Here is a 112437-nt window from a genome sequence, read left to right as displayed (position 1 = left end):
CGGCGCCTTGCGCCGCTTGTCGGCCAGCGGCAGACGCGGATCGCCGTCGAAGTCGATGATGAAGATATCGTCCTTCACGATCAGAGTTTGCCCGAGGCGGAAGTCGCCATGATGACGGATGCTCAGCCCGCCGATCCCGGAAGGCAATAGCGCATTCAGGTGGTCGGGCAGGGACGTGCGCACGGCGGCGAGCCGGTCGATCAACGGTCGGTCCGCCTCCCGCAGGCCGTCGCGGCTGTCGGCCAGCCGCTCGAAAATTCGCTCGGCCCGTGCCTTGAGGTCGGACACAAATCGTTTGGCGTGCGCAGAGCCGATCGGCTCTGGAGCAAGATCGTGCGGCTCTGCCGCCGCCAAGGCGACATGCAACTCGCCGAGCCGCCGGCCGATCTGCGCGATGAAGTGCAGATAAGGCGCTTGCTCCTGGGTCTCGCGCGGCGCTTCGCCTGCCGATAGCACGCGCTGCTCGTCGATATAGCGATCGAGATAGCCCGTGGTCACGGTCCAGCCGTCACCCTGGTTCTCGACATAAGCATGCAACACGCCGAGCGTGCTGCGCTGATCGCCTTCGACCAGCTCGACGCTGCCGAGCAGCGCCGGCGTATTGGCAAAGCGCGCGACCTCGGTGAGATAATGGCCGATCTCGATCTCGGGGTTGATGCCGCCTTCGAGCTGGCGATAGAGCTTGGCGACGTACTGGTTGTCGACCAGCGCGGTGCTGTTCGATTGCTCGATCGCGCGGATGCGTTCGGGCTCCTTGATGGTGTAATCGGCGAAGCGGCTCGTCGCCTTGAACTCCAGCCGCAGATTGTTTTCTTCCACCACCAAATTCTGCGACAGGTTGCGCAGGAACAGGCCGATGAAGATCTGATCGGTCGCCACGTCGAGCAGCGTGCCCTCTCGCGCACCCTGGCGGACGGCGGCGAGCGCCTTCGGGTTGAAGCGCTCGCGGTCGAAGCGCACCCACTCGATCTGCATCGGCAGCACGTAGCGCGACGCGGCGCCCTGGTCGGCCTTCTGGAAAAAAGCGATCCAGGGCCTGTTGTCGCCGATGTCGCAGAACGGCACGGCCGAGGTCAGCGTGGTTTTGATCTGCTTGGGATTGTGCTCGGGATACCACCGCGTCCGCGACAAGAATCCCGGTAGCACGTCGCGCTCGAACACGCCGCGCTCGCGGGCGAGCGACACCCAGTTCGAGTTCACCGGCACCACCAGCGTCTCGAACTCCGGCACCGCGCGCGGCGTCACCGGCTCGGACTTGTCGCGTTCCTGAAGCTGGAACCAGTAGAAGCCGTAAGGCCCCAGCGTGATCATGTAGGGCAGTTCGCCGATCGCGGGGAAGCGGGTGCGGCCGAGCATCTCCTGCGGGATGCGGTCCTTCCAGGGCGACAGGTCGAGCTCGGTCGCTTGCGCGGCGCGCGACAAATTGGCGACGCAGAGGATCACCTCGTCGCGATATTGCCGGACATAGGCCAGCACGGCGCGATTGGCTGGGCGGATGAAGGTCATGGTGCCGCGGCCGAAAGCGAGCGTCGACTTGCGCACCGAGATCAGCCGCTTGGTGGCGCTGAGCAGCGACGACAGGCTGCGCGATTGCGCTTCGACATTTACCGATTCGTAGCCGTAGACGGGGTCCATGATCAGCGGCGCGTAGAGGCGGGCGGGGTCACAGCGCGAGAAGCCGCCGTTGCGGTCGGGGCTCCACTGCATCGGCGTGCGGACGCCGTTGCGGTCGCCGAGATAGATGTTGTCGCCCATCCCGATCTCGTCGCCGTAATAGATGATCGGCGTGCCGGGGAAGGACAGCAGCAGCGAATTCATCAGCTCGATCTTGCGCCGGTCGTTGTCCATCAGCGGCGCAAGGCGCCTGCGGATGCCGACATTGATGCGGGCGCGCGGGTCGTTGGCGTAGGTGGTCCAGAGATAGTCGCGCTCGACGTCGGTGACCATCTCCAGCGTCAGTTCGTCATGGTTGCGCAGGAACAGCGCCCATTGGCAGCTCGCCGGAATATCAGGTGTCTGGCGCAGAATGTCGGTGATCGGAAAGCGGTCCTCCTGCGCGATCGCCATGTAGATGCGCGGCATCAGCGGGAAGTGGTAGGCCATATGGCACTCGTCGCCACGGCCGAAATATTCCTGCACGTCCTCCGGCCATTGATTGGCCTCGGCCAGCAGCAGCTTGCCCTTTGAATAGGAATCCAGCTCGTGGCGCAGGCGCTTGATGATCGCATGCGTCTCGGGAAGGTTCTCGTTCGAGGTGCCCTCGCGCTCACACAGATAGGGAATGGCATCGAGCCGGAAGCCGTCGACGCCGGCGTCCAGCCAGCGCTTCATCACCTGGATCAGCGCGCTGACCACGCGCGGATTGTCGAAATTGAGATCCGGCTGGTGCGAGAAGAAGCGGTGCCAGTAGAACGCACCGGCCTCGTGATCCCAGGTCCAGTTCGACTTCTCGGTGTCGGTGAAGATGATCCGTGTGCCCTGGTATTTCTGGTCGGTGTCGCTCCAGACATACCAGTTGCGGGCGCTGGAGCCGGGATGGCTGCGGCGCGCGCGCTTGAACCATTTGTGCTGGTCCGAGGTGTGGTTGACGACCAGCTCGGTGATGACGCGCAGGCCGCGCTTCTGCGCTTCCTGGATGAAGCGCTTGAAATCCTTCATGGTCCCGAAATCGGGATTGACCGAGCCGTAGTCGGCGATGTCGTAGCCGTCGTCGCGCCCCGGCGAGGGATAGAACGGCAAAAGCCACAGCGCGGTGACGCCGAGCTCCTGCAGATAGGGCAACTTCTCGGTCAGACCGGCGAAATCGCCGATGCCGTCATTGTTGCTGTCGGCGAAGGCCTTGACGTGGAGCTGATAGATAATGGCGTCCTTGTACCAGAGCTCATCCACGATCTCGGCAGCCTCAAGCTTCTTGGTGTCGACGGAAGACAGAACATTCATGGCGTGACCCCTTACGCCAGGCAGCGGAACAAGAGCGCCGGATCGCGGTCGGGATCGATACGCAACCTGATCCCGCCCCATTCGATGCGGGACTGTTCGCCGGTGAGAAGGTTTTCGAGTTTCGTCACATGGTGCCGCTGCCCGCCGGCGTCAACGGTGACGTCGCCCAGCGGCAGCCAGCACTCGCGCAAATGGCCCGAAAGCGCGATCACGCTGAGGACGGTATTGGCAGGCTCGGCCGCTTCCTTGACGAAGGCGATCGTCTCGCCGTCTTCAACGCCGAGAAAGCGCAAGTTCGCCGTTTGCTGGAGCGCGGCATTGTCGTTGCGTATGCGGTTGAGCGCGGCAATGTAGGACTTGATGTTGCCGGGCCGGTCCCAGTCGCGTTGCCGGATCTGGTATTTCTCGGAATCCAGATATTCCTCGCGGCCGGGCATCGCCTCGTGTTCGAGCAACTCGAACCCGCTGTAGACGCCGTAATTGCCCGACAATGTCCCCGCCAGCGCGAGGCGCGACTTGAATGCCCAGGCTTCGCCGCTCTGGAGATGATAGGGCAGCAGGTCGGGCGTGTTGACGAACAGGTTCGGGCGATAGAAGTCGCGCTCGGGATAGCGCGTCAGCTCGCCGAGATATTGCTCCAGCTCCCACCTTGTCGTGTGCCACGGGAAATAGGTGAAGGACTGCGCAAAGCCGAGCTTGGCGAGGCCCTTCATCAGCTTCGGCCGGGCAAACGTCTTGGAGAACAGGATCACCTCGGGATGCCGGCGGCGGATGTCGCGGACCAGCCAGTCCCAGAACGCAAGCGGCGCGGTGTCGTGGTTGTCGATGGCGAAGATGGTGACGCCTTGATCGATCCAGAACAGCATGGCGTCGCGAAACCCATTCCACAGCCCGGCCCTGTCGACGGAGTTGAAATCGGGGATCACGATGTCCGAATAGGGTCCCTCGGCCGTCCGCACCGAGCGGTCCGGCCGCCATTTGAACCATTCCGGATGCTGCGTCAGCCAGGGATGGTCGGGCGAGCATTGCACGGCGAAATCAAGCGCGAGCTCGAGACCATATTCCAGGCAAGTCGCGACCAGCGCGCGGAAATCCTCGATGGTGCCGAGCTCGGGATGCAGCGCATCGTGGCCGCCCTCGGCGGCTCCGATCGCGTAGGGCGAGCCGGGCTCGCCTTCGGTTGCCACCGGCGCATTGTTGCGGCCCTTGCGGCGGCGACGGCCGATCGGGTGGATCGGCGTGAAATAGAGCACGTCAAAACCCATCGCGGCGATATCAGGCACGCGGGCGATGCAGTCTCGCAGCGTGCCGTGCTGGCCGGCGACCTGGCTCTGGCTGCGCGGCATCATCTGATACCAGGCGCCGAAGCGCGCCTTGTCGCGGTCGACGGTCAGCGGGAAGGGCTGCGAGCGGGTCAGGTCTGGCCTGGACTGGCTCTCTGCCATGGCATTGCCGAGCTCGGCGGCAAGCAGCGAGGCGACATCGCCAGTCTGAAGATAATCCTCGCACTGTTTGACGATGACGGCCGCCGCGTCCTGTCGCGCGCCATGCGCCTTGGTCAGGAGCCCGGCCCCCTCGATCGCATCGAGGCTGACATCGGCACCCATTCGCTGCTTGCGCGCGACCCCGTGCGACCAGGTGGCGAACTCGTCGGTCCAGGCCTCGACGGCATAGACGTATTGCCCGGGCTCAACGGGTGTGAATCCGCCGGACCAGCGGTCGTTGCCCCGATGGTCCATCGGCTCGTGCTTCCAGTCGCGGTCCTGCTCGCGGCGCCAGATCAGCGCGGCCCCGACCACGGCGTCGCCATCGCGGTAGACATCGGCCCACACCTCCATGCGCTCACCCGCGATCCGCTTCACGGCGAAGCGGCCGGCGTCGATTGCGGGATAGACGTCCTCGATCAGGAAAGCGCTGCCGGCTGCGGCACTTTCGACAGTTTGAATTGTCTTGTTCACGGTGATGCCATTGACAAGAAAGCAGGAGCCCGTTTCCCTTGTCGGGAACCTACGCTTGATACCTATATAGAAAGCCGGTTGTGTGTCATTAGTTCCCTCGGGAACGGGTAGCGCGGTCTGCGAGTTAGGGCTGACTAACGTCTTCCACCGTCTCGTTAAAATTGATGCCCCCGGCAAAAGGGTGGCCTGCAAGCTGCGTGCCGAATGGATCTTTTAGCTCAAGCCCGCATCAAGGGCGTTCAATCCGAATTCATCGACGCCCTCGGAAAGCTGCGGGTCACCGATCCCGTGGCCCTCAAATCCATCCTCGATGCCCTGCCGGAGAAGCGGGTTTATCGCTTCGTCAGCGGGCCGGTCGTGGTCCGCGCCTTAGGGCATCCGCGCACCGAATTGGCGACGATCGGCGCGCCGCCGCTGAAGTGGAAATTGACCGCAAAGGCGGAGGTGATCGCCGAGGGCAAGGCCCGCGAGCCCGTGATCGCCTGGCCTGCCGGCCTGCCGCTCGGCTATCACCGGTTGACACTGACTGATGCGGAAGGTGTGACGGAAGAGGTGCCGATGATCGTGGCGCCCGAGCGCGCCTTCGGCGGCGATTTCGACCGCGGCTGGCTGCTTGCCGTGCAGCTCTACAGCGTCCGTTCGGACCGCAATTGGGGCATTGGCGATTTCACCGATCTCGCCGATCTGGTCCGGCTCGCAAAGCAGCTCGGGGCCGACGGCGTCGGGCTCAATCCGCTGCATGTCCTGTTCGACGACCACCCGGCCGATTGCAGCCCTTATTCGCCGAACAGCCGGCTGTTCCTCAATCCGCTCTATATCGACGTCGAGGCCATTCCCGAATTCTCCGCAGACCTCGTCCCCGACGCAGCCGCGACCGCGGCGCGTCTGCGCCAAGGCGACCGCGTCCCCTATGCCGATATGGCGGCGTTGAAATGGCTGGGCCTGCGCGCCGCCTTTGACAGCTTCGTGACGACGGCAAGCGCGGCGCGCCGCAAGGCGTTCGACGCCTTCCGCGCCGCCCGCGCGCCCCTATTGTCCCGCTTCGCCTGCTTCGAGGTGCTGCGCCATCGTTTCACCGCGCCATGGTGGGAATGGCCGGTTGAATGGCAGCAACCGGATGAGGCAAAATGCGCCAGCTTGCGCAATGGGCCTGACAAGCGCGAGGTCGAGTTCGTCGAATTCGTGCAATGGACCGCAGATAGCCAGCTGCATGCTGCCAAGGAGCTTGCCAGCCAGCTCGGCATGCGCGTCGGGCTCTATCTCGATGTCGCCGTCGGCGTGCAGTCCAACGGCTTCGATGCCTGGAACGAGCAGATGGCGATCTCCCGTCATCTCGCCGTCGGCGCGCCGCCCGACGTGCTCAACACCATCGGCCAGGACTGGGGCCTTGCCGGCTTCAACGCCGGCGGCCTGGAAGCGCAATCCTTCGTGCCGTTCGCCGACATGCTCGCCGCTTCAATGCGCCATGCCGGCGCTATCAGGCTCGATCACGTGCTCGGGCTGAAGCGGCTTTATCTGGTGCCGCGCGGCTTCAAGCCGGACAACGGTGCCTATGTGCAGATGCCGTTCGAGGCGCTGCTTGGCGCGGTGGCGCGCGAGAGCGCGGCCCACAAATGCATCGTGATCGGCGAGGATCTCGGCACCGTGCCGGAAGGTTTTCGCGAGATGATGCAGGATTTCGGTATCTGGTCCTATCTCGTCATGATGTTCGAGCGCGACGATGCCGGCCATTTCCGCAACGTCGACCATTACCGGCCCAACGCGCTGGTCACGCTGAACACGCATGATTTGTCGACCTATGCCGGCTGGCGCTCCTTCAGTGACCTCAAGATGAAGCGCTCGCTCGGGCTCGATCCCGGCGAGAACGACCAGGCGCGCTGGGATGCGCTCGGCAGGCTCGACGAGATCCTGCGCCAGAACGGCATTCGTGCCAACGACCTCTATTCCGTGCTGGCCTTCCTGTCGCGCACGCCGTCGCGGCTGCTCGCGGTCTCAATGGAGGACCTGCTCGGCGTGATCGACCAGCCCAACATTCCCGGCACGATCGACGAACATCCGAACTGGCGTCAGCGCTTGCCGGTCGCGCTCGACAAGATCGCCGCGAAGGTCGACCTCACGGCCTTGCGAGCCGCGACGCGGGAACGTTCGCTGAATGGCGGGAGTTGACGCGCGAGGGTTACAAGGGCTCTTTCAAGGCTCGCACGACATTGTCTCAGAGGATCGAGGACTATGCGCTGATCGGTGATTGCGAGACCGCGGCGCTGGTCGGGCGCAACGGCTCGATCGACTGGCTGTGCTGGCCGGCCTTCGATTCCGATGCCTGCTTTGCCGCCATCCTCGGCACCCACAAGAATGGCCGCTGGCTGATCGCACCGGGCGAGGACGTCACGAAGATTTCGCGCCGCTATCTCGGCAACACTCTCATCCTCGAAACGCGTTTCGAGACGAAGAGCGGCACCGTCGCGCTGATCGATTTCATGCCGCCGCGCGGCAAGGCGTCCGACATCGTGCGGCTGGTCCGCGGCGTCAGCGGCGCGGTGAAGATGCGGATGGAGCTCGTCATCCGCTTCGGCTTCGGTACCGATATCCCCTGGGTGCGGCGGATCGACCATTCGCTGATGGCAATCGCCGGCCAGGACATGACGGTGCTGCGCACGCCGGTCGAGACCCGCGGCGAGGATCTGACCACGGTGTCCGATTTCGAGGTGAAGGCCGGCGAGACGGTACCCTTCGTGCTGACCTACGGCCCCTCGCATCTGGAGCCGCCCGCGCCGATCGATCCGGAGATCGCGCTTCAGGACACCGAAAAGTTTTGGCAGGATTGGTGCGGCCATTGCGCCCGCGACGGAGACTATCAAGACCTCGTCATGCGCTCGCTGATCACGCTGAAGGCGCTGACCTTCGCGCCGACCGGCGGCATCGTCGCGGCACCCACCACCTCGCTGCCGGAAAAGCTCGGGGGCAGCAGGAACTGGGATTATCGTTTCTGCTGGCTGCGCGACGCCACCTTCACGCTGCTGGCGCTGATGAACTCGGGCTATACCGAGGAAGCGCTGGCCTGGCACAATTGGCTGCTGCGCGCGGCGGCCGGCTCTCCGGCGAACATGCAGATCATGTACGGCATCTGGGGCCAGCGGCGGCTCTTGGAATGGGAGGCGGGCTGGCTCGACGGCTATGAGGGCGCGAGGCCGGTGCGCGTCGGCAATGCCGCGCATGCGCAGCTCCAGCTCGACGTCTACGGTGAGCTGATCGACGCCTTCCACCAGTCGCGCATGGCCAAGCTCAAGCTCGATGATGAAACGACATGGGCGCTGGAATGTGCCGTGCTCAATCATCTGGCCGAAGTCTGGGACCGGCCCGATCACGGCATCTGGGAGCGGCGCGGCCAGCCCAGGCATTACGTCTTCTCCAAGGTGATGACCTGGGTCGCCTTCGACCGCGGCATCAAGAGCGCCGAGACCTTCGGCTTCAAGGCGCCGCTGCTGCACTGGCGTACCTTGCGCGAGGCCATTCATCGCGACGTCTGCAATCGGGGGTTCGACATGGAGGAAAATGCCTTCGTCGAATCCTACGGCTCGAAGCTGCTCGACGCCAGCGTGCTGCTCCTGCCGGCCGTGGGCTTCCTGCCGCCGTCGGACCCGCGCATCCGTGGCACCATCGCCGCGGTCGAGACATGCCTGATGCGCGACGGCTTCGTGCTGCGGCACGATCCGCGCGAGCTGCCTGCGGGGCAGCCGCCGCTCGAAGGCGCGTTTCTGGCCTGCAGCCTGTGGCTCGCCGATGCCCATGTGCTCGCCGGCGATCTCGACAAGGCGCAGATCTTGCTCGATCGCGTCGTGGGCATCGCGAACGATGTCGGCTTGCTGGCGGAGGAATACGATTCAGTCGCCCGCCGCCAGACCGGCAACTTTCCGCAGGCGCTGACGCACATCGCGCTGATCAACACCGCGCATAATCTGTCGGCGGCAAGACAGGAGAGCGAGAAGCCGGCGGTGCAGCGGTCGAAATAGTCATAGCCGCTTGCCCCTAGACCCCGAGCCACTCTAGGCCGCCCGCAAGCTCGCCTACGGCAAAGTCGACTTGCAGGACGCGGCGATGCATCGGAGTGGTCGCCGCCTCCGATGCATGGAGAATCGGCGTCGCGTAGAGCCAGATATCGCCTGCCTCGGCCACACACGCGATGGTGCCACAATGCCGGACGACGTCCTTTACGTCCTCCTCGGCAATCCGCCCAAGCTTATGCGATCCGGGCGCGATCAGAAGCGGCGCATTGCTTGCCGGGACAGGATCAATATGAACTCGCAGAGTTACCATACCCGATAGCAATGCGAAGGGCGGCTCGACGTGTTGCATGCCGCTCTTGACGCTCCATGTTTCGAAGCCGTCGACCGGTACGCGCGCTTTCACGGCGACCGTGCGATCCTGATGCCAGCCCAAAGCCCAGTTCGTCGCAGCCGTCTTGTCGAACAGGATGGCCCTGACCGGGCGGCAGGCTTCTCCAAGCGCCGACGCGGCACAGCTTCCGATATCTCCGCTCGTGGCCAGGAAGGGCGCGAGGCCGTCGACGCCTCTTAGTCTCAGGCCCGCGTGGTCAGGCGGCAGATGGGACAGGATTGCCTTGAGCTGGCTCACCGCATCTGAGGTCAGCGCCCGCCGGAATAGCTGCGCGCCATCATCCAGAAGAGTGAGATGTTCAATTCCCAAGATCGCACACCGAATTAGGCCGATCGCTCAGCCCACCCCATTCCGCTTCAAGATCATCTCCATCGCTTCGGCAAAACCATCCTGCTCGTTGCTCGCGGTGACGTGCGTCGCCTGGTCCTTGACGTTGTCGGTGGCGTTGCCCATGGCGATCGAGATGCCGCTGACGGCGAACATCGCAAGGTCGTTCTGCATGTCGCCGATGGTGGCGACGGCGCCGGTCGCAATGCCCAGGCGCCTGGCCATCGCCTCGACGAAGGTGCCCTTGTTGAAGCCGGGCGGGGTGATGTCGAGATAATAGGTCTGCGAGCGCACTGCCGTTGCCTCGTTGCCTAGCGCCTCCTGCATCGCCTTCTCGCAAGCCTCGAGCCTGGCGGCGTCGGCGCTGGCGCCGACGATCTTGCAGGCGCTCGAAAGGTAAGGCGAAAAGTCCGTCACGATGGTGGGATCGGAGCGGATCGTATGCTGCTCGTGCGCGACGTATTTACCGCTGGGGTTGTCGATCAGCCACTTGTCGGTGGTGAACAGCCAGATGTCGGCGCCGAACTTGCGGAGGATCTGCAAGGACCGCTCGGCCGCGCTGGCCGGGATTAGGTGCTGCTCGACCGGCCGCATCTCCGGATCGACGATCGAGGAGCCGTTGAACGGGCCGACCGGCAGCCAGAGCGCCAGCGGCTCGATCAGGAAGCGCATGCCGATGGCGGGACGGCTGGAGGTGATGGTGAAGCCGATGCCGGCCTTGTGCAGCCGCTGCACCGCACTCCTCGCGCGTTCCGTCAGCGTCTTGTCCTTGGTCAGCAGCGTGCCGTCGACGTCGGACACTACGAGTGAGATTTGCGTCATGACAGGACCTAACGGTTTTGCCTCAGCGTTTCGCAGTACCCAGTTTCAGCTGCCGCACCACGCCGTCCACGATCGCTTCGACGGTTTCGTCGATCGAGACGGTGATGACGTGCTCGCCCGCCTCCGGCGGCTCCAGCGTGTCGAACTGGCTCGTCAGTAGCCCAGGCGGCATGAAATGCCCCTTGCGCTGCGCCAGCCGTTCGGCGATCAGCTCCTTGGTTCCCTTCAGGAACACGAAGCGGACGTCGTCGCGTCCACGCAGCAGCACGTCACGATAGGTGTGCTTCAGCGCCGAGCAGGCGATGATGATATGCCCGCCCTTGTCGCAAACCTGTGCGATTTCGTCGGCGATGGCGTTGAGCCAGGGCCAGCGGTCCTCGTCGGTGAGGGGATGGCCGGCCCGCATCTTCTCGACATTGCTGGCGGGATGAAAGCCGTCGCCGTCCTCGAAGCGCCAACCGAGCCGCTCGCCGAGTGCTTCCGCAACCGTGCTCTTGCCCGAACCCGACACGCCCATCACGATCAATGCACAAGGTGCTTCAACGCCCGCCACGAATTCCCTCCGGAAGCGCGGCCCTGTCGACCAGCCAGACGGTCTCACCATTCGAGCGCGCGCGTAAGGCCGGCAGAGTCTCGCCATTGACGAGGCGCGTCAAGATCGGCTGCTTGTCATGCCCGGCAATCTCGAACAGCATTTCGCGGCAGGACGCCAGAGCGGGCAAAGTGAGCGAGATCCGCGGCACGAAAGGCGCGACATTGGCCTTGGGCACCCCGACCACCCAGCGTTCGGTCTCCTCGATTTCGGGGAAGCCCGGGAAGAGCGAGGCGGTGTGGCCGTCGGGGCCGGCGCCCATCAGGACCAAGTCGAACAACGGCCGCGCCGGATCGAGATTTTCAGAACCGTAGAAGGCCTGCAGCTCGCGCGCATAGGCCTCGGCGCTTCGGTCCGGATTGTCAGCCGTGGTCGGGATCGGGTGGATATGGCCGGAGGGCGCATTGCGGTCGAGAAAGGCCGCGCGCGCGACCGCCATGTTGTTGAGCGGATCGCTCTCAGGCACGAAGCGTTCGTCGCCGATGAACCAGTGCACGCGGTCCCACGGGATCTTGCCGCGCCAGGGCTCGCTGCCGAGCAATTGATAGAGCTTTTTCGGGCTGGAGCCGCCGGTGAGGCAGATCGCGATGCGCGAGGGGTTGGCCTTGATCCGCACCATCACCCGTTCGGCCGCGGCTTGCGCCAGCGCCCCGGCGTCGGCCGCGACGATCAGCTCCGGCAGTCCGGCCGCCGCCATCACGAAAATTTCCGCCAGCTTCGTCCGTCGCGCCGGAGCAGCTCGTCGGCGCAGGCCGGGCCGTCGCTGCCGGCTTCATAGGTCTCGATGCCGTTGGTGCCCGCGCTTTTCCAGGCGTCCAGGAACGGCTGCACTGCCTGCCATCCGGCCTCGATGCCGTCGGCGCGCTGGAACAGGATGTTGTCGCCGATCATGCAGTCGTAGATCAGCGTCTCGTAGCCGGTCGAGGGATCGGCCCGGAAATAATCGCCGTAGCGGAATTTCATCTCGACGCCGTCGATGGTGACGCTCGGCCCCGGGATCTTGGCGTTGAACTGCAGCTCGATGGTCTCGGTCGGCGCAATGCCGATGGTGAGAAAATTCTGCGACAGGCGATCGACGGTCGTGCCTGAGAACATCGACAGCGGCGCCTGCTTGAACTTGATCGCGACTTCGGTGCGCTTGTGGCCCAGCGCCTTGCCGGTGCGCAAATAGAACGGCACGCCGGCCCAGCGCCAATTGTCGATCATCAGTTTCAGCGCAACAAAGGTTTCGGTGCTGCTGCCGGGCTTGACGTCCTGGGTCTTGTGGTAGTCCGGGATATCGTCGTCGCCGACGCGGCCCGCGAGATATTGCGCGCGGACCGAGTTTTGCAGCGCATCCTCGCGGCTCGGCTGCTGGATCGACGTGAGCACCTCGGCCTTCTCGGAGCGCACGGAATGGGCGTCGAAGCGCGCCGGCGGCTCCATCGCCACCAGCGACATCAGTTGGAACAGGTGGTTCGGCACCATGTCGCGCAGCGCGCCGGTGGCATCGTAGAAGCCGCCGCGATGGCCGACGCCGAGCTTCTCTTCCACGGTGATCTGGATGTGATCGATGTGGTTGCGATTCCAGATCGGCTCGAACATGCCGTTGGCAAAGCGCAGCACCAGGATGTTCTGCACGGTCTCCTTGCCGAGATAATGATCGATCCGGTAGATCTGGTGCTCGTCCATGATCTTCAGCAACTCGGCGTTCAGCGCCTTGGCCGAGGCGAGGTCGGTCCCGAACGGCTTTTCGATCACGAGCCGCCGCCAGGCGCCGTTCTCCTTCATCATGCCGGTGCGGCCGAGCTCGCGCGCCGTCGGTGCGAACGCAGTGGGCGGCGTTGCCAGATAGAACAGCCGGTTGCCGCCAGTATCCTGCGCGCATTCCAGCGAATCCAGGTGCTCGCGCAGGCGATCGAACGACGGCGGGTCCTTCGGATCGGCCTCGACGAAGGTCACGCATTCCAGCAGCTTCTTTGCGATGTCGTCGTCCACGGGACGGGTCGCGAACTGGCGCAGTCCCTTCAACAGGCTGTTGCGCAGTTCGTCATCCGACTGCCCCCTGCGGGCCACGCCGACGACGCAGAACTTTTCCGGCAACAGATGCTCGGCCGCCAGATTGTAGAGCGACGGCATCACCAGCCGATGAGTGAGGTCGCCGGTCACGCCAAAGATGACGAAGGCGCAATTTTCCGGCTTGCGCTTTACTTGCGGGTCTTTTGTCACGAATTGTCGGCCTTCGCTTAGTTACGCTTACTGAGCTCTTATTTGGGCTTCGCGGCGCCCGGCTGCTTCGGCTCCTTGTGACCGCCAAAACCTGCGCGCATCGCGGAGAGAATTTTTTCGGCGAAGGTGTGTTCCTGGCGGGAACGGAAACGTGTGTAGAGCGCCGCGGTCAAAACTTCGGCCGGCACGGCCTCGTCGATCGCCGCGTTCACGGTCCAGCGTCCTTCGCCGGAATCTTCGACGAAGCCGGAATATTCCGCCAGCTGCGGGCTGTCGGCGAGCGCCGTCGAGGTGAGATCGAGCAGCCAGGACGGGATCACGCTGCCGCGCCGCCACACTTCGGCGATGTCGGCGAGATCGAAATCGTAGCGGTGATCTGCCGGGAGAGCCGCGATGTTGGCGTTCTTGAGGATGTCGAAACCTTCGGCATAGGCCTGCATCAGGCCGTATTCGATGCCGTTGTGGATCATCTTGACGAAGTGGCCGGCGCCGACCGGGCCGGCATGGATGTAACCCTGCTCGATGCGGGGATCGCGGCCCTCGCGTCCTTCCGTGCGTGGAATGTCGCCGGCGCCGGGCGCCAGCGCGGCGAAGATCGGATCGAGCCGGTCGACCACCTGCTTCTCGCCGCCGATCATCATGCAATAGCCGCGGTCGAGGCCCCAGACACCGCCCGATGTGCCGACGTCGACATAGTGGATGCCGCGTTCCTTCAGCGCCTTGCCGCGGCGGACATCGTCCTGCCAGAAGGTGTTGCCGCCATCGATGATGACGTCGCCTGGCTGCATCACGCCCGCGATGGTGTCGATCGTGGTCTGGGTGATGTGCCCCGCAGGCAGCATCACCCAGGCCGTGCGCGGCCGCTCAAGCTTCGAGATGAAGTCTTCGAGCGTCGAGGAGCCGACCGCACCGTCCGCGGCAAGGCTAGCTACGGCCTTGGCGTCCTTGTCATAGACCACGGTCGAGTGTCCCTGGCGCATCAGGCGGCGAACGATGTTGCCGCCCATTCGGCCGAGGCCGATCATGCCGAGTTGCATCTGCGATATTCCCTTAGTTCAGCGCGTCGTTGAGTGCCGCATTGAGTGCCGCGAGACCCTTCTTGAGTCCGCCCTTGAGGTGCACGCGTAGCGCGCGCCGGCCGCGTTCGGTGAGCACGTCGAAATCGCCGCGTGCCTGCGCCGCCTTGATCACGCCGAAGCTGGCCTTCTGGCCCGGCACCGCCAGGTCCTTGGCATCATCGGCGGTAATCTGGAGGAACACGCCGCTGTCGGGCCCGCCCTTGTAGGCCTGCCCGGTGGAGTGCAGGAAGCGCGGTCCGAACTCGGCGCAGGTCGCGACCTGCCGCTTCTCGCGGACCTCTAGCCGCATGGCCTGAAGCGCGTCGATGGTCACCTTGTCCCGGGCGATGTAGCCGAGCAGGGCGACGTAATCGCCGTCGCCGGAGCGCGACAGATGCGCCTTGAGCCACGAGGCGAGGTCGCCGTTGGCGCCGGCGGCGCGCAGCGCGGTGGCGTTGGCCTCGTCGGTGTAGAGATCGGCCTCATCGGTGCTGACCACCGGCTGCTCTTCCGGCAAGGCGCCGGTCTTCTCGAACGACGCCGTGAGCTCGCGGGTCTTGATCTTGGCGGCTTCTACGTCCGGCTGGTCGAACGGGTTGATGCCGAGGATCGAGCCCGCCACAGCGGTCGCCATCTCGAAGCGGAAGAACTCCTGGCCGAGATGGTCGATCGACTTCATCACGATGCGCACGACGGGGTGGCCGGCCGCTTCGATCGCGGCAAGCTTGGAGTCATGGGCGGCATCCGCTTCGCCCTCGACGCGGATGTCGATGAAGAACCGATCGTTGCCGTAGACGGAAGGATCGCCCAGCGGCTCGCCCTCGATCGGGATCAGGCCCTTGCCTTCCTTGCCGGTCGATTCCGCGATGAGCTGCTCGGCCCAGGCGCCGAAATCGGCGATCTTCTTCGACGACAGGATCGTCACCTTATCGCGGCCTTCGAGGCCGGCGAGGCCGATGGCAAGGCCAAGCTGCACGCCCGGGTTTTCGCTCGGCGGCACGTCCGGTCCGCAGGAGCGCGCCATGGCCAGCGCATGCTTGACGAAGGTCTTGACGTCGATGCCGGCGGTCGCCGCCGGCACGAGGCCGAATGGCGACAGCACGGAATAGCGCCCGCCGATCGAGGGCTCGCCATGGAAGATGCGGGCGTAGTTCAGCTTCTTGGCGGCCTTCTCCAGCGATGAGCCGGGATCGGTCACCGCGATGAAGCGGAAGCCGGTCTTCGCCTTCGGGCCGAGTGCTTGCGCAACGCGCTCATGGAAATAGTCCTTCATCGCGTTCGGCTCGGTGGTGCCGCCGGACTTGCTGGAGACGATGAACACGGTGTTGGAGATGTCGATCCGGGCCTCCATCGCCCGCACCTGCGCCGGATCGGTGGAATCCAGCACATGCAGCTTCGGGAAGCCGGGCTTTTTCCCGAAAGTCTCGGCCAGCACCTCCGGCCCGAGGCTCGATCCGCCCATGCCGAGCACGACGGCGTCGGAGAACTTCTGCCCCTTCACGCGGCCGGCGTAGTCCTCGTAATCGGCGACGTCGGCCTTGGCGGCGCTGTCGAGCCAGCCGAGCCATTTGTCCTCGTCCGTGCCGGTCCAGACCGACTTGTCGCGCTGCCACAGCCTGCGGATTTTCGCGGACGCCCGCCATTCCTCCGTGCTCTTGGTTACGGCCTTGTCGAGCCCGTCGCCGAGCGAGAGAGACTGGCGGTCCAGCGCGGGCCCAAGCACCGTGGCGCGCTTGTGGGCGACGGCGCCGTAGAGCTTGTCGGCGGCGTCCGCGAACAGCTTGACGCCGTCCTTGACGAGCTCCTCGGTGATGGCGTCCAGCGAGACGCCGGAGCGCTCCAGCTCTTCCAGCACGCGGTAGGCGTCCTCGACGTTCTCTTCCAGGCTGTCGCGCGGCTTGCCGTGGTCGCGGAACGCATCCAGCGTTGCCGGCGGCACGGTGTTGATGGTGTCTGGACCGATCAGCTCCTCGACATAGAGGACGTCGCTGTAATCCTTGTTCTTGGTGCCGGTCGAGGCCCACAGCATCCGCTGCGGCTTGGCGCCCTTGGCGGCGAGCTTGTCCCAGCGGGGACCCGAGAACAGGCGCTTGTAGTCCTGGTAGGCGACCTTGGCGTTGGCGATCGCGATCTTGCCCTTGAGCGCGGCGAGCCGCTCCTTCTCGGACGGATCGTTGGCGCGGGCGATCTTGTCGTCGAGCTGCTTGTCGACCACGCTGTCGATACGGCTGACGAAGAAGCTGGCCACGCTCGCGACATGCGAGGGGTCGCCGCCGCCTGCGACGTATTTTTCGAGGCCGGCGATGTAGGCTTCGGCCACCTGGAGGTAGACCGCCTTGGAGAACAGCAGCGTGATGTTGATGCTGATGCCGTCTCCGATCAGCTGCTCGATCGCCGGCAGGCCTTCCGGCGTCGCCGGCACCTTCACCATCAGGTTCTTGCGACCAACATCCTTCCAGAGCCGGCGAGCCTCAGCGACCGTGCCTGATGTGTCCATGGCGAGATAGGGCGAGACCTCCAGGCTGACATAGCCGTCGCCGCCCTCGAGGCGGTCATAGACCGGGCGCAGCACGTCGGCTGCATTCTGGATGTCCTCGATCGCGACGGCCTCGAACAGGTCGGCCACGGTCCGGTCGCCGCGCTTCAGCGCCTTGCCGATCGGGGCGTCATACTCGTCCGAGCTGCCGATCGCCTTCTCGAAGATCGAGGGGTTGGAGGTGACGCCCTTGACGCCATCGGTCTCGATCAGCCGCTTCAGGTCGCCCTTGGCGATGAAGCCGCGGGCCAGGAAGTCCAGCCAGACGGCTTGTCCGTGCTTTTCCAGTTCTTTGACGGGATTCATGATGCTTATTTATCTCCAAGCCTGCGGGCGAGGGGTTTCCGCGCCGGTCCTGACGCGCTATCCTCTAGCTTACATGCACCCGGGAGGGAACCAATCAAGGGTACAGGCGTCATACCTCCAGTGTAACTCCGTCGCGATCATGGCGATCCGGGCGGGAGTAGCGGTTGTTGCGTAAAAAGTCGTTGGCCGAAGGTTCGGCCGGGTCTCGTTGCGTAACGCCGGCCGCTTCGTCGTCAGCCAGTGGCTGCGTGGAGTGCCATCAGCGGATTCCGGTCCGTCTGGTGCATCGTGGTTCGGCCGCGAATGGCCATGCTGGGGAAGAGCATGCACGCCCATCCTCAAGGTCTGGCGTTTGGTGTTGCCGACAGCCAGCAATCTGCCATGACCATCGACGCATCCCGCGATCTCGAAATCAGGCGATGCGCGACGCGGTTGCGGCTGCTGGTCGCGGCTGGCTTTGCGATGACCCTGCTCAGCGCCAGCCTCGCCTTCGACTTGTGGGACGGTTTGGGCGACTACGACACGACGCTCGGCTATGCCGGCGTCGCGCTGTTCGGCCTGGTGACCTGTTGGCTGATCTGGATGCTGCCCGCCGAACGGGGGGCGGTGGTGGTCGTCACCCCCTACGGCATCCGCGATCTCCGCATCGGCAATGAATTTCTGCCGTGGGATTCGATTGCAGAGATTTCGGCTGAGGAAAGCCGCGGCCACAAGATGATCGTGCTGACGCCGACGCCGGCCTTGCAGCAGCAGCTCTGCGGCATCCGCGATTTGGCCCGTTGCGTGCGAAACGATCGTATCGTCATCCTGTCGGACGGCCTGGCGACCGATTTTGATACATTGCTGCGCGCTTGCCGCGACTGTCACGCTGCCAGCACTCCGCGCGCCGCATTGCAGCAGGAAGATGAACGCGGCACCCAAGGTGGAAACCAAGGCGGCGCTCAAGGCTTCGCCGTACAAGCGTCATAAGATCGCCGCTCGCAGATCGCTATGCTGCAACGCCGGATGGACTCATCCCCGGTAACGCCCGGATGTTGCGACTGAGTGACATTTTCTGGAAATGAGCCAATATAGACAGAGATTCGCACAAAATACGGGCAGGTGCCTGTTCGTAACTCAACGAGTGCCTACGTTGTGCGTTGCGTGGTGTCGGCACCCGGGTGTCCAATGATCGTCATGTGCTCACGCTGATTCGAAACGGCCTGAGGAACGGTCCGGTAACTGCTTTCGTTTCAGCTTGTAGCGGAACTCACGCGGAGAGGGATCATGTACAACGATTCTCTATTCAACGCTTTCGCTCGGTCGTTCGAGGCGAGAAGCCAGCACGACATGTCGATGGCGGAATATCTGGAATCGTGTCGAAGCGATCCCATGAAATACGCGAACGCGGCCGAACGACTACTAGCGGCGATCGGCGAGCCCCAGACGATTGACACGGCCAAGGACCCACGCCTTGGCCGTATTTTTTTGAACCGCACGATCCGCACCTATCCGGCCTTCGCCGGCTTCTACGGCATGGAAGAAACCATCGAGCGCATCGTTGGTTTCTTCCGCCATGCGGCGCAGGGCCTGGAGGAGCGCAAGCAGATCCTCTATCTGCTCGGGCCGGTCGGCGGCGGCAAATCCTCGCTCGCCGAGCGGTTGAAGTCGCTGATGGAAGTGCATCCGATCTACGTGCTCAAGGCCGGCGACGAGCTCTCGCCGGTGTTCGAGAGCCCGCTCAGCCTGTTCGATCCCGATCATCTCGGGCCGATGCTGGAAGAGAAATACGGCATTCCGCGCCGTCGTCTCACCGGCCTGATGAGCCCGTGGTGCTACAAGCGGCTGGAAGCCTTCGGCGGCGATATCTCCCAGTTTCGTGTCGCAAAAATCCAGCCGTCGCGGCTGCGCCAGATTGCGATCTCCAAGACCGAGCCCGGTGACGAGAACAACCAGGACATCTCCTCGCTGGTCGGCAAGGTCGATATCCGCAAGCTCGAGACCTACGCACAGAACGATCCCGACGCCTACAGCTATTCCGGCGGCCTCAACCGCGCCAACCAGGGCGTGCTCGAGTTCGTCGAGATGTTCAAGGCGCCGATCAAGATGCTGCACCCGCTGCTGACCGCGACGCAGGAGGGCAACTATATCGGCACCGAGAACATCGGCGCGATCCCGTTCACCGGCGTCATCCTCGCGCACTCCAACGAGGCCGAGTGGGCGAGCTTCAAGGCCAACAAGAACAACGAAGCCTTCATCGACCGCATCTGCGTGATCAAGGTGCCTTACTGCCTGCGCGTCACCGAGGAGCAGAAGATCTACGAGAAGCTGATCCAGGGCTCCGAGCTCGCGTCGGCGCCTTGCGCGCCTTCGACGCTGGAGACGCTGGCGCGGTTCTCGGTGATGTCGCGCCTGCGCAAGCACGAGAACTCCACCCTGTTCGGCAAGATGCGGGTCTACGACGGCGAGAGCCTGAAGGAATCCGATCCGAAGGCGCGCAGCGTCCAGGAATATCGCGACGCCGCCGGTGTCGACGAGGGCATGGACGGCGTCTCCACCCGCTTCGCCTTCAAGATCCTGGCTGCGACCTTCAACCACGATCCGCAGGAGGTCGCCGCCGACGCCGTGCATCTGATGTACGCACTGGAGCAGTCGATCCGCCGGGAGCAGCTGCCGGAGGAAGTCGAGAAGCGCTATCTCGAATTCATCAAGGCGGATCTGGCGCCGCGCTACGCCGAGTTTATCGGCAACGAAATCCAGAAGGCCTATCTCGAATCCTACTCGGATTACGGCCAGAATCTGTTCGACCGCTACGTCGACTATGCCGACGCCTGGATCGAGGACCAGGACTTCAAGGATCCCGACACCGGCCAGCTGCTCGATCGCGAGCTTTTGAACCAGGAGCTGACCAAAATCGAGAAGCCGGCGGGCATCGCCAACCCCAAGGACTTCCGCAACGAGGTCGTCAAATTCTCGTTACGCTCGCGGGCCCAGCACGGTGGCAAAAATCCGACCTGGACCTCCTACGAGAAGATTCGCGACGTGATCGAAAAGAGGATATTCTCGCAAGTCGAGGACCTGCTTCCGGTCATCTCTTTCGGATCGAAGAAGGACGGCGAGACGGAGAAGAAGCACGGCGAGTTCGTCGCACGCATGGTGGAGCGTGGCTACACCGAGCGTCAGGTTCGCCGGCTCGTCGAATGGTACATGCGTGTGAAGCAGGCCGGTTGAGGCGGATGGTAAAGTGCCCATTCACATTATTGACAGGCGCCTGAATCCAGGCGGCAAGAGTCTTGAGAACCGCCAGCGGTTCTTGCGTCGGGCCAAATCCCTGGTGCAGGGCGCCGTCAAGAAGACCTCGCAGGAACGCGACATCAAGGACGTCCTGGAGGGTGGTGAGGTCACGATCCCGCTCGACGGCATGCACGAGCCGCGCTTCCGCCGCGAAGGCGGAACGCGCGACATGGTGCTGCCCGGGAACAAGAAGTTCATCGAGGGGGACTATCTGCAGCGCTCCGGCCAGGGCAGCGCCAAGAATTCCGGCCCGGGCGAAGGCGACAGCGAGGATGCCTTCCGCTTCGTGCTCTCCCGCGACGAGTTCGTCGATCTCTTCCTCGACGATCTCGAGCTGCCGGATCTGGCCAAGCGCAAGATCGCGCAGACCGAGAGCGAGGGCATTCAGCGCGCCGGCTACACCACGTCGGGCTCGCCCGCCAACATCTCGGTGAGCCGGACGGTGAAGCTGGCGCTCGCCCGCCGCATCGCGCTCAAGCGTCCCCGCAAGGAGGAGATCGAGGAACTGGAAGCCGCGATCGCCGCCTGCACCGACGAGGACGAGCTTGAGGTGCTTCTCGCCCAGCTTGAGAAGCTGAAGGCGAAGACCAAGCGGATTCCCTTCATCGATCCGCTCGACATCCGCTACCGCCGCTTCGAGACGGTGCCGAAGCCGGTGGCGCAGGCGGTGATGTTCTGCCTGATGGACGTGTCGGGCTCGATGTCCGAGCACATGAAGGATCTCGCCAAGCGCTTTTACATGCTGCTCTACGTGTTCCTGAAGCGCCGCTACAAGCATGTCGAGATCGTCTTCATCCGCCACACCGACCGCGCCGAGGAGGTCGACGAGCAGACCTTCTTCTATGGCCCGGCCTCGGGCGGCACGCTGGTCTCGAGCGCGCTGCAGGCGATGCACGAGATCGTGCGCGAGCGCTTCAATCCGTCGGACTGGAACATCTACGCCGCGCAGGCCTCCGACGGCGACAATTCCTATTCCGACGGCGAGCTCACGGGGCTGCTGCTGACCGACAAGATCCTGCCGGTCTGTCAGTTCTTTGCCTATCTCGAGGTCGGGGAATCCGGCGGCAGCGCCTTCGATCTCTCCGACTCCTCGCTTTGGACTCTCTACGACCGCCTGCGCAACAGCGGCGCACCGCTCTCGATGCGCAAGGTCAGCGAGCGCAGCGAGATCTTTCCGGTGTTCCACGATCTGTTCCAGCGCCGCGAAACTGCCCAGGAGAAAGCCGCTCCATGACGGAACGATTGTTCGAAGGCGCGGATTGGGATTTCCACACCTTGCAGCGCATCACCGATGCCTGCGAGGCGGTGGCGACGAAGGATCTCGGGCTCGACGTCTATCCGAACCAGATCGAGGTCATCACCGCCGAGCAGATGCTGGATGCCTACTCCTCCGTCGGCATGCCGCTGTTCTACAAGCACTGGTCGTTCGGCAAGCAATTCGCTTACCATGAGGCGTCCTATCGCAAGGGCCTGATGGGGCTCGCCTATGAGATCGTGATCAACTCCTCGCCCTGCATCTCCTATCTGATGGAGGAGAACACGGCGACGATGCAGACCCTGGTGATCGCGCACGCCGCTTTCGGTCACAACCACTTCTTCAAGAACAATTACCTGTTCAAGCAGTGGACTGACGCCGACGGCATCCTGGATTATCTCGACTTCGCCAAGACGTATGTCATGCAATGCGAGGAGCGCTACGGCCGCGTCGAGGTCGAGCGGACGCTCGATGCCGCGCATGCGCTGATGTCGCACGGCATCGACCGCTATCCCGGCAAGAAGAAGCTGGATCTGCGGGCCGAAGAGAAGCGGGCAGGGCGCCGTCGCCAGCACGAGGAGGAGGTCTTCAACGACCTCTGGCGCACCGTCCCCAAGGGCGCGGCCAAGAGCCGGTCCGCGCTCAGCATCGAGCGCCGCCGCAAGCTGCTCGGCCTGCCGCAGGAAAACCTGCTCTATTTCCTGGAGAAGAGTGCGCCGCGACTGGCGCCGTGGCAACGCGAGCTGCTGCGCATCGTCCGCCACATCGCGCAATATTTCTATCCGCAGAGCCAGACCAAGGTGATGAACGAGGGGACGGCGACTTACGTCCACTATCGCATCATGACCAAGCTGCACGAGCAGGGCCGCATCACCGACGGCAATTTCCTCGAATTCCTGGGATCGCACACCAATGTGGTGTTCCAGCCCGAATTCGACGACCCGCGCTTCTCCGGATTCAACCCCTATGCGCTCGGCTTTGCCGTGATGCAGGACATCGAGCGCATCGTCACCAAACCGGAGGACGAGGACCGCGAATGGTTCCCCGACATCGCCGGCAAGGGCGACGTGATGGGCGTGCTGCGCGACGTCTGGGCCAACTACCGCGACGAAAGCTTCATCGCCCAGTTCCTGAGCCCGAAGCTGATGCGGCACTTCCGCATGTTCCATCTGCACGACGATCCCGAGGAGCGCGCCGGCATCCGGGTCGATGCCATCCACGACGAGCGCGGCTTCCGCCGCGTCCGCCGCGAGCTGGCACGGCAGCATGATGTCGGCTTCATCGACGCCAATATCGAGGTGGTCGACGTCGATCTCTCCGGCGACCGCCGGCTGATCCTGCACCACCACGTCATCAAAGGCTCGCAACTCAACGAGACCGATGCCAAGCGGGTGTTGCAGCACCTGGCCGATCTCTGGACCTACGACGTCGCACTGATCGAGGTCGATGCCAACGACAAGGTCATGCGCGAATACGTCGTGAGCCCGCGTCCGATCCCGGCGGCGGTGGCTTGAGGCTGCCGTCTGCGCGGCAATAAGGCGAGATGCGCGTTGATGTGCCCTCGCCCCTTGTGGGAGAGGGCGGCGACGCCGGAAGATACAAGCTCGCTTGGGTGAGGGGTATCTCTCCGCACCTTTACGTGTCGAAGGAGACCCCTCATCCGGCGCTTCGTGCCACCTTCTCCCACAAGGGAAGAAGGAAGAGATTCGCGGCTGGATAACGGCTGTTCTACGCCGGCCGCTTCTTCGCCGCCTTCTTCTTCGACCCATTCAGCTCAACCGCCGCGCGGATCAGCGCCTTCAACGCCTTCTCGTTGATCTTCTCGCCTTCGCGAATGTCGATCGCGCGCCGCACGTTGCCGTCGAGGCTGGAATTGAACAGGCCGGCCGGGTCGTCCAGCGCGGCGCCCTTGGCAAAGGTCATCTTCACCACTTCCTTGTAGGTCTCGCCGGTGCAGATGATGCCGTCGTGCTCCCAGACGGGAACGCCGCGCCATTTCCATTCCTCGACGACCTCAGGATCGGCCTGCTTGATCAGGCCGCGGACCCGCGCCAGCATTTCGCCGCGCCAGTCGCCGAGCTCCTTGATCCTGCCGTCGATCAGCTTGGAGGGCGACGGCCCAGTCGCGTCTTTCGTGCTGCTCTTCTTCGCTGCTACTGCCTTCTTCATCGTCTCGCCTCGCATCACGCGTTGCCGCGGCGGCCGATATAGGGCAGCGCGAACAGATAGAGCCCGGTCGCCAGCAGCGGGATCAGCGGGACGAGCGCCAGGAAGCCGATCCAGACCGCCTGGAGCTGCATGGTCATGGCGACGATGTTGGCGATGACGGCGAGCGTGAAAGCCATCGACAACCAGCGATGGATCTGACGAATCCACATGTCTGTACTCACTGGGGTCTCCTTCTCAAAATGATTGGAATGGATACGGCCGGCCGGGGCTATTCAACCCGCGCCAGCACCTCGTCCAGCTTGGCAAGGAACTGCTTCCAGCCGGCATGCGCGCCGCCGTAAGCCTGCTTTTGCGTCGGGCTGAAGCCCGCCTGCTCGACGCGTAGGTGAGTGCCCGCGCCGGTCGGCGTCAGCGTGAAGGTCACGACGCTCCTGAGGTTGAACGCGGCGTCCTCATGCGAGAAATTCCAGGTGTAGGCGAGCGTCTTCTGCGGCTCGATGGTGAGCACCTCGCAGTCCAGCACGCCGCCCCATTCACCGCGAAGATTGAAGCGATGACCGACTGACGGCTTGAAGTCGTTCTTCATCAGCCATTCCTCGATCAGATGCGGCTGCGTCAGCGCGCGCCAGAGCCGCTCGGCCGGGAAGGCGAATTCGCGCTCGACGACGACGGAGCGTGTTTCGCTTGAGGCTTCGGTCATTGGTCCATCCTCTTCAGGAGATCGTCGAGTGCGTCGAGCCGCCTCTGCCAGAATCCGGTCATCTGGCTGGTCCAGTCGCGCAGCGGATCGAGTGCGCCGGGCTGCGCGCTGTAGTGGGTCTGCCGCCCCTCATGGCGGTCCCGCACGAGGCCGGCCAGCTTCAACGCGCCGAGATGTTTCGAGACGGCCGGCTGGGAAACGCCGGATCTCGCGGTCAGGGCCCCGACCGTCTGCTCCCCCTCGCGGCACAGCCGCTCGAAGATCGCCCGCCTTGTGGGGTCGGCGAGCGTCCGGAACAGGAGGTCGGGGGCGAGAGACATGGGAATCCATAACCAGGAAGTTATGGGTTAACTCATAACCGCGAGGTTATGGGTGAGTCAAGCGGGATGAGGATGAGTTTGGAGGGCGCTACGAGCTCCGCCTTACCTCCGGGCGATGCAAAGCATCGACCCGCGCGCCGGGTGAGGGCTTTTTCCTCTAGGGGATTGTCCCTCTGCGGAGCCACCCTCTCCCCAACCCTCGCAGGCGGGGGAGGGAGTGCACTTGTCGTGTGGGTAAGAAGCAGCCCCTACGGCCGCAGATAAAGATACCCCTGCGACTGCAGCTCAGCCAAACGAACCACGCCGCCCTTTTCCGCGCTGACGAAGCCCGGTAGCAGCTCGGTCAACGTCACGTTCTGCGCCTTCATCGTGTTGCCGCACGCGGCGAGCTCGACGCCGTCCTTGGAGAATTCGCCGACGCGCTTGCTGATGTCGGGGTTCGCCTGCGCCGAGTAGAATGCCTTCAGCGCCGGCCCGTGGATCACCAGCGCGATCGTGACGTGATCAGGACCGCCGACACCGTCGATGTGGTTCTGGATGTTGCCGAGCACGAAGTTGACCTTCTCGGCATCGCTGAGATGGTAGACCACTTTCAGCTTGTTGCCCGCGCCCGCTCCCGTCGCGGCTTTCGCGCCGGAGGCACCGAATGCCGCGCCGAGGGCCGAGATTGCGCTCCACAAGATGTTCCGCCGGTTCATGGCGATCTCCCTCGACTGACTTTGCCGGAGACATATCATCATTTGTGGCGGAGCGCGGCGAGTTCCTTGCGGTCGGTCACCAGCGAAGCGCACTCGCTGTTGTCGGTGCGATCAAGCCGAAAGATCCTGTCGTCGGCACCGCCGACCAGCGACCGCTCGGCCTCGTCATCCGGCTTGTTGTTCTGCCAGACCCGGACCCGTTCGAGCCGCACGATCGTCGACTTGTCGTCTTTGGACAGCGCAACGCCGATGCCACCGCCTTCGCAATCGACACCGCAACCGAGGCGAACCTCGTTGCCGTCCTTGGTGAATACGGCGTGGTTGCAAGAACCGCTGGAGTCGAAATCGCCGGAGCGATGGCGGTACCTGAAACCGAGGCGGAAGGAATTGTGCAGCTCCTTGTCTTCCTTGTCCAACTCGGCCGAGATCAGCAGCTTCATCGAAGCGACCTTCTGCTTCGGATGCCGCGCCAGGTGCTCCGCATCGTAGCGGCGGACGAAGCAGGCATAGGCCTTGTTGCCGGGCGCGCCCGCATACATGCGCGTGTTGAAGGTCTCGGCTTCGGCCTTGCTGGCTTCGCGGACGTCGTCGGCCTCTTCCGCGTGGGCCGTACTGATGAGTGCGGCAACGGCGAGGGCAGTCAGGAGAGAAAGCTTCATGATGGCCTCGAACGCAGGAGCGAGCTGTAGGCTTTAGACGCGGCCCAGGTGCGACGCGTTCAACCCGCGCAAGTCGTACATGATCATCACAGCGCGGAGCGGGATGGACAGTTCCAGGCACGGCGTTAGTCACCGGGAGGGCGAGGAAGGTTCAACCGATGCGACGCCTTCGCCTTCCGGAACTCGATCCCTGCGAGTCCTTCGACATTGCTCCATTTCATCAATGTGATAGCCTTCACAGACGATCGCCTTTAGCGGTCGTAAGCTGGGGCTGCCTTTGTAGGTTTGTGGAGTCCCCCGCAATGGGCGAAATTCGCAACTTCAGATCCGGAAATCAGGACGAGCCGCCTCCACACGGCCCCATGCCTCGTCGCCTCGCGGCGATCATTGTCGGCGACATCGCTTCCTACAGTCGCATCATGCAGGCCGACGAGGAGGGCACGCATGTCCGCGTCAAGCGGATCGAGCGGGATATCATCCAGCCCAGCATCGTCGAGCACCATGGCACGCTGGTGAAGACGACGGGCGACGGCTTCATCGCCATCTTCGACAGTCCTGTCGAGGCCGTTCGATGCAGCATCGTCATCCAGCAGAATCTCATCGGCCGCAACGCCCCGCTTCCCAAGCATTCACGGCTCGAATACCGGATCGGCGTCAATCTCGGCGACGTCATCGTGGAGCCGGACGATGTCTACGGCGACGGGGTCAACATCGCCACACGTATCGAGGGTATCGCCGAGCCCGGTCACGTCTATATCTCAGGCGCGATCTACGAGCAGATCAAGCACAAGGTGGTGTGCGGCTATGAGTCGCTCGGAGACCGCAAGGTCAAGAACATCACGGATCCGGTGCGCGTCTATCGCGTGCTGCCGGACGCAGACGCGGTAGGCAGGACGCGCGGCCGGCGCGAGAGCATGCTGCTCTTTCTTCTGATCATGGCATTGCTGGTGATTGCCGGCTACGTGCTTTGGTACGTGCTGGTGCAGCACCGCAGCCAGGTGGGGCAACAGGCTGCCGCTCCTCCGATCGCGGCGCCGTCAGCTTCGCCGATGCCGCAATCCGTTCCGTCGTTACCGAGCCCGCCGGTACCGGCGCCTCAAGCTGCACCCGCGGCTTCTCCGTTGCCCACAACGACGCCGTCGCCCGCAGCATCGCCTTCACCATCTCCGGCATCCGCTCCATCGGTGACGGCGGTCCGAGAACCCGAGATGATCCCCATTCGCGGCGGCAGCTTTGCGATGGGAAGCAATGACGATCCGACCGAACGTCCTGTCCACCAGGTCACGGTCAAACCGTTCTCGATCGGCAAATATCCGGTGACGGTGCAGGAATGGAACGAATGCGCGGCTGCAAAGGCGTGCGGCTTCACCGCCACCGGCAAAGAGGATGCGCCGATCGGCAATGTGAGCTGGACCGACGCGCAGCAATATGCCGCCTGGCTCGCGCAGGCGACGAAGAAGCCTTACCGGCTTCCGAGCGAGGCCGAATGGGAATATGCCGCGCGCGGCGGCACGCAGAGCAAATATTGGTGGGGCGACAAGCTTCAGCCAGGCGTGGCCGGCTGCAAGGATTGCGGTGACCTCGCGGCCGAGCAGCCGGCGAAGGTCGGCAGCTTCAAGCCGAATCCGTTCGGCCTCCACGACATGGGTGGCGGTATCGATCAGTGGGTCGAGGACTGCTGGCACAGGACCTATCAGGGCGCACCCACTGACGGCTCGGCATGGGGTGGCGGGGACTGCAGCTCGCACGTTCTGCGCTCGGGCTCGTGGAAGAACGATGCGAGATATGTGAGGCCATCCAACCGCGATGGTTACGACACCAATGTCCGTTACCCCACGCATGGATTCCGCGTCGCGCTCAGTCCGTAAGTGCTGGAGTGGATTTGATGAAGATCATTCATTGTGTCGCACTGGCGATGGCGATCGCAGTGCACCCGGGCGCAGCCTGCTCGCAGGGAAAGACCGCGCCAAAGGACGCGAAACTCTATTTCATCACGCCGCACGATGGGCAGAAGGTTCGCGGTGGTTTCTGGGTCCGGTTCGGCCTGCGCAACATGGGCGTGACGCATGCCGGCGACGATTACCAGAATGCCGGTCATCATCATCTGCTGGTCGACGTCAACGATCCCATCGATCCCAAGGAGCCGATCCCGCAGGACAAGTCGCACCTGCATTTCGGCGCAGGGCAGACCGAGACCATGCTGGACCTTGCGCCGGGGACTCACACCCTGCAACTGGTGCTCGGCGACGCCAAGCACTATCCGTTCGAACCGCCGGTCGTGTCGGAGAAGATCACGATACGCGTCAGGTCGCCGGCTTCGGCGCGGAGCAAATGATCAGCGCAGGCTGGCGTTGATCTTGTCCAGCACCGCCGAGCCCGGGCACAGGGTATCCGCTTCCAGCGTGTTGAGCGGCGTCTCGACCGTGTTGAGATGCTCGTGCAGATCTTCCGCGTCGGGGTCGACGTAAAGGAGACCGGTGACGATCTGCCCCTTGGCGGCGTGCCGCGCAAGGAAGGTCTGGGCGCCCAGCCGGTCATGCGGATCGTAGTCGGCGTCGATCTTGCGCAGCGCGATCTTGCTGCCGTCATGCTGCTCGACCATTTGCACCGTGCCCGGCGCGTAGTCCACCGCGATGGGATCGCGGCCGACTAGAACGTCGAGCCGGTTCACGGCGTCGTTGTGCTCGCGGACATAGTCGAAGCTCTTGGTCGAGCCGGCGTGGTTATTGAAGGCGATGCAGGGGCTGATGACGTCGATGAAGGACGCGCCCTTGTGGCGGATCGCAGCCGCGATCAGCGGCACCAGCTGGGTCTTGTCGCCGGAGAAGCTGCGCGCCACGAAAGTGGCGCCCAGCTGCAATGCGATCGCAACGAGGTCGATGGCGTTGTCGGTGTTGGTGACGCCCTTTTTGGACTTCGAGCCGCGGTCGGCGGTGGCCGAGAACTGGCCCTTGGTCAGGCCGTAGACGCCGTTGTTCTCGACGATGTAGGTCATGTTGACGCCGCGCCGGATCGAGTGCGCGAACTGGCCGAACCCGATCGAGGCGGAATCGCCGTCGCCGGACACGCCGAGATAGATCAGATCGCGGTTGGCGAGGTTGGCGCCGGTCAAGACCGATGGCATGCGGCCGTGCACGGAGTTGAAGCCGTGCGAATTGCCGAGGAAATAATCCGGCGTCTTCGAGGAGCAGCCGATCCCGGAGATCTTCGCCACCCGGTGCGGCTCGATCGAGAGCTCGTAGCAGGCCTCGATGATCGAAGCCGTGATCGAATCGTGACCGCAGCCGGCACACAGCGTCGAGATCTTGCCCTCGTAGTCGCGATGGGTGTAGCCGAGCTCGTTCTTCTTCAGCCCCGGATGATGGAATTTCGGCTTGGCAATATAGGTCATGACACGGCCTTGCGGAGCGGGGTCACCTTGAGGTGATCCTGGTGGTCGCCAATGGCTTTTGCAATGAAACGGGCGGTGATCGGCGAGCCGTCGTAATGCACGATCGGCACGAGGCGGACGGGGTCGATGCCGTTCTCGTTGACGATGAGCTGGCGTAGCTGGCTGTCGCGGTTCTGCTCGACGACGTAGACGAAATCGTGCTCGGCGAGGAAGCTCGCCACGCTCGAATGGAACGGGAAGGCGCGGATGCGCAGGCGGTCGAGCTGATGCCCTCGCGCTTCCAAAAGGCCGATCGCCTCGTCCATCGCCGGTGAGGTCGAGCCGAAATAGATCACGCCGTATTTGGTCGGCCGTTCCGCATTGGCCTGCAGCGGTCGCGGCACCAGGTCCTGCGCGGTCTCGAACTTGCGCATCAGGCGCTGCATGTTGTCCGCGTAAACCGAGCCCTCCTCGGAGTAGCGCGCATAGCGATCACGCGAGGTGCCGCGGGTAAAATAGGAGCCCTTGGTCGGGTGCGTGCCGGGATAGGTGCGGTAGGGGATGCCGTCGCCGTCGACATCGAGATAGCGGCCGAAGTCGCGGCCTTCCTCCAGCATCTCCGCGGTCATCACCTTGCCGCGGTCGTATTGCTTGGCATCGTCCCATTTCAGCGGACGGCAGAGCCGGTGATTCATGCCGATGTCGAGGTCGAGCATCAGGAAGATCGTGGTCTGGATCCGCTCGGCGAGATCGAACGCGGCGGCCGCGAATTCGAAGGCCTCGGCGGGATCCTCGGGGAACAGCAACACATGCTTGGTGTCGCCGTGCGAAGCATAGGCGCAGGCGATGATGTCGCATTGCTGGGTGCGGGTCGGCATGCCCGTGGAGGGGCCGGCGCGCTGGATGTTCATGATCACGGCCGGAATCTCGGCGAAGTATGAGAGGCCGATGAATTCGGTCATCAAGGAGATGCCGGGGCCCGATGTCGCGGTGAAGGCGCGGGCGCCGTTCCAGGAGGCGCCGATGACGATGCCGATTGAAGCGAGCTCGTCCTCGCCCTGCACGATGGCGTATTTCGCCTTTCCGGTTTCAGGGTCGTGCCGGTACTTCTTGCAATGGGCGGTGAAGGCCTCCGCCACCGACGAGGACGGCGTGATCGGATACCAGGCGCATACCGTGGCGCCGCCATAGACGGCGCCGAGCGCGGCGGCGCTGTTGCCTTCGATGAAGATGCGGTCGCCGACCTTGTCCGACTTTTTCACCCTGAGGCCGAGCGGGCATTTCAGGTTCTGCAGCGCCCAGTCGCGCCCAAGATGCAGCGCGTGGACGTTGGAGGAGAGCAGCTTTTCCTTGCCCTTGTACTGCTCGCCGATCAGCTGCTCGATCAGCTTCGGGTCCATGTCGAGCAGCGCCGAGAGCGCGCCGAGATAGATGATGTTCTTGAACAGCTGGCGCTGGCGCGGATCGGTATAGGTCGAGTTGGTGATGGCGGTGAGCGGCACGCCGATCACGGTGATGTCGTCGCGGAATTTCGTCGACGGCATCGGCTTGGTGGAATCGTAGAACAGATAGCCGCCCGGCTCGATGCCGGCGACGTCCTTGTCCCAGGTCTGCGGGTTCATCGCCACCATCATGTCGACGCCGCCGCGGGCGCCGAGATGGCCGTCCTCGGTCACCCGCACCTCGTACCAGGTCGGCAGGCCCTGGATGTTGGAGGGGAAGATGTTGCGTGGGGAGACCGGAACACCGTGGCGCAGGATCGCGCGCGCGAACATCTCGTTGGCGCTGGCCGAGCCCGAGCCGTTCACGTTGGCGAAGCGGACGACGAAGTCGTTTACGCTGCTGATCGGCTTTTTGTCGGGCATGTCGAACCTGCGTGAGTCATGTCGATGAAATATTTCTGCATGTCCCAGGCGCCGGTGGGACACCGCTCGGCGCACAGCCCGCAATGCAGGCAGACGTCCTCGTCCTTCACCATCACGCGACCGGTCTTGAGATCCGAGGAGACATAGAGGTCCTGGTCCGGATGCGGCGAGGGCGCCTTCAGGCGCTGGCGCAGATCGCTTTCTTCTCCATTGCCCGTGAAGGTGATGCAGTCCATCGGACAGATGTCGGCGCAGGCATCGCACTCGATGCAGAGCGAGGTCGAGAATACGGTCTGCACGTCGCAGTTCAGGCAGCGCTCGGCTTCGCCCAGCGCCAGCTTGACGTCGTAGCCGAGCTCGACCTCGGCGCGGATGTCCTTTAGCGCGATCACCTTGTCGCGATGCGGCACCTTGTAGCGCTTGTCGATCGAGATGTCGTTGTCATAGCTCCATTCGTGGATGCCCATTTTCTGCGATGAGACATGCACCTCAGGCAGCGGCCGCTCGGTGATGTCCTCGCCCGAGAGCATCTTGTGGATCGACAATGCGGCGTCATGGCCGTGCGCGACCGCCCAGATGATGTTTTTGGGGCCGAACGCGGCATCGCCGCCGAAGAACACTTTTGGATTGGTCGAGACGAAGGTCTTGGGATCGACCTTCGGCATGTGCCATTTGTCGAACTCGATGCCGCAGTCCTGCTCGATCCAGGGGAAGGCGTTCTCCTGGCCGACCGCGACCAGCACGTCGTCGCAGGGAATGGTCTGATCGGGATCGCCCGAAGGCACGAGGTTGCGGCGGCCTTTGGCGTCATATTCGGCTTTGACGTGCTGGAAGGTGACGCCGATCAGCTTGCCGGCGACGTGCTTGAATGCCACCGGCACCATGTAGTTGAGGATCGGAATATCCTCGTGGAGCGCGTCCTCCTTCTCCCACGGCGAGGCCTTCATCTCCTCGAAGCCGGAACGCACGATCACCGTGACTTTCTCGCCGCCGAGCCGGCGCGCGGTGCGGCAGCAGTCCATTGCGGTGTTGCCGCCGCCGAGCACGATCACGCGCTTGCCGATCTTGTCGATATGGCCGAACGAGACCGAGGCCAGCCATTCGATGCCGATATGGATATTGCCAGCCGCTTCCTTGCGGCCGGGAATGTCGAGCTCTCGGCCGCGCGGCGCGCCGGAGCCGACGAAGATCGCGTCATATTTCTCCGCGAGCAGCGACTTCATGCTCTCGATGCGGTGGCCACCTTTGAACTCGACGCCGAGACCCAGGATGTAGCCGGTCTCCTCGTCGATCACCGAATTGGGCAGGCGGAATTTCGGGATCTGCGTGCGCATCATGCCGCCGGCTTCCGGATCGGCATCGAATACGGTGCAGTGATAGCCGAGCGGCGCGAGATCGCGCGCCACCGTCAGCGAGGCCGGACCGCCGCCGACGAAGGCAACGCGCTTGCCGTTCTTCGGTGCAGGGCGCGGCAGGCGCTGCTTGATGTCGTCCTTGAAATCGGCGGCGACGCGCTTGAGCCGGCAGATTGCGACCGGCGTCTCCTCGACGCGTCCGCGGCGGCACGCCGGCTCGCAGGGACGATCGCAGGTGCGTCCCAGAATTCCGGGAAACACGTTCGACTTCCAATTGATCATGTAGGCGTCGCTATAGCGGCCTTGTGCGATCAGTCGGATATATTCGGGAACCGGGGTGTGCGCAGGACAGGCCCATTGGCAATCGACCACTTTGTGAAAGTAGTCGGGGGCCGCGATATCGGTCGGTTTCATTCCTACCCTGTCCGCGCAGGCTCAAAGACCCGGCGGCCTCTTCTGAGCTTGGCGAACGCTTAACGCGCTGCGATCTGGTTTCTGAATGACGTCATTGGGTTAGCTTATTAGAACCTTTCCGAAGTACAACGGCAAAGTTTCGCGCGTCCCCGCTTTCATGGGAGCTACGCGCGCACAGCATTAACGGCCGCGCGCGATGCGCGTGCGGTGCAATATGTTGCGATGCAGATATGTTCAGCCGCGCGCGATATCGCTCTTCGCGAGGTCCCACATCAGACTGTAAGTTCCGACCGAGACGGGCAGCGGGAAGGGCGATGCAGCAGGGCCGGTGAAGCGCTCGGCGATGACGGCCGAGACCGCGCCGACATGCGTGCCGTCGATCAGCACGAACCAGTCGCGTGCGCCTTCGTTGCGCACCGCCGGAATGTCCGCGGTCGTGCCCGAGAGCTCCGGCTCGCTCTCGAGCAGATGCATCGAGATGATGCCTTCTCGGTCCTGCGGCGCCAGCTTTTCTTGCAGCGCATCACGCCATGCGCCAGCATTGTCGGCTGTGGGCCGCAGCCGCACGAGGCCGAGCGCAGCGCCGCGGCCGGTGCCGTTGCTGATGGTAATGCGCGCGACGACACGGAGCATGTCCTTGAAATGCGCCATGCTTTGCCGCGACCATTCGGTCTGGTTGGACAGGCGCGCCCGATAGGCGGGACTGTCGAGCACGTCGAGAGTCGCGGTCGAGTACAGCGAGAGATATTTGGGATTGGCGGCATGCGCGACATAGCGCCGCGCTTCCAGAAAGCCCTCGATCGCGACGCGCTCTTCCAGATGCTCTCGATCGTACCAGCGGTTGAAATCGGCCTCATTGGCTGCGTCGATATTCATCGACGTCAGCAGCATGCCCTTTCCGGCGAGCGGCATTTTCTTGTTGTCCTTTTTCGCGCATTAGCGCGCGGCCTTCGACGCAAGGTCGGCAATCGACTTCATGACCGCATCCCTCACGCCGGCATCATAGAGCGAATGTCCGGCTTCTTCCACGAGGCGAACCTCGGAACCCGGCCAAACTCTCGCGAGCGCGTGTGATGTCTCAGGAGGGCACAACAGGTCGTAGCGGCCCTGCACGACAATGCCGGGAATCCCGGCGAGCCGGTCCGCGTTCCGCAGCAGCTGGGCTTCGTTCATGAAGGAGTTGTTGATGAAGTAATGCGCCTCCATGAACGGCGTCGCCGGCAGCGTGCGCCAGACGTTAAGCGACGCCAGCTCCAGCCGCGTCTTGGCCGCCTTGTGCTCCGACAGGGCTCGCTCGGTGTCGTGCCAGGCGCGGGCCGCAGGTCCGTGAACGGCCGGATCGGCATCGAGGATGCGGCGATAATAGGCTTCCACCGGGCGCGCGCGTTCCTCAGGCGGCAGCACGCTCAGAAAATCCTCGTAGAGCGCGGGATAGAATTGCGGCAGGCGCCCCGTGAAGGCCGTCTCGACCTCGGCCCGCGTGCCCAGAAAGGTCGCGCGGAGCGCGATGCCGGAGACGCGCTCGGGATGGGCCTGCGCATACGCCAGCGCCAGCGTCGCACCCCAGGAGCCGCCGACCACCATCCAGCGGTCAAAGCCGAACTTTTCGCGGATTTTCTCCATGTCCGCGATCAGATGTGCCGTGGTGTTGTGCTCGCGCGATCCCTTGGGCCGGCTGCGGCCGCAGCCGCGCTGGTCGAACAGCACGGCGCAGAAGCGATCAGGGTCGAACAGCCGGCGATGATCGGGCTGGCAGCCGCTGCCGGGCCCGCCGTGCAGGTAGACCGCGGGAATGCCGTCGCTGCGACCGACGCTCTCGACATAGAGCTCATGGCCGTCGCCGACGTCGAGCATGTCGGAGGTCAGCGGCGCAAAGGGATCGGCACGCCTCGCCGCTGTGCCTGCGTCGGCGTCAGGCCCCATTCTCTGATTCCAGGGTGCCGCCGGCGAAGTTGCGATAGAGGAAGCGGCTGGTCTCGCCCTCGGCCTCACGCTCGGCCTGCTTGAAGATGGTCTCGTGCAGCGGCGACAGCGCGCAGGCCGGATCGGTGTTGGCGGCATCGCCGGTCAGCGCGAAGGCCTGGCAGCGGCAGCCGCCAAAATCGATCTCGCGGAATTCGCAAGACTTGCACGGCTCCTTCATCCAGCCGGTGCCGCGATAGCGGTTGAAGGCCTCGGAGTTCTGCCAGATCCAGGCGATCGAATGGTTGGAGCGGACCGATTCGAAGTCGAGCCCGGTGATGCTCTCGGCGGCGTGGCAGGGCAGCACCTTGCCGGCGGGCGAGATGTTGAAGAACTGCCGGCCCCAGCCGCCCATGCACTTCTTCGGCCGCAGCGCGTAATAATCAGGGACGACGTAGTCAATCGCGAGCGTACCCTTCAGCCGCTCGCGCGCCTCCTCGACGATGCGCGTGCACTCATCTAACTGCGCCACGCTCGGCATCAGCGCGGCACGGTTCTTCAGCGCCCAGCCGTAATACTGGACATTGGCGACCTCGAGCCGGTCGGCGTCGAGATCGACGGACATCTGGATGATGTCAGGCAACTGGTGCAGGTTCTGGCGGTGCATCACCGCGTTCACGGTGAGCGGCAGATCGAGCTCGCGCGTCCACTTTGCGACCTCGAGCTTCTTGCGGTGCCCGTTCTTGTAGCCGGCGACGCGATCGGCGAGGCCTTCTTCAACGCCCTGGAAACTGATCTGCACGTGGCAGAGCCCGGCATCGGCGAGATCGCTGAGCTTCTCGCGCGTCAGCAGCACGGCCGAGGTGATCAGGTTGGTGTAGAGGCCGACGTCACTGGCATGCTTGACGAGGTCGACGAGGTCCTTGCGCGCCGTCGGCTCGCCGCCGGAGAAATGCACCTGCAGCACGCCGATCTCGGCAAGCTCGCTCAAGACCTTCTTCCATTCCTCGGTGGTCAGCTCCTTGCCCGAGCGATCGAGCTCGACCGGGTTGGAGCAGTAGGGGCATTGCAGCGGGCAGCGATGGGTGATCTCGAGCAGCACCGCGAGCGGAATGCCAAAGGTCTCCGCCGTCGAGCGCTGCTTCTCCAGCACCGCGAGGCTGTCGCTGGCATCAGGGGGGATCATGGGGTTGCCGAGCACATCGCTCATGACGTCTTCTCCCGGGCCTCCGTGAGAAAGCCCTTGTCGGCGAGATCCTGCAGCATGACGATGACGTCGGCGAGGATCGCCTCGCGTGGCGAGGCGTATTTTGCCGCCAACGCGTCCGCAATATCGCCGACATTGCGCTCGCCATTACAGAGCTGCAAGACCTCAACGGCGATCTCGTCCGGCGCCAGCACGCGTTCCGGCGCCAGGATCACCCAGACCTTCCGCGTCTCGTCATATTTCAGCTTGGCATGCCGCGGCAGCACCGGGCGGCTCGCCTCGCTGACGCTGATGTGACGCGGCCCGGCCATTGCAGCTCCTCTTCAGCCCGCTTTGGGCACGAACGCGCCCGGCGGAATGTTGCCCTCGACATAGGCGTGCTGAAGTGCGTCGAGTTGCACCCATAGCACGTTGGTCTTGAAGATCAGCGCGTTGCACACTTGCGCGCGCTGCTCCGGCGTCGTGGCATGCGCCTTGACATAGTCGAGCGCAAAGCCGGCATCGCGCGGCGCCTGCGCCAGGCGGCGCTTGAAGTAGCTCATGATGTCGGGGTTGACGAAATCATAGTGCTGCAGCATGCCGGAGATGCGTTCTTCATGCAGGTTCGGCGCGAACAGCTCGGTGAGCGAGGAGGCGATCGCCTCCAGCGGGCTTTTTTCGCGGCAGTAATGCACGTAGGCCTCCACCGCGAAGCGCGTCGCCGGCAAAATGCCTTCGGTCGATTCCACATAGGCCGTGTCGAGGCCGAGGCCTTCGGTCAGCTTCAGCCAGCGCTCGATGCCGCCTTCGCTGCCGACGTCGCCGTCATGATCCTCGATGCGGTGGCGCCATTCCAGGCGCGTGGCTCGGTCGCGGAAACGCGAGATCACCACCGCGTCCTTGATCGGGATCGTGCTCTGGTAATAGTAGCGGTTCAGCGCCCAGGCCTGCACCTGGCCCTTGTTCAGCTTGCCGCCGTGCAGCAGCTTATGGAACGGATGCAGGCTGTGATAGCGCGTCGCCCCGATATGGCGCAGCGTCGCCTCGAGCTCCTCGGCCGAGTTGAGCCTCAGATCCTTGCCGATCGAGAGCGCAGTCATTCCAGTCATTGACGCCGCATTCACAGCACGATCTCCGTTCCATCCGCCGGTATCTGCCAGCCCGCCGCCTCGACGGCCTTGCGCTCGGATGAGGCAGGTAGCAGCGCCGGGTTCGAGTTATTGATATGCAGAAATATCTTCCTGTCGATAGCGAGGTCGGCCAGCCGTGCGATGGCGCCGTCCTCGCCGGACATGGCGACATGTCCCATGCTCTTGCCGGTCTTCTGGCCGAGCCCGCATTTGATCATCTCGTCGTCCTGCCAGACCGTGCCGTCGAAGAACACGAGCGAAGCGCCGTCGATCTCGGCCTTGAGCGCGTCGGTCACCTCGGCGCAGGCCGCGATGAAGTAGAAGCACTTGCCGGTCGCCTTGTCGGTGATCTTCAGGCCCAGCGTGTCGCCGTCGCCGCTGTCCCCGCCGGGATGCGCCTTGCCTTCCAGATACCAGGCCGATTTGCCAGAGACTGCGAAGGACAGCACCTCCAGTCCGGAGCGGGTGCCGTCGGGCAGGCGCGGCTCGAATGGCTCGCGGATTGCCATCGGCTGGCGCCGCACGTGCTTCTCGTTCAGCACGTTGAAGATGCTGTTGCTGGCAAGGATCGCCAGCACCTTCTCATGCGCATAGATCGTGAACGGCGAGCTCTCGCGCATCGAGAGCAGGCCGGCCACCGCATCCACTTCGCTGTTGGTCAGGATCACGCCCGCAATCGGCGTATGGCGCAGCGCCCCGGCCTTGGGGTGCAGTTGCGGCGTGGCATTCAGTTGCTGGCGGAGGTCCGGTGAGGCATTGATCAGGAACCAGTGCTCGCCATCGCCGCTGAAGGCGACCGAGGCCTGGGTTCTCAAGAGCTCATGGCCGTTCTCTCGGGCCGCCCGGCAGCCCTCGCAGCCGCAATTCCATTGCGGCACTCCGCCGCCGGCTGCGGCGCCCAGGACGACGACGCGAAGCATGATCCGTCTCCTGGAAGCAACGTCACGAGGTGGATCTCAGGCCGACACGATTTCCCTCATTCGGAAACCGGTCGTGACCGAAAGACCCACCTGCGCTGAACGCAGATCACCAACCGCTTACTTGCGGGTAGCGCTCACATACATGTTGATTTCCATGCCGCAGGGCACTTCGACGATCTTCGGGGCTTTCCAAGCCATTTTGGCACTCCATTTTCGCGAATTCGGACGTATCGCCCACCCGTTAAATTAATGCGCGCTGGGAAGTTCGCCAGTGAAATTTTCCCGAGAATCTCATGTTGCGCCGCGAAAAATGCCTTCGGGAACGCTCACTTCTGGGGCGCTGCCTTGCGTTCGGCGCATTCGGTCGCGAACCCTGTCCTGATAAAGCAGTTGTGAGTGCAGTGCAGCTTTCAATCCGGTACAGGCGACCCAACTGGATCTCGATGATGCCCAGATACTACTTCAATACCCGTATCGGCGACGAACTGATCGTGGATCCCGAAGGCGAGGATCTGCGCAACCCCGACCGCGCCTGGGAGGTCGCCCGCCAGATGATCCTTGAAGTGGTGAAATCCGAGGGCACCCAGCGCGCCCTGCTGGACGCCGTGATCGAGGTGACCGACGCCGAAGGCGAGATCGTGCTGGAGTTTCCTTTCACCGAGGCGCTGCTCGACATCCCGGACGCGTCCGCGACGCGGCATTAGCGGGCGCTCTCTCCGGTCATTGCGAGCGCAGGAAGCAATCCAGAGACTCTCCGCGGAGGAAGTCTGGATTGCTTCGTCGCAAGGGCTCCTCGCAAAGACGACGGAGAATGGGGCACCACCCGGCGCCCCAGCGCCTTCGCCCTTGCGAAATCCGCATGGCTTTGCCGCGTTCCCGGCGCTAAAAGACGCCGGTTACACGGAGCAAGCCATGCAAGATCTCTGGCGCCTGTCGGCTGCCGACCTCGCCTCCCTCGTCAAGTCCAAAAAGGTGTCCGCCCGGGAGGCGGCCAAGGCCGGGCTCGCCCGCCTGGACGCCGTCAATCCCCAGCTCAACGCGGTGATCGACCACCGGCCGGACGACGTGCTCAAGCAGGCCGACGCCGTCGACGCCGCCATCGCGCGCGGCGAGGACCCCGGCGTGCTCGCCGGCGTGCCCGTCACCATCAAGGCCAATGTCGATCAGGAGGGCTTTGCCACCACCAACGGCCTCAAGCTCCAGCGCGATTTGATCGCGCGCGAGGACAATCCGGTGGTCGCCAATTTCCGGAAATCGGGCGCCATTCTCCTTGGCCGCACCAATTGCCCGGCCTTCTCCTATCGCTGGTTCACCACCAACCTCGTCCATGGCGACACCAAGAACCCGCGTGACGCCTCTCTGACCCCGGGCGGCTCGTCCGGCGGCGCCGGTTCGGCGGTCGCGGCCGGCATCGGCCACATCGCCCACGGCACCGACATTGCCGGCTCGATCCGCTATCCCGCCTATGCCTGCGGCGTGCACGGCCTGCGCCCGACGCTCGGCCGCATCCCCGCCTTCAACCCGGCGCTGCCGGAGCGTCCGATCGGGCCGCAGATCATGGCGGTCTCGGGTCCGCTGGCGCGCACCGTCAACGACCTCAGGATTTCACTGGCTGCGATGTCGGCCCGCGACATCCGTGATCCCTGGTTCGTGCCGGTGCCGCTGGAAGGCCCCGCACGGGACAAGCGCGCCGCGCTCTGCCTCAATCCTGGCGGCCTTGCGGCGACGCCGGAGGTGAAGGCGGCGGTGAGCGATGCCGGCAAGCGGCTGGAGCGCGCGGGCTGGACCGTCGACATCATCGATGACACGCCGCCGATGCGCGAGGCGGTCGAGTGGCAGATCAAGCTCTGGCTCGGCGACGGCTACGAGGCCCAGCTCGAGATGGCCGAGCGCGAGGGCGATCCCGGCGCGCTGGCGTGCCTGCGCGGCAACCGCGCCAGGGTCACGCCGATGGACCAGGCCAATTACGCCAAGGCGCTGACCCGAAGAGCCACCCTGACCCGCGACTGGATGCTATTCTTCGAAAAATACGCGGTGCTGCTGACGCCGGTGTCCGGCGAGCTGCCGTTCCCCGATCATCTTGATCGCAAGGACGACGAGTCGTTCAAGCGGGTCTGGGAAGCGCAGCTGCCGCAGATCGCCATTCCCTTCATGGGTCTGCCGGGCCTTGTGGTCTCCACCGGTCTCGTCGGCAAGGCGCCCGTCGGCGTGCACATCGTCTCCGGCCGCTATCGCGAGGATTTGTGCCTGCTCGCAGGCGAGGCGATCGAGGCGGGCGGCGTGCCGCCGTCGCCGATCGATCCCGTGGGTTAGCGATGTCCGTGATCTACGATTTCAAGGCCAACTCGCTTGCCGGCGAGGAGGTCGCCCTGAAACGTTTCGAGGGGCAGGTGCTGCTGATCGTCAACACCGCGAGCAAATGCGGCTTCACGCCGCAATATCGCGGCCTGGAAGATCTGCATCGCGATCTCTCGCCGCGCGGCTTCTCGGTGCTCGGCTTTCCCTGCAACCAGTTCGGCGCGCAGGAGCCGGGCCGGGCGGACGAGATCCAGGCGTTCTGCTCGACCCATTACGACGTCACCTTTCCCTTGTTCGAGAAGATCGACGTCAACGGCGCCAATGCGCACCCTCTGTATGAGTACCTGAAACGCCAGCAATCCGGGCTTCTCGGCGCCGCCATCAAATGGAATTTCACCAAATTCCTGGTGGACCGTACCGGCAAGGTGGTCGCGCGCTACGCGCCGACCGCGCGGCCCGAAGGATTGCGGAGTCAAATCGAAACACTGTTGTGAGCGAGACAATCATGAGCGACGAATTTCCGGACCGCCTGTCGGTCGATCCGAACAGCCCCTATTACAACGCGGACATCCTGGCGCGCGACGTCGGCATCCGCTTCAAGGGCGTCGAGAAGACCAATGTCGAGGAATACTGCATCAGCGAAGGCTGGGTCCGCGTCACCGCCGGCAACGCCAAGGATCGCCACGGCAACCCGCTGACCATCAAGGTGCACGGCCCGGTGGAGCCGTATTTCAGGGATAAGAAATAGACCACCGTCATTCCGGGGCGATGCGAATCCGCCGCGCGTCCAAATGCAAGACCGTCACCCTGAGGTGGCCGCTCCTCCAGCGGCCCTCGAAGGGCGACAGCCCGGCTGCACCTCGGCCGTTCATCCTTCGAGGCTCCCGATGGGGCGCTGAGCGCCCCATCACTCGCACCTCAGGATGACGGGGAGACAGTCCGGCGAATTCCTCTCAACACCCAAGGCCAGCCCCATGTCCGTCCGCATCGTCGACGTCCGCGAAATCACCAAGCCGATCTCCTCGCCGATCCGCAACGCCTATATCGACTTCACCAAGATGACGACGAGCCTCGTCGCCGTCGTCACCGACGTGGTGCGCGACGGCAAGCGCGTGATCGGCTACGGCTTCAACTCCAACGGCCGTTACGGGCAGGGCGGCCTGATCCGCGAACGTTTTGCCTCGCGCATCACCGAGGCCGATCCGAAGTCGCTGCTGAATACGGCTGGCGACAATCTCGACCCCGACAAGGTCTGGGGCGCGATGATGACCAACGAGAAGCCCGGCGGCCACGGCGAGCGTTCGGTCGCAGTCGGCACCATCGACATGGCGGTGTGGGACGCAGTGGCGAAGATCGCCGGCAAGCCGCTGTTCCGCCTACTCGCCGAACGTCACGGCGTCAAAGCCAATCCGCGCGTGTTCGTCTACGCCGCCGGTGGCTATTACTATCCCGGCAAGGACCTCTCGATGCTGCGCGGCGAGATGCGCGGCTATCTCGACCGCGGCTACAATGTCGTGAAGATGAAGATCGGCGGCGCCGATATCGACGAGGACCGTACCCGCATCGAGGCGGTGCTGAAGGAGATCGGCAAGGACGCGCAGCTCGCCGTCGACGCCAACGGCCGCTTCAATCTCGAGACCGGCATCGCCTATGCCAAGATGCTGCGCGACTATCCCTTGTTCTGGTACGAGGAAGTCGGCGATCCCCTCGACTATGCGCTGCAGGCCGCGCTCGCCGAATTCTATCCGGGCCCGATGGCCACAGGCGAGAATCTCTTCAGCCACCAGGATGCCCGCAATCTGATCCGCTACGGCGGCATGCGCCCCGACCGCGACTGGCTGCAATTCGACTGCGCGCTGTCCTATGGCCTCTGCGAATACCAGCGCACGCTGGAAGTCCTGAAGACCCACGGCTGGTCCCCCAGTCGCTGCATCCCGCACGGCGGCCACCAGATGTCGCTCAACATCGCAGCCGGCTTAGGCCTCGGCGGCAATGAGAGCTATCCCGACCTGTTCCAGCCCTACGGCGGCTTCCCGGATGGCGTGCGCGTCGAGAACGGCCACATCACCATGCCAGACCTTCCGGGCATCGGCTTCGAGGGCAAGTCGGATCTCTACAAGGAAATGAAGGCGCTGGCGGAGTAGGGGTTGCTAAGCGCGAGTGGCGCGCGACAATCGCGCCACTTACTCGGTGTCGTCCCTGCGAAAGCAGGGACCCATAACCCCAGGGAGAGGTTAGGGAGCGAGCTGACACCGAGTCTTCGCCAAACCCAATCCTGTGGTTTTGGGTCCCGGATCTGCGCTCCGCTTCGCTGCGCTTGTCCGGGACGACGACTGACTGTGTGGCTTACGACAACCGCATATCCAGCAGCCGCCTTCCTTCGCCCTTCAGCAGCTTCTTCACCGCACTGGACGCCACCACCTCGCCGTCATTGGCGTAGGCTTCGTGGTTCTTCTCGATGTCGTCGAGGCGATAGAGGTAGTTGACCATCACGCCGGCGGATTCCCGCACGCCCTTCGGCGAGAGATCGCCCAGCCAGTTGATGCGCTCCAGCCTGGCGCCGTTGCCGAGATGGAAGCGGGCGACGGAATCGATCAGCTTGCCCTTCGGCGTGCGCGCCTTGAGGAAGTAGTGTGCCGCGAGCGGCTCGATCACGGCGCGGAGCTGTGCCGTCGTCTCGGGGCTCTCGAACCATTTGGGATCGTCGAGGCGCTTCAGCACCTCTCGGTCCTCGTCGGACAGCGGCAAGTCCTTGTCCTGCTTCAGCCATGGCATGAAGCCCGGCACCGGTGACAGCGTCACGAAAGTGTCGAGCTTGGGCGTTTCACGGCGCAGCTCCTCGACCACCTGCTTGATCAGGAAGCTGCCGAAGGAGATGCCGCCGAGACCGCGCTGGGTGTTGGAGATCGAATAGAACACGGCGGTGCGCGCGCGCTCGATCGGCAGATGCTGGCGGTCGACTGCAAGCAGCGGAGCAATCGCGCCCGGGATGGTCTCGGTCAGCGCCACCTCGACGAAGATCAAGGGCTCGTCGACCATCGCGGGATGGAAGAAGGCGTAGCAGCGGCGGTCGACCGGATCGATGCGGCGGCGCAGATCGTCCCAGTCCGAGATCTCGTGCACGGCCTCGTAGCGGATGATCTTTTCGAGGATGTTGGCCGGGGACGACCAGTCAATCCTGCGCAGCACGAGAAACCCCCTGTTGAACCACGAAGAGAGAAGATGCGAGACGTCGCGATCGAGCGCGGCGAGGTCGGTGTGGCCGTTCATCATGCCGAGCAGATCGGCGCGCATGTTGACGAGATCGCCGGTGCCGCCGGGCGCACGGTTGAGGCGGCGGATCAGCTCCTGCCGCCGCGGCTCCGAGGCGAAATGCAGCGAGCTCGCGTCCTCGTCGCTCGGCGCGGCGCGCCATTTCTCGATCGCCTTGGCCAGGCGCTCCCGGTCCGGGCCGAAATCGCGCACCAGCCCGTGGAAGAAGGCGCGGCGTCCCGCAGGATCCAGCTCACGGTAGATGTCGAGCACCTCACGCGCGATGGCGATGCCCGATGCCTCGCCCCGGCCCGACAGCAGCGCATCGCAGAGATCGATCAGCCCGTCGGCATCCCGTCTGGTGTCGGCGGACTCGCCGCGACGAAGCAGCGTGCGGCCGCGCTCGGAGATCGTGGCGAGCAGGTCGGAGAAGAAGGCGTTGGCCATCGGGGCTTTCGTATCAGGTTTGTGCGTTGCCGAAGCTTACACGGGATTTGGGCGGAAACCGATCACAATCAAGCGGAGGAATGCGGCAACTTTAGTTGGGCCGTGCGTTTGGGGAATGACGGCATAGCGTGGGCGTTGAGGGAGCGGGTGTGCTCACCCCAAACGAGCTGCCGTAGGGGTGGGCAAAGGCGCCCTTGCGCCGTGCCCACGATCTTTGACTGCAGCGAAGAAATCGTGGGCACGCCTCCACCTTCGCTCTTCGAGCTACGGCGGCGCTTTGCCCACCCTATGAGTTCTGTGCTCGCAATGCCGAGGCTGCCTCAAGCTTTGCCGGCAAACTCCGTCGGCGTCCGCCCGGTCACCCGGCGGAACGCGGCCGAGAACGCGGGCACGCTGGCATAGCCGAGCTGGGTTGCGAGCTGCTTCACCGACACATTCGCATCCGTCGACAGCCGCTGGATCGCCGCAGCAATCCGCGCGCGCTGGCACCAGCTCTTGAAGCTCAGCTGCGTTTCCGTCGAGAACAGCCGCGACAGCGTCCGCGCGGAAGTTCCAACCTCGCGCGCCAGCGTGTCGATGTCGTGCAGGCCGGTCGGATCGTCGAGCACGATCAGGGCGGCGCGGCGGCAGCGCGACTCGCGCGGCAGCGGCACGAAGGTCGCGGAATCCTCAGCCTGGTGCAATTCCAGCATGACGAGGCGAACCAGCAGCTCGGTGCGCTCCTCCGTGTTGCGCGCGTCGAACAGCGCCAGTATCGCCTGATTGAGCAGCGGTGACACCCGCACCACGAATTCCCGGGTCAGGCCGTCATAGCGCTGCTCGCGCTTGAGCCAGGACAGGTCGAAATACAGCGTGCGCATCTCGATGTCGGCGAGCAGATCGATGGCATGCTCGAGCCCGGCCGGGACCCAGACCGCGCGGTCCGGCGGCACCAGCCAGCGTCCCCCCGGCGTCGTCACCTGCATGGTGCCCTTGGCCGCATAGATCAGCTGCGCCTCGCGGTGCAAATGCGGATCGATCCGCAAACCCTTGGGGTAGTCGCGCGCGACCAGATGCACGCCCGCGGGCGAGCGGTGGTTGCTCCGGACCTCCCGCAGGATTGGCGTTTCCAAGATTGGCGTTTCCAAGACAGTCATTGGCAGCATCCCGTCATGGGGAGGACATATAACTCATTTCGGAGCAGGAGAGGATTCGTATGAACAGCGCCAGCCGGGTCATCGGTTTCGTCAACGCAGGCCATTTCATCGACCATTATTCGATGCTGATCTTCGCCGCCGCCGTCATCATCATGGGACCGGCGCTCGGCATGGCCTATTCGGAACTTCTGCCCTACGCGACACCTGGCTTTGTGGCTTTCGGCGCCGGCTCGCTGCTCACCGGCTGGCTCGGTGACCGCTGGAGCCGCCGCCACATGATGCTGATCTTCTTCGTCGGCATCGGCCTCTCCATGATCGCGGTCGGCTTCGTGCAGACCCCGGCGCAGCTCGGCGCGGCGCTGCTGGCGATCGGCATCTTTGCCTCGATCTACCATCCCGTCGGCACCGCCATGATCGTGTCCTATGCCGACCGGCTCGGCCGCGAGATGGGGATCAACGGCGTCTGGGGCAATCTCGGCGTGGCCTCATCGGCGCTGGTGACAGGCGTGATCGGCCAATATCTCGGCTGGCGTTTCGCCTTCATCGTTCCCGGCGTGGTCACGATCCTGATCGGCGTCGCCTTTGCGATGATGGTCGTGCACGAGGACCGCAAGGGCACCAAGCAGGCCGCGGCGCAGGCGCGGGTGGCCAAGCAGGACATGTGGCGCGTGGTGCTGTCGCTGCTGATCGTGGTGATCGCGATCTCCACGACCTTCAACGCGGTCACCGTGGCGCTGCCAAAGCTGTTCGCGGAGCGTCTCGCGGATTTGACGAAGAGCCCGGCGCTGCTCGGAATCATTGCGGCCTGCGTCTACGTGTTCGGCGCGATGACGCAGTACACGATCGGCCGGCTGCTCGACCGCTACTCGCTGAAGACGGTGGCATTGCCGCTGTCCTTCATGCTGGCGCCGTTCCTCTATCTCGCCGCCAGCCTGAACAATCTGCCGCTGATCCTGGTCTCGATCGGCATCGTCATGGGCGCATTCGGGCAGGTCACGGTGAACGATGCCATGGTCGGCAAGTACACCAGCGAGGAATGGCGCTCGCGCGCCTACGCCGTGCGCTATTTCATCGGCTTCACCGCGGCCGGCGCCTCGGTCGGCCTGGTCGCCTGGCTCTACGAGCAGGGCGGCTTCGTGACCATGCTGCACGCCTTCGCCGCGCTCTGCCTGCTGGCAATCGCAGCCGCCATCATCCTGCCGCGCGAGATCCGGACGCCACAGCCGGTGTGAGGCGCCTCGTGTCCCGGACAAGCCGCAACGCGTGAGCGTTGCAGCGCAGAGCCGGGACCCAGAGTTGCGAGTCCCCTTCGCCAAGGCTTCGGCGGACAAGTCGCTGCGCTCGCAACGACGGCGAATATCCCGCCCCGTGAACCGGGAACCCGCTCCACGTCCCGCGGGTTCTATCCTCGTGGCCCCAACCTCGGGGCAGGCAAAGGGGGAAAGACACCTGCATGCCATGGCGCCTGCTCCGTCCGGTCGGCCTCGTCCCCGCGGCGCTTGTCCTCACCACCATTGCGGCCGGTGCCGAGGGCGGCAAATCGGCCGGCCCGTCCGAATTCCTGCTGGTGGCGCAGATCGTGCTGTTGATCGCTGTGGGGCGCGGTCTTGGCGAGATCATGCAGCGGATCGGCCAGCCCTCGGTGATCGGCGAGTTGCTCGCGGGCATCATCCTCGGACCGTCGCTGTTCGGCTGGATCTGGCCCGAGGCGCAGCACGCGATCTTCCCCAAGACCCCCGAGCAGAAGGCGATGATCGACGGCATTGCCCAGTTCGGCATCCTGCTCCTGCTGCTGCTCACCGGCATGGAGACCGACCTCAAGCTGGTCCGGAAAGTCGGCAGGGCCGCGATCGCGATCTCGATCGCCGGCATCCTCGTGCCCTTCGCCTGCGGCTTCGCGCTCGGAGAGTTTCTGCCCGATGCGCTACTGCCCGATCCGCAACAGCGCCTGGTCGCTTCGCTGTTCATGGGCACGGCGCTGTCGATCTCCTCGGTCAAGATCGTCGCGGTGGTGGTGCGCGAGATGAATTTCATGCGCCGCAATGTCGGGCAGATCATCGTGGCGACCGCCGTCATCGACGACACCATCGGCTGGATCATCATCGCCGTGATCTTCAGCCTGGCCTCGCACGGTACGCTGGATATCGCCTCGGTGGCGAAAGCCGTGCTGGGCACGCTCGCCTTCCTGGCCGTCAGCTTCACCATCGGCCGCCGCCTGGTGTTCCAGCTGATCCGCTGGGCCAACGACAATCTCGTCAGCGCGGCGGCGGTGATCACGGTGATCCTGCTGTTGATGAGCGTGATGGCGCTGATCACGCATCTGATCGGCGTGCACACCGTGCTCGGGGCCTTCGTCGCCGGCATCCTGGTCGGGGAATCCCCGATCCTGACGCGGCAGATCGACGAGCGCCTGCGCGGGCTGATCTCCGCCTTCTTCATGCCGGTGTTCTTCGGCCTTGCCGGCCTCAGCGCTGATCTGTCGGTGCTGCGTGATCCCAATCTCTTGATGCTCACCGGCCTGCTGGTCGTGATCGCCAGCGTCGGCAAGTTCGGCGGCGCCTTCGTCGGCGGCACATTGGGGGGCCTGAACCATCGGGAATCGCTGGCGCTGGCGAGCGGCATGAATGCCCGCGGCTCGACCGAGGTGATCATCGCGACCATTGGCCTGTCCATCGGCGTGCTGAGCCAGAACCTGTTCACGATGATCGTGACCATGGCGATCGTGACCACGATGGCGATGCCGCCGATGCTGCGCGCGGCGCTGGCAAGGCTGCCGATGAACAAGGACGAGAAGGAGCGGCTGGAGCGGGAGGAATTCGAGAAGCGCGGTTTCCTCGCCAATCTCGAGCGCCCTCTGCTGGCGGTGGACGAAAGCGCCAACGCCATCTTTGCCGCGCACATCGCCGGCCTGATCGCCGGCATGCGCGGCCTGCCGATCACCGTCCTGCATATCGGCAAAAGCGCGAAGGAGCGGGAGAAGGGCCGCGACCAGGAGGAGAGCCACGAAGCGGTGGTGAAGAAAGCCGCCGAAGTCGTGTCCGCCCATGGCGACGGCGAGGCCGGCAACGTCGATGTCGTCACCCGCGCGCGGCAGGCGGAGCTCGGCGAGACCATCGCCGATGAAGCGCGCAAGGGTTTTGATCTTCTGGTGGTTGGCATCGACAAGGTCATCGCGACCAAGGACCGTTTCGACCGGAGGATCGACGACATCGCCGCGAAGTTCGAAGGGCCGCTCGCGATCGTCGCGGCCAAGGGCAAGCACCTGAAGCAGCCGGCGCCCGAGGCGCTCAACATCCTCGTTCCGGTCTCCGGCAGCGGCATCTCCAAGCGCGGCGCCGAGGTCGCGGTCGCGTTGGCGCAAGGAGGATCAGGCTCGCTGCGGGTGATCTATGTCGCGACCACGCGCGACAAGGGCGCGCAGCGCGGCGCCTCCCGTGGCCTCGGCCAGGAGGCGGGCATTCTCAAGGACGCCAGCGATCTCGCCGCCCGCTATGACGTTGACATCACCACCACGCTGCGGGTGAACCGGGCGCCCGAAGCCGCGATCCTGCGCGAGATCGACACCACCGACGTCGATCTCGTCGTCATGGGCGTCGACCGCATCCAGGCCGACCACCTGTCCTTCGGCGGCGTCGCCGACGCCGTGCTCCGGCAGTCGAAAGTCTCGGTGCTGCTGGTGTCGAGCGGCGAGGCAAGGCAGGCTCCGGCGGAGAAGGCGTGAACTACGGTGCATTCCCTCTCCGCCGTCATTGCGAGGAGCGAAGCGACGAAGCAATCCAGACTCTCTCTCCGGAAAGGCTCTGGATTGCTTCGCTGCGCTCGCAATGACGACTACTTCACCTCCGCCACAGTCTCCACCTTCACCGCCTTCTTGCTCGCCCGCCAGTTCTCGAAGCGCTGCACCACCACGAAGAAGGCCGGCACGAACAGCACGGCGAGGCAGGTCGAGGCCAGCATGCCGGAGAAGACGGTGATGCCGATCGACTTGCGCGCGCTGGCGCCGGCGCCGGTGGCGAGCACCAGCGGCACCACACCGAGGATGAAGGCGAAGGAGGTCATCAGGATCGGGCGGAAGCGCGCACGCGCCGCCTCGATCGCGGCCTCCACCACCGGCTTGCCGTCGCGGCCGTGCAGCTCGAGCCCGACCTCGACGATCAGGATCGCGTTCTTGGCCGACAGCGCGATCAGGAGGATCAGCCCGATCTGGCAATACAGGTTGTTGTCGATCTTGAGCCCGGAGAGGATCAGCATCGGCCCCAGCAGCGACAGCGGCACCGCGAGGATCACCGAGATCGGCGCGTACCAGCTCTCATACTGGCCGGCGAGCACGAGATAGACCAGCAGCATGGCAAGGCCGAACACCCAGTAGATCTGGTTGCTGACCGCCTTCTCCTGATAGGACATCGCCGTCCACTCGTAGCCGGTGCCCGGCGGCAGCGTCTTGTCGGCGATCTCCTCCATCAGCTTCAGCGACTGGCCGGAGGAGTATCCCTGCGCCGGCAGGCCGATCACGGTCGAGGACGGATAGAGATTGTAGAGGCTGATCAGCGACGGTCCCGTGGCCGGCGTGATCTTGGCGACGGTGCCGATCGGGATCATGTCGCCGTTCGAGTTGCGCACCTGCATGTTGGCGATGTCGCGCTCGGTGACGCGGAACGCGGGATCGGCCTGGGTGTAGACCTGGAACACACGGCCGAACTTGTTGAACTGGTTGACATAGGACGAGCCGAGATAGGTCGACAGCGCCGAGAACACCTGGTCGGTCGTGACGTGCAGCGTCTGGGTCTTGACCCGGTCGATCTCCACGTTGAACTGCGGCACCGAGGAGCGGAACGAGGACTGCACGCGCTGCAGCGCGCTCTGGCTCTGGCCATTGCTGACCATCGCGCCGGTGATCGCCTGCAGCTTGGCGAAATCGCTGTTGCCGTCGCGCAGCTCGACCTGCATCGAGAAGCCGGCGGCGTTGCCGATGCCCTGGATCGGCGGCGGCGGCAGCACCAGCGTGCGTGCCTCCATGATGGTGGCGAGCTTGTCGTTGAGCCCGTACACCAGCGAGCGCAGATCCTCGCCGGGGCCTTTGCGCGCATCCCAATCCTTCAGGATGATGTAGGCGACGCCGGCATTGGCAAGGCTGGCGCTGTTGTCGAGTGCGGAGATGCCGGCGATGGTGATGACCTGCGCCACGCCGGGCGTCTCCTTGATCAGCCCGCTCGCTCTGTCGAGCACGGCTTGCGTCCGCTCCAGCGCGGCGCCGTCGGGCAGCTGCACGGCGGCGATCAGATAGCCCTGGTCCTCGATCGGCAGGAAGCCGGTCGGCACCCGCGACAGGCCGTAGCCGCTGGCGCCGATCACCAGCAGCGCGAACGCGACCGAGATGGTGGCGTGCTTCACGAGGAAGGTGATCAGTCGTGTGTAGCCGCGCTCGACGCGGTTATAGACCGCGTTGAAACCTCTGTAGAAGAAATTGCGCTGCTCGGGCGGCACAGTCGGCCGCAGCCACAGCGCGCATTGCGTCGGCTTCAGTGTCGCCGCGTTGATGGCGGAGAGCAGCGCAGTCGCCGCGATCACCAGCGCGAATTGCGAATAGATGCGCCCGGTGAGCCCGGCGAGGAACGAGGCCGGCAAAAACACCGAGATCAGCACCAGGGTGATGCCGACGATCGGCGCGAACAGCTGGTCCATCGCCTTGATCGCGGCGTCGTGGCCGTTCATGCCCTGCTCGATGTTGTGGGCTGCGCCTTCCACCACGACGATGGCGTCGTCGACCACGATGCCGATCGCGAGCACGATCGCGAACAGCGTCGACATGTTGATGGTGAAGCCGAGCGCCGCCATCGCGGCGAAGGCGCCGATGATGGTGACAGGCACGGTCGTCGCCGGCACCAGCATCGCGCGCCAGTCCTGCAGGAACACGAGGATCACGACCAGCACCAAGAGGCCGGCCTCGATCAGTGTCATGTAGACCTCGTGCACCGAGGCCTCGACGAATTTGGTGGTGTCGAACGGCGTGTCGTATCTGATGCCTTCCGGGAACCGCTTGGCGAGGTCCGCCATCTTCCTCTCGACGGCCTGCTCGACCTGGAGCGCGTTGGCGCCGGGCGACTGGAATACGCCGATGCCGACGGCCGGTTGCTTGTTGAGCGAAAAGATCTGGCTGTAGGTCTGCGCCCCCAGCTCGACCCAGCCGACGTCGCGCACCCGCGTGACGTCGCCGCTGCTGCCTGACTTGACGATGATGTCCTCGAACTGGCTGGTGTCGTCGAGCCGTCCGTTGACGTTGAGCGTGTACTGGAATGCCTGTCCCGGCGGTGTCGGCGGCGCGCCGACCTGGCCGGCGGAGACCTGCTGGCTCTGCTGCTGGATTGCGTTGATGACGTCCTGCGGTACGAGGCCACGGACCTGCAGCTTGTTCGGATCGAGCCAGACCCGCATCGAATACTGGCCGGCGCCGAACACGGTGACGTTACCGACGCCGGGCAGGCGGGAGAGCTCGTCGCGGATGTTGATGGTGGCGTAGTTGCTCAGGTAAAGGCTGTCGTATCTCGAATCCGGCGAGGTCAGCGTCACGAACAGCAGGATCGAGGTCGACCGCTTCTGCACGGTGACACCCTGGTTTTGCACGGCCTGCGGCAACTGCGACAATGCGCTGGAGACGCGGTTCTGCACCAGCACCTGCGCGAAGTTGAGGTCGGTGCCGATCTTGAAGGTCACGGTCAGCGTATAGGTACCGTCGGAGCCGCTGTAGGACTGCATGTAGAGCATGTCCTCGACGCCGTTGACCTGCTGCTCGATCGGCAAGGCAACGGTGTCGATCACGGTCTTGGCGCTGGCGCCGGGATAGCGCGTGGTGACCTGCACGGTCGGCGGCACCACGTCGGGGTATTGCGCGATGGCGAGATTGAACAGCGCGACGCCGCCGATCAGGATCATCAACAGCGCGATGACGTTCGACAGGACCGGCCGCTCGATGAAGAACTTTGAGATCATGGCTGGCGCTCCTACTTGGCAGACGCCTGCGGCTGCTCGATCTTCGTTGTTTGCGGATCGATCTTCTGGCCCGGGATCACCCGCAGCAGCCCCGCGATGACGACGCGGTCCTCCGGCTTCAAGCCGCTTTCGATGACGCGCAGGCCGTTGTCGACGGGGCCGATCTGCACCTTGCGCTGCTCGACGACGTTGTCGCCGTTGACCACCAGCAGATAGCGGCCGCCCTGGTCGCTGCCGAGCGCGGTGTCGGGGACGAGCAGGGCGCTCTTCTCCTGGTCGAACGGCACGCGCACCCGGACGAAATAACCGGGCAGCAGCACCCGCTTGTCGTTGGGCACGACGCCGCGCACCGCGAGCGTGCCGGTTGATGTATTGAGGGTCGGCGAGACGTAGTCGAGCTTGCCCTCATGCGGATAGCCGGTCTCGGTCTGCAGTCCCACCTGAATCGGGAATTGCTTCATGTCGGCGGGGGTCAGTCCGCGGCGGGCCGCTTCGGCGCGGATGCGCAGCACGTCCTGCTCGTTGACCGTGAAGTTCACCCAGATCGGGTCCATGGCGACAATGGTCGCGAGCTGGGTTGGCGAGGAGACGCCGACGAGCTCGCCGACCGAGACCAGGTGGGCGCTGACGATGCCGTCGAACGGCGCTGTCACCCTGGTGTAGCCGTAATTGACCTCGGCCAGCCTCGTATTGACCTGGGCCTGCTGGAGGTTGGCCTGCGCGTTGTCGCGGGTCGATGTCGAGGTGTCCAAGGTGGATTGCGAGACCGCCTGGCGCTGCACGAGCTCGACCTGCCGCTTGAAATCGGCTTCGGCCTGCTTGACCGTGGCCTGCGCGCCGACCTCGGCCGCCTTCGCCTGCTCGACCTTGAGCTTGTAGGTCTCGGGCTCGATCGTGAAGAGCTGGGTGCCCTGCTTGACGAAGGCGCCGTCCTGATAGTCGATTGATTGCAGGAAGCCCTGCACCCGCGCCACGAGATCGACGCTCTTGATCGGCGCGGTGTTGCCGGTGGCTTCGATGTAGCGCGTGACCGGACGCTGCACGGGCGTTGCCACGTCCACCTTGGGCGGCGGCGGTGCCACGAACGTGTTCTTGTCCTCGCAACCGGCCAGCGCGACCACGGCCGCAGCGGCGGCCAGTGTCCGCCCGGCCTGTCTCCACGCTCCATTGCGCCGTGCAGGAGATGCGGGATTCGATGAGGTCATTCGCTAGCCCCCGAGTATCGTCTGTCGGTGCGGCAGGCTACCAACAAATGACCGTCCGTGGAACACCATAGCCATGGCAGTCGCCGGCCTTGCGCTGCACAGGGCGGTGTGGCCTTTGACAGATTTGCCATGACAAACCGCTTTTCACCGAGCGCACGATCGACCAGAATTGTGTCAAAGACCGTGTGACGCTACGCGAGTCAGCCGGGAAGAAGCCAAGAAGAAAAGAAGAAAAGGTGAGGAGAACATGACATGCCCACGTCCCTCCACTCGGGCCTTGCCGGCCTCGTTCTCGCAGCGATGGTCGCCATGCCGGCGCTAGCAGACGGTCTGAAGGACGAGATCGCACCGACCGGCAAGCTGCGGGTCGCGATCGCCATCAGCCCCGCAGGCGGCGCATTCTGGTCGACCAAGACCGAAGCCGGCTATGCCGGCGTTCCCGTCGATCTCGGCAAGGCGATGGCCGCCCAGCTCGGCGTCCCCGTCGAATATGTCGTCCACCAGAACTCCGGACAGATCACCGACGCTGCGTCGAAAGGTACGTGGGATGTCACCTGGCTCCCTAGGGATCCCGAGCGCGAGACCAAGATGATGTTCGGCCCGATCTACGAGGTCGCGGACGCGACCTATATCGTCAAGCCCGGCTCCGCCGTCACCAATTTCGCGACGCTCGACCAACCCGGATTCAAGGTCGCGGCCGTCAACGCCACCACCACCATGCGCGGCGCGATCGCGCATCTGAAGCATGCGACCGTCACGGGCTATCAGACCTATGACGAGATCTTCGGCCTGCTCAGGAGCGGCGAGATCGACGCCTTCGCACTGTCGCGCGACCAGCTCAACAAGATGGCGCAGAAGATTCCGGGGACGAAGGTGCTGGACGAGACCTTCAAGAAGACGGTGACCGCCGTCGCCGTGCCGCTCGGCCATCAGCAGGCGTTGGCCTTCGTCACCAAGTTCATGACCGAGGCCACGACCAACGGCACGCTGCGCAAGGCCTATGACGACAACGGCCTGAAGGATTCGCAGATCCGGACGGAGTGACGGCTGCGGCTCCATGACAAGAGAGATTCAGATTCGCGCCTTCTCACCGCCCGATGCAGTTCCTGTGCGGGAGCTGTTCATCCGGGTAAATCGTCTGTTGGCGCCAGCGCGCTTGGAGGAGGCGTTTGAAAGATACATTAGCCGCTCGCTCGCAGAGGAGATAGATCGGCTCTCCGATTATTATTCGAGCCGGAACGGCGGTTTTTGGGTCGCTGTCGATGGCGACGAAATCGTTGGTATGTTTGGACTAGAGGCCCTTGGCGAGCATGCGATGGAGTTACGGCGCATGTACGTCGCTCCCGCGGCGCGGCGCCGCGGCATTGCGCGAAAGATGCTGGCGTTTGCCGAGCAGGAGTGCCGCCATCGCGATCGTCTGCAGTTGCAGCTGAGTACGTCCGAGCTTCAGGAGGATGCGCTGGCGCTGTATCGTAACGCGGGATATGAGAACGTGCGCGAAGAGATCGCCGATGCCTCCAGCAACAAGACGCTGGGCGGCGGCATTCGCCGCTACCATTTCACCAAGCGACTTTGAGGCGGATTTCGTCGCCTTCCTCAAGACGCTGACAGACAGCTACAGGCCGGAGACTTGGGTCACTCTTTCCGCGTGCCACGCGGCGAGCACGTCCTTCTCTTCATCGCCAGTGAGCCCGACGACCGGGCCGCCGGTGATGTGAAGCCAATGCAGCGTATCGCGCGCGGTGTCTCCCGGCGGTCGCGAGATCAATCCGGCCGCGCGCGCGGGCGAGGTGTCGCGAGTCAGGAAACCGGCGAAGTCGGGCAGCGGCAGCCACAGCGGTAATGACCGCGGACCCGCCCAGCGCCGCACGTCGTGTGCCTCGAGAAACGCCCGATCGACCCAGGTGAATGTGCAGGATGCGTTCAGCGCCGATGCGCATTCGGCCATGAACTCGCCGCGTGAGCGCACAGGTCCAATCCCTTCATAGATGCCGGTGAGGCGAACTTCCGCCGCATGCACGATCCATTGCGCGAGGTCGCGGACATCGACGAACTGGACGGCATCGTCAGGCGATCCCGGCGCCAGCACCTCGCCGCCGCGCGCGAGCCGCGCCGGCCAATAGGTGAAGCGCCCGGTCGGGTCCTCCGGCCCTGCGATCAGGCCGGCACGGCAGATGAAGGCATCGCCGCCGACCGCCTGTTCGCAGGCGACCTTGGCCGCGCCGTAAATGGCATCGGTGCTGTGCTCCAGATCCTCGGCCGCAGGCTCGCGCAATGGCGCCGTGTCGGCGCGCTGTCCCAGTATCCGGTTGTCCGCATACACGCTGATCGTGGAGACGAAGGTCCAGTGCACGCCCGGCCGCTTCAGCGCCGCGACCGCGCGGCGGACCTGGCCGGGATGACGCGAGACGTCGACGACAGCGTCGAACGTCTCGCCGGGCAGTGGCGCAAGACCATCAGCGACGTCGCGATCGATCCGCACAAAGCGTGCGCCCGGGGCGATCGGCCCCGCGAGCCCGCGGGCTGCGCAGGTCACGTCGTGGCCTGTGGCGCAGGCGTGAGCGGCGATCGCGCGCCCGAGAAACTGGCTGCCGCCGAGAATGAGCATGCGCATGACATTGTCCGTGCCGTCGATGAGATCGCGAGGCTACAATTTCCGGTAGCATTTGCAACCGATCGTTAGCGCGGCTTGATCTCCGCGTATTTCGCCATCGCCTTCTCGAACTTGCGGTTGAACAGCCACATCGCGGCGAGGATCTCGCGGAAGCTTGCCGAGCTGCGCGCCCGGTCGGCCTGTCCGAAAGCAAAGATGCTGTTGTTGCGCAGATGCTTCATGATCGTCGGGCTAGACACCCTGTAGTTCAAGAGATCGCCCGACTTGAGCGCCGATCTCGTCGGGGTGGGCACGATCTGAATCAATTCGAACAGCTTCATCTGGTCGATCGGGTCGGGCAGCGTCTTCACGATTCCAGGGATCTCGCGGAACACATCCGCATGCGCATTCATCAGCCCGTCGCGCACATTGGTCCAGTGGTTGAAGCGGTGATCGGTGCCGCGGGCCCGCGCCTCCTCCTTGTCGTCGCGCGCGCTCAAGCCCGGATCGATCGCCGCAATCTCGCCCTTGATGGCCTCCCATTTCCTGCGGCCGTTGCGATCCTCTGAGGGGCCGGTCTGGAAGCTGCCCATATAGGTGTTCGAGCGTCCGTTGCGGACGTTCTGCTTGCCGTTGGTCTCGGCAAAGAACAGCCCGAGGCTGATGCGCCCCGCAGCGTCGGCGTGGGCGGGCGCAAGCCCCTTGGCGCGTGCGATCACTGTCGCGAGATCGACGACGTCCTTGAACGGCGTCGGCGAGTTCTGGGCATTCGCCGGCGGCGCCTCCATGACGTCGAACAGTTTTGAATATTCGTCGATCAGCGGCTCGATGTCGGCATCGAAATAGGCCGGAGGAATCTCGAACTTGTTGGGCCTGCCGATCCGTGACGGCATGGCGTCGGTGAGATCCTTGTAAGAACTGATCACGGCGACGCGGGCGAGATAGAGCGCCTGTCCAGGGAGATTCGGCAGCGGCTGCTTCGCATCGATCTGGCGCCGACGCTCGGCGAGGATCGACTTGAAATCGCCGAGCGCCCGCTCATAGGTGGCGACCGCCTCGGATTGGCGAGGCGTGAGCGCGCGCTGTTGTCCGACGGCGGGCGCCGCGACGATGAAGGCAACAGCCGCAAGGGCGGCGAGACGTCTGGATCCCATGGCCGTTTCCCATCGATTCGATGCCAGGGAGATCGTAAGCATTGGAGGCTAGGGCTGGCGAGATGCAAATCCCGCTCAGCCGCAATTCTTCTGCTCAGGTCGCGCGATAGTCGGGCGCCGTCGCCAGGAATTTCGCATAGGCATCCGCATCCGGCGGCTGGAAGCGCCCCTTGAGCCCGCCGGTCTTCTGGTTCTTGGTGCCGATGTCGGCCATCAGCTCGTCGAAATGGCGGTAGTGATAGGGCGCGACGCAGAGACCGCCATAGACGCCCGCGGCCGGCCGCTCGACACGCTTGAAGTGCAGCATCATCTCGATGTTGTCGTGCATCTGCCGCGCCGTCGGCTGGTTGGCGAGCTGGCCGTCGGCATAGCGTACCAGCCAGTTGGCGGCGAGGTCGGCGCAGAGCACGGTGCAGAACGACGAGTTGAAGCCGACGAAGCCGAGCTCGGGCAGGTCAGGGTTGGCGATCAGGCGGTAGAGCCGGTACTGCCCGTCGGAATCGACCAGCTTCTGCTCGTAGGCCGCGGGCAGGAACGGCACGCCGAGCTTGTAGCCGATCGCGAGCACCGCGACGTCGACGCTCATGCGCTCGCCGCCGCTCATCACGATGCTGTCGCCGTCATAATGGCCGAAGGTGCCGAACACCGCCTTGATGCGGCCGTCGGCGACCATCGGGTAGAAACCCGGCGTTGCGATCGGCACCGAGCAGTTGACGCCATCCTCGATCCGCTCCTTCGGCACCATCTTGCAGCGGCCGAGCTTGAGCTGCGCCTTGAGCAGGCTCTCCAGCCCGCGCCAGTTCGCCCACACCAGCGGCGCGGCGATGCGGTGCGCGAGCCGCGTCATCGCGCCGATGCCCCAGCCCGGAAACATCTCCTCCTGCGCGCGGATGTAGAGGATGCGCTTGAAGTTCACGAGGCCGCCGATGAAATAGGGAATGCGCCAGACCGGCTCGCGCATCACGATGGTGACCTCGCGCGCGCCCGATTTCACCGCGTTGACGGCGATGTCGGTCGCGGACTTCGAGCCGCCGAGTACGACCACGCGGCGTCCTTTCGCCAGCGTGGGATCGCCGTATTTCGACGAATGCAGGATCTGCCCGCCCTGTGCGAGAAAGGCGTCCTCGCCGGGGCAATGCAGCTCGCGCGGCTCGTTGAACTGCCCGGTGCAGACCGCGACGAAATCGAAATCCTCGCTCGTGCTCGTGCCGTCCTTGGTCCTCAGCGCGAGCGTCCAGCCGGGCTTGCCGTCGGTGCGGCGTGCCATGCCGGCGACCTCGGTGCCGAGGCGCAGCATGCGGTCGAGACCGAAACTCTTGGCATAGTCGGTGAGATAGGCGTGAACCTGGGGCCCGGTCGGCCATTCCGGATAGGCCTCCGGCATGGCGCGGTCGGTGTAGCGGTAGAGCTCCTTCGGGCTCTGGGTCTGCACATCAGGGTAGGAGCGCGCCGGCTCCCAGACGCCGCCGAGATCGGCGCTGCGCTCGACGATGGTGACGCGGTGGCTGCGGCTGGAGAACGCCTTGGCGGCAGCAAGGCCGGAGACGCCGGCGCCGATCACGCAGACATGCTTGGGGCTGACCATGGGATTGGCTCGCAATCGATGTGTTTTCCGCGGGCAAGCGGCCACGTTCGGCCGCAAGGCGCGGCCGGCGGAGCTGCAAGCAGATGAAAGTGGACGAGGGGCCCGTGCCTAGTCGTTGGCCTCGGGCGGCAGGAAGTCGACCTCGTGCAGCGCCGAGATGCGCACGACCTCGGCAGGGTCGGTCAGATTGTGCAGCTGGTTGAACAGCGCCTCCAGCTTCTGCATCGGCGAGACCCAGAACAGCGCGCGGCACGGCTTATCGGACTTGTTGAAATAGCCGTGCGGAATGCCGCGCGGCATGCGCACGAGGTCGCCGGCATGGGCCTTGACCCATTTGCCATCGAGCTTGAGGTCGAGCGTGCCCTCCTGCACCAGGATGAATTCGTCCTGGGTCGGATGGATGTGCACCGGGACGAACTGGCCGGGATCGCTGTTGGTTTCGAATGCAAAGGTGGAGTCGGTGACGGCCTTGGGGAAGTAGACCTGGCCCAGAATGTTCCAGCTCTTGCCGCCGTAGCCTGTGCCAGCGGCGGTAATGCCCTTTTCGAGTGCAGTCTTTTCAGGTGCAGACTTTTCAGGTGCAGTCATGGCGCTCTCCCATGGATTCCGGCGAGGATGGAGCTTCAGTCAACAATGGGTCGCCTGTCTATCCGCTAAACGAATCCGCGAGCGCCTGTTGCCCTGCAGCATGACGATTTTGCCGACGCCGGCCCTTTCCGCGTCCGGGGAACTATTATAGGCTTAAAGCAATTCCGTGACGCGAAGCGTGGTCAACCATGTTCGCAGCCGTGCTGGAAATGAGCGCAAGGGCGCCTGCGGCCGAACGGCTCGCGGATTTCGCCCGCGTCACCACCGACGATGTCGACGAAGCGGCCGAACAGATCGGGCGCATCTTCTGCCCGCACGATCTCAAGCCGGCACAGGCGCGCGCGGCCGGCTTCTCCGCCCGGCACAATTGCGCCGGCTTCGACGGCTTTTCCATCAATTACGTGGCCTATGGCGGATCGGTCGGCATCGATCCGGGCTGCCTCGAGCGCTTCTTCCTGGTGCAGGTCCCGCTCACCGGCACGGCCTATATTCGCGCCGGCACGACCGAGCTCGACGCCGCGCCGGAGCGGACGGCGTCGCTGCTGTCGCCGACGATCCCGACCCGGATGATGTGGCGCGACTGCGCGCAGGCGATCCTGCTGTTTGACCGCCGCATGGTCGAGCAGCGCGCCGCGGCGCTGTCGGGCAGGGCGTCAGGCACGGTCGAGTTCGATCCCGTGATCGATTTGGAGGCGCCGGCCGGGCGCGCCTTGCGCGGTAGTCTCGCCGAGTTGATGAAGCTCGCCGAACGTCTCGGTCCCTCCGGCCGGCTGTCGGCGGTCGCGATGGCCGATTGGCGCGAGCTGCTGCTCGATCACCTGCTCAACGGTCAGCGCCATGGCCTGTCGGATGCGATTCAAACGTTTTCGGGGCAGGCCGAGCGGCTGCCGCGCGCGCTCCGCGCGGCGCGGGACCATCTTGCGGACAATGCCGGCGAGCCGCTCGACCTTGCACAGCTCGCCTGTGCCGCCGGCATCGGCATCCGCGCGCTCCAGCTCGGCTTCCGCCGTCACTTCGGCCTGTCGATCTCGCAGATGCTGCTCGACATGCGCCTCGCCGGTCTGCACGCCCGCCTGGCGCAGGCCGCGCCCGATGCCTCCATCACCGAGATCGCCTTCGATCTCGGCTTCACCCATCTCAGCCGCATGGCCGGCGCCTACCGCGAAAAATTCGGCGAGACGCCGTCGGCGACGCTGCGGCGACGATTGAGCTAGCGCGAGAGAGCTATTTCCGCGGCCGCATCGTGCCGTTATCGTCGGCCGCCTGTCTGCGCAGGAACGCCTCGACATCAGCCTGCACCGAATAGGGCGTCGGGATCGCGTCGCCGGCGGAATCGACGGCGGTGTCGAGGCAGCGGCGCAGCATGCGGGCGAGCTCGGCCTTGCGGTAAGGCTTTCTCAAGAGCGGCGCGCCCATCGTCGCACGTCCCTGCGCGTGCAGCGAATCGTAGGCGTAGCCCGACGTGAACAGCACCCGAAGAGAGGGGCGCGCCGCCACCATCTGCTCGGCGAGCTCGCGTCCATTCATGCCGCCGGCCATCACGATGTCGGTGAAGAGCAGGTCGAAGGACCTGCCTTCGGCCGCAATCGCGAGCGCCTCGTTCGCATTGGCGGCCGGGATGACCTTGTAGCCGAGACCTTGGAGCTGGACCGTGACGTATTGGCGGACGTCGCGGTCGTCTTCGACGCAGAGGACGGTTTCCCTGCCGCCCACGATCTTGCGGTCGTCATAGCCGGTCGGGCGCAGCGCGCTCGCCTCCGCCTTCGGCAAATAGAGCGTGAAGATCGTGCCGCGTCCTTCTTCGGAGGCGACCTTGATGCCGCCGCCGGACTGCTTGACGAAACCGAACACCATGCTGAGCCCGAGTCCCGTGCCCTTGCCGACGTCCTTGGTGGAGAAGAACGGATCGAAGATCCGCTCCAGGATGGCCTGCGGAATGCCGGTGCCGGTGTCGGCAATCTCGATCTCGACATAGTCGCCGGCATAGCCGGCGCCGACCGCGACGGCCTCGCGCACGCCGAACACGACGTTGCGCGTCGTCAGCGTCAGCCTGCCGGCGTCCAGCATGGCGTCGCGCGCGTTGATCGCGAGGTTGAGCAGCGCCGAGCTCAGCTGGCCGCGGTCGGCATAGGCGAGCCAGACGTTGCGGTCGAGCCTGGTCACGATCTCGATCTTCTTGTCGAAGGTCGCCAGCAGCAGCTTTGCCAGCTCTTCCAGCAGCTCATTGACGTCGATCTCGGCCGGCTGCAGCGCCTGCTTGCGGGCAAAGGACAGCAGGCTCGAGGTCAGCGCGGCGCCGCGATCGGCGGCCTCGCTGATCAGCTTGGTGATGGTCGCAAGCGGCGGGTTGTCCCTGACGGCGTCGGCCAGGATCTCGATCGTGCCTGTGATCACCGTGAGCATGTTGTTGAATTCATGTGCGATGCCGCCGGTGAGCTGCCCGACCGCCTCCATCTTCTGGGACTGCACTAGCTGCTCCTCGGCAGCGCGTTTCTGGGTGATGTCCCTGACGAAGGTGTTGATGACGGCGCGTCCACCCAGCCGCAACACCGTGCTGGACGCCTCGGCCAGGATCTGGTCGCCGTTCCGGTGGATCAGGGCGAGCTCGAAGCGCAGGCCGGACGGCGTGTCCGACAATTCCGGCACCAGCCGCGCCATGCGCTGCCTGAAGGCGGCCCGCAGCGGCTCGGCGACGATGAGGTCGACGACGTCGGCACCGAGCGCCTCCTCGCGCGTCCATCCGGTCAGGGCCTCCGCCTGAAAGCTCCACTCCAGCACGGCGCCGCTGTCGTCGATTTGAATGAAGGCATCGAGCGCGGTCTTGATGACGGCTTGCATCATCTGCGCGCCGTCGGTGCGTGCTCGCGCGTCTTCCGCCGATCGTCCCGCGGCGCGCTTGTCCTCCGATCTCTCGATCGCGCGCGTGCAGAGGTGCACGAGCAGCGCGGCAACGGCGGCGCTTGCGATTAAGGCTGCGATCTGGGCCATGCCGAACCCGGGTCCGGCCACGGCATAGGAGGCGAGAAGGGCCGCCGCGGTCACCACGACCTGTGCGGCCATCGCGAGTGTCAGAAGCCCCCTGAGTTTCATGGTCTCCCACCAAAGAAGACTACCGCACTGGCCGCCCGGTCCCGGGTGCCGCTTTGATGTGAGCTACAGACTCCGCGCGGCGGCGTCGAGGGGCAATTTGCGGTGGTGTCGGCCGCCAGCCTTTCTTCGGCCTCAACCTGCGGGCGAATCGCATGGCAAGGAGGCGCGCATACAAGCAATGCGATTGACAGCTGTACTGAGGCGTGATCGTTCGAACTGAACTCCAGGAGTGCTCCATGTCCCCGCCGCTCAACCGTATCAACAGCGACGAACGCCTGCCGCAGCAGGTCGATGTCGTCGTCATCGGCGGCGGCGTCATCGGTGTCTCCGCGGCCTATCATCTGGCGAAGAAGGGCCTCTCGGTCGCGCTGGTCGAGAAGGGCCACGTCGGCGGCGAGCAGTCGAGCCGCAATTGGGGCTGGTGCCGCCAGCAGGGCCGCGCGCGCGAGGAGATCCCGCTGGCTCGCGAGGCGCTGCGGCTGTGGGAGGACATGCAGAACGACGCCGGCGTCGATGCCGGCTTCCGCCGCACCGGCGTTCTGTTCCTGACCAAGAGCAAGGACGAGCTTGCGAGCTGGGAGCGCTGGGCCGCGGTCGCGCGCGAGATGCAGGTCCACTCCACCGTCCTGACGCCGGCCGAGGTTGCCGAGCGCATGCCGGGCAATACCGACCAGTGGGTCGGCGGCCTACATACGCCGAGCGACGGGCGTGCCGAGCCGTCGATGGCCGTGCCCGCGCTGGCCACCGCCGCGCGAAAGCACGGCGTCACCATCCATCAGGGCTGCGCCGCGCGGGGACTGGAGACGACCGGTGGGCGGGTCAGCGCCGTCGTCACCGAGAAGGGCACCATCCGCACCCAGTCCGTGCTGCTGTCGGGCGGCGCATGGTCGTCGCTGTTCTGCCGCCGTCACGGCATCGAGCTGCCGATCGGCCTCGTCAACGCCACCGCCTGCCGGACCACGCCGGGGCCGGAGATCACCTCGGGCGCGCTGGGCACCGATCTCTACTGCGTCCGCCGCCGCCTCGACGGCGGCTTCACGCTGGCGCTGCGCAACCGCGGCACGGTCGAGCTGTCGCCCGATCTGTTCCGCTATGCGCGCACCTTCTGGCCAACCTATTTGCATCGCAAGAGCGGACTGAAGCTGTCGTTGGGCAAGTCCTTCATCGACCAGATCGTGCGCGGCACCAGCTGGAGCTTTGACAAGCCGTCGCCGTTCGAGACCGAGCGCGTGCGCGATCCCGAGCCCGACATGTCGCTGGTGAATGCTGCGCTCGCCTCATTGGTCAAGGCCAACCCTGAACTCAAGGACATCGAGATCGCGGAAGCCTGGGGCGGCACCATCGACTGCACGCCGGACACGATCCCCGTGATCTCGCCGGTCGACGCCTTGCCGGGCTTTTTCCTCGCGACCGGATTCTCCGGCCACGGCTTTGGCATCGGCCCCGCCGCAGGCAAGCTCGCCGCCGATATCGTGACCGGCACCACGCCGCTGGTCGATCCCGCGGCCTACAGCCACAAGCGCATGATCGACGGCCGCCGGCTCGCACCGGTCAGCCCGTTCTGAGGGCTCGCATGACCGTTCTCTACAAGGCCAACATGGTTCGCGGTGCCGAATGGGCGCGCTTCTTCGCGGAGCGTGCGCCCGACGTCCCATTCCGGCTCTGGCCTGATATCGGCGATCCCGCCAACGTCCGCTATCTCGTTGCGTGGGTGCCGCCTGACGATATCGCGACGACGTTTCCCAATCTCGAGCTGGTCTTCTCGGTCGGCGCTGGCGTCGATCAGTTCGATGCCACGAAAGTGCCCGCGCACATTCCGCTTGTCCGCATGCTGGAGCCCGGCATCGCCGAGACCATGGTGGAGTACGTCACCATGGCCGTGCTCGGTCTGCATCGCGACCTCCTGCAGTTCATCGATCAGCAGAAGCAGCAGGTCTGGCGCGAGATCCGGATCACGCCGGCGAAACGGCGGCGTGTCGGCGTGATGGGGCTTGGCCAGCTCGGCCAGGCCGTGCTCGAACGCCTCAAGGTGTTCGGCTTCCCGCTCTCGGGATGGAATCGCTCGGCGCGTGAGATCGAGGGCGTGACCTGCCACGTGGGTGCAGACGCGCTGCCAGATTTCCTCGCACAGAGCGACATCCTCGTCTGCCTGCTGCCGTTGACCGACGAGACCCGCGGCATCCTCAACGCGGATTTGTTCGCGCGCCTGCCGCGCGGTGCGTCCCTCGTCAATGTCGGACGAGGACCGCATCTCATCGAGGCCGATTTCCTCGCGGCCCTCGACAGCGGTGCGCTATCAGGCGCGGTGCTCGATGTCACCGAACCCGAGCCGTTGCCTGAGGGACATCCGTTCTGGAGCCATCCGGGCATCCTGCTGACGCCGCACAATGCCAGCATGACGACGCCGGACACGGCCGTCGATTTCGTGCTCGATGTCATCGACCGTCACCGTCGCGGCGAGGAGTTGCCGGGGCGTGTCGATCGCACTCGCGGTTACTGAGGGCGTGATGGTGATGGGAACACCGGTCTAGCCAAGAGCTCCTTTTACCTCTCCCGCTTGCGGGTGAGGTCGGCGCGCAGCGCCGGGTGAGGGTTCTCTCCTCTTGGGGGGAGGGGTGGCGCGACGATGAGGATTTGTCCTCCTGAAATTGTGACTGGATGGAGCGAGAGGGAACTGCGGCATGTGAACCGCCTCATATTCCATCACTCTCTTTTCGAGCTATCACTCCCGCAAGAAATTGTCGCACCTGGAGCCAACTGGCAGACACGGGTGAGATGCAAATGCCTGCGAAGCCGCGTGCTCGCAGCTTTGGATTGGCTCTCGTCCTGGTCACGAGCAAGCCAACCCCATCACTCAACACAGATCTTTCAGAAATTGGAATCAAGGGCATCGAGAAACGCGTCCTGGCAGCTTCTAGTCGGGGTCGGCCGGTAGGCTGCTACTTACTCAGAGGAGCCCCCAATGAAGATTAGCAGCGCAATTTCCAGCGCCTTTTCCCTAAGAAGGCAGGTCGGCAGTCTTCGGATCGCCCGTTCCAGCCTGATCAAGTCGGCCCACCTTCTTGAAAGAATTGGGCTGGCAGCCGTTGGGGCCTCTTGTGGCCTCTATGTGGGTGCGACCCTGTTGCGTCAGAAAGGCGGAATGTTTGAAAGCGGCTGGATCGTGCTGATAACAATGCTCTATGGAGCTCTCAGCTATTATGTCGGGATTGATTTGTCCGGCAATGTCGCACGAAGGGCGACATCGAACATCTCGGAAGAATGGAATGGTTCTGAGCCGGCTGAGCTCATGAGTGCGGCTGGAACGTTCAGCGCGGCGATTGCCGCAACGCTGTCCGTCAGCATCCTTGTCCTTGATCAAAACCTGCCTAACGGCCTGATAGGCTTTGTTGCCGGCTGTTGGGTGGTTGGTTCTTCGCTTCAAGTTGCGGCGGGTGCAATGACTCGCAGCTCCGATGCGCCCACGAACGAGCAACGATAAAAGTGCACCTCACGGGAAACGTGCACTTGGCATCGTATGTGCGCACAAGCCGCAGTGTTGGTTCGGCTTCAGGTCTGCAGTGAGCAGCGACGACTCATCGCAACCTCTGCCATCTAACGCTGCGCGCGGGCGATGTTTGGTAGCGCAGCCGTTCGCATCGAGCAGTGTCCCGGTCGAAAAACGTGTCGGTATCGAGTAACCTAAATTTTCGCGCGACAAACAAGACGTGCCATCATGGTGGCGTTGGGATATTGTCCCTGCGCGCCGTGGTCCAAAATTCTGCTAACCGCCAACCACACGATCGGTGGAGCCAATGCAGATTGCGGAGTGGCTCGAGAAGCTGGGGCTTGGGCAATACGCAGAGCGTTTTGTCCAAAATGGGATCGACATGGGCGTCCTTCCCGAGCTGATGGTCGAGGACTTCGACAAGCTCGGAGTCCTGCTCGGGCATCGCCGCAAAATGCTGCGTGCGATTGCCGACCTTGATCCAGCCGCGTTGATCGCATCGCCGGCTCCTCCTCACGACGCCGAGCGTCGCCACCTCACCGTCATGTTTTGCGATCTGGTCGGCTCGACAGCGCTCTCGGCGCGTCTCGATCCCGAGGATCTGTGGGAAGTGATCCGGGCGTACCGCGCCGCCTGCGGGAGCGTCATTGCCGCTTATGACGGCAGGATAGCCAGGTTCGTCGGTGACGGAATACTCGTCTATTTCGGGTATCCGCGCGCCCACGAAGATGATGCGGAGCGGGCAGTGCGAGCGGGCCTCGATATTATCGCTGCGATTCGCCAACTCAAGACAGGCGCCGGCGAACGGGTTGAACTGCGGATCGCAATTGCGACCGGGCTTGTGGTGGTCGGCGATCTCATCAGCGGAGATGCATCGGAGGAGCACGCAACCATCGGCGATGCACCAAACCTCGCTGCTCGGCTTCAAAGCCTGGCCGAGCCGGGGGCGGTCGTCGTTGCCTCGTCGACGCGCCGGCTACTTGGCGATCTCTTCACCTTTCGCAATCTCGGCCGCCGCGAGGTCAAGGGGATAGGCGAACCCATCGCGGTCTGGGCGGTGGAAGGAGCGACCTCATCGGAGAGTCGCTTCGAGGCGGTCCGCGCCGCGCGCTCGATCGGCTTTGTCGGCCGCAAGGACGAGATCGAGTTCATTCTCTCGCGCCAGCGGGAGGCATGGCAGGGCCAGGGCCAGATCGTATTGATTTCCGGCGAAGCGGGCATCGGCAAGTCGCGCATCGTGGCAATGCTGTCCGAGAGCCCCTCGTTGGGGACGCACCGTCGCGTGCGATATCAGTGTTCGCCTTACCACACCAACAGCGCACTTCATCCCTTTGTCGCGCAGCTCGAGCGCGCCGCCGGAATCCGCTCCCACGACACGCCAGAACAAAAGCTCGACAAGCTCGAGGCGATGCTGGCAATAGGAACCCGGCAAGTCGCCCGGGCCACGCCGCTCATTGCGGCCCTGCTCTCGATTCCGACCGGCGACCATTGCCCGCCACTCGGCTTGAGCCCGGCGCAGCAGAGGCGACAGACATTTGCCGCCCTTCTCGATCAGCTCGAGGGATTGGCGCGAGACCAGCCTCTGCTGATCATCTGCGAGGATATGCATTGGGCCGATGCGACGACACTTGAACTGTTCGATCTCGCGGTCGATCGGATCAGGGGCCTGCAGATACTCGTGCTCTTGACGTCCCGGCCGGAGTTCGAGCCCTCCTGGTCGGGCCTTGCCAATGTCAGTCTGTTGCGGCTCGACCGGCTCGATCGGCAGGACACGCGCGCGCTGGTCGAGCAGGTGGTCGTCGGTCGCCAGCTGCCACGCGAGATGATGAAGCAGATCATCGACAAGACCGATGGCATACCGCTATTCGTCGAAGAGTTGACCAAGATGGTGCTGGAGTCCGGGCTGCTCGTCGAAGATGCCGGGCGCTACCGCCTGAATAGTCCGCTCCCGCCGCTTGCTATCCCCGCGACGCTGCAGGATTCGCTGATGGCGCGGCTCGACCGGCTCGCTCCGGTCAAGGAGGTAGCGCAGATAGGCGCCGCCATTGGCCGTGACTTCTCGTACGCACTGCTGAAAACCGTGGCGGGACGCGACGATCTGACGCTGAACGCTGCGTTGGGACAACTTGAAGAGGCCGAACTGCTGTTGCGTCGTGGCACGCCGCCCGAAGCAAATTACAGTTTCAAGCACGCCCTTGTTCAGGAGGCGGCCTACGAGAGTCTGCTGAAGAGCAAACGGCAGCTGCTTCATACCCGCATTGGCGATGTCCTGGGCGAGAAGTTTCCAGCAGTCGCCGAGACCGAACCGGAAGTTCTGGCGCACCACTTCACTGAGGCGGGGCTGAGCGAGACGGCCCTCGAATGGTGGCGCAAGGCGGGCCAGCAGGCGTTGAAACGCTCGGCCTATTCCGAGGCGATCGCGCATCTCGGCAAGGCCATTGCGACCGCCGATCAGTTGCCTGATGATCCCCGCCGGATCATGAGCAGGCTGCATCTTCAAATCGCATATGGCCGTGCCTTGCGGGGCAGCCTCGGCCACAGCGCTCCAGAGACGGTCGCGGCATGGACGCGTGCGCGACAGTTCGCAGCCGACATCGATGATCCCGTTGAACTTGCGCCGGTGCAGTCGGGGCTCTTCAATGCCTGCCTGACCCACGGCGAACTCGCTCCGATGCGGGAGCTGGCGGACGCCATCAGGAGCGCCGCTGACCGACGACCGGACTCGCCGGTGGCCGCCGTCGTCGCCCATTGGACGGGCGGCGTCACCTGCTGGTTCGAGGGCGATTACTTGAATGCGAGAACGCATCTTGAGCGGGCGCTGGGGATCTATGGTGCCGAACCGGATCCCGCGACCTTCAGGGCGTCTGCGCTGGATCTGCCGTTCGTGATCATGAGATTTCTTGCCCTGGTGCTCTGGCCGCTCGGTAGCACCGCTCGTGCGCGCAAGCTCGCCGCGGAAGCGGTGGGTGCTCCGGGCGAAAAACGGGCGCTGTCCCAGGCCAATGCGCTGGTTCATCGCGCTGTGTTCGACGGGGTATGCGGGGGCATGTTGCAGCAAACAGAGACGATCCTGGCGCTCGGTCTCGCGCGCGACCACACGATGCCGCTGTACGTGGCCGCGGGCACCTACCTGAATGGCCTCGCCAAGTGGCGTGCCGGCGACCGAATGGCCGGACTGGCGGACATGCGTCACGGCTGGGCCTTCCTGCACGAGAACGACTGCTACCTCTGCGAACCGTTCTGGGGAATGCATGTCGCCCTGGCGAATGCAGAAGTGGGCGAAATCGGGACCGGCCTGGAAATCCTGGACGAATCGATCGCCGGGACGGAACAATCCGGCCAGCATTGGCTCGATGCCGAGCTGCATCGTGTCCGCGGTAAACTTGTATCGCGCCATGATCCTTCGGACGAATCCAGTGCCGAAGAAGCCTTCAAGCGCGCGCTGGACATCGCGCGACACCAGCAGACCAGGACTTTCGAGCTGCGCGGCGCCCTTGAACTTGCACGCCTGTACAAGACAAATGGCCGAGCTGGTGCGGTCTCTGAAGTGCTCGCTCCTGTGCTCGCCGAATTCGATGCGGAGCGAAATCTTCCCGAAGTCCTGGAAGCGAAAGAGCTGCTTGGGAATGGGCGTTAGCCGCGCCATTCGATCGCCGCAAGCGCCGCGCCGACTTCAAGCCGGAATGGGGCGATATCCTGATCCTCGACTCGGCAGCCGTAGTTATCCGGTTTTGACACGGCTTAACCTGATGTGGTGAATCCTAGGTATGCTTCTCGTGGTTGCGAAGGCGAGTCTGCCGCGGTGGCGAATCCTGATTTCGGCTGGCGGCAATGTTGTCGGATTGCTCCTTGCCTCAAGGCGCAAACTTCATCCCAACGCCCGACGATTGGTTTGCCTTCGCTGCGGCAGGCGCAGCGACCAAAGCCCATTGGAGATCCAGTCGTGGTCCGTTTGCACGTCGAACGTTTCATTCGCAGCCGGGTTGTTCGCCGAGCTCTGGCGCTCGGGATCATCGCGCTGAGCGGATGGGCCCTGTTGCCGTATGTGACCTACCGAATCGCTCCCTCCGCCTTTGTCAATGCCGAGCTCATGCGGGTGACTGCACCGTTCGCGGGTCAGCTCTCGCCTGATCTTCCACGCAAGGGCGAATATTTCCAGCAGAGCCGGGTGGTGCCGATGGTCGGGGCGCGTTCGCCGGATCGCCGACACCTCATGGACCTCGATCAGCAGCTTGCCGTGTCCACCAAACGCGCCGAGCTCGCACGTCGGCAACTCGAGGAGATCGCCGAGCTCGATCGCAAGCTCGGCGAGCGCAGCGAGGACTATCGTTTGGGGATGGTCGCGCGCCTGAGCCACGAAATCGGCGAAACGGAAGTTGAAAAAGGCGGCTGTCTCGCCGAGGCGCGGCAGCGGAACGATGTCGCGGGCCGGATGGAGAGGCTCGTGAAGCTCGGCATCAGTTCGCAGATCCGCTCCGGCGAGGCCCAAGCCTCGCAGGAGGCAACCGCAACGCGGTGCCGGATGGCCGATGAACGCCTGCAGCGCCTCAAGACCGAGTTGGGGGCGGCGGAGAAAGGTCTCTATCTTCGTGGCGATGCCAATGACGTGCCCTACTCCCAGCAGCAACGCGAGCGGCTTGTTCTCCGCCGCCAGGAGCTCGAGACGGACGAGTTGCAAAACAGCTCACGTTCTGCGCAACTGGCCGCGGAAATCGCCGAGGAGCGCGCTCGGCTTGATCGTCTCGATCACTACGATCTGTCGTTGCCGGCCGCCCATGTCGTCTGGTCGGTCGCGGCCAGCCCCGGCTCGATGGTCACGGAAGGGCAATCGGTCCTCGATTTTGCAGACTGCCAACGCCGATTCATTGTCGTTGAACTGCCCGAGCGCGATTTCGAGAAGATCAAGGCCGGAGATGCGGCTACCGTCCGCCTGATCGGGAGCGGCGAATGGAAGACCGGCCTGGTCCGGCAAGTCCGCGGATCGGCTGCTTACGCCGACGATCGACTGCTTGCGGCTCGGGTGCCGCGGCCTGATCCGGGCAACATTACCGTTGAGATATCGCTTCCCCCCAACGAAACGTGGGCCGACCGCAATGGCTCCTGCGATATCGGACGGCTGGCCGAAGTGCGCTTCGAGCGCAGAGCCGACGGCTTGCTACGATTGGTCAGCTCGAAGTTGAAATGGCTGACTGCGCGCCTGGAGCTCGACCAGTCGTCGCTGTGAGCGAGGTGTTCCATGCAGGCCATGACTCTGTCTCTCTCTCAGCTGTTCGCGCCGATGGTGGGGATCTTTGCGGCGATGTACCTGTTGGCGCCGACCTTTCCAGTCGCGCGCCTTTGGGCACGTGTCGCGGTCTTTGCCGCGGTCTGGCTTGTCGTGGCTCGCTATCTCGAATGGCGTATTTTCACCACGGTGCTGCCGGCAACCGGCACTTGGTATCAGGTCTACTGGATCTGGTTCTGTCTCTTCGTTGAGCTACTGACCTTCACGGATCAGTTTATCCTTTATCTGATTTTCCTTCGCAGGACCGATCGCCGCAGCGAGGCGGATCAGCACGAGCGTCGGCTTCGCAGCTTGCCGCATGATGAGCTGCCATCGGTCGACGTCCTTATTCCAACCTATGACGAGCCGTTCGAGGTGTTGGAAAAGACGATCACCGGCGCGTTGTGTCTGGACTATCCAAACTTCCAGGTCTGGGTTCTGGATGATGGTCGCCGGCCTTGGCTCAAGAAACTCTGCGAGGAAAAGGGTGCCGGGTATCTCACGCGCGCCGACAACCTGAATGCCAAGGCCGGTAATATCAATCATGCGCTGACGCAGACGAACGGCGAGTTCTTTGCGATCTTTGACGCGGACTTCGTGCCGCAGTGCAAATTCCTGATGCGCACGATCGGCTTCTTCGCGGATCCAAAGATCGGAATCGTTCAGATCCCGCACACCTTTTACAACGAGGATCCGATGCAGGCGAATCTCGGCCTGCACAGGGGATTGCCGGACGAGCAACGGTTCTTCTTCGATTCCATCATGCCCGCGCGCGACGGCTGGGATGGTGCCTTTTGTTGTGGTTCCAACTCCGTCACGCGTCGTGCCGCACTTCGCGTGGTTGGGGATGCCTTGCCGACCCAGTCCATTACCGAAGACATTCTGCTGACGCTGGTCCTGCTGCGCAAAGGGTACATCACCCGTTATCTCAACGAGCCATTGGCGATTGGATTGGCGCCGGAAAGCCTTGACGCGTTTTTCGTGCAACGGCAACGCTGGGCGCGTGGCGCGATCCAGACTCTGTATCTCGCCGCCGGCCCGCTCGGCCCCGGACTGGGCTTGATGCATCGGCTCCTGTTCTTTCCGACTCATTGGCTCTCATTGGGCTTGCGAGCGCTCATGGTCGTGGTGGTTCCGATCGTGTTCATGTGGACCGGTCTAGCGCCTGTCGCCGACGTCACCCCCGAGGCGGTCTTCTTTTACCTGTTCCCCGCGATCCTGGCGCTCAACGGCGGCATCTCCTGGTTTGCGCCGCACGTGCACTTTCCGCTCGCCGCTCAGGTGTCGGCGACGATCCAGAGCTTCAAGATTCTGCCGACGGTGCTCGGGACTCTCGTCAAGCCGATGGGACATGCGTTCAAGGTGACGCCCAAGGGAGCTGCCGCGCGGTGCGCAAGCTACGCCGCGGAGATATTCTGGCCGTCGGCGGCGCTGATGGCGTTGACGGTTGTCGGCCTGGTTCTGAACACCATCCCGGAATGGCGGATGATCGATCATCCGGCCGCTTTACCGATGGTCGCCTTCTGGTCGGTGGTGAACGTCGTCGTGCTCTTCTTCGTCTGCATGACCTCGCTGCAAGCCCGGATGGGCCGCGCCGAGGAGCGTTTCGACGTCGATGAATCGGTCTTGATCGAGACCGGGGCCGGCGAACGGCTTTCTGGGCGCGTGAGCAACATCTCCCTCTCTGGCGCTGGCGTTCTGCTCGGCTCCGGCATTGACTGTTCCGGCGCTGGAGAACCGCTGCGCGTGCACATCATGCAGGTGGGCTGGATCGACGCGATGATTGTGCAGCAACGAGGCCGGCTGGCCGGGATGCAGTTCCATTTGCCGCAATCGCTTGAACGAGACCTGCTGATTCGCAAGCTCTTTACCGTCGCCCGTCTGAAAGAGAACGGTGTCGTCGCATGCTCCGTGAACAGGGCGATGCTCAAGAACATCTGGTCAATGGCCGTGCCGTTGCCTCAAATTGTTACAACTGGCGCGAAGCCCACACCGCTTTCGCCGCCGCCGATGCGGTTGCCGGCAGAGAGCCTGGTCATTCGGCCTCAACCGCGGATCGACGATCTGGCACATCTTGCCGGAGTCCGAAGCCTGCATCCGGCCAGTTTCACTGAGCCTCACTTGGCCGAGTGGCCGGCACGTTGAGCGAGGCCGTCAAGTCGGGCTGATTGCTGTGGTGTCCTTCTCGCCCGACCGGTCGAAGGGTTATCGATCGACGTCAAGCCGCTCATCGATGCCGTCAGTCTTCCGAAGCCCTGCCAGAAACTCAACCGGAACGAGCAACTATCCCTTAGCCCAAGGCGTTTACGGGGTTGGGGTGGAGGGAACATCTCTTGATCGATCACCGTAGTGATGTTCGCCAGGGGCGTCTGACGTTCTGGGTCTCGGCATTCGTGGCGGTCGCCTGTATGGCGATTGTCGCGCTCAGCGGCTGGCGGGAATGGTCCTCGCGACTGGCGGTGCTGAAGGGTTCCGAAACGGACATGGCCAATCTGGCCCGGTCGCTGACGCAACACGCGGACGACACGTTCGAACTCGCGGACACCGTTCTGAATGTGCTGGTTGGTCAACTCGAACTGGAGGGAGCCGGGCCAGCGGCAATCGCCAAGATTCAGACCTTTTTGACCCGACGCAAAGCCGCGAACCGGATCCGCGCCGTATTTATCTACGACGAGACCGGCCGCTGGCTCGCAACCAGCGAGCCAGTGGATTTCGCCCGTCTCAACAACAGCGACCGAGATTATTTCCAGCATCATCGTGCCGTGGCGGACAGGGGCACCTTCATTGGGAATCCGGTGAAGAGTAGATCGGGCGGTCAATGGATCATCACCGCGTCACGGCGCTTCAATCATCCTGACGGCAGTTTTGCCGGAGTTGCCCTTACGACGATCGATGTCGACTATTTTCTGCAATTTTATCGCGGGTTCGACGTTGGCCGGAATGGTTCAATCGCTCTGGCGACCGCGGGAGGCATTGTCCTCGCGCGTACCCCGGACAACGGATACACGGGCCGCGATCTGTCGAGTGCTCCGCTTTTCAAGACTATTCGCGAGCGGCCGGCTGCGGGCGTCTACTACTTCACGTCGCCTCTCGACGGCGTTCGGCGTCTGAGCTTCTATCAACTCAGCAGCCGCTACCCCGTTCTCCTCGTTGCTACGGAATCAGAAGATGACGTCTTGGCCCCCTGGCGCAGAGCCGCGCTGACGCGCATTGCCGCAGTCCTGGCGCTGACAGGTGGGCTTGGTGTTGCCGGGCTCTTTCTGGTGCGCCAGTTGCACCTGCGGCAGAAGATGGCCGCTGCCCTGGTTGCCAAGGAGGCGGATTTTCGCCTCCTTGCAGAGCAGTCGGGAGACATGGTCATGCGCGTCGCAGTCGATGGACGGATCCTCTATGCGTCGCCGTCCACCGCTCGAATCCTTGGCTGGGCTCCGAACGAATTGGTGAATACATCAGCCCTCGCCGGCATCAATCCCGCGGATTTGGCCCGAGTTGAGCAAACGCTCTCCGCATTGATGAACGGCGAAGCCGAGGAGGCGAGAATCACGTATCGCACCCGTCATCGTGAGAAGGAAGAGATCTGGGTCGAAACTGCGCTGCGCGTCACGAGGAGTGCGCAGAGTGGACACATCAACGGCGTGGTGGCGATCTCGCGCGACATGACCGAACGCAAGGATCTGGAGGATAGGCTGGCGGCTCTCGCCAGTTCGGACGGCCTGACGGCCTTGGCAAATCGCAGACACTTCGACGAGCGGCTGGAGGCGGAATGGGACCGGGCCAGGCGGGAAGGAACGCCTCTGTCACTGCTGCTGATGGACGTCGATCATTTCAAGAGCTTCAACGACCGGTACGGGCATCAAGCGGGCGATTCATGTCTCCGCTCAATCGCGGGGGTCCTGGCGCAGCAGGCCAGACGGCCGGCAGACGTGGCGGCCCGGTACGGTGGTGAGGAATTCGCCTTGCTGCTACCGAATACCGACGCAGGAGGTTGCGAGCAGGTCGGCGAGCGAATCCGGCAGGCGATCGAGGACCTCGGCATCCTGCACGCGCTCAACCCGTCATCCAGGCAGGTCACCCTCAGCATTGGTGGCGCCACATATCATTCGTTCGGCGACAAGGCGGATTGCACGTCGCTGATAGCGGCTGCGGATAAGGCGCTTTACGCCGCCAAGGAGGGCGGACGCAACCGCATGGTGATGTCAGGGCAAGTCGTCGCGTGGCCCGGCTCGATACGGGCTTGAAGAGCAATTCCAGCGCGCCGCGGCGTGGTGTCACGAATTCACGTGCACGAAATCCCGCAGCAGCGGATAGATCTCGTTATTCCAGCGGCGGCCTGAGAACACGCCGTAATGGCCAACGCCGGCCTGCATGTGGTGGACGCGCCGATAAGCGCGCACGCCGGTGCAGAGGTCCTGCGCGGCCAGCGTCTGGCCGATCGAGCAGATGTCGTCCTTCTCGCCTTCGACCGTCATCAGCCCCATGCGGCTGACGGCCTTGGTGTTCACCGGGCGGCCGCGATGCATCAGTCTGCCTTGCGGCAACAGGTGCTCCTGGAACACGTCGCGCACGGTCTCGATGTAGAACTCGGCCGGCAGGTCCATCACGGCGAAATATTCGTCGTAGAAAGTCTTGATGGTCGCGGCCTTGTCGTTCTCGCCCTTGGCGATGTGGTTGGCGAGATCCATGTGCTGCTTGATGTGGCGCTCGAGGTTCATCGAGACGAAGGCGGTGAGCTGCACGAAGCCGGGATAGACTTTCCGCAGCGCGCCGCGGCACTGCATCGGCACGTAGTTGATCAGGTTCCGCTCGAACCATTCGATCGGCTTGCTCTTGGCGAAGTCGTTGACCCTGGTCGGCTGGATGCGGGTGTCGATCGGCCCCGCCATCAGCGTCAGCGTCGCCGGGCGCGAGGGATGGTTGTCCTCGCACATGATCGCGGCGGCCGCGAGCGCCGACACCGACGGCTGGCAGATCGCCACCATGTGCGGGCGCGGGCCGAGCTGTCCGAGGAAATCGATCAGATGCTCGGTGTAGTCGTCGAGCCCGAAGCGGCCCTCGCTGCGCGGAATGTCGCGCGGATTGTGCCAGTCGGTGATGTAGACGTCGTGGTCCTGCAGCAGCGTCTGCACGGTGCCGCGCAAGAGCGTCGCGAAATGGCCGGACATCGGCGCCACCAGCAGCATGCGCGGCTGCTCCGTCACGCCGTCCTTCCTGAAGTGCAGCAGCGAGCCAAACGGTGTCGCGTAGGCGACCTCCTCGGTGACGGCGACTTCGCGATTGCCGACCATGACGCTGTCGATGCCGTAGGCCGGGCGATGATAGGTGAGGGTGGAGCGCGAGATCAGCTCCAGCGCCGCCGAGAGACGGCCGACGACCTGGTCCGACATGCCCTGCGGCACCAGATTGAGGAATTTGAGCGCGGACGAAGCCCCCGCCCGCCACGGCGCTGTCAGGTCCATCTGGTTCTGAAAGGCCTGATAATACATCGACATCATACTGAAGTGCCCACCTGTCCCCCCTTCGTGATGCAATATCGAAGCCAGATGGGAGCTGGACCGCCGGGAAAATTGGCACGTCGCTTGCTGCTCTTTGGGCGGGAAGGACGGGGCACGCACGCGCGGCAGTGCGCGCCCAGGCGTGAGGGAATGGCCATATGGCGAAGGCGACTCTGACCATCAGCAGCAAGAACTACTCGTCCTGGTCGCTGCGCGGCTGGCTGCTGACGAAATTCTCCGGGCTCGATTTCGAGGAAATCGTCACCGCGCCGGACGATCCGTCGGCGCGCGCCGAAATCCTCTTGCTGTCGTCGTCGATCCTGGTGCCGTGCCTGCGGCACGACGGTGCCGTGGTGTGGGATACGCTGGCGATCGCCGAATACCTCAACGAGGCGATGCCGTCAGCCGGGCTGCTGCCTGATGATCGCGTGCAGCGCGCCCATTGCCGCTCGATCTCGGGCGAAATCCACTCCGGCTTCACCACGCTGCGCGCCTCGCTGCCGGTGAATCTGAAGGGACGTTTTCCCGGCTTCAAGATCTGGTCGCGCGCGCAGGCCGACATCGATCGGGTCTGGTCGATCTGGCGCGACTGTCTGGAGAAATCCGGCGGCCCGTTCCTGTTCGGCGAGCGGCGAACCATGGCGGATGCGATGTACGCGCCCGTGGTGACGCGCTTCGTCACCTACGACGTCAAGCTCGAGCCGCAGCTGAAGGCCTACGCCGACACCATCATGGCGATGGATGAGATGAAGGAATGGATCGCGGCGGCGAGGGAAGAGCCGGCCGAGATCGAGGAGCTCGAGGTCGAATATTAGGCAGGCCTTGCCTGGCCCTGCCTGTTTCGGGGGCGGGGACCGGCCACAGCAACTTGAGCGCTATGTCCTTTTCGCGATTAACCTTTGGCGCCCGTGCGAGGCGTGGGCCATCCACCGCGCTGCGCAGATATTGTACGCGCCGGCCAAGCCACATCGATATCTAGCCGTGAACAGCTGCGTACACGTCCGTTCGGCTGATTCGGACGTGATTCGTTCGGGCCGCGTTCCGAAGGTTAAGACGGAGCGCGGCCCCGTTGCATTTTGGAACAAATATGGGCGTCAGGCGGCCCCGCGCTGCCTCACGCGCGGCAGGCGCCAGCCGATGACGGTCGCTTCGACCGCGATGCCGGCCTCGTGGTTCTGCCAGCGTCCCTCGACATAGCGACAGGCGAACGGCAGTTGGTACGTTCCGCTGTGGTCCTCGCACAGCACTTCGAGCGCCAGGCCCGGCGGTGGTTCTCCGGCGCCGTCGAATTCCGCCAGTCGTCTATCGCGCGTTGCCATTCCAAAAATCTCCCCTAAACAAAGCCGCGGAACGAGCGCCCACTTCTTCCGCGTGCGGATCATCGTTCCCCGTCCAAGGGAACGATGCAAGCTCAACGCGAGAATGCGGTGCGAGTGTGGTAGCCTTGAGTGGCTGTGCGCAAACAGCGCACATTGCCGTGATCGATCGGAGAGGAACCTTTCATGCTGCTTCGAAACGCCGGCGTTTGTTTCGCAATATTGCTGCTCGCAACGCTGGCGAATGCGCAGGTGCACGCGCAGGACGTGCCCGGTATCGAGATCTGCACGGTCGAGAAGACCATGGAGCGGCGCACCAGCTGCCTGCAGAGCAATGTCGACTTCCTGCAGAAAACGATCACCAAGCTCGCGCTCGACCAGCAGCAGAAGCTGGATGCAGCAAACCGTCAGATCGATGCGCTGAAGACGAACCTCGCCGGCCTGCAGAAGACGCTCGGCGATCTCCAGGCCGCGCAGGTGAAGACGGCCGATGATCTGAAGAAGAAGCAGGACGCGCCGGCGGCGAAGGACGCGAAATAAGCGAGCCGATCACGCCACGCGATAGCGCTCCATCACGTCCCGATCAGGCTCATAGCCGAGCCCCGCGCCCGCGGGCACCGCGACATGGCCGGTGGCATCGCTGTCGGCGCGGCCGCTCCAGAGGCAGGCTTCGCGCTTGAGATAGAACATTTCGACCAGCCCGTCCTCGCGTGTCGCCAGAAGGTGCAGCGTCGCGAGCAGGCCCGGACCGAAATACGGCGAGTGCGGAACGATCTTGACGCCGAGCCGATCGGCGAGCGCCGCGACCTTCAGAAATTCCGTGATGCCGCCAACCTTGGTCACCGACGGCTGGGCGTGGCTCACCGCGCCGGCCTGCATCATCTGGCGGAATTGATATTCCGTGCAGGCGTTCTCGCCGGCGGCAATCCCGAGCCCGCCTTTGCTGCGCACCTCGGCGAGCGCGGCGAAATCCTCCGGCGGCCAGACCGGCTCCTCCAGAAACATCGGCCGTGCGTCGCGGCAGGTCGTCGCGAACGCGATCGCCTGCTCGGCCGTCAGCGGGCAGTTCATGTCGACCATCAGCGGAACGGTCGGTCCGATCGCCTCCCGGGCGGCGAACACCGCCGGCGCCGTGGTCTCGTGCAGCTTGATCGCGCCATAGCCGAGCGCGAGCGCCTTCCTGCATTCGGCCGCGATGTTGTCGGGCGAGCCGATCCGCAGCAGGCTCGCATAGGCGGGAATGGCCGTGCGCCTGATCTCGCCGAGCAGGCGATGCAGGGGCACCCCCTGCACCTTCGCCGCCAAATCCCACAGCGCGATGTCGAGCGCTGAGATCGCGAACATGGTGATGCCGTAGCGGCCGAACAGATGCAGATTGCGCTGGATCTGCTCCATGGCAGCGGGAATGCCGGCCGTATCGGGCACCTTCAGCCCGCGGGCCTGCGGTGCGATCATCTCCTCGACGGCGCTGCGCGCGGTGCGCGGGCAGACATAGGCAAAGGCGTCGCCCCAGCCGGTCAGCCCGGCATCGGTGATGACCTCGACCAGCACCATGTCGAGCGCGGTAATCGCGGACGCGCCCTGGCGAAAGCTCGCGACACCGGCGTCATAGGGGATGCGGATATGGTGTGCCCGCACATCGGTGATGTCCATGACGTGGGGTTCCTCTTTCTCGTGAGCGGTTCGAAACAGTCTAGCCGCGAATGCCGGGGCGTTGCCAGTGGCTTTTCCCGGACTATCCTCACGCGAGCACAGCAATGCCGATCAAGCGAAGCCGGCGCTGAGGGCGCATCATCGTCACGCTTCGAACGAGGGTTGAGCCGCCATGAACCCTGCCCAACGCGCGCTCTGGTATATCGAGAGCCATCTGGCCGAGCCGATGACGCTCGACGAGATCGCTGCGATCGCGGGCGTGTCGCGGTTCCACATCGTGCGCGCGTTTGCCGCAGCCACCGGCCTTCCGGTGATGCGCTACGTCCGCGCGCGGCGGCTGACCGAGGCGGCGCGTCTTCTCGCGAACGGCGCGCCCGACATTCTGTCGCTGGCGCTGGAGGCCGATTACGGCTCGCACGAAGCCTTCACCCGCGCGTTCCGCGACCAATTCGGCACCACGCCCGAAGCGGTCAGGGCGGCGATGTGCGCCAATGACCTCAAGCTTCAGGAGCCGATCCTCATGGACTCCACCATGCTCGACCATCTCGCCCCGCCGCGTTTCGAGACCGAGCGGGCGTTGCTCGTCGCCGGTCCCGGCGAGCGCATCTCCTGCGACAACGGCGCCGTCATCCCCGGCCTCTGGCACCGCTTTCATCAGGAGGTCGCCGATATTCCATCGAGGGTCGGACAGGTCGCCTACGGCGTCTGCTGCAACGGCGACGATTCCGGCAATTTCGACTACATCGCCGGCGTCGAGGTCGCCGAGTTCTCGGACCTGCCGCGACGCTTCGCCCGCATCCGCATCCCTGAGCAGCGCTATGCGGTGTTCACGCATACCGAGCACGTCGCCTCGATCCGCCGCACCGTCAACACGATCTGGAATCGATGGCTGCCAGCCTCGGGATTGACGGCCGCGGACGCGCCGAGCTTCGAGCGCTACGACGAGGCGTTCGATCCCGCAACCGGGAATGGTGGCTTCGAGATCTGGCTGCCGGTGAAGCATTAGGGCTTCCGCAACGCTGGCATACCATCCCGCTTGCTTGGCAAGCCGAGGCGACTTTGTCATAACCGCAGGCAAATCTTGCGTGTGGGGCCCGTGCCGGACATCCCGTGCAAGCCATAACAAGCAGCCGGGAGGGTCCCCAATGTCTGACGTCCGCGTTCTCGCCACCGACCTCGAATTTCCCGAAGGGCCGGTCGTGATGCCGGACGGTTCGGTGGTGCTGGTGGAGATCCGTGGCCAGCGCCTGACGCGCGTTTATCCCGACGGCCGCAAGGAGATCGTCGCGAAGATTCCGGGCGGCCCGAACGGTGCCGCGCTCGGGCCCGACGGCAAGATCTACATCTGCAACAACGGCGGCTTCTCCTGGATCCCGACCCGCAACATGATCATGCCGGGCCCGCAGCCGGACGATTACCTCGGCGGCTCGATCCAGCGTGTCGATCTGCAATCCGGCAAGGTCGAGACCGTCGTCACCAGATGCGGCGAGCACGATCTGCGCGGGCCGAACGATCTGGTGTTCGACAAGCAGGGCGGCCTGTGGTTCTCCGATCTCGGCAAGCGCCGCGCGCGCGAGATGGACGTCGGCGGCATGTACTACCTCAAGCCCGGGATGACCGAGCTCGTCGAGATCGTGCACGGCATTTTGCCGGCCAACGGCATCGGGCTGTCGCCGGATGAGAATACCGTCTACATCGCGGAGACGCCGACCGGCCGGCTGTGGGCCTACGAGCTCTCCGCGCCCGGCACGCTGAAGCCGCGCGACGTGATCTATCGTGGCGAGCGCGGCAAGCCGATCTGCGGCCTCGGCGGCTACCAGATGTTCGACTCGCTCGCGGTGGAAGCCGGCGGCAATGTCTGCGTCGCCACCCTCGTCTCCGGCTGCATCTCGGTGATCGCACCCGATGGCACGCTGGTCGAGCAGGTCCCGACCGGCGACCGCGTCACCACCAACATCGCCTTCGGCGGCCCCGAGCTGAAGACGGCCTACATCACGCTGTCAGGCAAGGGCGAGCTGGTCGCCATGGACTGGCCGCGCAGCGGATTGCCGTTGAATTTTTTGAACAAGTGAGCCAAGCCGTCATTGTGCGGGAGGCGAGGTAACTCTCAGACCCTCACCCTGAGGAGCGCGCCCTTGGCGCGCGTCTCGAAGGGCGAGGCCACCAGCCGGGCCTTCATCCTTCGAGACGCCGTTCCGCGCTCCTCAGGATGAGGATCTGGCACCGGAATGCCTCGGCGCACAGTGACGTAAGGAGAGACCTCAAATGCCCTGGCCCGATCCCATCACCCTGCGTGGACAGCACGCCCGTCTCGAGCCGCTGTCGCATCAGCATCTCGACGGGCTGGTGACGGCCGTCAGGGACGGCGAGCTGTCGAAGCTTTGGTACACCGCGATCCCGCTGCCGGAGAACATGGCCAAGGAGATCGACCGGCGCCTCGGGCTGCAGGCCGCGGGCTCGATGCTGCCGTTCACCGTGTTCGACGCCGGCGGCAACGTCGTCGGCATGACCACCTACATGAACATCGATGCCGCCAACCGCCGCGTCGAGATCGGCTCGACCTGGTACGGCAAGAGCGCGCAGCGCGGCCCGCTCAACACGCAGTGCAAATTGCTGCTGCTGCGCCATGCTTTCGAGACGCTGAACTGCATCGCGGTCGAATTCCGCACGCATTTCTTCAACCACCAGAGCCGCCGCGCCATCGAGCGCCTCGGCGCCAAGCAGGACGGCATCCTGCGCAGCCACCAGGTCGCGCCGAACGGCACACTGCGCGACACCGTGGTCTACAGCATCACCGCCGCCGAATGGCCGACGGTGAAGACACATTTGGAATTTCAACTCAACGACAAGCCGCGCTAGGAGCGGCCGAGGCACCATGGACAGATTTGATTATGTGATCGTCGGCGCGGGCTCTGCCGGTTGCGTGCTCACCAGCCGGCTGAGCGAAGACCCCAACACCAGCATCTGCGTGCTGGAAGCCGGCCCGTCCGACTGGCATCCCTACATCCATCTGCCGGCGGGCTTCATCAAGACCTTCCACATGAAGAGCATCAACTGGGCCTACCAGCAGGAGCCGGGGCCCTGGACCGGCGGGCGCAGCATCTATGCGCCGCGCGGCAAGACGCTCGGCGGTTCGTCCTCCATCAACGGCCACATCTACAACCGCGGCCAGCGGATGGATTTCGACACCTGGGCGCAGATGGGCAATCGCGGCTGGGGCTATGCCGACGTGCTGCCCTACTTCCGCCGGCTGGAGAAGCGCGTGGGCGAGGGCGAGGACACCTATCGCGGCCGCGAGGGCAGTCTCACCGTCACCACCATGGAGTGGCGCGACCCGCTGTGCGAAGCCTTCATGGAAGGCGCGGTCTCGCTCGGTATTCCCCGCAATCCCGATTACAACGGCAAGACCCAGGAAGGCGTCTCCTACTGCCAGCGCACCATCAACAACGGCCTGCGCGTCTCCGGCGCGACCGCGTTCCTCAAACCGGCGATGAAGCGGCCCAACGTGCATGTGCACACCCATGCGCACGCGACCGAGATCATCTTCGAGGGCAAGCGCGCCGTCGGCGTGCGCTACACCAAGGGCGGCCGCGGCGGCACGCCGGTGGAGGTGCGCGCCAACAAGGAAGTCATCCTCTCCGGCGGCACCTATAATTCGCCGCAGCTCTTGCAGCTCTCCGGGGTCGGCTCGCCCGATCTGCTGCAGCAGCACGGCATCGCGGTGCGTCACGCGCTGCCGGTCGGTGAGGGCCTGCAGGACCACTATGCCCCGCGCACGGTGGCGCGCGTCAAAGACATCAAGACCATCAACGAGCTTCGCCGCGGCTTCTCGCTGTGGATCGAGGCGCTGAAATGGGCGACCGCGCGCCGCGGCCTGCTCTCGCTGTCGCCGACCATGGTCTATTGCTTCTGGCATTCCGGCGAGAGCGCCGAGAGCTCAGACCTCCAGCTCACCTTCACGCCGGCGTCCTACAAGGAAGGCGTGCAGGGCCAGCTCGAGGACGAGCCCGGCATGACCGTGGCGTCCTGGCAGCAGCGCCCGGAGAGCCGCGGCTATGTCCGCATCCGCTCCAACGATCCGTTCGCGCCGCCGATCATCCAGACCAACTATCTCGACGCCGAGCTCGACCGCCGCGTCATCGTCGGCGGCATGAAGCTCGCGCGGCGCCTTTTGAAGTCCGCGCCGTTGTCGCCCTATTACGCCTACGAGGATTTCCCCGGCCCTAACGTCAACACCGACGACGAGTTCTTGCAAGCCGCCACCGAGCGCGGCACCACCACCTTCCACCCCGGCTGCACCTGCCGCATGGGCCCGGCGGATTCGACCTGGGCGGTGGTCGACGACCAGCTCCGCGTCCACGGCCTCGAAGGCCTCCGCGTCATCGACGCCTCGGTCATGCCGCGCATGATCTCGGCAAACCTCAATGCCTCCACCATGATGATCGCCGACCGTGCCTCGGATCTCATCCGCGGCAAGCAGCCGATGGAAGCCGCAAGGATTCCGGACGCTGCGGTGGCGTAGGGCTTCGTAGGGTGGGCAAAGCGAAGCGTGCCCACCTTCGGTTGAGACATTGTAGAGGTGGTGAGCACGGCGCAAGTGCGCCTTACCCACCCTACGAGCCCGGCTGTGTCGCCGCTCGTCAACCCCTGCGCGCAAAAATATTCCACTTTACCGAAATTCGGAATTGCGGCATACATCGAGACAGCCCGGCCCGACGAAGAGGGGCGGTTCGCGAGTCGTTCGAAACGCGGGCCGGGTTGCGGTGGACGCGGCAGCGTCGGCACGAGACGGTAGCGGGCAGGGCGGGTAGTCCCTGTGAGCCCGAGGCCGCGTGTAGACGAACGGCGCTGAGCGCGTACGGCAAAACCGTGTGGTCCTGTCCGTCGTTGCTACGGTCAAGCCCTTCGCGGAGATGCGCGCGAGCCCAACCGGGCGGACGGCATCGTCAATTCGCGGGGCGAGGGAGGCCAGAGGGAAAGTTCGGCTCCCGGGAGATCACGGCATAAGCCGTCCGACCATCGCGCAGGGAAGGCCGTGTGTTCGGCACCACCTGTATGCTGCTGTGCGGTTTTCTGCGTGTGCCTTTTGCGCAGCAGACCGCGGGTGCGAGGTCAGCACCCGGCCTTCCCTGCGCCCTTGTTCTTGGAGGGCGGAGCGATTGAAGCAAAGCTCGGGCGAGATGCGCCGCGAGGACGCGAAGGCGTGTCTGCGATTCAAAACGCGACTGAAATGGCGAAGCTGTTGCCACATGCGCGAACATCGTAGGGTGGGCAAAGCGAAGCGTGCCCACCAGAAGCAAATGGTGGGCACGGCGCTTTGCGCCTTTGCCCACCCGACGGCACCGTGCGTTACACGAGGCGTCTCACACTTCCCGACGGCTCAGGAACGCCAGCCGCTCGAACAGATGCACGTCCTGCTCGTTCTTGAGCAGCGCGCCGTGCAGCGGCGGGATCAGCTTTCGCGGGTCGCGCTCGCGCAGCTGCTCGACGCTCATGTCCTCGTTGAGCAGCAGCTTGAGCCAGTCGAGCAACTCCGAGGTCGACGGCTTCTTCTTCAGGCCGGGCACCTCGCGCACCTCGAAGAAGATGCGCAGCGCCTCTTCCACCAGGCGCTTCTTGATGCCGGGGAAGTGGACGTCGACGATCCGATGCATGGTGTCGGCATCGGGGAACTTGATGTAGTGGAAGAAGCAGCGGCGCAGGAAGGCGTCCGGTAGCTCCTTCTCGTTGTTGGAGGTGATCATCATGATCGGGCGTTGCTTGGCCTTGATCGTCTCGCCGGTCTCGTAGACATGGAATTCCATGCGGTCGAGCTCGAGCAGCAAATCGTTCGGGAATTCGATGTCGGCCTTGTCGATCTCGTCGATCAAGAGCACCGGGCGCTGCTCGGCGGTGAAGGCTTCCCACAGCTTGCCGCGCTTGATGTAGTTCTTGATGTCGGACACGCGCGCGTCGCCGAGCTGGCTGTCGCGCAGGCGCGACACCGCGTCGTATTCGTAGAGGCCCTGCTGCGCCTTGGTGGTGGACTTGATGTGCCAGGTCAAAAGCGGCGCGTTCAACGCCTTCGCCACTTCCTCCGCCAGCACGGTCTTGCCGGTGCCGGGCTCGCCCTTGATGAGCAGCGGGCGCTCCAGCACGATCGAGGCATTGACGGCGACCTTGAGATCGTCGGTCGCAACATAGTCCTTGGTGCCGGTAAATTTCATTGCGTGTCCTTGGGTAATCGTCGGCGCGATGCATTTGCCAATGTCATGGCCCCGGTCGCGACAAGGGAACGGCCGCTCGTGGCGGCCGTTCCCGGTTCGGTCAGGCTTTCAGACCCGTTTTATCAGCGAAAGGATGACGAGCACAATCACCGCGCCGATGGTGGCGTCCACGATGGCGCCGACCATGCCTGTTGCCAGCTGAATGTGCAGCTGGGGCAACACCCAGCTTGCGACCAGCGCGCCGATGATGCCGACGACGATGTTGCCGATCAGTCCAAATCCCGCGCCGTGGACAATCTTGCCCGCAAGCCAGCCTGCGATCGCCCCGATGATGAGCGCTGCGACAATTCCCATTGCAAACGTCCCCAAAACAACCCCGTGAGAGCCCCAATTCTAGAGCAAAAAGCTTCCCGGTCCAGCACCCCGCGACGGTCTCCGCCCCTTGACGTCAGCCACCCGACGGGCAATCTGTCACCCATGTTCCTGCAATTCTTCACCTCTCTGCGCGACGCGCAGGTCCCCGTGACGCTGCGCGAATACCTCACGCTGATGGAGGCGCTCGACGCCGATCTATCGGATTATTCGGTCGAGAATTTCTATTACCTGTCGCGCACCTCGCTGGTGAAGGACGAGCGCAACCTCGACAAGTTCGACCGCGTTTTCGGCACAGTGTTCAAGGGGCTGGAAAACCTGCTCGACGCCATGGAGAAGGCGGAGATCCCCGAGGAGTGGCTGAAGAAGCTCGCCGAGAAATACCTGACCGACGAAGAGAAGAAGCAGATCGAGGCCATGGGCTGGGACAAGCTCATGGAGACCCTGAAGAAGCGCCTCGAGGAGCAGAAGGGCCGCCACCAGGGCGGCTCGAAGTGGATCGGCACCGCCGGCACCTCGCCGTTCGGCGCCCATGGCTACAATCCCGAAGGCGTGCGCATCGGCCAGGAGAAGAACCGCAACAACCGCGCCGTGAAGGTGTGGGACAAGCGCGAGTTCAAGGACCTCGACGGTAATGTCGAGCTCGGCATCCGCAACATCAAGGTGGCGCTGCGCCGTCTGCGCAAATTCGCGCGCACCGGCGCGCCCGATGAGCTCGATCTCGACACCACCATCCGCGAGACCGCCAATCACGGCTATCTCGACGTTCACATGCGCCCCGAGCGGCGCAATGCGGTGAAGCTCCTGGTGTTCTTCGACATCGGCGGCTCCATGGACGCGCATATCGAGCAGGTCGAGGAGCTGTTCTCGGCGGCGAAGAGCGAGTTCAAGCACATGGAGTATTTCTACTTCCACAACTGCCTCTATGAAGGCGTGTGGAAGCAGAACAAGCGCCGCTTTACCGACCGCACGCCGACCTGGGACGTGCTGCACAAATACCCGCACGACTACAAGATCGTGTTCGTCGGCGACGCCTCGATGTCGCCTTACGAGATCATGGTGCCCGGCGGCTCGGTCGAGCACGTCAACGAGGAGCCCGGCTCGGTCTGGCTCGACCGCATCATCCGCACCTATCCGCATGCAGTGTGGCTGAACCCGGTCGCTCAGAAGCATTGGGATTATTCGGAATCGACCACCATCATCAAACGCATTTTCGCCAACCGGATGTACCCGATCACGATCGAGGGGCTTGAGGGCGCGATGAAGGAATTGACGCACTGATGCATGAGTGAGCCTGTCCGCGACGGGACTGCGCTCCCTCCCCCGCCTGCGGGGGAGGGTTGGGGAGAGGGTATCTCCACAACGGGACAGTCCCCCAGAGGAGAGAACCCTCACCCGCATCGCTCGGGACGATGCTTCGGATCGCCCGGCGCGCTGCGACCTCTCCCGCAAGCGGGAGAGGTGACCCCACCTCAGGCAGTTCGCTTGGGGACGATGACGTAACAAGAGGGAGAACCACATGCCCCAAAACATCACCCGAGGCATCAAGGCGCTGATCGACGAGGCCAATGCCGAGATCGAGACGCTCAACGCCAAGGATGCCATCGAGATCTCCAAGAACGGCGATGTCGTCATCGTCGACATCCGCGACCCCCGCGAGATCGAGCGCGACGGCCGCATCCCCGGCGCGTTCGCCTGCACCCGCGGCATGCTCGAATTCTGGATCGATCCGCAGAGCCCCTACGCAAAGCCGGTCTTCCAGGAGGACAAGAAGTTCGTCTTCCACTGCGCCGGCGGCCTGCGCTCCGCGCTCGCGGCCAAGACCGCGCAGGACATGGGCCTCAAGCCCGTCGCCCACATCGCCGGCGGCTACGCCGCTTGGCGCGATGCCGGCGGGCCGACCGAGCAGTGGGAGCCGAAGAAGAAGGGGTGAGGGGTGCTCCGCTATCTCTCCGGGCTCTGCTGTCATTCCCCGCGAAGGCGGGGAATCCAGTACGCCGCGGCCTCTCGGTTCCATCACAACCGCCTCTGGAATACTGGATCGCCCGTTCCTAGTGCGCAATTGCGCACTGGCCGGGCGATGACAGAGGAGTGCGACGCGCGCTGCTTCAGTCTCGCTCGCGCGGCGCATGCTCCGGAATGACAAGGAAGAAATCGCATGACCAGCGCCACCGACCCCCTCGTCTCCACCGAATGGCTCGCTGCCCACATCAACGATGCCAACGTCAAGGTGCTCGACGCCAGCTTCAAGCTGCCGGGCGTGCTGCCGCTGCCGAAGGATGATTATCTCGCCGCACACCTGCCGGGCGCTGCGTTCTTCGACGTCGATGCGGTGTCGGATCATTCCAACCCGCTGCCGCACATGTATCCGAGCGCCGAGCAGTTCGGCCGTGACATCGGCACTCTCGGCATCTCCAACGCCGACACCGTCGTGCTCTACGATGCCGGCGGCTGGGTCGCAGCGCCCCGCGCCTGGTGGATGCTCCTGGCCTTCGGCCATAACAATGTGCGCATCCTCAATGGCGGCTTGAAGAAGTGGCGCGCCGAGGGGCGAGCGGTCGAGAGCGGCGAGGTGAAGCCGAAGCCGGCGACGTTCAAGGCGAGCTACGATCCGAAGCGCGTGCGCAGCATGCAGCAGCTGATCGCCAATGTCGAAAGCCGTGCCGAGCAGGTGATCGACGCGCGCGCCGCCGACCGCTTCGAGGGCCGTGCGCCCGAGCCCCGGGCGGGCATCCGCTCCGGCCACATCCCCGGCGCGCGCAACGTGCCCTACAATCTGCTGTTCGATGCGGCGACGGGCACGATGAAGCCGCTCGAGGATCTGCGCGCCGCCTTCACGAGCGCCGGCGTCAAGCTCGATGCGCCGATCGTGACAAGCTGCGGCTCGGGCGTCTCGGCCGGCGTGCTGACGCTGGCGCTCTATCGCCTGGGGATCACCGACACCGCGCTCTATGACGGCTCGTGGTCGGAATGGGGCCAGGAAAAAGGCCCGCCGATCGCGACCGGGCCGGCGTGAGCGCCACGATGACGGTGCGCTCCCTCGCCCCGTTCTTACGGGGAGAGGGTTGGGGTAAGGGGCCTCTGTCCACACGATGAGACGATCGAGTGACCTGTACCCCCTCACCCGGAATCCGCGCTACGCGCGCATTCCGACCTCTCCCCGCAAGCGGGGAGAGGTGAAGTAAGATCACCGCGTGCGTGTGGTCGTCGTCGCAAACGTCTGCGGCTGGCCGAACGGATCGAGCTGCTGCTGCAACTGCTGAGGCGGCGGACGTCGCACCACGCGGTGTCGCTTCTTCGCCTTCGCCTTGCGCTTGGTCGCCTTGTCGTCAGGCTTGCTATCAGCCTTGCTCTCGGTCTTGGCCTTCGCCGGCGCATCCTTCACGGCCGTCGTCGCCGGCTCGTTCAGAGCGGCCAGCTTGGCCGAGGCGGCATCGAGTGCGGAAGAGGCCAGGGCCGCGCTGGGATCGACCGGCGCCGGCTCGCTGGCGGTCGCGGCAGGCTCGGCCGCGGGGATCGACGCCGTGGTGTCGGCCGGGGTGAGTGTATCGGCGGGTGCCGGCACTGCGGTCTCCGTTGCCGTCTCGGCCTTGGCCGGTTCGGCGACGGGGACATCAGCCGGAGGTGCTGCGACCTGGGGCTGAGCCTCGGTCTCGGTCGTCAGGGCGGCGACCTGCTCGGGCTCGCTTTCGGGCAGTCCAATGGTCGGCACCCGGTCGCGCAGCGACGGCTCGGGCTCGGCGGTCAGCTCCGGCTCGGCGCGGAGGACCGCGAGCACCGGCTGGGCCGGCTCGGGAGCCTGCGCGAACACCTGCTCCTGCGGGCCGTTCCGCCAGGAGGGATTGCTGACATACTGCTCATGGCTCGCCCGCAGCAGTGCGGCGGCGCCCAGGCCGAACACCAGGATGGAGACTGACAGCAGGATCGCGGCAAACAGGAAGCGAAAGCCGGGAAGCATCGAGCGGTTGCGAATTTCCGCCCCGGCGGCGAAGAAGCCAGGGCCCAAGAGCCATCTGAACGCGGTGACGGTACTGTTTGCCGCGTTCGCCACGCGGGGATCGGGAGCTCAAATGGGCGGCGAATCAGGCTGATTCGAACATACCGCAACGATTCCGACCCGTTCCGCAAAAAACGGGCCGAGGACTCCGGCAATTGACGCCATGAGCCGATTTCCGCCCCGTGATGCAACGGGGCAACGGTAGTCTTGCGGATCACAAATCGGCAGGTCCGGCGCAAATAAGCCTGATATGTCTTGAATGTGCCGCTATCTTCGGCCATCTGGCCGTTAACGGTCCGATCGGGCTTGGGGACTATACAAGAGCGATGATGATCAAACACTTTCTGACGATATGCGCTGCCGCGACAGTCGCTGCGGCGGGAACCTCGCTCGCGCAGGCTCAAAGCTATCCGGTTCAGCAGGCACCGAGCTACGGCGCCCCGGCCGAATATCGGCCCGGCGACCGCACGCCGAATTTCGACGCGCTGGACGATGACGACGACGCGATGCCGCAGGCATCGCTGCCGCCGCCCGGCCCGGCCGACGATCCGCGCTATGGCCGTCCGGTCGGCGCTCCCCCGGTCTACTCGGCCGCGCCGCCGCAGGGTCCGGTGATGTCGCCGGATGATCCACGTTATGGCCGTCCGGCTGGCGCTCCGCCGGTCTATTCGGCCGCGCCATCGCAGGGCCCCGTGATGTCGCCCGACGATCCCCGCTACGGCCGGCCCGCCGGTCCGCCGCCGGTGATCTACGCAAATCGCCCGGGTCAAGGTCAGGCCCCCGCCAATGACGGCATGCGTCCGCCGGAAGCCGTTGGTGGTCCCGCCGCGACCGGTACGGTCCAGGCCGGCCAGCCGCCCGTCGGCACCGATGGAAGACCGATGACGATGGCCGCGCTGCCGCCCGAGGAGCAGCCCGATGCTGCGCCGGTGCAGCTGCCGCAGAACCTGCGCCGCCAGGAGGTCGCGTTCCAGACCAAGGAGCCCGCGGGCACCCTCGTGGTCGATACCCCCAACACCTATCTCTATTACGTGCTCGGCAATGGCCGCGCGATCCGCTACGGCGTCCGCGTCGGCCGCGACGGCTTCACCTGGACCGGCGTGCAGAAGATCACCCGCAAGGCCGAGTGGCCGGATTGGCATCCGCCGACCGAGATGATCGAGCGCCAGCCCTATCTGCCGCGCTTCATGGCCGGCGGCCCTGGCAATCCGCTCGGCGCCCGCGCGATGTATCTCGGCTCGACCGTCTACCGCATCCACGGCACCAACCAGCCCTCGACCATCGGCAAGTTCGTCTCGTCCGGCTGCATCGGCATGTTGAACGAGGACGTCTCCGACCTGTTCGATCGCGTCAAGGTCGGCACCCGCGTGGTGGTGATGCCCGGTGGCCCGCCGCCGGGAACGGCGACGGCGTCCGCTGCGCCGGCGCCCGGTCCTGCCGCCGGTCCGGCTCCGATGGCCGCCCAGGCTGGTCCGGTCCCCGGCACCCAGCCGACGGTCGTGCCGCCGCTGCCTGCACCGGTCACCGTGCGCTAAGCGCGCCGCGAATATTCAGATTGCTAAAGGGCGTGCCATCGGCACGCCCTTTGTCATTCAGGCGAGCTTGGTCATTCAGGCCAGCTTGCGCGGCAGCTCGCTGCCTTTGGTGAAGGCATCGATCGCCTCGACCATCTGGCCGTAATGGATGCGCAGGCCGTCGGAGGTGGCGTAGCCGAGATGCGGCGTCAGCACGAGGTTGTCGAGCTTGCGGAAGGGATGGTCGACCGGCAGCGGCTCGACCGAAAACACGTCGATGCCGGCGCCCGCGATCTTGCGCTGCTGCAAGGCCTCGAGCAGCGCCTGCTCGTCCACGATCGGCCCGCGCGCGGTGTTGACGAGGAAGGCCGTCGGCTTCATCCGCGCGAGATCTGCAGCGCCGACCAAACCACGCGAGCGCTCGCTGAGCACCACGTGGATGGTGACGATGTCGGCCTTGGCGAACAGCTCCTCCTTGGTGGCGTAGCCGACGCCGGCGGCCGCGCATTTCTCCGGCGTGAGGTTCGGGCTCCAGGCGATCACGTTCATGCCGAACGCCTTGGCGATCCCGGCCATCCTGCTGCCGAGCTTGCCGAGCCCGACAATGCCGAGCGTCATGCCCTCGATCTCGACGCCGGCAAAGGTCTGCCAGGGCTCGCCGGCATGCATGCGCGCGTTCTCGCGGCCGATGCCGCGGGTCAGCTCCAGGATCAGCCCCATGGTGAGGGGCGCTGTGGGATCGCGCGAATATTGCGTGCCGCCGACGGTGACGCCGCGCGCCTTTGCGGCTTCCATGTCGATCGCGGCGTTGCGCATGCCTGACGTGAGCAGCAGCTTCAGCTTCGGCAAGCTCTCGAACAGGCTCTTCGGGAAGGCCGTCCGCTCGCGCATCGCGCAGATGATCTCGAAATCAGCCAGCGCGCTGGCTGCTGCCTGCTCGGAGGCGAAGGGATGGCTGAACACGGTGACGTCGAGGCGGTCGGACAGTTTCTGCCAGTCGGCGACGTCGAGCGCGAGGTTGAAATAGTCGTCGAGAATTGCACAGCGCAGCCGGCTCATCAGCGTTCATCCAGGGCCAGAGTTGATGGCGAGAGGTGAGGGCGCTGGGCGAGCGCCGCCGTCGGAACCAGGCCATGGTTGCGCGCAATCAGGACGGCGCGCAAGCCGCTTGCGTCTTCAAAAGTCCGATAGGAAGGAGGCGCTCAGAGATCCCGGGGCTTGAGCCGGAACGGCGCATCCATGCCGTGCTTGGCGCGCCAGGCGGGACCGGGTCCACGCATGTAGTGCAGCTCGGGCCGGTAGGGATTGAAGGCGGTGGCGAAGAAGCGCTTCCAGAACCCCGCGACCTCCGAGACGAGCCCGGAGACGTGGCCGGCTTCTGCCGGAACAGGAAGTGAGTTGGTCTCGATCAGAGCCATGATGCGGCCTCGCTGTGCTCCCGTTCGTTCTGAGCGGGTGGCGCTGTTTCCGCGCGAAACCGAGCTTTCGGCCTGATTTATTAAAAGATGGTTTCAATTGTCCGGATCGGTGGCCGGATGGTGTCCGTCCCGTATTCATCCGTGGTGAACGGACGGAAAACATTGCCCTTTGGGGGCGGGATCGTTACATCGGCGGCGAAGCAAATTTCCTCAAATCGAAGGTTTTCGGGACCTATGGCGCGCCAGTTCATCTATTTCATGCAGGGCCTGACCAAGAGCTACCCGACCCGGAAGGTGCTCGATAACATCCATCTGTCGTTCTACCCGGACGCCAAGATCGGCGTGCTCGGCGTCAACGGCTCGGGCAAGTCGACGCTGCTCAAGATCATGGCTGGCCTCGACAAGGAGTATAACGGCGAGGCCTGGGTCGCGCAGGGCGCCCGTGTCGGCTATCTCGAGCAGGAGCCGCATCTCGATCCGGCACTGAGCGTGCGCGAGAACGTCATGCTGGGCGTCGCCAAGCAGAAGGCCATCCTCGATCGCTACAACGAGTTGGCGATGAACTACTCCGAGGAAACCGCCGACGAGATGACCAAGCTGCAGGACGAGATCGAGGCCCAGGGCCTCTGGGATCTCGACAGCAAGGTCGACCAGGCCATGGACGCGCTGCGCTGCCCGCCCGACGACGCCGACGTGACCAAGCTCTCCGGCGGCGAGCGCCGCCGCGTCGCGCTGTGCAAGCTGCTGCTCGACCAGCCCGATCTGCTGCTGCTGGACGAGCCGACCAACCATCTCGACGCGGAGTCGGTGTCGTGGCTGGAAGGGCATTTGCGCAACTATCCCGGCGCGATCCTGATCGTCACCCACGATCGCTACTTCCTCGACAACGTCACGAGCTGGATTCTCGAGCTCGATCGCGGCAAGGGAATTCCCTACGAGGGCAATTACTCGTCCTGGCTGGTGCAGAAGCAGAAGCGGCTGGAGCAGGAAGGACGCGAAGACGCCGCGCACCAGAAGACGATTGCCCGCGAGCAGGAATGGGTCGCGTCCTCGCCGAAAGCGCGCCAGGCCAAGTCCAAGGCGCGCTATCAGCGCTACGAGGAGCTACTCAAGCAGGCGAGCGAGAAGCAGACCCAGACCGCGCAGATCATCATTCCCGTCGCCGAGCGGCTCGGTGCCAATGTGGTCGATTTCGAAGGCCTCAGCAAAGGCTATGGCGATCGCCTGCTGATCGACGATCTCACCTTCAAGCTGCCGCCGGGCGGCATTGTCGGCGTGATCGGTGCCAACGGCGCCGGCAAGACCACGCTGTTCAAGATGATCACCAAGCAGGAGACCCCGGACAAGGGCACGATCACGGTCGGCGAGACCGTGCATCTCGGCTATGTCGACCAGTCGCGCGACGCGCTCGACGGTAGCAAGAACGTGTGGGAGGAGATCTCCGGCGGCAACGAGCTGATCTTGCTCGGCAAGAAGGAAGTGAACTCGCGCGGCTATTGCTCGTCCTTCAACTTCAAGGGCGCGGACCAGCAGAAGAAGGTCGGCGCGCTCTCCGGCGGCGAACGCAACCGTGTGCATCTCGCCAAGATGCTGAAGTCCGGCGCCAACGTGCTGCTGCTCGACGAGCCGACCAACGACCTCGACGTCGACACGCTGCGCGCGCTCGAAGAGGCGCTGGAGGATTTTGCCGGCTGCGCTGTGATCATCAGCCATGATCGCTGGTTCCTCGACCGTATCGCGACCCACATCCTGGCCTTCGAAGGCGACAGCCACGTCGAATGGTTCGAAGGCAACTTCCAGGATTACGAGAAGGACAAGATGCGCCGGCTCGGCCAGGACAGCATCATTCCGCACCGCGTGAAGTACAAGAAGCTGACGCGGTGATTTCGGCATGATGCGGCGGGCGCTCATCGCTGCGGTGATCGTGGTCACCTGCGGCTGGACGTCCGCGCGCGCCGCCGATGCCGCCTTCACCCAGTTCATCGCCTCGCTGTGGCCGGAGGCGCAGGCAGAAGGCGTCTCGCGCAAGACGTTCGACGAGCAGACGCGCGGGCTCGAGCCCGACTACAAGCTGCCCGATCTGATCTTGCCCGGAAGGCCCGCGCTAGGTGGGCCGTCGCAGGCCGAGTTCGTGCAGGTACCGGCCGATTACGTCAAGGAAGCCTCGATCGCGCGGCTTGCGGGCGAGGGGCAGCGGCTGCTGCAGAAATATCGCGCCTCGCTGAGCGAGATCGAGAAGAAGTCCGGCGTGCCGGCAACCGTGATGCTCGCGATCTGGGGCCGCGAGACCGATTACGGCCGCTACACGCTGCCTTACGATCTCGTCCGTGTGCTGGCGACGCAGGCCTATGTCGGGCGCCGCAAGGAGCAATACCGCACCGAGTTCATCCTCGCGCTGAAGATCCTCGGCGAAGGCGTGGTGACGCGCAAGGACATGCGCTCGTCCTGGGCGGGCGCCACCGGGCTGACGCAGTTCCTGCCGTCCGAATATTACAAGCACGGCGTCGATTTCGACGGCGACGGCCGCATCGACATCTGGCATTCGGTGCCGGACGCGCTGGCCTCGGCCGCGCAGCAACTCGTCAACAAGGGCTGGCAGAGCGGCGTGCGCTGGGCGTACGAGGTGCAAGCACCCGCGAAGGTCGATTGCACCACCGGCGTGCCCGAGGTGACGAAGCCGATCGGCCAGTGGTTGCGCGAAGGTTTTGTGCCGGTGCGCGGGCAGAAGCTGAGCGCTACTGAACAGGCGCAGCCGGCCTCGCTGCTGCAGCCGGAAGGCATCTATGGCCCCTCGTTCCTGACGACGAAGAACTACTTCGTCATCAAGGAATACAATTTCTCCGATCTCTACGTGCTGTTCGTCGGCCACCTTGCCGACCGCATGACGAGCCCGCTGCCGTTCGCAACGCCATGGGCGGCCTCGAAGCAATTGCGCACCAGGGATGTCGAGACCATGCAGCGTGGGCTCACGCGCGTCGGGCTCTACAAGGACAAGATTGACGGCAAGGCCGGCATGCAGACGCGCGCCGCGCTCGGCGCCTATCAGAAGTCGGCAGGCCTCAAGGTCGATTGCTGGCCGAGCGAAGAGGTGCTGCGTTCGATCCAGGCGGCGCGATAGCGTTTCATCAAAAAGAAAAAGCCCGACCGAGATGCTCGGCCGGGCTTCGATCGTGGCGCGGATGCGCCGGTGCGATCAGATCAGTAGCAGACGCGAACCGGGCGAACGACCCAGCCGTAACCGTCCCAATAACGCTGACGCTGCCAGTAGCAGGGCGGGGGCGGCGGGCCGGGCTCGGCGACGTAAACGGGGCCGCCATAGGCCGGACGGCTCGACGCGATGGCGCCGCCGACGATCGCGCCGCCAATCAGGCCGGCCGCGATGCCGGCGCCGATGCTGCCGTCATGCGCCTTGGCGGACGGAGCGGCAGTCACCAGCGAACCGGCGATCGTCGCAACCGTGAGGGCGGCAACAAGAGTCTTCTTCATGCTCAGGGCTCTCCTGGGAGATGGGTTCCTCTTGTTAGAGGCGCCCGGGTTTCAAAGGTTCACGCACACGCTGATGGAATTGGCCGTGCAGCTAGGAAGCGCGCAATTGGTCAACCCACGGTAAACGCACACGGAGCTGTGACGAGAAAAAGCGGTCTTTTTCAGGCCCGGAGATGAACGGGGCACCCGTAGTGAACCGGCCAGCGAAGCAGTCGCGATGGACCGGTTCGAGTCGCTTCAGCCGCAGACTCTGACGCGGCGGGCCCGCCAGGCATAGCCGTCCCAGAAGCGCTGCTTCTGCCAGACGCAGCCGCCGCCGTAATAGTCGTCAGAGACATAGCCCGGACCCGGCGCATAGTAACGGGGCGGGTAATAGCCGGGTTCGTAATAGCCGGGGCCAGGTCCGTAGTAATACGGAGAGGCCAGCGCGCCGCCGACAATGGCGCCGCCGACGATGCCGGCCGCCACGCCCGCCGCGACGCCGCGCTGGGCATGGGCCGGGGATCCGGCCGCAACGGCCAGGGAGGCGACGGCGGCGACCGTCACGAGCAGCTTCTTCATTGGCTTGACCTTTCGTACGAACACGCGGGAACCCTTTGGGGGCAGAGTTCCATACTTCGCTTGAATGATCAATGAACGGCACCTTGGGGGCGGGCGACCAATTGATATGGACCTCAGGCCCGGCCAGGGAGGCGATGATGGGCAACGCGATGATCAATGCATTGATTGCTGCCGGGGTCGTGTCCGCGATCGGTTACGGCTGGATCACCCATCTTCAGAACCGCGGCCAGCGGCGCTCCCGCGCCGGGGCGGGCGGCGACGGCAGCAGCAGCGGCGACACCTATTCGGGCAGCAATAACGGCTTCTCGCTGGGAAGCTGGTTTTCCAGCGACAGTTCGGGCAGCCCGGCCGACGGCGGCAGCTGTTCCAGCAGCGATAGCGGCAGCAGTGGCGGCGATTGCGGTGGCGGCGGTGACGGTGGGGGAGGCGGTGGCGGCGATTAGATCCGCTCCAATCTTGATCCAGCGCAACCCTGAAATTTAGGGCCGTTCTAGGCTGCTTTTGGGCCAGTTTGGAATAGCTTCAAATACCGCTTTTTCCTTTTGCATCCGGCGGGCCCGTTAAATATCGATGATGACGCATCACGAAGGGCCTGCCGCTTCCATGATCGTTTGTTCCTGTAACGTGCTGAGCGATGACGACATCCGCGCCGCCGTCGCCGAGTCCGACGACGCCGTGCGCCATGCCAAGCAGGTCTATGGATGCCTCGGCTGTAGCGCCGAATGCGGCCGCTGCGCCCGGACGATCAAGACCATCATCGACGAAGCTCTCGGCCCTTGCGCCCAGTCCTGCTGTGCCGGCTGCCCGCACAACCACACCGTGGCTGCCAATGACGAGGCGGCCGAGCCCGCCCAGTTTGCCCTCGCGGCCTGCTGAAAGCCTTCGCCAGCTCAGCTGAGCTTTTCCCCGGCTGCGCCGCCGTAGCCAGTTGCCCTCATTCGTAAACTGACTTAGAAGCATTCTAAATTCGGTTTTGGGCCGATTTGGACTGCAAGAGCTGGAGTGAACCATGCAGGGCGACGCAAAAGTCATCGACTATCTCAACAAGGCACTGCGTCACGAACTGACTGCGATCAACCAGTACTGGCTGCACTACCGCTTCCTCGACAATTGGGGCCTCCTCGACATGGCCAAGGTCTGGCGCAAGGAGTCCATCGAGGAGATGGAGCACGCCGACAAGCTCACCGCGCGCATCCTGTTCTTTGACGGCTTTCCGAACATGCAGGTGCTCGATCCCTTGCGCATCGGCCAGAACGTCAAGGAGATCATCGAGTGCGACCTCGCTGCCGAGATGAGCGCGCGTGCGCTCTACCAGGAAGCGGCGACCTACTGCCACGGCGCCAAGGACTACGTCACGCGTGACCTGTTCGAGAAGCTGATGAGCGACGAGGAGCACCACATCGACTTCCTCGAAACCCAGCTCGACCTGATCGGCCGCATCGGCCTTGAACTCTACACCCAGAAGCACGTCGGCGGGCTCGAGGGCGAGGGGCATTAAGCTCGGGCATCGCTGCATACTCGGTGTCGTCCCGGCGAAGGCCGGGACCCACCGCGTGATCTATCTGGATGCGCCGGTATGAGCACCGGGGCACGAGTTCTTCACTGTTAGTCTTCGCAAAACCACTCCCTGTGGTTATCGCGACGAGCGCAAGCGCTCGCGCGGAGGTCCCGGATCTGCGCTGCGCTTGTCCGGGACGACACCGTGATTGTCGTCCCAACTACAACTGCGTCTTGTAAATCTCTTCCACAGTTTCCTGGCTCGCCGGTTCGCCGAGGCCAGTCTGGTCGTGAATGACCGTGACGATGCTGGGCATCACCGAGCGCTGCACTTTCTCTGGCGACCACAGCTTCGAGCGCATCAGCGCCTTGCCGCAATGGAAATAGACTTCGCTCACAGCGACGTTCAGCACCGCCCGCGGCGGCTTGCCGAATTCGACCATCGCGACGAGCAGATCCGGATCGGCCGACAGCGTGCCGCGTCCGCCGACGCGTAGCGTTTCGTCAATCCCGGGCACGAAGAACAACAGGTGCACGAAGCCCGAGCCTTCGACGACGTTGCGAAAACTGTCGATCCGGTTGTTGCCGGAGCGGTCAGGCATCAGCAATTGGTTGGGACCGGCGACGTGGACAAAGCCGGTGCCGCCGCCGCGTGGCGAGGCATCGACGCTGCCGTCCGCGCCCGACGTCGCGAGCACGCAGAACGGCGACATCTCGATGAACTTCTTCGCATGCGCATCGATCGCGGGCCGCGCTTTCGCGATCACGCGCGGGCTCGGCTTGGCATAGATGGTGGCGAGGTCTTCGGCGCAAAGATCGGTCAACGGCATGCCTCCGCTTCAGCTTGGCGGCAAGCTAGCCGATCGGGCCGCCTCCAGCCAATGGAATCGATAAAGACGCATTACACGGCGTCCGCCGGCACGAAGCAGCTTATGATGATGGCGCCGCGGTGGCGAACGTACCACACCACGGCCTGGCCGACCGGATTGCCCCGGTCGCGGATGATGGCGCGCTCCGGCACCTCCATCCACTGCCCTTCGATCGGCACCCAATAAGCGCCGCTGCGCACATCGTAGTCGGTGCGATGGCCGTCCGAGACGTCGCAGCAGGGCACGCCGTTCGGCGCGATCACGCTCTTGAACCAGGCGCGGATATCGGGCGGGATGTGGTCGTATTGCCCATTGTCGAATGCGAGTGCGGCGCTGGTCAGCGCCGTCATCGCGACCAGCCAAACGCACAGTGCGAGCCTGTGCATGCGATCCCTCCTCGTCGCGTCCCGCTATTCGCGCGCGAGTCTTGCTCGCGTCGATTCCATCGGTGACGCGATTAAGCCCGAGCTGTCAGCGCATTGCATGCCCAAATAATATGCGGCTCCGAAGTGCCGCACATGATGCGCTGCAAAATCAGCGGCGCGCCGATTCGATCGTTTGCTGCGGTGTGCTCTCCAGCAATTGCCGCACCTGCTCGCTGTAGAATTTCGCATTGCCGGTGGTGCCGTGGCCGCGCGTCTCGCCGCTCGCCGGGATCAAATAGAGACGGCCGTTCTTGACCCGCTTCATGGCAGCGTCCGTGATGCCGGTCTCGGGCGGGTTGCGCTCGTCGTCGGCGGAATTCAGCAGCAGCGATGCTTCGATGGCCTCCAGCTTCTCGCCGGCATTATAGTCGTGCGAGGACTCCCACTGGTAGACGAAGTCGTTGGCGTCCGCCGTGATCGGCGCCGCCAGCCGGTCGTCGACGATCTTGTCCGCCTTGGCCGCGTTCGGCGCCTGCGATTGGTAGGCCAGCGTGCCGCCGATGCTGGCGATGCCGTAGGCGGTGATGGCATATTTCATCATGCGCGGCTCGCTGGTGTAATTGCCGCCATTGTAGTCCGGGTCGTTGCGGATGGTGTCGAGCATGATCCGCCGCAGCATCCAGTTGCGCGACGCCATCTCGGTCGGCTGCGAGGCCATCGGGATCAGTGCGTCCATCGCGTTCGGATTATTTCGCGCCCCACAGCCAGCTGTGCATGCCGCCCATCGAATTGCCGATGACGAGCCGCAAATGCTTGACGCCGAGGCCCTCCGTCACCAGGCGATGCTGCGCTTCGACCATGTCGTCGTAATCGTATTTCGGGAAGCTCGTCTTCATCCCGTCGGAGGGCTTCGACGATTTGCCATGACCGATGCCGTCGGGAAGGATGATGTAGTATTTGGAGGCGTCGAGCGGTTGCCCCGCGCCGAACAGCTCGCCGGCGAAGGCGGGTGACAGCATGCTTGCGCCCGAGCCGCCCGTGCCGTGCAGCACCAGCACCGGTGGAGGGCTCGCCGATTGTGGTGTAGTGCAGCTTCAGCTCCGCCATGGTCTCGCCGGTGTGGAACTTGAAATCCCTGGCGATCCAGTCGCCCTGCTTCGGTGCCGGATAATCCGCGGCCAGGACCGGGATTGAAAAGGACAGGAGGGCAGCCGACAGTGCGGCGCAGGAAGCCTTCATGCTTTTCTCCCCATTGCGGCTCATGGTCGGCGGCCGCGTTACGGCGGGACTTAGCAGAAATGCACAGAAGGATGTAGGATTTCGGCTCCGCCGATCGTCTTCAAGGAAACATCCGGGGCCCCTGCATGTGCCGCAACATCAAGACGCTGTTCAACTTCGAGCCGCCGGCGACGGAGGATGAAATCCATGCCAGCGCGCTCCAGTTCGTGCGAAAACTGTCCGGCTTCAACAAGCCGTCGCAGGCCAACGAGGCGGCGTTCGACCGCGCAGTGGCCGAGGTCTCACAGGCCGCGCGAAATCTCCTGACCTCGCTGCACACCCATGCGCCGGCGCGGGACCGTGAGGTCGAGGCGGAAAGGGCCAGGGAGCGCTCGCGGCTGCGCTTCGGTTAGTGGGCTAGGGTAATTCATTCCGTGATCTGGCTCACGGTACGGGGGCGTCTCCTCCTGCAATGATGTGTGCCGGGGTTTTGACAGCCGGAGCACGACCCATGAGCCGCCCCCTTCTTCCTCTGAAAGCAGGTGCCATTGTCCTCACACTGCTGTGGACCGCGTGGATGATGTGGTGGAGCGGCTCGTTCTCGAGCGCCAACGTGATCATCCTGGCCCTGTGCGGCGCGGCGGTGGGCTATCTCTGGTATCGCGCCATGCGCTGGCAATTCGAGCGCATGGGCATGCTGCCGCGCAAGGATGATTCATCGGCTTCCTAAACCGAGGCTCGTGTCCCGGACGCGGCGCAGTGCGTCAGCGCTGCGACGCAGTGCCGGGACCCAGAAAATCGCGAGAAAAGCTCTTGGTCAGATGGGCGCCGGCCCAGCAGCGCGTCACTGCGTGCTGCGCTGCGTCGGGGCACGGGCGCGCCACTAATCCTAGTGACCGTGCTTCTTCTTTTTCTTCTTTTTCTTGTGCGCGTCGCCTTCGCTGTCGTCGCTCGCGTCGTCGACGATGCCCTCATCGGGCTCCTGCACGGCGGCCTCCAGCGCCTCGCGTTCGGCGGCGTCGCGCTCGCGCTGGCGGCGGCGCTCGTCCCAGGCGTCGAACAGTTGCTCGAGCCACGGCAGCAGCTGTTCGATCGAGGGCAATTGACCGGCAGGCCCAGCCTCGCCGCGCGGGCCTTGCGGTCCCGCCGGCCCTTGAGGTCCGGCAGGCCCCTGCGCGCCGGCGGCCCCACGCGGGCCAGCCTCACCCTGCTTGCCTTGCGGACCGGGCTTGCCCTGAGGTCCCGGCTTTCCGAGCGGCCCCGGCTTTCCCTGCGGTCCCGGCTTGCCGCGCGCGCCGTCGGGACCGCGCCGGCCGGGATGACCCTGCGGTCCCGGCCGTCCCGGTTCACCCTGCCGTCCGCGCGGCCCTTGAGATCCCTGCCGTCGTCCCTGATCGTCTGCCACGCCACTGCTCCCCATGATCGGAAGCAAGCTACTTAGCGGCGTTTGACGACAGCAGCAATTCCGCCCACGCGCTAATCCTGATAGGCGGGCACCTCGATGCCGGACGCGGCATAGAGCTTGATCTTGTTGCGCAGCGTACGCACCGACAGGCCGAGCACGCGCGATGCGCGTGTGCGGTTGCCGTCGCAGCGCGCAAGCGTCTGAAGCACGAGCTCGCGCTCGACCTCGTCGACGGTGGCGCCGATCAGAAGCGGAACGATCTGGTTAGGAGCAAGGAATTGCGCGCCCGACTCGGACGCAGCGACATGAACAGTGGTCATCAACACACCTCCCGATCAACGCCCGCTGCCATCTTTGGAAGCGGATCGAGAACCAACGACCCCCAAGCCGTAGATCCACGGTGGGCGGGTTTGGTTAATGAAAGGTTAATCGCGGACGATCGCACCAATTGACCTCAGGAATGCCGCTAAGCCGCCGCGATTTGCGCCAGATGCATCGTGATGCGGGACTATCTCTTCCACACACGCGGTGTCATCGTCCGGTCCAGTGGCGCAATTGCCTACACGGCGGACGATGATCCCGTGCTTCGGGATAGTGAGTCGCGCCTCACACCGTCCGATAGCCGCCGTCCACCATCACGATCGTTCCCGTGACATAAGCCGACAGATCCGAGGCGAGGAAGATCGCGGGCCCGACGATATCCTCGGGCTTGCCGGTGCGCGCCAGCGGGGTGTGGTCGACGAAGGCCTGCACCAGCGCCGGATTGGTCGCGCGCACATTGGCGTTGATGTTGGTCTCGATGAAGCCCGGCCCGATCGCGTTGACGCGCACGCCCTCCTTGCCGAGTTCGACCGCGAGCGCCTTGGTAAAGCCGAGCACGCCGTGTTTCGAGGTCGTGTAAGCCGCCGAGCTTGGCGTGCGCAGGTGCACGAAGGACTGGATCGAGCCGATATTGACGATGCGGCCTTTGCTCGCGCGCAAGGGTGCAAGGAAGGCCTGCGTCATGTTGAAGACGCCGTTGAGGTTGAGCGAGATGATGTCGTTCCAGTCCTTCGCCACCGTCTCGGTCTCCGCGGTGAAGGCGTTGCGGCGGGTGATGCCGGCATTGTTGACGAGGATCGAGACCTGCCCGACCTCGCCCGCGACCTGCTTGGCCAGCGCAAAACAGTCCTCGCGGCTGACAACGTCGAGCGCAAAACTCTCGGCCTTGCCGCCCGCTTTGCGGATCTCCTGTGCGGCCTCCGCGACCGTGTCGGCATTGACGTCGAGCAGCACCACTTGCGCGCCCTCGCGGGCGTAGCCGGCCGCGATGGCGTGGCCGATGCCGGAACCGGCGCCCGTGACGACGGCGATGTGGTTTGCGAGCAATGCCATTACATTTTCCTCCCGATTTCGTTTCGAAGTTTCACGAAACGCTAACTCGAAATTAAGGGGTCGGAAACGGCAGCCTTGGCATACTGATCTTCATTGCTAAACGTTGCGCGCATGATGGAACGGCTCGACTCCCGGCTCGACTCCTGGAAACCCGCCCTCGAACGCCTGCGGTCGGCGCAATCGGCCGATTGGGCCGAGGCGGGCCGGCTCGTGGCCGAGATCGCGCGGATGAGCGTCGATGCCACGCTGCGACAGGCCGCCGAGCAGGCGCTTCCGGTGCTTCGCCAGGCGGTCGACAATGACGATCACGGCGTCACGCTGGCGGCCCAGCGCCGCATCGGCGTCGTTCTCGAAGTCGTTCATGATCTGACAGCGCCGCGCTTCGGCCGCCGCAACGCCATGCCGAAACAGCTGTCCAGCGAGGATCGCGCCCGCAAGATGCTTGGTCTGCCGCTCGCGGTGCAGCTCACCTGCGAGGACATCAACCAGGCCTATCGCCGCGCCGCCAAGGGCATGCATCCCGACCACGGCGGCAGCGCGCAAGCCTTCATCGACCTCGCCGCCGCGCGCGACGTCCTGATCCATCCCGGCGCGCACAAGGACGCGTGAGAGGGCTTGACGATATCTCGTAGGGTGGGCAAAGGCGCTTCGCGCCGTGCCCGCCATTTGCTCGTTGTTGAAAGGCGTGGGCACGGCGCGCGAAGTGCGCGCCTTTGCCCACCCTACGACATCTCGGAAAAACAAGCGGGCAAGGACGCATGGTCCTTGCCCGCTCTTCGTCCGCCGATCGAAAATCTTACCAGGTGCACTGACCGTTCTTCAGCGCGGCATCCTTCACCGCGAGGGCGTCGATGAAGGTCGGCACGGATGCGCTGGCGCGATGATAGCCGGCCGGCCACGGTGTGGTCGGGATGCTCTCGTCCCAGATCTGGCACAGGCCGGTGTCCTGCCAGCGGATCAGGTGATAGCTGGCTTCCGCAGGGCTCGCCGCGACGAAGGCGGTGACGGCAAGACCGGCGGCAGCGCACAGCACGGAAATACGACGCATGATCAGCTCCTCAAATGAATGATGTGATGTGCCTCCCGGCAATGACGGGGAGGGCTGGTGCGGGACGTCTTGGGGGATGCGCCCCGGACAAGATGTGAGTAGTTCCGCAGGCCGGCCAGGTTCAAAGCGCGCGGGCGGGACATGGCTGAATTCGGCCGGAAAACGCGCGGGTCCCGCAAAAAGAAGAAGGCGGACCGCTCGCGCGACCCGCCCTCGAAATCCGATCCGTTGCAAAAAGCTCAGAGCGTGCAGCGGCGCTCGGCGCGCATCTTGATCTGGACGTCGGAAGCGGCCTGGAAGGTCGGGAGCGGCTTGCTGACGACCTTGTAGGTCGACACCCCAATTTGAAGCGGCTTGTACTGCAGGTCTTCGTTCCAGACCTGGCAGATGCCGGTGTTGTCCCAGCGGATCACGTAATAGCCGACCTTGGCGGATGCGGGCACGGCGAACACGGAACTTGCGATGCCGGCAACGGCACAGAGGGCGAGAACGCGACGCATGAAATATCTCCTTGTGGGGAAGTGGGACGCAAAAATTCGTGCGGTAAAAGCAGGTCCTTTGCAAGCCGGTGAGCTGCCGTTCACGGACATGTCAGCTGTTCCCCAAGCATTTGGTTCGGCCGCGTGCCCGGCAAGCCACACGCTCCGTGGCTCACTTCGCCAGCGAGGCCACCGCCTCGATCTCGATCAGCATCTTCGGATCGGGCAGGGCCTGCACCACGCAGGTGGTGCGGGCCGGATAGGGCGGCGGGCCGAAGGCGCCGGCATAGAGCGCGTTCATGGCGGCGACGTCGGAGGCGCGGGTCAAGAGCACGTTGACCTTGACGAGGTCGCGGACACCGGCGCCGGCCTCGTCCAGCACGCGCTTGATGTTGACGACGACATTGGCGAACTGCGCCTCGAAACCGTCGGGCAGCGCACCATTGGCATCGAAGCCCGGAATGCCCGAGACGAACAGGAGATCGCCGACGCGCGTCGCAAAGGACAGCGGCGGCGCCTTCACGTGCGGCGGGGGCGCGAAATGCTGGATCGGCATGGCATCACCTCGAATTAGGAACGGGCGCGTAGCCCGCATGAGCGTAGCGACATGCGGGAGACTTGCAATCGGGTTGCGGAGACGGGCAAGAACAAAAACGCGAAAACAACCCCATGCACAGTAGAGATCATGCGGAGATCATTGAGCTTCTATAATTCGGTAAAGGCTAAACACTCAAGTTGCTCCGTCGGGCAAAACAAGGGCAGAATGGGATGATGGCGATGCGCGACCTTGTGCCCGAGCCTCCGCCGTCATGCCCCGGCTTTGACCGGGGCATCCAGTACGCCGCGGCCTCTCGGCTCAATCACCGCCGCCTCTGGAATACTGGATCGCCCGGTTGAACCGGGCGATGACGGTTGAGTGCGACGCTGCACCTTGTGTCTCAGGGCAGTCCCATCATGTTGCCGCCCCGATCGATCGGATAGATTCGGCTCGTCTGATTCGCTTTCCCCCCTTGAAAAATAGCCCCCGGAGACGTCCATGAAGATTGCATCCACCTTCCGCGCCGCGCTGGTCGCCATTGCCGCCCTGGCCGGGCTCTCGACCTCGGCGATGGCCGACAGCGGTTTCGTGACGCTGACGATCTACAAGGCCGGCTGGATCATCGGCGGCTCAGGCGGGAGCGGCGTGCTCAACTTCCGCGGCCGCACCTATGGGCTCTCCACCGGCGGCCTCGACTACGGCCTCGTCTTCGGCGGTTCAAAGACGGTGCTGCGCGGCCGCGTCTCCAACATCAACCGTCCCTCCGATGTCGCCGGGGTCTACGGCGCCGCCGGCGCGGGCCTCGCCGTGGGCGCCGGCGCCCGTGCCATCGTGCTCACCAACCAGAAGGGCGCCGTGCTGGAGCTGACGGGCACGCAGGTCGGGTTGATGGCGAATGCGGATCTCAGCGGCCTTGCGATCACGATGCGGTAGGCCAGGGTATCGTAGGGTGGGTTAGCCGCTTGGCGTAACCCACCGCTTCTGTCACCGCGGAAAGCGAAGAGGTGGGTTACGCGCATCGGCCCGCGCATCGCGCAGCCGCTGCGCTGACCCACCCTACGATTTTCCGACCGCCGCATGAATCCGCTCGCAATGCGCGACGAGATTCTTCTGCGCATCCACGAACGCCTTCAGCGGCGTCGGGATCGGAAAATAATAGATGTTCGCGACAAAGCCATAGATGCCGGCATCGACGCTCGTTGGCGCCGCGCCGTGCACGAAGCCCGCGGCGGGTACGATCTCGGCCAGCACCTGCAAATCGGCGAGCCCGCGCGCGTAAGCCTGCTCCGGCGTGTAGCGGCCGATGCCCTGGTAATGATAGCGCTGCGCATTATACGCCTTGGCCTTCTCGAACCCTTCCGCACTCACTTGCGGATGCTGCGCGATGAAGCCGTCGCGGAACGCCGGATAATAGCGCTCGTCCTTCCAGCGCGAATACGACATCACCCAATAGAGATCGTCGAGCATGCGCGTGACGAGGAGATTGGTGCGACTCTGCGCCGGTGAAAGTCCGGCATCGATGGTGAGACGATATTTCGCGATCACATGCGCGATGATGGTCTCGCTGTCGCCGATGCTCTCGCCGTCGTCGACGACGTAAGGCAGCTGCCCGCGCGGTGCGGCCGAGGCATCGAAGATATGCTCGTGCACGAACGACACGGCTGCGAGCTTGAGGAAGGCGTAGACCTTGAGGCCGTAGCCGTTGTTGTCGGCGACGCCGAACAGTTGCGGGTAGGAATAGAGGGTCAGCATGGGCGGGCTCCCTTCCACCCGGAGTCGTATCGCTGCAGTGACAGGCTTGCAACAATCCGGCGCCTTGTCGGCGGTGTCGTTCGATCGGAGGACGCGAGGGATCGCCCGTTCGCAGTATGGATTCGGCCTGAAATACTTGCCCCAGGGCCCGCCATGCGATGTTCATCGACCCGCCGAAACATGCCGGCATTGTCTTGCGGCGGTGCGCTTCTGGTCGGGCTCGCCTTCGCAGCACCGGCACGGGCTGCGGACCTCGCGGCAAAGCCGTTGACCAAGGCGCCGCCGGTCGCGGTCTCGTCGTGGACCGGCTTCTATGCCGGCCTCGGCCTCGGCTTTCGATCGACGGCCGCCGATCTCACCACCACCTCGGTGCTGGAGGACGGCGTTCCCCGTGACATCGGCGATGCCGTCGTCAGTCAGCCGTTCGATGGCCCGGGTCTTCGCGTCAATCCCTATGCCGGTTTCAATTGGCAGGTGGCACCGAGCTGGGTCCTCGGCGTCGAAGGCGATGTCGGTTTTGGCAACCAGACCACCATCCTCCAGGGGTTTCGCGCCTCGCCGCGGGCCGGCTCGTCCACCTTCCTCGCCGACAGCCTCGCGCTCGAGGCCGGCTGGGATGCGAGCCTGCGCGGCCGCGCCGGCTATCTGCTGACGCCGGCGACACTGGCCTATGTGACGGGCGGACTTGCCTGGCAGCAGTTCGACGTCACCTCGGTCTGCGTCGGCGCCACCTGCAACAATGCGCTGCCCGCCGTGGTGTCGAACTCCGCCATCAAGACCGGGTGGACGCTCGGCGGCGGCCTCGAGACCGCGCTAGGGGGCAATTGGCTGCTGCGCGCCGACTATCGCTACGCCGATTTCGGAACCACGCCGTTCGCCCTCGCGCGCACCAGAAGCGGCGCGGGGCCCACGCTGACGGTCGACAATTTCGACACCAGTCTGCGGACCCACACGGCGAGCGTCGGCCTCGCCTACAAGTTCGGCGCTCCCGTCACCGGTGGCGGTTGGCATCCGCTGCAGGCGCAGGCCGCCATGCTGCCGTCCTGGACGGGTGCGTATCTCGGCCTTGGCCTCGGAGCGCGCGCCACGCGCACCGACCTGACGGCAACGTCGGAGACCATTGGCGGCTCTGCGTTCGACCTCGCCAAGCGCGCCAACAACCGCCCGATGGACAACACCGCGTTTCGCGCCAGCCCCTATGCGGGCTATCTCTGGCAGCTCGCCCCGCAATGGACCGCCGGCGTCGAGGGCGACGTCGGCTTCGCCGACCGCACCACCATGCGCGAAGGTTTTACCAGCATCCATCTCGCCGACTCCCAGGCGCCGGGCGAGAGCCTTTCGATCCGCAGCCGCTGGGACGCATCCTTGCGCGCGCGCGCCGGCTATCTCGTCAACCCCCACACCATGCTCTATGCCACAGCCGGCGCGGCGTGGCAGAACTTCGAATTGACCTCAACCTGCACCAGCCGCAACTGCAGCGGCTTCTTCGCGCTGTCCTCGCCGATCATCAATTCGTCGACCACGAAGATGGGCTGGACGCTCGGCGGCGGCCTGGAGACGGTGCTGTGGGGCAATTGGCTCGCGCGCGCCGAATACCGCTATGTCGACTACGGCAGCACCGGTTTCACCGTCGCACGGTCGAGCGGCCGACCCGAGTTCAATCCGTCCGTCAATACCTATGACGTCGCGATGCGGACGCATCTGGCGACGTTCGCCGTGACGTATCGGTTTCAGTGAGGCGGCGCGTAGTCGTAGGGTGGGTTAGCCGAGCGGCTGCGCGAAGCGCGGCCCGCGCGGCGTAACCCACCTCTTTTGTGTCCGCCGATATAGACAGAGGTGGATTACGCTGAGGGACTGCGCTTCGCGCAGCCCGGGGCTAATCCACACTACGACTGTGATGCAGCCCTAAACACCGCAAGCTGCGCATCGAACGCCCGCTTGAACGCCGGCCGCGCTTCACCGCGCGCGACATAGGCGGCGATCTCGGGATATTCGTCCACCAGGCCAGATGTGTTCAGCCGCCGCAGCACCGTCACCATCATGAGGTCGCCGGCGCTGAACGCGCCGTCGAGCCAGTCGGCACCACCGATGTGGCGGGACAATTCGCCGAGCCTGACACGGACGCGCTCCTGCAGCATGGGCAGCCGCTCCGCGTACCAGTTCCTGTCGCGCTCGAACAGCATGGCCATGGTGAGCTCGACGATCGGCGGCTCCGCCGTGCTCAGCGCAGCGAACATCCAGGCGATCGCGCGGGCGCGCGCATTGGCGTCCTTCGGCAGCAAGCCATCGTGGCGTTCTGCGATATGCAGCACGATTGCGCCCGACTCGAACAGAGTGAGATCGCCATCCTCATAGGTCGGAATCTGCCCGAACGGATGCCGCGCGCGGTGCGCCGGCGCCTTCATCTCGGCGAACGAGACAAGGTGAACGTCGTAAGGTTGCCCGACTTCCTCGAACGCCCAGCGAACCCGCATGTCGCGCGCCTGTCCCCGGCCGCGGTCGGGGGAGTTTTCGAAGGCGGTGATGGTGGGGGGCATCTAGGGCTCCGGGTTGATCGCCGTTTAGCTTTGCAGAGGACGAACGGCTGGTGCGGATTCCGACAACGGTTCGATTCTTATCTCGCGTGCTGCCAAACCAACGGTGTCGTCCCGGCGAACGACGGGACCCATACCGCGTGATTTATCTGTTGCGGTTGGTCCCCGTACCGAAACGACCAGTCCCGTAGGGTGGGCAAAGGCGCGCTCTTCGCGCCGTGCCCACGCGTTGCCGGACCCACGGAAAGATCGTGGGCACGGCGCAAGAGCGCCTTTGCCCACCCCACGCCGCTGAGTCGCCATTGCAGATTGCCTGTTACGCAATAGGATATCCTCCGCCCGCTCCGGAGGAGATCACGATGGCCATCAACAACGACAAGATCGACGACGCGGCGCTCGCCCTGCTTTACCTGACTCTGCACGACGGCTATCGGGCCTGGAAGGGGTTTGATTGGGACGTGCTCGGCCGCCTGCATGACAAGGGCATGATTGACGATCCCGTCGGCAAGGTGAAATCCGTGGTGTTTACGGAGGAAGGCCTCGAACGTGCGAAGAGGCTGTTCAAGGAACTGTTCGATGAATGATGCCTTGCCGATGAATCGGGAACAGTTGGCCGCGGCCTATGCGGCGCCCGGCCGCCACTATCACAATCTCGCGCATATCGAGGATTGCCTCGCCGCGCTCGCGGGTGTCGAAGGTCTTTCGGCCGCCGAGCGCGAGACGCTGTCGGAGGCGATCTGGTGGCACGACGTCGTGTACGACCCGACCCGGTCGGATAACGAGGAGCGCAGCGCGGAGCTCGCCGAGCAGCATGTCCGCGCCGAGCTTCGTCAGGAGGTCGGCCGCCTGATCCGCCTTACCAAGACGCACGAAATTGCCGCCGGCGATCGTCTCGGTGCGATCCTGATCTCGATCGACCTCAGCATTCTCGGCACTGATGCCGCGCGCTACGACGCCTATGCCGCCGCGATCCGCCGGGAATTCATCCACGTCGGCGAAGACGACTATCGCATCGGCCGTGCCCGCGTGCTTCGCCATTTTGCTGCACGCGAGGTGATCTTTCCCGATCCGGATTTCGCCGCGAGGTTCGATCGGCAAGCCCGCGTCAACCTCGCGCGGGAGCTGAAGGCGTTGGGCTGAAGTGCCGTAGGGTGGGCAAAGGCGGGTGGGCAAAGGCGCGCCCTTCGCGCGCCGTGCCCACGTCCTGCCGGACCCATGGAAAGATCGTGGCCACGGCGCAAGAGCGCCTTTGCCCACCCTACGCAGCGATCCGCGCCGCAAGCTCACGCCACGGCTCAATCGTCCAATGCCCGGACGCCGCACCCGACGGCGACGGCAGCACGAAGATCTCCGGCCAGCTCTCATCGCGCGCCTGCCGCCCCAGCGCTATCGCAACTGACGGCCGGCCGTAAAACAAGCTCGCCGCCTTCTTGCTCGTGAACGCAATCGTCCGCGGCCGATATTTTTCGATCTTCGCCCTGAAGCCTGATACGTCGATCGTCTCCGCCGCGATCTGGTGATCCATCCCGGCGCCCGTCTTGCAGAGATCGGTGAAGCCGATCCCGAGCGCGATCAGCGATGCGAACTCGCTTGGCTGATACCGCCGTGGCGTGATGCCGGCCTCATGGATCGCGCGCCAGAAGCGGTTGCCGGGATGGGCGTAGTAGTGTCCGACTTCAGCCGAGCGCGTCGAGGCGGCGGTGCCGACGAAGACGAGGCGGAGGTTGGGGCGGAGCTGGTCGGGGAGGCGGTGGGTCAAACACGGACCATAGATCGTTGGTGTTGCGCGTTGCCCGACTGAGCCCCAAACCGGAAAGCCGCATTTGTCTGCAGCTCAACGCGAAGAATGCGCTATCCTGCGATCTTATTTGGCAAACTTGACGATTTCCAAACAAAGCTG

Annotated in this window: 103 protein-coding genes and 1 pseudogene (2 of these 104 running past the window's edge); 47 read left to right on the top strand and 57 right to left on the bottom strand. The window is 64.4% G+C overall.

All coding sequences use genetic code 11. The features are described 5' to 3' along the window. Both treS and BM190_RS08940 read right to left on the bottom strand, forming a co-directional pair. On the bottom strand, positions 1 to 2940 hold the 5' portion of the coding sequence (gene treS, locus BM190_RS08945) for a maltose alpha-D-glucosyltransferase (protein WP_092253673.1). Its footprint begins 354 nt before the window's first position; only the first 2940 of its 3294 coding nucleotides appear in the window; the start codon lies at positions 2938 to 2940; its stop codon lies beyond the left edge, outside the window. 11 nt (positions 2941 to 2951) lie between these two features. Further along, entirely contained in the window at positions 2952 to 4898 is a 1947-nt protein-coding gene (locus BM190_RS08940) for a maltotransferase domain-containing protein (RefSeq protein WP_092253671.1), read from the bottom strand. Positions 4899 to 5102: 204 nt separating this feature from the next. Between BM190_RS08940 and malQ the strand changes: the two genes are divergently transcribed. Further along, positions 5103 to 7064: a 4-alpha-glucanotransferase gene (gene malQ, locus BM190_RS08935; protein WP_092253669.1), complete on the top strand. Its 1962-nt coding sequence runs from the start codon at positions 5103 to 5105 to the stop codon at positions 7062 to 7064. 41 nt (positions 7065 to 7105) lie between these two features. Further along, a complete protein-coding gene (locus tag BM190_RS08930) occupies positions 7106 to 8908 on the top strand; it encodes a glycoside hydrolase family 15 protein (RefSeq protein WP_092254000.1) in 1803 nt (600 codons plus the stop codon). Between the two features lie 16 nt (positions 8909 to 8924). On the opposite strand, the gene BM190_RS08925 is transcribed toward BM190_RS08930, so the two are convergent. The 7 genes from BM190_RS08925 to BM190_RS08895 are packed head-to-tail and all read right to left on the bottom strand — an operon-like array spanning position 8925 to position 17142. After that, entirely contained in the window at positions 8925 to 9602 is a 678-nt protein-coding gene (locus BM190_RS08925; protein ID WP_092253667.1) for a phytanoyl-CoA dioxygenase family protein, read from the bottom strand. Positions 9603 to 9629: 27 nt separating this feature from the next. Beyond that, positions 9630 to 10442 (bottom strand): Cof-type HAD-IIB family hydrolase, encoded by an 813-nt coding sequence (locus tag BM190_RS08920; RefSeq protein WP_018318525.1) that lies wholly within the window; start codon positions 10440 to 10442, stop codon positions 9630 to 9632. Between the two features lie 22 nt (positions 10443 to 10464). Next, positions 10465 to 10995, bottom strand: a complete 531-nt coding sequence (locus BM190_RS08915) for a gluconokinase (RefSeq protein ID WP_092253665.1) — start codon at positions 10993 to 10995, stop codon at positions 10465 to 10467. Continuing rightward, positions 10982 to 11731 carry a 6-phosphogluconolactonase gene (gene pgl, locus BM190_RS08910; protein WP_177236975.1) on the bottom strand — a complete coding sequence of 250 codons (750 nt, stop codon included), beginning with the start codon at positions 11729 to 11731 and terminating at the stop codon, positions 10982 to 10984. Before pgl ends, BM190_RS08915 begins: the two co-directional genes overlap by 14 nt. After that, a complete protein-coding gene (gene zwf / locus BM190_RS08905; RefSeq protein ID WP_092253661.1) occupies positions 11731 to 13242 on the bottom strand; it encodes a glucose-6-phosphate dehydrogenase in 1512 nt (503 codons plus the stop codon). The genes pgl and zwf overlap by 1 nt, the downstream gene beginning before the upstream one ends. A 38-nt stretch (positions 13243 to 13280) precedes the next feature. Then, a complete protein-coding gene (gnd, locus tag BM190_RS08900) occupies positions 13281 to 14279 on the bottom strand; it encodes a phosphogluconate dehydrogenase (NAD(+)-dependent, decarboxylating) (protein ID WP_092253659.1) in 999 nt (332 codons plus the stop codon). A 13-nt stretch (positions 14280 to 14292) separates the two neighbouring features. Further along, the gene (locus BM190_RS08895) at positions 14293 to 17142 is read right to left on the bottom strand and encodes a bifunctional transaldolase/phosoglucose isomerase (protein ID WP_092253657.1); all 2850 of its coding nucleotides are present in this window, start codon (positions 17140 to 17142) and stop codon (positions 14293 to 14295) included. A 303-nt stretch (positions 17143 to 17445) separates the two neighbouring features. Between BM190_RS08895 and BM190_RS08890 the strand changes: the two genes are divergently transcribed. From BM190_RS08890 to BM190_RS08875, 4 genes are all read left to right on the top strand, one after another. Beyond that, positions 17446 to 18111 (top strand): STM3941 family protein, encoded by a 666-nt coding sequence (locus tag BM190_RS08890; protein ID WP_092253655.1) that lies wholly within the window; start codon positions 17446 to 17448, stop codon positions 18109 to 18111. Positions 18112 to 18408: 297 nt separating this feature from the next. Beyond that, the gene (locus BM190_RS08885) at positions 18409 to 20352 is read left to right on the top strand and encodes a PrkA family serine protein kinase (protein ID WP_092253653.1); all 1944 of its coding nucleotides are present in this window, start codon (positions 18409 to 18411) and stop codon (positions 20350 to 20352) included. A 19-nt stretch (positions 20353 to 20371) separates the two neighbouring features. Then, on the top strand, positions 20372 to 21649 hold the full coding sequence (locus BM190_RS08880; protein ID WP_177237006.1) for a YeaH/YhbH family protein: 1278 nt from the start codon (positions 20372 to 20374) through the stop codon (positions 21647 to 21649). Beyond that, positions 21646 to 23184: a SpoVR family protein gene (locus BM190_RS08875; protein ID WP_092253648.1), complete on the top strand. Its 1539-nt coding sequence runs from the start codon at positions 21646 to 21648 to the stop codon at positions 23182 to 23184. The genes BM190_RS08880 and BM190_RS08875 overlap by 4 nt, the downstream gene beginning before the upstream one ends. A 214-nt stretch (positions 23185 to 23398) precedes the next feature. On the opposite strand, the gene BM190_RS08870 is transcribed toward BM190_RS08875, so the two are convergent. The 6 genes from BM190_RS08870 to BM190_RS08845 all read right to left on the bottom strand — a co-directional run bounded on the left by BM190_RS08870 (position 23399) and on the right by BM190_RS08845 (position 26216). Then, positions 23399 to 23839: a DUF1801 domain-containing protein gene (locus tag BM190_RS08870; protein WP_092253998.1), complete on the bottom strand. Its 441-nt coding sequence runs from the start codon at positions 23837 to 23839 to the stop codon at positions 23399 to 23401. A gap of 14 nt (positions 23840 to 23853) precedes the next feature. Continuing rightward, a complete protein-coding gene (locus tag BM190_RS08865) occupies positions 23854 to 24048 on the bottom strand; it encodes a hypothetical protein (protein WP_092253647.1) in 195 nt (64 codons plus the stop codon). Positions 24049 to 24107: 59 nt separating this feature from the next. Beyond that, positions 24108 to 24539 (bottom strand): SRPBCC family protein, encoded by a 432-nt coding sequence (locus tag BM190_RS08860; protein ID WP_092253645.1) that lies wholly within the window; start codon positions 24537 to 24539, stop codon positions 24108 to 24110. Next, positions 24536 to 24859, bottom strand: a complete 324-nt coding sequence (locus BM190_RS08855) for an ArsR/SmtB family transcription factor (RefSeq protein WP_092253644.1) — start codon at positions 24857 to 24859, stop codon at positions 24536 to 24538. The genes BM190_RS08860 and BM190_RS08855 overlap by 4 nt, the downstream gene beginning before the upstream one ends. A gap of 248 nt (positions 24860 to 25107) precedes the next feature. Continuing rightward, positions 25108 to 25557, bottom strand: a complete 450-nt coding sequence (locus tag BM190_RS08850) for a DsrE family protein (RefSeq protein ID WP_177236973.1) — start codon at positions 25555 to 25557, stop codon at positions 25108 to 25110. A gap of 38 nt (positions 25558 to 25595) precedes the next feature. Continuing rightward, on the bottom strand, positions 25596 to 26216 hold the full coding sequence (locus BM190_RS08845; RefSeq protein WP_018318538.1) for a hypothetical protein: 621 nt from the start codon (positions 26214 to 26216) through the stop codon (positions 25596 to 25598). A gap of 302 nt (positions 26217 to 26518) precedes the next feature. Here BM190_RS08845 and BM190_RS08840 point away from each other — a divergent pair, with 302 nt between their 5' ends. Next, a complete protein-coding gene (locus BM190_RS08840; protein WP_092253642.1) occupies positions 26519 to 28084 on the top strand; it encodes an SUMF1/EgtB/PvdO family nonheme iron enzyme in 1566 nt (521 codons plus the stop codon). Between the two features lie 17 nt (positions 28085 to 28101). After that, positions 28102 to 28551, top strand: coding sequence for a DUF4399 domain-containing protein (locus BM190_RS08835; RefSeq protein WP_092253640.1), 450 nt, complete (start codon positions 28102 to 28104; stop codon positions 28549 to 28551). Here the strand turns inward: BM190_RS08835 and BM190_RS08830 are convergent, their stop codons facing one another. From BM190_RS08830 to pqqA, 10 genes are all read right to left on the bottom strand, one after another. Continuing rightward, the gene (locus tag BM190_RS08830; RefSeq protein ID WP_018318541.1) at positions 28552 to 29607 is read right to left on the bottom strand and encodes a 2-oxoacid:ferredoxin oxidoreductase subunit beta; all 1056 of its coding nucleotides are present in this window, start codon (positions 29605 to 29607) and stop codon (positions 28552 to 28554) included. Then, positions 29604 to 31451, bottom strand: coding sequence for a 2-oxoacid:acceptor oxidoreductase subunit alpha (locus tag BM190_RS08825; protein WP_018318542.1), 1848 nt, complete (start codon positions 31449 to 31451; stop codon positions 29604 to 29606). The genes BM190_RS08830 and BM190_RS08825 overlap by 4 nt, the downstream gene beginning before the upstream one ends. Further along, positions 31421 to 33220, bottom strand: coding sequence for an FAD-dependent oxidoreductase (locus BM190_RS08820; RefSeq protein WP_018318543.1), 1800 nt, complete (start codon positions 33218 to 33220; stop codon positions 31421 to 31423). Before BM190_RS08820 ends, BM190_RS08825 begins: the two co-directional genes overlap by 31 nt. Before the next feature lie 234 nt (positions 33221 to 33454). Beyond that, the gene (locus tag BM190_RS08815) at positions 33455 to 34132 is read right to left on the bottom strand and encodes a DUF4286 family protein (protein WP_092253638.1); all 678 of its coding nucleotides are present in this window, start codon (positions 34130 to 34132) and stop codon (positions 33455 to 33457) included. A 24-nt stretch (positions 34133 to 34156) separates the two neighbouring features. Further along, positions 34157 to 35143 (bottom strand): prolyl aminopeptidase, encoded by a 987-nt coding sequence (gene pip / locus BM190_RS08810; protein ID WP_092253636.1) that lies wholly within the window; start codon positions 35141 to 35143, stop codon positions 34157 to 34159. Further along, a complete protein-coding gene (pqqE, locus tag BM190_RS08805) occupies positions 35133 to 36332 on the bottom strand; it encodes a pyrroloquinoline quinone biosynthesis protein PqqE (protein ID WP_092253634.1) in 1200 nt (399 codons plus the stop codon). Before pqqE ends, pip begins: the two co-directional genes overlap by 11 nt. Next, positions 36329 to 36640, bottom strand: a complete 312-nt coding sequence (pqqD, locus tag BM190_RS08800; RefSeq protein ID WP_092253632.1) for a pyrroloquinoline quinone biosynthesis peptide chaperone PqqD — start codon at positions 36638 to 36640, stop codon at positions 36329 to 36331. The genes pqqE and pqqD overlap by 4 nt, the downstream gene beginning before the upstream one ends. Positions 36641 to 36652: 12 nt before the next feature. Further along, the gene (gene pqqC / locus BM190_RS08795; RefSeq protein WP_092253630.1) at positions 36653 to 37432 is read right to left on the bottom strand and encodes a pyrroloquinoline-quinone synthase PqqC; all 780 of its coding nucleotides are present in this window, start codon (positions 37430 to 37432) and stop codon (positions 36653 to 36655) included. Continuing rightward, the gene (pqqB, locus tag BM190_RS08790; RefSeq protein ID WP_092253628.1) at positions 37429 to 38358 is read right to left on the bottom strand and encodes a pyrroloquinoline quinone biosynthesis protein PqqB; all 930 of its coding nucleotides are present in this window, start codon (positions 38356 to 38358) and stop codon (positions 37429 to 37431) included. The genes pqqC and pqqB overlap by 4 nt, the downstream gene beginning before the upstream one ends. 117 nt (positions 38359 to 38475) lie before the next feature. After that, complete coding sequence (gene pqqA, locus BM190_RS08785; RefSeq protein ID WP_007595659.1) at positions 38476 to 38556, bottom strand: pyrroloquinoline quinone precursor peptide PqqA; 81 nt, start codon at positions 38554 to 38556, stop codon at positions 38476 to 38478. 248 nt (positions 38557 to 38804) lie between these two features. Here pqqA and BM190_RS08780 point away from each other — a divergent pair, with 248 nt between their 5' ends. The 5 genes from BM190_RS08780 (at position 38805) to tarD (ending at position 42800) form a co-directional block, all read left to right on the top strand. After that, complete coding sequence (locus BM190_RS08780; RefSeq protein ID WP_026202038.1) at positions 38805 to 39062, top strand: DUF6894 family protein; 258 nt, start codon at positions 38805 to 38807, stop codon at positions 39060 to 39062. Positions 39063 to 39270: 208 nt separating this feature from the next. Continuing rightward, positions 39271 to 40671: an amidase family protein gene (locus BM190_RS08775; protein WP_092253993.1), complete on the top strand. Its 1401-nt coding sequence runs from the start codon at positions 39271 to 39273 to the stop codon at positions 40669 to 40671. 2 nt (positions 40672 to 40673) lie between these two features. After that, a complete protein-coding gene (locus tag BM190_RS08770) occupies positions 40674 to 41150 on the top strand; it encodes a glutathione peroxidase (RefSeq protein ID WP_092253626.1) in 477 nt (158 codons plus the stop codon). Positions 41151 to 41161: 11 nt separating this feature from the next. Continuing rightward, positions 41162 to 41404, top strand: coding sequence for a DUF3297 family protein (locus BM190_RS08765; RefSeq protein ID WP_038950952.1), 243 nt, complete (start codon positions 41162 to 41164; stop codon positions 41402 to 41404). Positions 41405 to 41630: 226 nt separating this feature from the next. Further along, entirely contained in the window at positions 41631 to 42800 is a 1170-nt protein-coding gene (gene tarD, locus BM190_RS08760; protein ID WP_092253624.1) for a D(-)-tartrate dehydratase, read from the top strand. Positions 42801 to 43002: 202 nt separating this feature from the next. Here tarD and BM190_RS08755 read toward each other — a convergent pair whose 3' ends face one another. Together BM190_RS08755 and BM190_RS08750 are read right to left on the bottom strand one after the other, a co-directional pair. Then, positions 43003 to 44355, bottom strand: a complete 1353-nt coding sequence (locus tag BM190_RS08755) for a malonyl-CoA decarboxylase (protein ID WP_018318555.1) — start codon at positions 44353 to 44355, stop codon at positions 43003 to 43005. A 320-nt stretch (positions 44356 to 44675) separates the two neighbouring features. Further along, entirely contained in the window at positions 44676 to 45500 is an 825-nt protein-coding gene (locus BM190_RS08750) for an AraC family transcriptional regulator (RefSeq protein ID WP_092253622.1), read from the bottom strand. 50 nt (positions 45501 to 45550) lie between these two features. On the opposite strand from BM190_RS08750, the gene BM190_RS08745 reads away from it, so the two are divergent. Together BM190_RS08745 and BM190_RS08740 are read left to right on the top strand one after the other, a co-directional pair. Next, complete coding sequence (locus BM190_RS08745; protein ID WP_092253620.1) at positions 45551 to 46723, top strand: MFS transporter; 1173 nt, start codon at positions 45551 to 45553, stop codon at positions 46721 to 46723. A gap of 221 nt (positions 46724 to 46944) precedes the next feature. Further along, a complete protein-coding gene (locus tag BM190_RS08740) occupies positions 46945 to 49212 on the top strand; it encodes a cation:proton antiporter domain-containing protein (RefSeq protein WP_092253618.1) in 2268 nt (755 codons plus the stop codon). A 110-nt stretch (positions 49213 to 49322) separates the two neighbouring features. Here the strand turns inward: BM190_RS08740 and BM190_RS08735 are convergent, their stop codons facing one another. Together BM190_RS08735 and BM190_RS08730 are read right to left on the bottom strand one after the other, a co-directional pair. Beyond that, entirely contained in the window at positions 49323 to 52478 is a 3156-nt protein-coding gene (locus BM190_RS08735) for an efflux RND transporter permease subunit (protein ID WP_092253616.1), read from the bottom strand. Between the two features lie 11 nt (positions 52479 to 52489). Then, the gene (locus tag BM190_RS08730; protein ID WP_092253614.1) at positions 52490 to 53683 is read right to left on the bottom strand and encodes an efflux RND transporter periplasmic adaptor subunit; all 1194 of its coding nucleotides are present in this window, start codon (positions 53681 to 53683) and stop codon (positions 52490 to 52492) included. A 252-nt stretch (positions 53684 to 53935) separates the two neighbouring features. Here BM190_RS08730 and BM190_RS08725 point away from each other — a divergent pair, with 252 nt between their 5' ends. Further along, positions 53936 to 54727: an ABC transporter substrate-binding protein gene (locus BM190_RS08725; RefSeq protein ID WP_092253612.1), complete on the top strand. Its 792-nt coding sequence runs from the start codon at positions 53936 to 53938 to the stop codon at positions 54725 to 54727. 13 nt (positions 54728 to 54740) lie between these two features. Next, complete coding sequence (locus tag BM190_RS08720; protein ID WP_018318562.1) at positions 54741 to 55259, top strand: GNAT family N-acetyltransferase; 519 nt, start codon at positions 54741 to 54743, stop codon at positions 55257 to 55259. Between the two features lie 39 nt (positions 55260 to 55298). On the opposite strand, the gene BM190_RS08715 is transcribed toward BM190_RS08720, so the two are convergent. The 4 genes from BM190_RS08715 to BM190_RS08700 all read right to left on the bottom strand — a co-directional run bounded on the left by BM190_RS08715 (position 55299) and on the right by BM190_RS08700 (position 59603). Continuing rightward, the gene (locus BM190_RS08715; RefSeq protein ID WP_092253610.1) at positions 55299 to 56297 is read right to left on the bottom strand and encodes an NAD-dependent epimerase/dehydratase family protein; all 999 of its coding nucleotides are present in this window, start codon (positions 56295 to 56297) and stop codon (positions 55299 to 55301) included. A gap of 65 nt (positions 56298 to 56362) precedes the next feature. Further along, positions 56363 to 57430 carry a hypothetical protein gene (locus BM190_RS08710; RefSeq protein WP_092253608.1) on the bottom strand — a complete coding sequence of 356 codons (1068 nt, stop codon included), beginning with the start codon at positions 57428 to 57430 and terminating at the stop codon, positions 56363 to 56365. Between the two features lie 94 nt (positions 57431 to 57524). Next, positions 57525 to 59015 (bottom strand): flavin-containing monooxygenase, encoded by a 1491-nt coding sequence (locus BM190_RS08705; protein WP_092253606.1) that lies wholly within the window; start codon positions 59013 to 59015, stop codon positions 57525 to 57527. 108 nt (positions 59016 to 59123) lie between these two features. Continuing rightward, complete coding sequence (locus tag BM190_RS08700; RefSeq protein WP_018318566.1) at positions 59124 to 59603, bottom strand: cupin domain-containing protein; 480 nt, start codon at positions 59601 to 59603, stop codon at positions 59124 to 59126. A gap of 188 nt (positions 59604 to 59791) precedes the next feature. On the opposite strand from BM190_RS08700, the gene BM190_RS08695 reads away from it, so the two are divergent. Continuing rightward, on the top strand, positions 59792 to 60817 hold the full coding sequence (locus BM190_RS08695) for an AraC family transcriptional regulator (RefSeq protein WP_092253604.1): 1026 nt from the start codon (positions 59792 to 59794) through the stop codon (positions 60815 to 60817). Positions 60818 to 60827: 10 nt separating this feature from the next. On the opposite strand, the gene BM190_RS08690 is transcribed toward BM190_RS08695, so the two are convergent. After that, on the bottom strand, positions 60828 to 62693 hold the full coding sequence (locus BM190_RS08690; RefSeq protein ID WP_092253602.1) for an ATP-binding protein: 1866 nt from the start codon (positions 62691 to 62693) through the stop codon (positions 60828 to 60830). Between the two features lie 236 nt (positions 62694 to 62929). On the opposite strand from BM190_RS08690, the gene BM190_RS08685 reads away from it, so the two are divergent. From BM190_RS08685 to BM190_RS08655, 7 genes are all read left to right on the top strand, one after another. Further along, positions 62930 to 64258 (top strand): NAD(P)/FAD-dependent oxidoreductase, encoded by a 1329-nt coding sequence (locus BM190_RS08685; protein ID WP_092253600.1) that lies wholly within the window; start codon positions 62930 to 62932, stop codon positions 64256 to 64258. 8 nt (positions 64259 to 64266) lie between these two features. Then, positions 64267 to 65193, top strand: a complete 927-nt coding sequence (locus BM190_RS08680; protein ID WP_092253598.1) for a 2-hydroxyacid dehydrogenase — start codon at positions 64267 to 64269, stop codon at positions 65191 to 65193. Positions 65194 to 65655: 462 nt separating this feature from the next. After that, positions 65656 to 66174 carry a hypothetical protein gene (locus tag BM190_RS08675; RefSeq protein ID WP_018318571.1) on the top strand — a complete coding sequence of 173 codons (519 nt, stop codon included), beginning with the start codon at positions 65656 to 65658 and terminating at the stop codon, positions 66172 to 66174. A gap of 313 nt (positions 66175 to 66487) precedes the next feature. Further along, positions 66488 to 69817 (top strand): adenylate/guanylate cyclase domain-containing protein, encoded by a 3330-nt coding sequence (locus BM190_RS08670; RefSeq protein ID WP_177236972.1) that lies wholly within the window; start codon positions 66488 to 66490, stop codon positions 69815 to 69817. 306 nt (positions 69818 to 70123) lie between these two features. Then, positions 70124 to 71404, top strand: coding sequence for an HlyD family secretion protein (locus BM190_RS08665; protein WP_244550624.1), 1281 nt, complete (start codon positions 70124 to 70126; stop codon positions 71402 to 71404). Positions 71405 to 71416: 12 nt separating this feature from the next. Further along, positions 71417 to 73588, top strand: a complete 2172-nt coding sequence (locus BM190_RS08660) for a glycosyltransferase (protein WP_143109026.1) — start codon at positions 71417 to 71419, stop codon at positions 73586 to 73588. 263 nt (positions 73589 to 73851) lie between these two features. Then, on the top strand, positions 73852 to 75681 hold the full coding sequence (locus BM190_RS08655) for a sensor domain-containing diguanylate cyclase (RefSeq protein WP_409362462.1): 1830 nt from the start codon (positions 73852 to 73854) through the stop codon (positions 75679 to 75681). A 30-nt stretch (positions 75682 to 75711) separates the two neighbouring features. Here BM190_RS08655 and BM190_RS08650 read toward each other — a convergent pair whose 3' ends face one another. Then, positions 75712 to 76935, bottom strand: coding sequence for a polyhydroxyalkanoate depolymerase (locus BM190_RS08650; RefSeq protein WP_092253594.1), 1224 nt, complete (start codon positions 76933 to 76935; stop codon positions 75712 to 75714). A 158-nt stretch (positions 76936 to 77093) separates the two neighbouring features. Between BM190_RS08650 and BM190_RS08645 the strand changes: the two genes are divergently transcribed. Next, the gene (locus BM190_RS08645; protein WP_018318577.1) at positions 77094 to 77750 is read left to right on the top strand and encodes a glutathione S-transferase family protein; all 657 of its coding nucleotides are present in this window, start codon (positions 77094 to 77096) and stop codon (positions 77748 to 77750) included. A gap of 279 nt (positions 77751 to 78029) precedes the next feature. On the opposite strand, the gene BM190_RS08640 is transcribed toward BM190_RS08645, so the two are convergent. Then, positions 78030 to 78254 (bottom strand): hypothetical protein, encoded by a 225-nt coding sequence (locus BM190_RS08640; RefSeq protein WP_018318578.1) that lies wholly within the window; start codon positions 78252 to 78254, stop codon positions 78030 to 78032. A gap of 183 nt (positions 78255 to 78437) precedes the next feature. Here BM190_RS08640 and BM190_RS08635 point away from each other — a divergent pair, with 183 nt between their 5' ends. Next, the gene (locus BM190_RS08635; RefSeq protein WP_092253592.1) at positions 78438 to 78791 is read left to right on the top strand and encodes a hypothetical protein; all 354 of its coding nucleotides are present in this window, start codon (positions 78438 to 78440) and stop codon (positions 78789 to 78791) included. Between the two features lie 9 nt (positions 78792 to 78800). Here the strand turns inward: BM190_RS08635 and BM190_RS08630 are convergent, their stop codons facing one another. Beyond that, entirely contained in the window at positions 78801 to 79904 is a 1104-nt protein-coding gene (locus BM190_RS08630; protein ID WP_092253589.1) for a mandelate racemase/muconate lactonizing enzyme family protein, read from the bottom strand. A gap of 172 nt (positions 79905 to 80076) precedes the next feature. On the opposite strand from BM190_RS08630, the gene BM190_RS08625 reads away from it, so the two are divergent. The 4 genes from BM190_RS08625 (at position 80077) to BM190_RS08610 (ending at position 84426) form a co-directional block, all read left to right on the top strand. After that, positions 80077 to 80910: an AraC family transcriptional regulator gene (locus tag BM190_RS08625; protein WP_092253587.1), complete on the top strand. Its 834-nt coding sequence runs from the start codon at positions 80077 to 80079 to the stop codon at positions 80908 to 80910. Positions 80911 to 81049: 139 nt separating this feature from the next. After that, the gene (locus BM190_RS08620; RefSeq protein ID WP_018318582.1) at positions 81050 to 81976 is read left to right on the top strand and encodes an SMP-30/gluconolactonase/LRE family protein; all 927 of its coding nucleotides are present in this window, start codon (positions 81050 to 81052) and stop codon (positions 81974 to 81976) included. Between the two features lie 193 nt (positions 81977 to 82169). After that, positions 82170 to 82763 (top strand): GNAT family N-acetyltransferase, encoded by a 594-nt coding sequence (locus BM190_RS08615; protein WP_092253585.1) that lies wholly within the window; start codon positions 82170 to 82172, stop codon positions 82761 to 82763. A gap of 16 nt (positions 82764 to 82779) precedes the next feature. Then, on the top strand, positions 82780 to 84426 hold the full coding sequence (locus tag BM190_RS08610) for a GMC family oxidoreductase (RefSeq protein WP_092253583.1): 1647 nt from the start codon (positions 82780 to 82782) through the stop codon (positions 84424 to 84426). Positions 84427 to 85267: 841 nt separating this feature from the next. On the opposite strand, the gene BM190_RS08600 is transcribed toward BM190_RS08610, so the two are convergent. Beyond that, positions 85268 to 86110: an AAA family ATPase gene (locus tag BM190_RS08600; protein ID WP_018318586.1), complete on the bottom strand. Its 843-nt coding sequence runs from the start codon at positions 86108 to 86110 to the stop codon at positions 85268 to 85270. 108 nt (positions 86111 to 86218) lie between these two features. Further along, positions 86219 to 86464, bottom strand: a complete 246-nt coding sequence (locus BM190_RS08595) for a GlsB/YeaQ/YmgE family stress response membrane protein (RefSeq protein ID WP_092253581.1) — start codon at positions 86462 to 86464, stop codon at positions 86219 to 86221. Positions 86465 to 86587: 123 nt separating this feature from the next. Between BM190_RS08595 and BM190_RS08590 the strand changes: the two genes are divergently transcribed. The 3 genes from BM190_RS08590 to sseA all read left to right on the top strand — a co-directional run bounded on the left by BM190_RS08590 (position 86588) and on the right by sseA (position 89498). Then, positions 86588 to 87763: a vWA domain-containing protein gene (locus BM190_RS08590; RefSeq protein WP_028145611.1), complete on the top strand. Its 1176-nt coding sequence runs from the start codon at positions 86588 to 86590 to the stop codon at positions 87761 to 87763. A 238-nt stretch (positions 87764 to 88001) separates the two neighbouring features. Continuing rightward, entirely contained in the window at positions 88002 to 88415 is a 414-nt protein-coding gene (locus tag BM190_RS08580) for a rhodanese-like domain-containing protein (protein WP_018318589.1), read from the top strand. A 225-nt stretch (positions 88416 to 88640) separates the two neighbouring features. Beyond that, a complete protein-coding gene (gene sseA, locus BM190_RS08575) occupies positions 88641 to 89498 on the top strand; it encodes a 3-mercaptopyruvate sulfurtransferase (protein ID WP_092253577.1) in 858 nt (285 codons plus the stop codon). A 171-nt stretch (positions 89499 to 89669) separates the two neighbouring features. Here sseA and BM190_RS08570 read toward each other — a convergent pair whose 3' ends face one another. Beyond that, positions 89670 to 90440: a hypothetical protein gene (locus BM190_RS08570; RefSeq protein ID WP_177237004.1), complete on the bottom strand. Its 771-nt coding sequence runs from the start codon at positions 90438 to 90440 to the stop codon at positions 89670 to 89672. A gap of 368 nt (positions 90441 to 90808) precedes the next feature. Here BM190_RS08570 and BM190_RS08565 point away from each other — a divergent pair, with 368 nt between their 5' ends. Then, a complete protein-coding gene (locus BM190_RS08565; protein ID WP_177237003.1) occupies positions 90809 to 92014 on the top strand; it encodes a L,D-transpeptidase family protein in 1206 nt (401 codons plus the stop codon). Between the two features lie 75 nt (positions 92015 to 92089). On the opposite strand, the gene BM190_RS08560 is transcribed toward BM190_RS08565, so the two are convergent. Together BM190_RS08560 and BM190_RS08555 are read right to left on the bottom strand one after the other, a co-directional pair. Next, complete coding sequence (locus BM190_RS08560) at positions 92090 to 93052, bottom strand: D-2-hydroxyacid dehydrogenase family protein (RefSeq protein ID WP_092253571.1); 963 nt, start codon at positions 93050 to 93052, stop codon at positions 92090 to 92092. 143 nt (positions 93053 to 93195) lie between these two features. Then, entirely contained in the window at positions 93196 to 93411 is a 216-nt protein-coding gene (locus BM190_RS08555; RefSeq protein WP_018318594.1) for a hypothetical protein, read from the bottom strand. Between the two features lie 234 nt (positions 93412 to 93645). Between BM190_RS08555 and ettA the strand changes: the two genes are divergently transcribed. Both ettA and BM190_RS08545 read left to right on the top strand, forming a co-directional pair. Beyond that, positions 93646 to 95295, top strand: coding sequence for an energy-dependent translational throttle protein EttA (gene ettA / locus BM190_RS08550; RefSeq protein ID WP_018318595.1), 1650 nt, complete (start codon positions 93646 to 93648; stop codon positions 95293 to 95295). A 7-nt stretch (positions 95296 to 95302) separates the two neighbouring features. Further along, positions 95303 to 96529 carry a lytic murein transglycosylase gene (locus tag BM190_RS08545; protein WP_092253569.1) on the top strand — a complete coding sequence of 409 codons (1227 nt, stop codon included), beginning with the start codon at positions 95303 to 95305 and terminating at the stop codon, positions 96527 to 96529. A gap of 80 nt (positions 96530 to 96609) precedes the next feature. Here the strand turns inward: BM190_RS08545 and BM190_RS08540 are convergent, their stop codons facing one another. Further along, on the bottom strand, positions 96610 to 96897 hold the full coding sequence (locus BM190_RS08540; protein ID WP_018318597.1) for a hypothetical protein: 288 nt from the start codon (positions 96895 to 96897) through the stop codon (positions 96610 to 96612). Positions 96898 to 97134: 237 nt separating this feature from the next. Next, positions 97135 to 97458 (bottom strand): hypothetical protein, encoded by a 324-nt coding sequence (locus BM190_RS08535; RefSeq protein WP_092253567.1) that lies wholly within the window; start codon positions 97456 to 97458, stop codon positions 97135 to 97137. Positions 97459 to 97592: 134 nt separating this feature from the next. Between BM190_RS08535 and BM190_RS08530 the strand changes: the two genes are divergently transcribed. The 3 genes from BM190_RS08530 (at position 97593) to bfr (ending at position 98956) form a co-directional block, all read left to right on the top strand. Next, a complete protein-coding gene (locus BM190_RS08530; RefSeq protein WP_092253565.1) occupies positions 97593 to 97901 on the top strand; it encodes a hypothetical protein in 309 nt (102 codons plus the stop codon). Between the two features lie 160 nt (positions 97902 to 98061). Further along, the gene (locus BM190_RS08525) at positions 98062 to 98334 is read left to right on the top strand and encodes a (2Fe-2S)-binding protein (RefSeq protein ID WP_018318601.1); all 273 of its coding nucleotides are present in this window, start codon (positions 98062 to 98064) and stop codon (positions 98332 to 98334) included. A 133-nt stretch (positions 98335 to 98467) separates the two neighbouring features. Beyond that, entirely contained in the window at positions 98468 to 98956 is a 489-nt protein-coding gene (gene bfr / locus BM190_RS08520; RefSeq protein WP_008556076.1) for a bacterioferritin, read from the top strand. Positions 98957 to 99176: 220 nt separating this feature from the next. On the opposite strand, the gene BM190_RS08515 is transcribed toward bfr, so the two are convergent. The 3 genes and pseudogenes from BM190_RS08515 to BM190_RS08505 all read right to left on the bottom strand — a co-directional run bounded on the left by BM190_RS08515 (position 99177) and on the right by BM190_RS08505 (position 101428). Next, positions 99177 to 99779 (bottom strand): MSMEG_1061 family FMN-dependent PPOX-type flavoprotein, encoded by a 603-nt coding sequence (locus BM190_RS08515; protein ID WP_092253988.1) that lies wholly within the window; start codon positions 99777 to 99779, stop codon positions 99177 to 99179. A gap of 77 nt (positions 99780 to 99856) precedes the next feature. Next, positions 99857 to 100210 (bottom strand): hypothetical protein, encoded by a 354-nt coding sequence (locus tag BM190_RS08510; RefSeq protein ID WP_028145598.1) that lies wholly within the window; start codon positions 100208 to 100210, stop codon positions 99857 to 99859. 148 nt (positions 100211 to 100358) lie between these two features. Then, positions 100359 to 101428, bottom strand: a pseudogene (locus BM190_RS08505) (alpha/beta fold hydrolase). Positions 101429 to 101553: 125 nt separating this feature from the next. On the opposite strand from BM190_RS08505, the gene BM190_RS08500 reads away from it, so the two are divergent. Both BM190_RS08500 and BM190_RS08495 read left to right on the top strand, forming a co-directional pair. Beyond that, the gene (locus tag BM190_RS08500) at positions 101554 to 101820 is read left to right on the top strand and encodes a DUF2277 domain-containing protein (protein ID WP_018318604.1); all 267 of its coding nucleotides are present in this window, start codon (positions 101554 to 101556) and stop codon (positions 101818 to 101820) included. A gap of 98 nt (positions 101821 to 101918) precedes the next feature. Next, the gene (locus BM190_RS08495) at positions 101919 to 102137 is read left to right on the top strand and encodes a hypothetical protein (RefSeq protein WP_026202044.1); all 219 of its coding nucleotides are present in this window, start codon (positions 101919 to 101921) and stop codon (positions 102135 to 102137) included. Positions 102138 to 102296: 159 nt separating this feature from the next. Here the strand turns inward: BM190_RS08495 and BM190_RS08490 are convergent, their stop codons facing one another. From BM190_RS08490 to BM190_RS08480, 3 genes are all read right to left on the bottom strand, one after another. Beyond that, positions 102297 to 102812, bottom strand: coding sequence for a collagen-like domain-containing protein (locus BM190_RS08490; RefSeq protein ID WP_092253986.1), 516 nt, complete (start codon positions 102810 to 102812; stop codon positions 102297 to 102299). 71 nt (positions 102813 to 102883) lie between these two features. Then, a complete protein-coding gene (locus BM190_RS08485) occupies positions 102884 to 103132 on the bottom strand; it encodes a helix-turn-helix domain-containing protein (RefSeq protein WP_018318607.1) in 249 nt (82 codons plus the stop codon). 286 nt (positions 103133 to 103418) lie between these two features. Then, a complete protein-coding gene (locus BM190_RS08480; protein ID WP_092253562.1) occupies positions 103419 to 104186 on the bottom strand; it encodes an SDR family NAD(P)-dependent oxidoreductase in 768 nt (255 codons plus the stop codon). 111 nt (positions 104187 to 104297) lie between these two features. Here BM190_RS08480 and BM190_RS08475 point away from each other — a divergent pair, with 111 nt between their 5' ends. Next, positions 104298 to 104795, top strand: a complete 498-nt coding sequence (locus tag BM190_RS08475) for a molecular chaperone DnaJ (RefSeq protein ID WP_092253560.1) — start codon at positions 104298 to 104300, stop codon at positions 104793 to 104795. Between the two features lie 187 nt (positions 104796 to 104982). Here BM190_RS08475 and BM190_RS08470 read toward each other — a convergent pair whose 3' ends face one another. The 3 genes from BM190_RS08470 to BM190_RS08460 all read right to left on the bottom strand — a co-directional run bounded on the left by BM190_RS08470 (position 104983) and on the right by BM190_RS08460 (position 106269). After that, positions 104983 to 105234: a hypothetical protein gene (locus BM190_RS08470; protein WP_018318610.1), complete on the bottom strand. Its 252-nt coding sequence runs from the start codon at positions 105232 to 105234 to the stop codon at positions 104983 to 104985. Between the two features lie 239 nt (positions 105235 to 105473). Further along, positions 105474 to 105734 (bottom strand): hypothetical protein, encoded by a 261-nt coding sequence (locus BM190_RS40315; protein ID WP_018318611.1) that lies wholly within the window; start codon positions 105732 to 105734, stop codon positions 105474 to 105476. Between the two features lie 151 nt (positions 105735 to 105885). Beyond that, positions 105886 to 106269: a RidA family protein gene (locus BM190_RS08460; RefSeq protein ID WP_018318612.1), complete on the bottom strand. Its 384-nt coding sequence runs from the start codon at positions 106267 to 106269 to the stop codon at positions 105886 to 105888. A 480-nt stretch (positions 106270 to 106749) separates the two neighbouring features. Between BM190_RS08460 and BM190_RS08455 the strand changes: the two genes are divergently transcribed. Further along, positions 106750 to 107184 (top strand): hypothetical protein, encoded by a 435-nt coding sequence (locus BM190_RS08455; RefSeq protein WP_018318613.1) that lies wholly within the window; start codon positions 106750 to 106752, stop codon positions 107182 to 107184. A gap of 123 nt (positions 107185 to 107307) precedes the next feature. Here the strand turns inward: BM190_RS08455 and BM190_RS08450 are convergent, their stop codons facing one another. Next, a complete protein-coding gene (locus BM190_RS08450) occupies positions 107308 to 108003 on the bottom strand; it encodes a glutathione S-transferase family protein (RefSeq protein WP_092253984.1) in 696 nt (231 codons plus the stop codon). A gap of 180 nt (positions 108004 to 108183) precedes the next feature. Here BM190_RS08450 and BM190_RS08445 point away from each other — a divergent pair, with 180 nt between their 5' ends. Next, complete coding sequence (locus tag BM190_RS08445; protein WP_092253557.1) at positions 108184 to 109740, top strand: outer membrane protein; 1557 nt, start codon at positions 108184 to 108186, stop codon at positions 109738 to 109740. A 149-nt stretch (positions 109741 to 109889) separates the two neighbouring features. Here BM190_RS08445 and BM190_RS08440 read toward each other — a convergent pair whose 3' ends face one another. Further along, positions 109890 to 110540: a glutathione S-transferase family protein gene (locus tag BM190_RS08440; RefSeq protein ID WP_092253555.1), complete on the bottom strand. Its 651-nt coding sequence runs from the start codon at positions 110538 to 110540 to the stop codon at positions 109890 to 109892. 356 nt (positions 110541 to 110896) lie between these two features. Between BM190_RS08440 and BM190_RS08435 the strand changes: the two genes are divergently transcribed. Further along, entirely contained in the window at positions 110897 to 111121 is a 225-nt protein-coding gene (locus tag BM190_RS08435; RefSeq protein WP_092253553.1) for a DUF6429 family protein, read from the top strand. Continuing rightward, the gene (locus BM190_RS08430; protein ID WP_409362461.1) at positions 111114 to 111677 is read left to right on the top strand and encodes an HD domain-containing protein; all 564 of its coding nucleotides are present in this window, start codon (positions 111114 to 111116) and stop codon (positions 111675 to 111677) included. Before BM190_RS08435 ends, BM190_RS08430 begins: the two co-directional genes overlap by 8 nt. Positions 111678 to 111795: 118 nt before the next feature. Here BM190_RS08430 and BM190_RS08425 read toward each other — a convergent pair whose 3' ends face one another. Next, positions 111796 to 112296, bottom strand: a complete 501-nt coding sequence (locus tag BM190_RS08425; RefSeq protein ID WP_092253551.1) for a mismatch-specific DNA-glycosylase — start codon at positions 112294 to 112296, stop codon at positions 111796 to 111798. A gap of 105 nt (positions 112297 to 112401) precedes the next feature. Continuing rightward, on the bottom strand, positions 112402 to 112437 hold the 3' end of the coding sequence (locus BM190_RS08420; protein ID WP_092253549.1) for a HEPN domain-containing protein. 435 nt of this gene lie beyond the right edge of the window; the window shows 36 of its 471 coding nt (coding positions 436–471); its start codon lies beyond the right edge, outside the window; the stop codon is at positions 112402 to 112404.

This window comes from Bradyrhizobium sp. Rc3b (genome assembly GCF_900114915.1).
Classification (GTDB): Bacteria; Pseudomonadota; Alphaproteobacteria; order Rhizobiales; family Xanthobacteraceae; genus Bradyrhizobium.
Note: the sequence above shows the minus strand (reverse complement) of the source record. Positions and strands in the feature narration are given on the sequence as shown.

What these genes read in the sequence shown, in the direction of transcription:
- BM190_RS08615 (WP_092253585.1), top strand. Translation starts at nt 82,170, where the DNA reads ATGCCCTGGCCCGATCCCATCACCCTGCGTGGACAGCACGCCCGTCTC.
- BM190_RS08555 (WP_018318594.1), bottom strand. Translation starts at nt 93,411, where the DNA reads ATGGCTCTGATCGAGACCAACTCACTTCCTGTTCCGGCAGAAGCCGGC.
- BM190_RS08635 (WP_092253592.1), top strand. Translation starts at nt 78,438, where the DNA reads ATGCTGCTTCGAAACGCCGGCGTTTGTTTCGCAATATTGCTGCTCGCA.
- bfr (WP_008556076.1), top strand. Translation starts at nt 98,468, where the DNA reads ATGCAGGGCGACGCAAAAGTCATCGACTATCTCAACAAGGCACTGCGT.
- BM190_RS08860 (WP_092253645.1), bottom strand. Translation starts at nt 24,539, where the DNA reads ATGACCGAAGCCTCAAGCGAAACACGCTCCGTCGTCGTCGAGCGCGAA.
- BM190_RS08675 (WP_018318571.1), top strand. Translation starts at nt 65,656, where the DNA reads ATGAAGATTAGCAGCGCAATTTCCAGCGCCTTTTCCCTAAGAAGGCAG.
- BM190_RS08445 (WP_092253557.1), top strand. Translation starts at nt 108,184, where the DNA reads ATGCCGGCATTGTCTTGCGGCGGTGCGCTTCTGGTCGGGCTCGCCTTC.
- BM190_RS08845 (WP_018318538.1), bottom strand. Translation starts at nt 26,216, where the DNA reads ATGAAGCTTTCTCTCCTGACTGCCCTCGCCGTTGCCGCACTCATCAGT.
- BM190_RS08630 (WP_092253589.1), bottom strand. Translation starts at nt 79,904, where the DNA reads ATGGACATCACCGATGTGCGGGCACACCATATCCGCATCCCCTATGAC.
- BM190_RS08765 (WP_038950952.1), top strand. Translation starts at nt 41,162, where the DNA reads ATGAGCGACGAATTTCCGGACCGCCTGTCGGTCGATCCGAACAGCCCC.
- BM190_RS08450 (WP_092253984.1), bottom strand. Translation starts at nt 108,003, where the DNA reads ATGCTGACCCTCTATTCCTACCCGCAACTGTTCGGCGTCGCCGACAAC.
- BM190_RS08660 (WP_143109026.1), top strand. Translation starts at nt 71,417, where the DNA reads ATGCAGGCCATGACTCTGTCTCTCTCTCAGCTGTTCGCGCCGATGGTG.
- BM190_RS08755 (WP_018318555.1), bottom strand. Translation starts at nt 44,355, where the DNA reads ATGGCCAACGCCTTCTTCTCCGACCTGCTCGCCACGATCTCCGAGCGC.
- BM190_RS08700 (WP_018318566.1), bottom strand. Translation starts at nt 59,603, where the DNA reads ATGACTGCACCTGAAAAGTCTGCACCTGAAAAGACTGCACTCGAAAAG.
- BM190_RS08840 (WP_092253642.1), top strand. Translation starts at nt 26,519, where the DNA reads ATGGGCGAAATTCGCAACTTCAGATCCGGAAATCAGGACGAGCCGCCT.
- BM190_RS08870 (WP_092253998.1), bottom strand. Translation starts at nt 23,839, where the DNA reads ATGAAGAAGGCAGTAGCAGCGAAGAAGAGCAGCACGAAAGACGCGACT.
- BM190_RS08435 (WP_092253553.1), top strand. Translation starts at nt 110,897, where the DNA reads ATGGCCATCAACAACGACAAGATCGACGACGCGGCGCTCGCCCTGCTT.
- BM190_RS08440 (WP_092253555.1), bottom strand. Translation starts at nt 110,540, where the DNA reads ATGCCCCCCACCATCACCGCCTTCGAAAACTCCCCCGACCGCGGCCGG.
- BM190_RS08680 (WP_092253598.1), top strand. Translation starts at nt 64,267, where the DNA reads ATGACCGTTCTCTACAAGGCCAACATGGTTCGCGGTGCCGAATGGGCG.
- BM190_RS08735 (WP_092253616.1), bottom strand. Translation starts at nt 52,478, where the DNA reads ATGATCTCAAAGTTCTTCATCGAGCGGCCGGTCCTGTCGAACGTCATC.
- BM190_RS08715 (WP_092253610.1), bottom strand. Translation starts at nt 56,297, where the DNA reads ATGCGCATGCTCATTCTCGGCGGCAGCCAGTTTCTCGGGCGCGCGATC.
- BM190_RS08645 (WP_018318577.1), top strand. Translation starts at nt 77,094, where the DNA reads ATGGCGAAGGCGACTCTGACCATCAGCAGCAAGAACTACTCGTCCTGG.
- BM190_RS08825 (WP_018318542.1), bottom strand. Translation starts at nt 31,451, where the DNA reads ATGCCCGACAAAAAGCCGATCAGCAGCGTAAACGACTTCGTCGTCCGC.
- pqqE (WP_092253634.1), bottom strand. Translation starts at nt 36,332, where the DNA reads ATGAGCGATGTGCTCGGCAACCCCATGATCCCCCCTGATGCCAGCGAC.
- BM190_RS08770 (WP_092253626.1), top strand. Translation starts at nt 40,674, where the DNA reads ATGTCCGTGATCTACGATTTCAAGGCCAACTCGCTTGCCGGCGAGGAG.
- BM190_RS08480 (WP_092253562.1), bottom strand. Translation starts at nt 104,186, where the DNA reads ATGGCATTGCTCGCAAACCACATCGCCGTCGTCACGGGCGCCGGTTCC.
- BM190_RS08820 (WP_018318543.1), bottom strand. Translation starts at nt 33,220, where the DNA reads ATGAAACCGACCGATATCGCGGCCCCCGACTACTTTCACAAAGTGGTC.
- BM190_RS08485 (WP_018318607.1), bottom strand. Translation starts at nt 103,132, where the DNA reads ATGACCACTGTTCATGTCGCTGCGTCCGAGTCGGGCGCGCAATTCCTT.
- BM190_RS08720 (WP_018318562.1), top strand. Translation starts at nt 54,741, where the DNA reads ATGACAAGAGAGATTCAGATTCGCGCCTTCTCACCGCCCGATGCAGTT.
- malQ (WP_092253669.1), top strand. Translation starts at nt 5,103, where the DNA reads ATGGATCTTTTAGCTCAAGCCCGCATCAAGGGCGTTCAATCCGAATTC.
- BM190_RS08530 (WP_092253565.1), top strand. Translation starts at nt 97,593, where the DNA reads ATGATGGGCAACGCGATGATCAATGCATTGATTGCTGCCGGGGTCGTG.
- BM190_RS08500 (WP_018318604.1), top strand. Translation starts at nt 101,554, where the DNA reads ATGTGCCGCAACATCAAGACGCTGTTCAACTTCGAGCCGCCGGCGACG.
- BM190_RS08560 (WP_092253571.1), bottom strand. Translation starts at nt 93,052, where the DNA reads ATGAGCCGGCTGCGCTGTGCAATTCTCGACGACTATTTCAACCTCGCG.
- BM190_RS08830 (WP_018318541.1), bottom strand. Translation starts at nt 29,607, where the DNA reads ATGACCTATATTGCCAAGCCGAAATTCCATCATCCGGGGCTGAAGAAG.
- BM190_RS08670 (WP_177236972.1), top strand. Translation starts at nt 66,488, where the DNA reads ATGCAGATTGCGGAGTGGCTCGAGAAGCTGGGGCTTGGGCAATACGCA.
- BM190_RS08705 (WP_092253606.1), bottom strand. Translation starts at nt 59,015, where the DNA reads ATGGTCAGCCCCAAGCATGTCTGCGTGATCGGCGCCGGCGTCTCCGGC.
- BM190_RS08690 (WP_092253602.1), bottom strand. Translation starts at nt 62,693, where the DNA reads ATGAAACTCAGGGGGCTTCTGACACTCGCGATGGCCGCACAGGTCGTG.
- BM190_RS08725 (WP_092253612.1), top strand. Translation starts at nt 53,936, where the DNA reads ATGCCCACGTCCCTCCACTCGGGCCTTGCCGGCCTCGTTCTCGCAGCG.
- BM190_RS08470 (WP_018318610.1), bottom strand. Translation starts at nt 105,234, where the DNA reads ATGCGTCGTATTTCCGTGCTGTGCGCTGCCGCCGGTCTTGCCGTCACC.
- BM190_RS08855 (WP_092253644.1), bottom strand. Translation starts at nt 24,859, where the DNA reads ATGTCTCTCGCCCCCGACCTCCTGTTCCGGACGCTCGCCGACCCCACA.
- BM190_RS08850 (WP_177236973.1), bottom strand. Translation starts at nt 25,557, where the DNA reads ATGAACCGGCGGAACATCTTGTGGAGCGCAATCTCGGCCCTCGGCGCG.
- BM190_RS08920 (WP_018318525.1), bottom strand. Translation starts at nt 10,442, where the DNA reads ATGACGCAAATCTCACTCGTAGTGTCCGACGTCGACGGCACGCTGCTG.
- BM190_RS08545 (WP_092253569.1), top strand. Translation starts at nt 95,303, where the DNA reads ATGATGCGGCGGGCGCTCATCGCTGCGGTGATCGTGGTCACCTGCGGC.
- BM190_RS08815 (WP_092253638.1), bottom strand. Translation starts at nt 34,132, where the DNA reads ATGCCGCTCGCCGGAAAGGGCATGCTGCTGACGTCGATGAATATCGAC.
- BM190_RS08875 (WP_092253648.1), top strand. Translation starts at nt 21,646, where the DNA reads ATGACGGAACGATTGTTCGAAGGCGCGGATTGGGATTTCCACACCTTG.
- BM190_RS08865 (WP_092253647.1), bottom strand. Translation starts at nt 24,048, where the DNA reads ATGTGGATTCGTCAGATCCATCGCTGGTTGTCGATGGCTTTCACGCTC.
- BM190_RS08685 (WP_092253600.1), top strand. Translation starts at nt 62,930, where the DNA reads ATGTCCCCGCCGCTCAACCGTATCAACAGCGACGAACGCCTGCCGCAG.
- sseA (WP_092253577.1), top strand. Translation starts at nt 88,641, where the DNA reads ATGACCAGCGCCACCGACCCCCTCGTCTCCACCGAATGGCTCGCTGCC.
- BM190_RS08495 (WP_026202044.1), top strand. Translation starts at nt 101,919, where the DNA reads ATGAGCCGCCCCCTTCTTCCTCTGAAAGCAGGTGCCATTGTCCTCACA.
- BM190_RS08580 (WP_018318589.1), top strand. Translation starts at nt 88,002, where the DNA reads ATGCCCCAAAACATCACCCGAGGCATCAAGGCGCTGATCGACGAGGCC.
- BM190_RS08780 (WP_026202038.1), top strand. Translation starts at nt 38,805, where the DNA reads ATGCCCAGATACTACTTCAATACCCGTATCGGCGACGAACTGATCGTG.
- BM190_RS08775 (WP_092253993.1), top strand. Translation starts at nt 39,271, where the DNA reads ATGCAAGATCTCTGGCGCCTGTCGGCTGCCGACCTCGCCTCCCTCGTC.
- ettA (WP_018318595.1), top strand. Translation starts at nt 93,646, where the DNA reads ATGGCGCGCCAGTTCATCTATTTCATGCAGGGCCTGACCAAGAGCTAC.
- BM190_RS08625 (WP_092253587.1), top strand. Translation starts at nt 80,077, where the DNA reads ATGAACCCTGCCCAACGCGCGCTCTGGTATATCGAGAGCCATCTGGCC.
- BM190_RS08430 (WP_409362461.1), top strand. Translation starts at nt 111,114, where the DNA reads ATGAATGATGCCTTGCCGATGAATCGGGAACAGTTGGCCGCGGCCTAT.
- gnd (WP_092253659.1), bottom strand. Translation starts at nt 14,279, where the DNA reads ATGCAACTCGGCATGATCGGCCTCGGCCGAATGGGCGGCAACATCGTT.
- BM190_RS08750 (WP_092253622.1), bottom strand. Translation starts at nt 45,500, where the DNA reads ATGCTGCCAATGACTGTCTTGGAAACGCCAATCTTGGAAACGCCAATC.
- BM190_RS08535 (WP_092253567.1), bottom strand. Translation starts at nt 97,458, where the DNA reads ATGAAGAAGCTGCTCGTGACGGTCGCCGCCGTCGCCTCCCTGGCCGTT.
- BM190_RS08895 (WP_092253657.1), bottom strand. Translation starts at nt 17,142, where the DNA reads ATGAATCCCGTCAAAGAACTGGAAAAGCACGGACAAGCCGTCTGGCTG.
- BM190_RS08620 (WP_018318582.1), top strand. Translation starts at nt 81,050, where the DNA reads ATGTCTGACGTCCGCGTTCTCGCCACCGACCTCGAATTTCCCGAAGGG.
- BM190_RS08835 (WP_092253640.1), top strand. Translation starts at nt 28,102, where the DNA reads ATGAAGATCATTCATTGTGTCGCACTGGCGATGGCGATCGCAGTGCAC.
- pqqA (WP_007595659.1), bottom strand. Translation starts at nt 38,556, where the DNA reads ATGGCTTGGAAAGCCCCGAAGATCGTCGAAGTGCCCTGCGGCATGGAA.
- BM190_RS08600 (WP_018318586.1), bottom strand. Translation starts at nt 86,110, where the DNA reads ATGAAATTTACCGGCACCAAGGACTATGTTGCGACCGACGATCTCAAG.
- BM190_RS08730 (WP_092253614.1), bottom strand. Translation starts at nt 53,683, where the DNA reads ATGACCTCATCGAATCCCGCATCTCCTGCACGGCGCAATGGAGCGTGG.
- BM190_RS08570 (WP_177237004.1), bottom strand. Translation starts at nt 90,440, where the DNA reads ATGCTTCCCGGCTTTCGCTTCCTGTTTGCCGCGATCCTGCTGTCAGTC.
- BM190_RS08610 (WP_092253583.1), top strand. Translation starts at nt 82,780, where the DNA reads ATGGACAGATTTGATTATGTGATCGTCGGCGCGGGCTCTGCCGGTTGC.
- BM190_RS08540 (WP_018318597.1), bottom strand. Translation starts at nt 96,897, where the DNA reads ATGAAGAAGACTCTTGTTGCCGCCCTCACGGTTGCGACGATCGCCGGT.
- BM190_RS08590 (WP_028145611.1), top strand. Translation starts at nt 86,588, where the DNA reads ATGTTCCTGCAATTCTTCACCTCTCTGCGCGACGCGCAGGTCCCCGTG.
- BM190_RS08640 (WP_018318578.1), bottom strand. Translation starts at nt 78,254, where the DNA reads ATGGCAACGCGCGATAGACGACTGGCGGAATTCGACGGCGCCGGAGAA.
- BM190_RS08525 (WP_018318601.1), top strand. Translation starts at nt 98,062, where the DNA reads ATGATCGTTTGTTCCTGTAACGTGCTGAGCGATGACGACATCCGCGCC.
- pqqD (WP_092253632.1), bottom strand. Translation starts at nt 36,640, where the DNA reads ATGGCCGGGCCGCGTCACATCAGCGTCAGCGAGGCGAGCCGCCCGGTG.
- BM190_RS08885 (WP_092253653.1), top strand. Translation starts at nt 18,409, where the DNA reads ATGTACAACGATTCTCTATTCAACGCTTTCGCTCGGTCGTTCGAGGCG.
- BM190_RS08460 (WP_018318612.1), bottom strand. Translation starts at nt 106,269, where the DNA reads ATGCCGATCCAGCATTTCGCGCCCCCGCCGCACGTGAAGGCGCCGCCG.
- BM190_RS08595 (WP_092253581.1), bottom strand. Translation starts at nt 86,464, where the DNA reads ATGGGAATTGTCGCAGCGCTCATCATCGGGGCGATCGCAGGCTGGCTT.
- pgl (WP_177236975.1), bottom strand. Translation starts at nt 11,731, where the DNA reads ATGGCGGCGGCCGGACTGCCGGAGCTGATCGTCGCGGCCGACGCCGGG.
- BM190_RS08695 (WP_092253604.1), top strand. Translation starts at nt 59,792, where the DNA reads ATGTTCGCAGCCGTGCTGGAAATGAGCGCAAGGGCGCCTGCGGCCGAA.
- pqqB (WP_092253628.1), bottom strand. Translation starts at nt 38,358, where the DNA reads ATGCTTCGCGTCGTCGTCCTGGGCGCCGCAGCCGGCGGCGGAGTGCCG.
- BM190_RS08565 (WP_177237003.1), top strand. Translation starts at nt 90,809, where the DNA reads ATGATCAAACACTTTCTGACGATATGCGCTGCCGCGACAGTCGCTGCG.
- BM190_RS08650 (WP_092253594.1), bottom strand. Translation starts at nt 76,935, where the DNA reads ATGATGTCGATGTATTATCAGGCCTTTCAGAACCAGATGGACCTGACA.
- BM190_RS08655 (WP_409362462.1), top strand. Translation starts at nt 73,852, where the DNA reads ATGGCGATTGTCGCGCTCAGCGGCTGGCGGGAATGGTCCTCGCGACTG.
- pip (WP_092253636.1), bottom strand. Translation starts at nt 35,143, where the DNA reads ATGGGGCCTGACGCCGACGCAGGCACAGCGGCGAGGCGTGCCGATCCC.
- BM190_RS40315 (WP_018318611.1), bottom strand. Translation starts at nt 105,734, where the DNA reads ATGCGTCGCGTTCTCGCCCTCTGTGCCGTTGCCGGCATCGCAAGTTCC.
- BM190_RS08890 (WP_092253655.1), top strand. Translation starts at nt 17,446, where the DNA reads ATGGCCATGCTGGGGAAGAGCATGCACGCCCATCCTCAAGGTCTGGCG.
- tarD (WP_092253624.1), top strand. Translation starts at nt 41,631, where the DNA reads ATGTCCGTCCGCATCGTCGACGTCCGCGAAATCACCAAGCCGATCTCC.
- BM190_RS08740 (WP_092253618.1), top strand. Translation starts at nt 46,945, where the DNA reads ATGCCATGGCGCCTGCTCCGTCCGGTCGGCCTCGTCCCCGCGGCGCTT.
- BM190_RS08510 (WP_028145598.1), bottom strand. Translation starts at nt 100,210, where the DNA reads ATGCACAGGCTCGCACTGTGCGTTTGGCTGGTCGCGATGACGGCGCTG.
- BM190_RS08745 (WP_092253620.1), top strand. Translation starts at nt 45,551, where the DNA reads ATGAACAGCGCCAGCCGGGTCATCGGTTTCGTCAACGCAGGCCATTTC.
- BM190_RS08475 (WP_092253560.1), top strand. Translation starts at nt 104,298, where the DNA reads ATGATGGAACGGCTCGACTCCCGGCTCGACTCCTGGAAACCCGCCCTC.
- BM190_RS08710 (WP_092253608.1), bottom strand. Translation starts at nt 57,430, where the DNA reads ATGGGATCCAGACGTCTCGCCGCCCTTGCGGCTGTTGCCTTCATCGTC.
- BM190_RS08455 (WP_018318613.1), top strand. Translation starts at nt 106,750, where the DNA reads ATGAAGATTGCATCCACCTTCCGCGCCGCGCTGGTCGCCATTGCCGCC.